The 115343-nt window shown below is 46.9% G+C and carries 97 protein-coding genes (2 of these 97 only partly in view); 56 read left to right on the top strand and 41 right to left on the bottom strand.

All coding sequences use genetic code 11. From position 1 onward, the window contains the following. Positions 1-162: the 3' portion of a peptide deformylase gene (def, locus tag ACH3Y6_RS11260; RefSeq protein WP_490835710.1), read on the top strand. Its footprint begins 417 nt before the window's first position; 162 of the gene's 579 nt are visible here — the last part of the coding sequence; its start codon lies off the left edge, out of view; it ends in the stop codon at positions 160-162. After that, entirely contained in the window at positions 162-1085 is a 924-nt protein-coding gene (locus ACH3Y6_RS11265) for a hypothetical protein (RefSeq protein WP_490835711.1), read from the top strand. The genes def and ACH3Y6_RS11265 overlap by 1 nt, the downstream gene beginning before the upstream one ends. Positions 1086-1146: 61 nt before the next feature. Here ACH3Y6_RS11265 and ACH3Y6_RS11270 read toward each other — a convergent pair whose 3' ends face one another. From ACH3Y6_RS11270 to ACH3Y6_RS11290, 5 genes are all read right to left on the bottom strand, one after another. Continuing rightward, positions 1147-2166 carry a hypothetical protein gene (locus ACH3Y6_RS11270; protein WP_490835712.1) on the bottom strand — a complete coding sequence of 340 codons (1020 nt, stop codon included), beginning with the start codon at positions 2164-2166 and terminating at the stop codon, positions 1147-1149. Positions 2167-2220: 54 nt separating this feature from the next. Next, positions 2221-3897, bottom strand: coding sequence for a hypothetical protein (locus ACH3Y6_RS11275; RefSeq protein WP_490835713.1), 1677 nt, complete (start codon positions 3895-3897; stop codon positions 2221-2223). A 1-nt stretch (position 3898) separates the two neighbouring features. After that, positions 3899-4438: an RNA polymerase sigma factor gene (locus ACH3Y6_RS11280; protein ID WP_490835714.1), complete on the bottom strand. Its 540-nt coding sequence runs from the start codon at positions 4436-4438 to the stop codon at positions 3899-3901. Between the two features lie 143 nt (positions 4439-4581). Further along, complete coding sequence (locus tag ACH3Y6_RS11285) at positions 4582-5691, bottom strand: carboxylate-amine ligase (RefSeq protein ID WP_490835715.1); 1110 nt, start codon at positions 5689-5691, stop codon at positions 4582-4584. Between the two features lie 123 nt (positions 5692-5814). After that, entirely contained in the window at positions 5815-6768 is a 954-nt protein-coding gene (locus tag ACH3Y6_RS11290; RefSeq protein ID WP_490835716.1) for an ATP-grasp domain-containing protein, read from the bottom strand. A gap of 187 nt (positions 6769-6955) precedes the next feature. Between ACH3Y6_RS11290 and ACH3Y6_RS11295 the strand changes: the two genes are divergently transcribed. Beyond that, positions 6956-7774, top strand: a complete 819-nt coding sequence (locus ACH3Y6_RS11295; protein ID WP_490835717.1) for an alpha/beta hydrolase — start codon at positions 6956-6958, stop codon at positions 7772-7774. Positions 7775-7854: 80 nt separating this feature from the next. Here the strand turns inward: ACH3Y6_RS11295 and ACH3Y6_RS11300 are convergent, their stop codons facing one another. Then, positions 7855-11175 (bottom strand): TonB-dependent receptor, encoded by a 3321-nt coding sequence (locus tag ACH3Y6_RS11300; protein WP_490835718.1) that lies wholly within the window; start codon positions 11173-11175, stop codon positions 7855-7857. 271 nt (positions 11176-11446) lie between these two features. Further along, on the bottom strand, positions 11447-14707 hold the full coding sequence (locus ACH3Y6_RS11305) for a TonB-dependent receptor (RefSeq protein ID WP_490835719.1): 3261 nt from the start codon (positions 14705-14707) through the stop codon (positions 11447-11449). 395 nt (positions 14708-15102) lie between these two features. On the opposite strand from ACH3Y6_RS11305, the gene ACH3Y6_RS11310 reads away from it, so the two are divergent. Continuing rightward, positions 15103-16305: a bifunctional 3,4-dihydroxy-2-butanone-4-phosphate synthase/GTP cyclohydrolase II gene (locus tag ACH3Y6_RS11310; RefSeq protein ID WP_490835720.1), complete on the top strand. Its 1203-nt coding sequence runs from the start codon at positions 15103-15105 to the stop codon at positions 16303-16305. A 63-nt stretch (positions 16306-16368) separates the two neighbouring features. Here ACH3Y6_RS11310 and ACH3Y6_RS11315 read toward each other — a convergent pair whose 3' ends face one another. The 3 genes from ACH3Y6_RS11315 to ACH3Y6_RS11325 all read right to left on the bottom strand — a co-directional run bounded on the left by ACH3Y6_RS11315 (position 16369) and on the right by ACH3Y6_RS11325 (position 19046). After that, positions 16369-17361 (bottom strand): PhoH family protein, encoded by a 993-nt coding sequence (locus tag ACH3Y6_RS11315; RefSeq protein ID WP_490835721.1) that lies wholly within the window; start codon positions 17359-17361, stop codon positions 16369-16371. 175 nt (positions 17362-17536) lie between these two features. Continuing rightward, the gene (gene rpe, locus ACH3Y6_RS11320; protein WP_490835722.1) at positions 17537-18184 is read right to left on the bottom strand and encodes a ribulose-phosphate 3-epimerase; all 648 of its coding nucleotides are present in this window, start codon (positions 18182-18184) and stop codon (positions 17537-17539) included. 55 nt (positions 18185-18239) lie between these two features. Then, the gene (locus ACH3Y6_RS11325; RefSeq protein ID WP_490835723.1) at positions 18240-19046 is read right to left on the bottom strand and encodes a tetratricopeptide repeat protein; all 807 of its coding nucleotides are present in this window, start codon (positions 19044-19046) and stop codon (positions 18240-18242) included. Between the two features lie 96 nt (positions 19047-19142). Here ACH3Y6_RS11325 and ACH3Y6_RS11330 point away from each other — a divergent pair, with 96 nt between their 5' ends. Together ACH3Y6_RS11330 and ACH3Y6_RS11335 are read left to right on the top strand one after the other, a co-directional pair. Continuing rightward, entirely contained in the window at positions 19143-20228 is a 1086-nt protein-coding gene (locus tag ACH3Y6_RS11330; protein WP_490835724.1) for a TolB family protein, read from the top strand. Between the two features lie 85 nt (positions 20229-20313). Then, entirely contained in the window at positions 20314-20787 is a 474-nt protein-coding gene (locus ACH3Y6_RS11335; protein ID WP_490835725.1) for a hypothetical protein, read from the top strand. Between the two features lie 52 nt (positions 20788-20839). Here ACH3Y6_RS11335 and ACH3Y6_RS11340 read toward each other — a convergent pair whose 3' ends face one another. Further along, positions 20840-21334, bottom strand: coding sequence for a metallophosphoesterase family protein (locus tag ACH3Y6_RS11340; protein ID WP_490835726.1), 495 nt, complete (start codon positions 21332-21334; stop codon positions 20840-20842). An 86-nt stretch (positions 21335-21420) separates the two neighbouring features. Between ACH3Y6_RS11340 and ACH3Y6_RS11345 the strand changes: the two genes are divergently transcribed. Next, positions 21421-22239, top strand: coding sequence for a hypothetical protein (locus ACH3Y6_RS11345; RefSeq protein ID WP_490835727.1), 819 nt, complete (start codon positions 21421-21423; stop codon positions 22237-22239). Positions 22240-22391: 152 nt separating this feature from the next. On the opposite strand, the gene ACH3Y6_RS11350 is transcribed toward ACH3Y6_RS11345, so the two are convergent. The 3 genes from ACH3Y6_RS11350 to ACH3Y6_RS11360 form a co-directional block, all read right to left on the bottom strand. After that, entirely contained in the window at positions 22392-22907 is a 516-nt protein-coding gene (locus ACH3Y6_RS11350) for a DinB family protein (RefSeq protein ID WP_490835728.1), read from the bottom strand. Then, positions 22907-24625 (bottom strand): S8 family peptidase, encoded by a 1719-nt coding sequence (locus ACH3Y6_RS11355; RefSeq protein WP_490835729.1) that lies wholly within the window; start codon positions 24623-24625, stop codon positions 22907-22909. The genes ACH3Y6_RS11350 and ACH3Y6_RS11355 overlap by 1 nt, the downstream gene beginning before the upstream one ends. Before the next feature lie 176 nt (positions 24626-24801). Beyond that, the gene (locus ACH3Y6_RS11360) at positions 24802-26121 is read right to left on the bottom strand and encodes a hypothetical protein (protein ID WP_490835730.1); all 1320 of its coding nucleotides are present in this window, start codon (positions 26119-26121) and stop codon (positions 24802-24804) included. A gap of 291 nt (positions 26122-26412) precedes the next feature. Here ACH3Y6_RS11360 and ACH3Y6_RS11365 point away from each other — a divergent pair, with 291 nt between their 5' ends. Beyond that, positions 26413-26742, top strand: a complete 330-nt coding sequence (locus ACH3Y6_RS11365; protein WP_490835731.1) for a hypothetical protein — start codon at positions 26413-26415, stop codon at positions 26740-26742. Positions 26743-26747: 5 nt separating this feature from the next. On the opposite strand, the gene ACH3Y6_RS11370 is transcribed toward ACH3Y6_RS11365, so the two are convergent. From ACH3Y6_RS11370 to panC, 10 genes are all read right to left on the bottom strand, one after another. After that, complete coding sequence (locus tag ACH3Y6_RS11370; RefSeq protein WP_490835732.1) at positions 26748-26948, bottom strand: YqaE/Pmp3 family membrane protein; 201 nt, start codon at positions 26946-26948, stop codon at positions 26748-26750. A gap of 52 nt (positions 26949-27000) precedes the next feature. Continuing rightward, positions 27001-28524 (bottom strand): L-piperidine-6-carboxylate dehydrogenase, encoded by a 1524-nt coding sequence (gene amaB, locus ACH3Y6_RS11375; protein ID WP_490835733.1) that lies wholly within the window; start codon positions 28522-28524, stop codon positions 27001-27003. 279 nt (positions 28525-28803) lie between these two features. Then, positions 28804-29502, bottom strand: a complete 699-nt coding sequence (locus tag ACH3Y6_RS11380; RefSeq protein ID WP_490835734.1) for a LytR/AlgR family response regulator transcription factor — start codon at positions 29500-29502, stop codon at positions 28804-28806. After that, positions 29499-30596 carry a sensor histidine kinase gene (locus tag ACH3Y6_RS11385; protein ID WP_490835735.1) on the bottom strand — a complete coding sequence of 366 codons (1098 nt, stop codon included), beginning with the start codon at positions 30594-30596 and terminating at the stop codon, positions 29499-29501. Before ACH3Y6_RS11385 ends, ACH3Y6_RS11380 begins: the two co-directional genes overlap by 4 nt. Positions 30597-30741: 145 nt before the next feature. Continuing rightward, positions 30742-31557 (bottom strand): 3-methyl-2-oxobutanoate hydroxymethyltransferase, encoded by an 816-nt coding sequence (panB, locus tag ACH3Y6_RS11390; protein WP_490835736.1) that lies wholly within the window; start codon positions 31555-31557, stop codon positions 30742-30744. A 263-nt stretch (positions 31558-31820) separates the two neighbouring features. Further along, on the bottom strand, positions 31821-32717 hold the full coding sequence (locus tag ACH3Y6_RS11395; protein ID WP_490835737.1) for a Ppx/GppA phosphatase family protein: 897 nt from the start codon (positions 32715-32717) through the stop codon (positions 31821-31823). Continuing rightward, on the bottom strand, positions 32698-34791 hold the full coding sequence (gene ppk1 / locus ACH3Y6_RS11400; protein ID WP_490835738.1) for a polyphosphate kinase 1: 2094 nt from the start codon (positions 34789-34791) through the stop codon (positions 32698-32700). The genes ACH3Y6_RS11395 and ppk1 overlap by 20 nt, the downstream gene beginning before the upstream one ends. A 174-nt stretch (positions 34792-34965) precedes the next feature. Beyond that, positions 34966-35463, bottom strand: coding sequence for a D-glycero-beta-D-manno-heptose 1-phosphate adenylyltransferase (rfaE2, locus tag ACH3Y6_RS11405; RefSeq protein ID WP_490835739.1), 498 nt, complete (start codon positions 35461-35463; stop codon positions 34966-34968). Continuing rightward, positions 35450-36463, bottom strand: a complete 1014-nt coding sequence (locus tag ACH3Y6_RS11410; protein WP_490835740.1) for a lysylphosphatidylglycerol synthase transmembrane domain-containing protein — start codon at positions 36461-36463, stop codon at positions 35450-35452. Before ACH3Y6_RS11410 ends, rfaE2 begins: the two co-directional genes overlap by 14 nt. Positions 36464-36536: 73 nt before the next feature. After that, positions 36537-37403, bottom strand: coding sequence for a pantoate--beta-alanine ligase (gene panC / locus ACH3Y6_RS11415; RefSeq protein ID WP_490835741.1), 867 nt, complete (start codon positions 37401-37403; stop codon positions 36537-36539). Positions 37404-37507: 104 nt separating this feature from the next. Between panC and ACH3Y6_RS11420 the strand changes: the two genes are divergently transcribed. The 7 genes from ACH3Y6_RS11420 (at position 37508) to ACH3Y6_RS11450 (ending at position 44435) form a co-directional block, all read left to right on the top strand. Further along, entirely contained in the window at positions 37508-38326 is an 819-nt protein-coding gene (locus ACH3Y6_RS11420; RefSeq protein WP_490835742.1) for a glycogen/starch synthase, read from the top strand. Between the two features lie 10 nt (positions 38327-38336). Next, the gene (locus tag ACH3Y6_RS11425) at positions 38337-39818 is read left to right on the top strand and encodes a DUF4270 family protein (protein WP_490835743.1); all 1482 of its coding nucleotides are present in this window, start codon (positions 38337-38339) and stop codon (positions 39816-39818) included. Between the two features lie 49 nt (positions 39819-39867). Continuing rightward, positions 39868-41121, top strand: a complete 1254-nt coding sequence (gene metK / locus ACH3Y6_RS11430) for a methionine adenosyltransferase (protein ID WP_490835744.1) — start codon at positions 39868-39870, stop codon at positions 41119-41121. A gap of 117 nt (positions 41122-41238) precedes the next feature. Next, on the top strand, positions 41239-41733 hold the full coding sequence (locus tag ACH3Y6_RS11435) for a hypothetical protein (RefSeq protein WP_490835745.1): 495 nt from the start codon (positions 41239-41241) through the stop codon (positions 41731-41733). Between the two features lie 64 nt (positions 41734-41797). Continuing rightward, a complete protein-coding gene (gene rlmB, locus ACH3Y6_RS11440) occupies positions 41798-42544 on the top strand; it encodes a 23S rRNA (guanosine(2251)-2'-O)-methyltransferase RlmB (RefSeq protein ID WP_490835746.1) in 747 nt (248 codons plus the stop codon). After that, positions 42544-43434 carry a hydroxymethylglutaryl-CoA lyase gene (locus tag ACH3Y6_RS11445; protein ID WP_490835747.1) on the top strand — a complete coding sequence of 297 codons (891 nt, stop codon included), beginning with the start codon at positions 42544-42546 and terminating at the stop codon, positions 43432-43434. Before rlmB ends, ACH3Y6_RS11445 begins: the two co-directional genes overlap by 1 nt. Positions 43435-43436: 2 nt before the next feature. After that, on the top strand, positions 43437-44435 hold the full coding sequence (locus ACH3Y6_RS11450; protein ID WP_490835748.1) for a GSCFA domain-containing protein: 999 nt from the start codon (positions 43437-43439) through the stop codon (positions 44433-44435). Between the two features lie 25 nt (positions 44436-44460). Here the strand turns inward: ACH3Y6_RS11450 and ACH3Y6_RS11455 are convergent, their stop codons facing one another. Beyond that, positions 44461-45069, bottom strand: a complete 609-nt coding sequence (locus ACH3Y6_RS11455; RefSeq protein ID WP_490835749.1) for a MiaE family protein — start codon at positions 45067-45069, stop codon at positions 44461-44463. Between the two features lie 95 nt (positions 45070-45164). On the opposite strand from ACH3Y6_RS11455, the gene ACH3Y6_RS11460 reads away from it, so the two are divergent. From ACH3Y6_RS11460 to ACH3Y6_RS11545, 18 genes are all read left to right on the top strand, one after another. Beyond that, complete coding sequence (locus tag ACH3Y6_RS11460) at positions 45165-46253, top strand: aminotransferase class I/II-fold pyridoxal phosphate-dependent enzyme (RefSeq protein WP_490835750.1); 1089 nt, start codon at positions 45165-45167, stop codon at positions 46251-46253. Positions 46254-46271: 18 nt separating this feature from the next. After that, the gene (locus tag ACH3Y6_RS11465) at positions 46272-46844 is read left to right on the top strand and encodes a pentapeptide repeat-containing protein (RefSeq protein WP_490835751.1); all 573 of its coding nucleotides are present in this window, start codon (positions 46272-46274) and stop codon (positions 46842-46844) included. A gap of 667 nt (positions 46845-47511) precedes the next feature. Beyond that, positions 47512-48837, top strand: coding sequence for a DEAD/DEAH box helicase (locus ACH3Y6_RS11470; protein ID WP_490835752.1), 1326 nt, complete (start codon positions 47512-47514; stop codon positions 48835-48837). A 65-nt stretch (positions 48838-48902) separates the two neighbouring features. After that, positions 48903-49040 (top strand): hypothetical protein, encoded by a 138-nt coding sequence (locus tag ACH3Y6_RS11475; protein ID WP_490835753.1) that lies wholly within the window; start codon positions 48903-48905, stop codon positions 49038-49040. A 98-nt stretch (positions 49041-49138) separates the two neighbouring features. Continuing rightward, positions 49139-50296, top strand: coding sequence for a homogentisate 1,2-dioxygenase (locus ACH3Y6_RS11480; protein ID WP_490835754.1), 1158 nt, complete (start codon positions 49139-49141; stop codon positions 50294-50296). 203 nt (positions 50297-50499) lie between these two features. Then, positions 50500-50904, top strand: coding sequence for a hypothetical protein (locus tag ACH3Y6_RS11485; protein WP_490835755.1), 405 nt, complete (start codon positions 50500-50502; stop codon positions 50902-50904). Between the two features lie 122 nt (positions 50905-51026). Continuing rightward, on the top strand, positions 51027-52172 hold the full coding sequence (locus ACH3Y6_RS11490) for a redoxin domain-containing protein (RefSeq protein ID WP_490835756.1): 1146 nt from the start codon (positions 51027-51029) through the stop codon (positions 52170-52172). Between the two features lie 117 nt (positions 52173-52289). After that, positions 52290-55094: a TolB-like translocation protein gene (locus ACH3Y6_RS11495; RefSeq protein ID WP_490835757.1), complete on the top strand. Its 2805-nt coding sequence runs from the start codon at positions 52290-52292 to the stop codon at positions 55092-55094. 129 nt (positions 55095-55223) lie between these two features. Next, positions 55224-55442, top strand: coding sequence for a translation initiation factor IF-1 (infA, locus tag ACH3Y6_RS11500; RefSeq protein WP_026752042.1), 219 nt, complete (start codon positions 55224-55226; stop codon positions 55440-55442). A 65-nt stretch (positions 55443-55507) separates the two neighbouring features. After that, the gene (gene ykgO, locus ACH3Y6_RS11505) at positions 55508-55624 is read left to right on the top strand and encodes a type B 50S ribosomal protein L36 (protein ID WP_161819061.1); all 117 of its coding nucleotides are present in this window, start codon (positions 55508-55510) and stop codon (positions 55622-55624) included. 108 nt (positions 55625-55732) lie between these two features. Beyond that, complete coding sequence (rpsM, locus tag ACH3Y6_RS11510; RefSeq protein WP_490835758.1) at positions 55733-56113, top strand: 30S ribosomal protein S13; 381 nt, start codon at positions 55733-55735, stop codon at positions 56111-56113. 204 nt (positions 56114-56317) lie between these two features. Beyond that, positions 56318-56728 (top strand): 30S ribosomal protein S11, encoded by a 411-nt coding sequence (gene rpsK, locus ACH3Y6_RS11515; protein ID WP_490835759.1) that lies wholly within the window; start codon positions 56318-56320, stop codon positions 56726-56728. A 133-nt stretch (positions 56729-56861) separates the two neighbouring features. Then, entirely contained in the window at positions 56862-57467 is a 606-nt protein-coding gene (gene rpsD / locus ACH3Y6_RS11520) for a 30S ribosomal protein S4 (protein ID WP_490835760.1), read from the top strand. A gap of 141 nt (positions 57468-57608) precedes the next feature. Next, positions 57609-58610, top strand: a complete 1002-nt coding sequence (locus tag ACH3Y6_RS11525) for a DNA-directed RNA polymerase subunit alpha (RefSeq protein ID WP_490835761.1) — start codon at positions 57609-57611, stop codon at positions 58608-58610. Positions 58611-58731: 121 nt separating this feature from the next. Continuing rightward, positions 58732-59259 carry a 50S ribosomal protein L17 gene (rplQ, locus tag ACH3Y6_RS11530; RefSeq protein ID WP_490835762.1) on the top strand — a complete coding sequence of 176 codons (528 nt, stop codon included), beginning with the start codon at positions 58732-58734 and terminating at the stop codon, positions 59257-59259. A gap of 133 nt (positions 59260-59392) precedes the next feature. Beyond that, positions 59393-60502, top strand: coding sequence for a glutamine-hydrolyzing carbamoyl-phosphate synthase small subunit (carA, locus tag ACH3Y6_RS11535; RefSeq protein WP_490835763.1), 1110 nt, complete (start codon positions 59393-59395; stop codon positions 60500-60502). 105 nt (positions 60503-60607) lie between these two features. After that, positions 60608-61030: a type II 3-dehydroquinate dehydratase gene (gene aroQ / locus ACH3Y6_RS11540; protein ID WP_490835764.1), complete on the top strand. Its 423-nt coding sequence runs from the start codon at positions 60608-60610 to the stop codon at positions 61028-61030. 40 nt (positions 61031-61070) lie between these two features. Next, a complete protein-coding gene (locus ACH3Y6_RS11545) occupies positions 61071-62609 on the top strand; it encodes an ArnT family glycosyltransferase (protein ID WP_490835765.1) in 1539 nt (512 codons plus the stop codon). A 24-nt stretch (positions 62610-62633) separates the two neighbouring features. Here ACH3Y6_RS11545 and ACH3Y6_RS11550 read toward each other — a convergent pair whose 3' ends face one another. Further along, complete coding sequence (locus ACH3Y6_RS11550) at positions 62634-67358, bottom strand: translocation/assembly module TamB domain-containing protein (RefSeq protein WP_490836176.1); 4725 nt, start codon at positions 67356-67358, stop codon at positions 62634-62636. 215 nt (positions 67359-67573) lie between these two features. Between ACH3Y6_RS11550 and ACH3Y6_RS11555 the strand changes: the two genes are divergently transcribed. Continuing rightward, the gene (locus ACH3Y6_RS11555; protein WP_490835766.1) at positions 67574-67870 is read left to right on the top strand and encodes a hypothetical protein; all 297 of its coding nucleotides are present in this window, start codon (positions 67574-67576) and stop codon (positions 67868-67870) included. Between the two features lie 6 nt (positions 67871-67876). Here ACH3Y6_RS11555 and ACH3Y6_RS11560 read toward each other — a convergent pair whose 3' ends face one another. Beyond that, positions 67877-68758 carry an AraC family transcriptional regulator gene (locus ACH3Y6_RS11560; protein WP_490835767.1) on the bottom strand — a complete coding sequence of 294 codons (882 nt, stop codon included), beginning with the start codon at positions 68756-68758 and terminating at the stop codon, positions 67877-67879. 375 nt (positions 68759-69133) lie between these two features. Between ACH3Y6_RS11560 and ACH3Y6_RS11565 the strand changes: the two genes are divergently transcribed. Then, positions 69134-70957 carry a sodium:solute symporter family protein gene (locus ACH3Y6_RS11565; RefSeq protein ID WP_490835768.1) on the top strand — a complete coding sequence of 608 codons (1824 nt, stop codon included), beginning with the start codon at positions 69134-69136 and terminating at the stop codon, positions 70955-70957. A gap of 2 nt (positions 70958-70959) precedes the next feature. Here ACH3Y6_RS11565 and ACH3Y6_RS11570 read toward each other — a convergent pair whose 3' ends face one another. Next, positions 70960-71412, bottom strand: a complete 453-nt coding sequence (locus ACH3Y6_RS11570) for a DUF1573 domain-containing protein (RefSeq protein WP_490835769.1) — start codon at positions 71410-71412, stop codon at positions 70960-70962. 245 nt (positions 71413-71657) lie between these two features. On the opposite strand from ACH3Y6_RS11570, the gene ACH3Y6_RS11575 reads away from it, so the two are divergent. The 4 genes from ACH3Y6_RS11575 (at position 71658) to ACH3Y6_RS11590 (ending at position 81661) form a co-directional block, all read left to right on the top strand. Beyond that, the gene (locus ACH3Y6_RS11575; RefSeq protein ID WP_490835770.1) at positions 71658-74840 is read left to right on the top strand and encodes a SusC/RagA family TonB-linked outer membrane protein; all 3183 of its coding nucleotides are present in this window, start codon (positions 71658-71660) and stop codon (positions 74838-74840) included. A 33-nt stretch (positions 74841-74873) separates the two neighbouring features. Further along, entirely contained in the window at positions 74874-76610 is a 1737-nt protein-coding gene (locus ACH3Y6_RS11580; RefSeq protein ID WP_490835771.1) for a RagB/SusD family nutrient uptake outer membrane protein, read from the top strand. Positions 76611-76728: 118 nt separating this feature from the next. After that, positions 76729-80328, top strand: a complete 3600-nt coding sequence (locus ACH3Y6_RS11585; protein WP_490835772.1) for a VCBS repeat-containing protein — start codon at positions 76729-76731, stop codon at positions 80326-80328. A 16-nt stretch (positions 80329-80344) separates the two neighbouring features. Further along, the gene (locus ACH3Y6_RS11590; protein WP_490835773.1) at positions 80345-81661 is read left to right on the top strand and encodes a vanadium-dependent haloperoxidase; all 1317 of its coding nucleotides are present in this window, start codon (positions 80345-80347) and stop codon (positions 81659-81661) included. Positions 81662-81665: 4 nt separating this feature from the next. Here ACH3Y6_RS11590 and ACH3Y6_RS11595 read toward each other — a convergent pair whose 3' ends face one another. Next, positions 81666-82346 (bottom strand): HAD family hydrolase, encoded by a 681-nt coding sequence (locus ACH3Y6_RS11595; protein WP_490835774.1) that lies wholly within the window; start codon positions 82344-82346, stop codon positions 81666-81668. A 90-nt stretch (positions 82347-82436) separates the two neighbouring features. On the opposite strand from ACH3Y6_RS11595, the gene ACH3Y6_RS11600 reads away from it, so the two are divergent. Both ACH3Y6_RS11600 and ACH3Y6_RS11605 read left to right on the top strand, forming a co-directional pair. Continuing rightward, positions 82437-84350 carry a beta-N-acetylhexosaminidase gene (locus ACH3Y6_RS11600; RefSeq protein WP_490835775.1) on the top strand — a complete coding sequence of 638 codons (1914 nt, stop codon included), beginning with the start codon at positions 82437-82439 and terminating at the stop codon, positions 84348-84350. 157 nt (positions 84351-84507) lie between these two features. Then, positions 84508-86442, top strand: a complete 1935-nt coding sequence (locus ACH3Y6_RS11605; protein ID WP_490835776.1) for a T9SS type B sorting domain-containing protein — start codon at positions 84508-84510, stop codon at positions 86440-86442. Positions 86443-86497: 55 nt separating this feature from the next. Here ACH3Y6_RS11605 and bioB read toward each other — a convergent pair whose 3' ends face one another. Next, positions 86498-87496, bottom strand: a complete 999-nt coding sequence (gene bioB, locus ACH3Y6_RS11610; protein ID WP_490835777.1) for a biotin synthase BioB — start codon at positions 87494-87496, stop codon at positions 86498-86500. 74 nt (positions 87497-87570) lie between these two features. Continuing rightward, positions 87571-88617, bottom strand: coding sequence for an RluA family pseudouridine synthase (locus ACH3Y6_RS11615; RefSeq protein ID WP_490835778.1), 1047 nt, complete (start codon positions 88615-88617; stop codon positions 87571-87573). An 87-nt stretch (positions 88618-88704) separates the two neighbouring features. Between ACH3Y6_RS11615 and lipB the strand changes: the two genes are divergently transcribed. Continuing rightward, a complete protein-coding gene (gene lipB / locus ACH3Y6_RS11620) occupies positions 88705-89421 on the top strand; it encodes a lipoyl(octanoyl) transferase LipB (protein WP_490835779.1) in 717 nt (238 codons plus the stop codon). Between the two features lie 22 nt (positions 89422-89443). On the opposite strand, the gene ACH3Y6_RS11625 is transcribed toward lipB, so the two are convergent. Together ACH3Y6_RS11625 and ACH3Y6_RS11630 are read right to left on the bottom strand one after the other, a co-directional pair. Beyond that, entirely contained in the window at positions 89444-90607 is a 1164-nt protein-coding gene (locus ACH3Y6_RS11625; RefSeq protein WP_490835780.1) for a hypothetical protein, read from the bottom strand. A gap of 26 nt (positions 90608-90633) precedes the next feature. Next, positions 90634-91527: a 1-aminocyclopropane-1-carboxylate deaminase/D-cysteine desulfhydrase gene (locus tag ACH3Y6_RS11630; protein WP_490835781.1), complete on the bottom strand. Its 894-nt coding sequence runs from the start codon at positions 91525-91527 to the stop codon at positions 90634-90636. Between the two features lie 48 nt (positions 91528-91575). Here ACH3Y6_RS11630 and ACH3Y6_RS11635 point away from each other — a divergent pair, with 48 nt between their 5' ends. Beyond that, on the top strand, positions 91576-92478 hold the full coding sequence (locus ACH3Y6_RS11635; RefSeq protein ID WP_490835782.1) for a glycosyltransferase family protein: 903 nt from the start codon (positions 91576-91578) through the stop codon (positions 92476-92478). Between the two features lie 139 nt (positions 92479-92617). On the opposite strand, the gene ACH3Y6_RS11640 is transcribed toward ACH3Y6_RS11635, so the two are convergent. Together ACH3Y6_RS11640 and ACH3Y6_RS11645 are read right to left on the bottom strand one after the other, a co-directional pair. Continuing rightward, a complete protein-coding gene (locus ACH3Y6_RS11640; RefSeq protein WP_490835783.1) occupies positions 92618-93706 on the bottom strand; it encodes a S1C family serine protease in 1089 nt (362 codons plus the stop codon). A 24-nt stretch (positions 93707-93730) separates the two neighbouring features. Continuing rightward, positions 93731-94297, bottom strand: a complete 567-nt coding sequence (locus ACH3Y6_RS11645) for an RNA polymerase sigma factor (protein ID WP_490835784.1) — start codon at positions 94295-94297, stop codon at positions 93731-93733. Between the two features lie 146 nt (positions 94298-94443). Here ACH3Y6_RS11645 and ACH3Y6_RS11650 point away from each other — a divergent pair, with 146 nt between their 5' ends. The 11 genes from ACH3Y6_RS11650 to ACH3Y6_RS11700 all read left to right on the top strand — a co-directional run bounded on the left by ACH3Y6_RS11650 (position 94444) and on the right by ACH3Y6_RS11700 (position 105208). Beyond that, positions 94444-94620: a hypothetical protein gene (locus tag ACH3Y6_RS11650; protein WP_490835785.1), complete on the top strand. Its 177-nt coding sequence runs from the start codon at positions 94444-94446 to the stop codon at positions 94618-94620. Between the two features lie 447 nt (positions 94621-95067). Further along, on the top strand, positions 95068-95964 hold the full coding sequence (locus ACH3Y6_RS11655; RefSeq protein WP_490835786.1) for a prephenate dehydratase: 897 nt from the start codon (positions 95068-95070) through the stop codon (positions 95962-95964). A gap of 3 nt (positions 95965-95967) precedes the next feature. Then, entirely contained in the window at positions 95968-97128 is a 1161-nt protein-coding gene (locus ACH3Y6_RS11660) for a pyridoxal phosphate-dependent aminotransferase (RefSeq protein ID WP_490835787.1), read from the top strand. Positions 97129-97163: 35 nt separating this feature from the next. Further along, positions 97164-98003, top strand: coding sequence for a prephenate dehydrogenase (locus ACH3Y6_RS11665; RefSeq protein ID WP_490835788.1), 840 nt, complete (start codon positions 97164-97166; stop codon positions 98001-98003). Between the two features lie 139 nt (positions 98004-98142). Beyond that, a complete protein-coding gene (locus ACH3Y6_RS11670) occupies positions 98143-99855 on the top strand; it encodes a DEAD/DEAH box helicase (protein WP_490835789.1) in 1713 nt (570 codons plus the stop codon). 108 nt (positions 99856-99963) lie between these two features. Next, a complete protein-coding gene (locus tag ACH3Y6_RS11675; protein ID WP_490835790.1) occupies positions 99964-101049 on the top strand; it encodes a chorismate mutase in 1086 nt (361 codons plus the stop codon). Positions 101050-101146: 97 nt separating this feature from the next. Continuing rightward, the gene (gene aroB / locus ACH3Y6_RS11680; protein ID WP_490835791.1) at positions 101147-102172 is read left to right on the top strand and encodes a 3-dehydroquinate synthase; all 1026 of its coding nucleotides are present in this window, start codon (positions 101147-101149) and stop codon (positions 102170-102172) included. Positions 102173-102212: 40 nt separating this feature from the next. After that, entirely contained in the window at positions 102213-103487 is a 1275-nt protein-coding gene (gene aroA / locus ACH3Y6_RS11685; RefSeq protein WP_490835792.1) for a 3-phosphoshikimate 1-carboxyvinyltransferase, read from the top strand. 34 nt (positions 103488-103521) lie between these two features. Continuing rightward, positions 103522-104517, top strand: coding sequence for a chorismate synthase (locus tag ACH3Y6_RS11690; protein ID WP_490835793.1), 996 nt, complete (start codon positions 103522-103524; stop codon positions 104515-104517). A gap of 79 nt (positions 104518-104596) precedes the next feature. Continuing rightward, positions 104597-104902, top strand: a complete 306-nt coding sequence (locus ACH3Y6_RS11695; protein ID WP_490835794.1) for a DUF952 domain-containing protein — start codon at positions 104597-104599, stop codon at positions 104900-104902. Positions 104903-104908: 6 nt separating this feature from the next. Further along, positions 104909-105208, top strand: a complete 300-nt coding sequence (locus ACH3Y6_RS11700; RefSeq protein WP_490835795.1) for a thiamine-binding protein — start codon at positions 104909-104911, stop codon at positions 105206-105208. Here the strand turns inward: ACH3Y6_RS11700 and ACH3Y6_RS11705 are convergent. Continuing rightward, a complete protein-coding gene (locus ACH3Y6_RS11705) occupies positions 105205-106122 on the bottom strand; it encodes a hypothetical protein (RefSeq protein WP_490835796.1) in 918 nt (305 codons plus the stop codon). The two genes, ACH3Y6_RS11700 and ACH3Y6_RS11705, sit on opposite strands and share 4 nt — an antisense overlap. Before the next feature lie 150 nt (positions 106123-106272). Between ACH3Y6_RS11705 and ACH3Y6_RS11710 the strand changes: the two genes are divergently transcribed. Then, the gene (locus tag ACH3Y6_RS11710; protein ID WP_490835797.1) at positions 106273-107673 is read left to right on the top strand and encodes a septal ring lytic transglycosylase RlpA family protein; all 1401 of its coding nucleotides are present in this window, start codon (positions 106273-106275) and stop codon (positions 107671-107673) included. A gap of 81 nt (positions 107674-107754) precedes the next feature. Next, on the top strand, positions 107755-109116 hold the full coding sequence (locus ACH3Y6_RS11715; RefSeq protein WP_490835798.1) for an OmpA family protein: 1362 nt from the start codon (positions 107755-107757) through the stop codon (positions 109114-109116). A gap of 80 nt (positions 109117-109196) precedes the next feature. On the opposite strand, the gene murB is transcribed toward ACH3Y6_RS11715, so the two are convergent. The 5 genes from murB to ACH3Y6_RS11740 all read right to left on the bottom strand — a co-directional run. Further along, a complete protein-coding gene (gene murB, locus ACH3Y6_RS11720) occupies positions 109197-110216 on the bottom strand; it encodes a UDP-N-acetylmuramate dehydrogenase (RefSeq protein WP_490835799.1) in 1020 nt (339 codons plus the stop codon). Positions 110217-110219: 3 nt separating this feature from the next. Next, a complete protein-coding gene (gene priA / locus ACH3Y6_RS11725; protein WP_490835800.1) occupies positions 110220-112679 on the bottom strand; it encodes a replication restart helicase PriA in 2460 nt (819 codons plus the stop codon). Between the two features lie 9 nt (positions 112680-112688). Then, positions 112689-113450 (bottom strand): lysophospholipid acyltransferase family protein, encoded by a 762-nt coding sequence (locus ACH3Y6_RS11730; protein WP_490835801.1) that lies wholly within the window; start codon positions 113448-113450, stop codon positions 112689-112691. A 119-nt stretch (positions 113451-113569) separates the two neighbouring features. Next, positions 113570-114607 carry an outer membrane beta-barrel protein gene (locus tag ACH3Y6_RS11735; RefSeq protein WP_490835802.1) on the bottom strand — a complete coding sequence of 346 codons (1038 nt, stop codon included), beginning with the start codon at positions 114605-114607 and terminating at the stop codon, positions 113570-113572. Between the two features lie 199 nt (positions 114608-114806). Beyond that, positions 114807-115343 carry the 3' end of an ammonium transporter gene (locus ACH3Y6_RS11740; RefSeq protein ID WP_490835803.1) on the bottom strand. 810 nt of this gene lie beyond the right edge of the window, so only the last 537 of its 1347 coding nucleotides appear in the window; its start codon lies beyond the right edge, outside the window; it ends in the stop codon at positions 114807-114809.

Below are 115343 nucleotides of genomic sequence, written 5' to 3' on the forward strand. Positions count from 1 at the left end.
GGCATCACCGCGAGGGTGATCCTGCACGAATACGATCATATAGACGGCAAACTGTTTATCGATTACCTGAAACCCCTCCGGAAGAAAATGTTGCAGGGTAAACTCAACGATATCAGTAAAGGCAAAGTGAGAGTGGATTATAAAATGATATTCCCTAAGTAATGCGATATTCTCTTTTCTGCCTGTTATTATTGAGTGTCCTGCCTTCCTTTTCACAGGATACAGCTGTGATCATTGATGAAAAAAGGTTCACCCTGAGCGAGGTGGTGGTAAGAAACAATTTCGATTACAAGACCCTGCTTACCCAGATACAGGAGGATACCACTTTCTATAAAGCTTTCCGTAACCTGCGCATACTTGGTTTTTCTTCCTACAATGATATCAAGATGCTGGATAAGAAAGGGGGCGTAAAAGCATCTCTTTCCAGCAAAACCCGCCAGAACAGGGTGGGTAATTGCCGAACCATGGATGTACTGGAAGAAACAGTTACCGGCGATTTTTATGATCGTAAAAAAGAATATAATTATATGACCCCCGCATTATATGCAAGTCTTTTTTTTACCAAAGGAGAAGTATGCGGTGAAAACAATATCGTAAAAGGAAGGTTGAATGGGTTTAGCGATAAACGGGGGATGGACAAACACCGTGAGCAGTTGAAGATGCTTTTCTTTAATCCGGGTAAAAAGATCCCCGGCATCCCTTTCATTGGTGATAAATTGGATCTATACGATGAGAGCGCACACAAACTGTACGATTACAAGCTTGACATAGAGGAATCGCATGGTGGACTGGTTTACGTATTTTCCATCACTCCCAAGGAAGATAAAGTGAACAGCGACAGGGTGGTGGTAGACCAGATGGTGACCTGGTTTGATATGAAAACCCTGGAAGTACTTGCCCGCAATTATTCACTCAGTTATAAGGCCGGCGTATATGATTTTGATGTGAGTATGGAAGTGGAAATGACCAAATTCAATGGCTACACTGTACCTAAAATACTTCGCTACCGGGGTAACTGGGATGTGATCTTCAAAAAAAGGGAGCGGGCCATTTTTACGGCTACTTTGTTCGACTTCAAAAAATAAAAAGGGCTGCAATCGCAGCCCTTTACTATACCCCCCGGTATATGTTCAACAATGAACTTCTTTACAGATCATTCAGATACGTGATGATCTCTTTTAAACTATTTTTCTGTGGTGTGATGCTGTAACTGGTGACGAGTGATACGCTGCTGATCTCGCGTACGCCCAGGTATAAGTCACTACCGATTTTGGATAGAGATATCAGCCTGATCTTGCTTTTTACGGGGATCTTCCTGGCAAAAAAGGAGCGGGAAGCGTAATCGTGCCTGCAGTTCACCACGATCTTCTGGTTATCAAATACAGCAAAAACTGCGGTATTCTTATTGGTGAAGTTGGGAGAAAGGATTGCAGTCACTTTTACATTGGGAACCGTACTGTCAATATACCTGTCTGCCGTAACCCAACGAAGGTTCTTCGACTCGATCTCGTAACCATAATAAGAGGGTACCAATGGATTATTGCTGATCTTGCTCCAGGTAGGCAGGTAAGCAGTGTTAAAGTCGCGCACCCAGGAAAAAACGGTATCGATTCCTTTCAGAGGGACTGGTACAGCTTCTCTTCCATAAAAAGCCTGCATATTGGGTTTGGCTGTATCAACGTCGTGAAACTTCAGCTCAAAACTGGTATTGCTTGCCAGGGTCAGTTCTTTATCCTCTTTAAAAGCGCGTATCAGGAAACCACCGCCGGTTTCCAGCAGACTGCCATCGGCAGTAGTGGTGGGTCTGAATACACGGATAAAATCCCCTTTCCTTCTTAAAGGTAACAGTTCAATCCGCACATTGCCCTGTGGGGTGCCAGAAGTGGCAGGCCCTATCAGGGTATTGGGTGCGAATGTAAGTTCCACACTGTCGCCGAAATGCAACTTGCCTCCGTTAACTGCGTTGAGGGAATCCACTAACAGTTCTTTGGGGTACAGAAGTTCAAACAGGTCGTATACAGAAGAGGTATTGGCTACATTCCGCACCCAAACCGTATCATTCAACGGATGAGTGGCGTACGTGGTAAAATTGTCTGATACCTCCTTCTTGCAGGAAGCAAGAAACAGTCCCGACAAACCAACCATGATGTATACGATTTTCTTCATAAAGGTTAACTATCTATCAGATACCCGGGGTATCGGTTTTGTTGCCTGTCGTTGTTATTTCCTGTTTAAATTGATCCGCAAACCCACTGCCAGGCCGCCCACACTCAGGCGCTGGCGGAAACTGGCCTGAGGAGTGGTCATACTCGACAGATTATAACGGAAATAGGGTTCAAAGAAAACATGCATATCATCACTCAAACGTTTCACCACACTGAAACCACCATATAGTCCTAACCCTATATTACTCTTGTAAACATTGTTGCCCGACTTATTCAGCGCTACAGTTGCCAGCGAAGAATCGAGAATCACTCCCTGGTACCAGGAGGAAAGGTTGATCACTACACCAGCATTGATGCCAAATTTGAGGTCCTCATTGCCAAACTGGTAACCTACCGTAACCGGGATATCGAAGCTGCGATAGCGGTTGCGCACAGTATTGTTGCGGAAACCAATGGTCTGTAATATACTGGTATCCTGCACGATCACTGTATCTCCGGGGGCACGGATGATGGTACGTACCGTTACCACCGTGGTGGTTTTCACTTCATTTTCGGTACGATATACGTATTTTTCGTTGGCCTGCGAGTATTGCACACCAGCTTTCAATAAGATATTATCCGTGAGGGGTTTTACCAGCCGCAGGCCGGCAGAATAGCTTATCTGCATACTCTCACTGCTGTCTTTTTTCAACAGGAATAATGGTGAGGCAGATACATTGCTCACTGATTTGAACGGCATATCAGGCGATGCATAGGCTTCCAGGTACCAATCCGTATTGCGGCGGCTGTCTGCCGGGCAGATAATGATGTTCTTGAACTGGTTGGTATGGTTAAGGGTAGAGAGTTGTTTGTCCAGCAGGCTCTGAGACAGATCGTACCCACCCGTCAAAGTCGGTATGATGAATGCCGGTAGCAGGTTTTGTTGATAAGGCTCAATGATTTCCTCATGTGTATCTTCTGCCAGTTGGGTCTCCGTTACCTGGGTATTTTTGCCAAACGGGTGATACACTGTTGTGGTAAGATCCCTGCCGGAGGGATCTGTCGGGAGCAACAGATCGATGCCTGTTTTTCTGCGATTGCCTGACAGGTTTCTGCTGTTCACAGGCTGCTCATCTTTGGAATCGGTAATAGGCGTATGGATTTCTTCAGACAGGGAGGGTGCAGCAGGGGTAAGATCCCGGCGCTGGTTGTCAGAAGCGGGTGTTTGGGATGATGTACCCTCAGCAGGTATCGTTTTGCTGATATTGTTCTCTGTGGCTTTGGGCTGGTGCGAGGTGAAATACAGGTATCCTCCCCAGGCGGCCGCAGTTAATAGACCCAGTATCAGAACAGCTGCTGCCGGATAGCGGAACCAGAGGAAACCGACACGGTCATCGTCCTCTTCTTCCGGCCGGACTTTTTCCCAAAGGCCTGCAGGTACAGGTGCTTCCTGGTCATGCAATTTCCCGGCTACAAACTGGTCGAACTGTCCATCGCTGATACGGTCCCACAAAGCTGCCGGCACGGGTACTTCGGATCCGGACAGGGTGCCTGCTACAAAACTGTCAAATTGTTTGTCGTTGATCTTCTCCCATAAGCCATCCGGTACGGGAGCTTCTGCATCTTTGAGTTTACTGCCCACGAACTTATCAAATTGACCTTCCACGACCTTATCCCAAAGACCGGCTGGCACGGGCACAGCGTGATCTTTGAATTTGTCGTTAAAGAAGTCATCAAATTGGGTATCGTTCATTCTATACAGCAACTTTTTGTAATTGTAAGATTTGGTATTGCAGCATCTTTCGCGCCTTTACCAACTGGCTGCGACTGGTGCCGGGTTGAATATTCAGCATCTCTGCGATCTCTTCATGGCTGTATCCCTCTATGGCATTCAGGTTAAATACCAGGCGGTAGCCATCAGGTAACTGGCTGATCAGTCTCATGAGGTCTGCTTCCCCCAGCTCCGAATAGGCCTGGGCATCAATAGAAGGGGCGTTCTGGCTATTGTCGTCGATATCTTTGAACTGTAGTTTCTTTTTTTCCAGGTGGCGGATAGCGGTATTCACCACGATACGCCTGATCCACCCCTCAAAAGCTCCCTCGAACTTGAACTGTCCGATGTACTGGAACACTTTGATAAAAGCATCCTGGATCATATCTTCTGCTTCCATCTGGTCTTTGGCGTAACGGAGGCATACACTCATCATTTTGCCCGCATACTTATCAAAAAGCATACGCTGGCATCGGGCATCGTTGCGGATGCAACCTTTTATCAGTTCGTAATCTTCGGTCACCTGGGGAGCGTTTGTATAGTTTGGTATCCAGATAGATACCCCGGCAAGTTACTTCGTTGCCCTGGTTTTCTAATTATTTACCCGGAATACTTATGAGAAATCTGACATATGACAGATGTAGATATTTTCTAAGTAGCTGATTGTTAAACAGTCAGAAATTGTTCCTGGATATAATCCACCACATTTACCAGGCTACCCGTTTGCCGGTACACCGCCAGTTGCCGGTCGGCACCCGTACCCAGCTCGAATATCCGGGAAATGTATTCGATGGCTGGGCGGCTTCCCAGCTCATCCACCACATCGTCCACAAAATCGAGCAGTTCATAGATCAGGGCGCGGGTATTGACCTCGGTCTCTTTTCCGAAATCGATCAGGGTGCCATCGATGCCGTAGCGACTGGCCCGCCATTTGTTCTCATTGATCAGTGAGCGCTGGTAGATCATGAAATTCAGGTTCTGTCCCCGAAGTTTGTAGATCTTGGCACAGATGGCCTGGAAAAGGGCAGCAATGGCGATGGTTTCGTTGATGGTCATGGGTACATCGCAGATGCGGAACTCTACGGTATTGAAGAAAGGGTGTACCCGAAGGTCCCACCAGATCTTCTTGGCATTATCAATGCAGTTGGTTTTGATCAGCAGGTTCACATAATTCTCATAGGCTTCAATATTGTCGAAATAATCGGGTATGCCGGTGCGGGGGAATTTGTCGAACACTTTTGTTCGGAAAGATTTATAGCCTGTTTCCCGGCCTTCCCAGAATGGGGAATTGGTACTCAGGGCATACACATGCGGCAGGAAATAACGGGCCGTATTGGCAATATGGATGGCCATTCTGCGGTCTTCCATACCCACGTGCACATGCAGACCGAAGATCAGGTTACTCCGGGCGGCTTCCTGCAGCTCGTTCACGATCTCGCTGTAACGGGCGTGTTCGGTGATCAGTTGTGTTTCCCAGTGACTGAAAGGGTGTGTGCCCGCGGCTCCGATCCGGTAGCCCAGGTCCCCGGCTATCTGCGCTATATTGCCCCGCAGGGAAGCCACGTCTTTGAATGCTTCTTCTATGTTGCAGCAGATATCGGTGCCCACTTCCACCACCGCCTGGTGCATTTCTGCTTTTACCTTGTCTTTGAGGATCTTCTGGCCTTCCTGTACGATGCGTTGTTCATGGCTCTTCAGTTCCCGCGTATGCGGATCCAGTACCATGTACTCTTCTTCCACACCCAGCGTAAAATGTTTGTAATTCAAATTTCCCATAACAGCACTTTCTTTTATGCGTTGTTGTCGTGAATCGGCAATCGTGAGTAGTGAGTGGTGAGTAGGTTAGTTGAAATGGATACACTCATCATTCACAATTGACCACTCACCACTCCCCACTTCCTAATACAGTTTTTTCCCCGCAGCGCTTCGTTTCACATATTCGCCCCAGGTAAGATTATCGGCACCATCAACCTGGGCCTGTGCTTTTTCGATAGCGAAATTGGCAGCTGTTTCCACTACCCAGTCAAAATTCTCCTGGCCTACACTTTTGATGTCGGCATCCGGTGCGGGATTACAGAAATCAATGGCGTAAGGAACACCATCGCGTATGGCAAGTTCTACGGTGTTAAAATCGTAACCCAGGTATTGGTTGATACGCAGTACGATATCCGTCATCTGCTTCAACCGTTCATCTGAAGGTTTGAAATCAGCTACGTATCGCAGGTGGTGCGGGTTGCGGGGTTCGTACGACATGATGCGTACATGTTTTCCGCCAATGCAGTAACAGCGGTAATATTCTTCAAATAGGATCTCTTCCTGCAGCAGCATTACCAGCTGGTTGGTTTCACTGTGTTTTTCAAAGAAATCATCCATGCTGGTCAGCTTGTATACGTTCTTCCATCCGCCGCCTGCAAAGGGTTTCATGTAGGCGGGGAAACCCACGTAACGGAAAATGCTTTCCCAGTCCAGCGGGTAAGCCAGGTTACTGAACGACTGGTCAGAAGTATCCGGGGGAAGATCACGCGAAGGAAGGATCACCGTTTTGGGAACGGGTACCTCTATCTTGGTGGCAAGGCAATTGTTGAAGAATTTCTCATCGGCACTCCACCAGAAAGGATTGTTGATCACCGCGGTACCGCAGAGAGCTGCATTCTTCAGGTAGGCACGGTAAAAAGGGATATCCTGGCTGATCCTGTCAACGATCACGGAATAGCCGCTGGCTTCTCCCTGCATCACTTTGTCTATTCTCACGGGTTCTGCAATAATACCTGGTACATTTTTACTGTTGATTCTTTCCACAAAAGCCATCGGAAAACTTCTTTCCTGGCCAAACAGGATGCCGATCTTTTTCATATACAGTCGTTTGAAAGGTGAGTGGTTTCCCAGCGCAGGTTCCGTAGTGAATTTAGCGAAACTGATTTGAAATAAGAAAACTGCCGGTATAAATCTTTTCTATGATACGAGAGGGATAGTTTTACCCAGTGGGCTTTGTGGAGATTTCCTGCAGCAGAATTGTGATCATTCCGTTATTTTTGAAAACATGTCTGAACTCAGCCCATCTATCATAGGTACTTCTTTGATCACTGAACAATACACCCTTGTTTCCGAATACCTGGAGCGGGATGTACTGGTAGATATCTATTTGCCTGTAACGAATGTGCCCATCGACCAATTAAGCCTGTTACTGATCAACGACGGCCAGGATCTGCTTACGATGTCTTTCGACACGATACTGGAAGATCTGGTCAATTCCGGCGTTATTGAACCCCTTGTTTGCGTGGGTATTCATTGTGGTGCCGAAAGGAAAATGGAATACGGGACGGCTTACTCGGCCGACTTCAAAGGGAGAGGTGCCAAAGCGGGTTTGTATACCAAATTTGTGTTCGAGGAACTATTGCCTTTTATCCGCCGCACCTGTAAAGCGCCTTCTTTCAAACATAAATCCTTTGCGGGTTTCTCGCTGGGTGCATTGAGTGCCATGGATATTGTATGGAATCATGCCAGTGAATTCAATAAAGTGGGTTTATTCAGTCCCTCGCTCTGGTGGAGAAGAAAAGCTTACGAAGATGGGTACGACGATGAATCGGATCGTCTCATGCACCTGCAGGTACGGAAAGGCGGTTTTTATCCCTGGCTGCAACTATTCATTGAATGCGGTAAACTGGATGAAATAGCCGACAGGAACAGCAATGGGGTCATCGATTCTATAGATGATGCATTGGACCTGATTGTGGAGTTGAAAGCCAAAGGATATACCGATGCCCATATCGAATACCTGGAGCTGGAAGAAGGCAAACACGATGTGCCCACCTGGCGCAAGGTATTTCCTGAATTCCTGAAATGGGGATGGGGGAGATAACGAGTGAATAAAAATCTTGCCTATATGACATAAAAAAACCGGGGAAATACCCCGGTTTTTTTATGTTGGTGTTACATGTATTAGAAGATATAACGGATACCAAACTGGGCCTGCCATACATCATTGATACCGGTTCCCTTACGGTAAGTGGTATAATTGATGCTGTTGTTCACACGGTTCATCCTGAATACAGGTACGCCGGTTGCTGCATCCACACCTGCTGCTGCCAGCGGGTTAAATGTGTTTACAAAGTAGCTCACGCCTGACGCATGGTTCAGGAGATTGCCGACGTTGAAGATGTCAAACCTCAATTGTACGGTATGCCTGTTCTTACCAATGTTTCTGAACAGTTCAAGTTGTGTAGAAAAGTCGAAACGCACCAGGTATGGCATCAATACGCCGTTACGCTGTACGTATTTACCACGGTTCTTACTCAGGTATGGATCCTGGTTGATGTAATTGTCAAATGCTGTTTTCTGCTCTGCAATGGTTGCAGCAGGTGCAGAACCTGAGGCTGACAATGCCAGGAAGTTCATTTCGCTCTGGTCGCGGGGTACATACATCAGGTCATTGCCGCTTACACCATCACCGTTCATATCGCCGCTATAGGTATAAGAGAAACGGCCCTGGTTTTGCGACTGCCCATATAATGAGAACTGCAGGGCAGAGAATTTACCCAACTCTATACGGTAGTTCACGTTACCGATTACGCGGTTACGTATTTCGTTGTCGCTATAAGCCATGTCGATATTATTGTTACCACGCACGCTCTGGATAGCTGTCCAGGAACTGAATGCGATGGAACCGGGCGACATGTAATCACGGGCCCTGGTAAATGTATAAGCTACCATCCAGCCCAGACCTTTTGATTTGGTCGGTTTTTCGATCTTGATGGTTGCCGCAATGGAAGTGGCCAGTGGAGCGCTTTCCATTACAGTGGCATCAGAAAGTTTAGGATTGATACGGATCGCATTGTTTTGTGCAGTACCCGATAACCCTACTCCTGCAAAACGAGGCCTGTTATCCGGTCCGTTGAAGGTAGCGGTAGCAGGAACCAGGTTAGCATTGTAATAGTTGATGGTAGACAGTGCCTGGGTAAAGATCAGTTCCCCTGTTGCTACGATGTCCTGATAGATTTTCTGGTCAACGGCTAAGTTGGCACGCAGTACCTGCGGGAACCGGAAACTCTTCTCAGTGGCAGCGATGTTATAAGAAGACGCTGGTACACCGGGATTAGGTGCAAAACTTGGGTAGCTGGCGGGTGTATTGGGGTTAAATGGATAGGCTGCGGTATTATTGGTATTTACACCACCGTTCAACACACCATTGTTACCCATCTGGTTACTGATAAATACAAAAGAAGGACGGCCAGTGAACAGACCTACACCACCACGTAACTGGGTAGATTTATCTCCCTTGATATCATAGTTAAAGCCAACCCTTGGGCTGATCATCAGTTTGGCACTGGGTAATTGTGAAGTGCTGAGTTTTACAGAATTCAGATTGTTGTCAATGAAATTCATATTGTCAACCTCTGTATTGGTGAAACCGGAGCCTGAAAAATAAGGCACTTCAAAACGGATGCCATAGGTAAGATTGAAGTTTGGTTCCAGGTTCAGCTCATCCTGCACATAGGCAGCGATCTGGCGGGCTTTGGTAGTTACCAACCAGGCACCACCACCAGGCAGGTTGCTGAAGTTGGCACGGTAGTTACGCATGAAGACCGGGCTGTAAGTGGCGTTTGGATTGACCAGGTAAGCATTGGCAGCTGTGTAAAAATCTGCCAGGCTGTTGAATGTATATACACCATTGATCAACGGGGTGAAACCATTTGTGAAAGTGAAACTTTCATAAGAAATACCTGCAGAGATGGTGTGTTTACCGGCATACATGGTCAGGTTATCGCTAAACTGCCAGGTATCTGTATTCAACAGGTTATTGGGTGTGAACGGATCATTACCGAAAGAGATATAGTTCAGGCTCTGGCTGGTCTGGGCACTCGGTACAGCAGAAGTGCCTGAAGTAGGGATCGCTGTCAGCGGGTTACTTCCATCCTGGATATCCACCATCGGGAAGTTACCACCTTTTACGGCTCTGAAATCCCTGTTGGCGGTATAACCAAAAGTGATCTCGTTGCTGATCTTATTGCTGAAGCGGCTGTTCAGCTGACCAATGATGCCGTAGATGTTGTTATTGATAATGTACGCAGAATTGGCGAATGGGAGAGCATTGGCATTGGGGCCCCTGGTACCATTGGTTGTGTTACTGCTGCTGACACCCACATCTCTTTTTGATTTCAACAGGTTACCCCTGATGCTCAATTTGTGTTTGTCGTTGATGTTCCAGTCGATACGAACAACAGCCTTATCACTCTTGGTTACAAAGGGATATCCCTGGTAAGGTCCTGGATCGTAATTGAATTTTGTTTTCAGGAAGGTTGACAAAGCATCCAGATCAGCAACTTTTACACGTGAAGTGTTTCCGCTGATGGGTTGTGTACCGTTGCTGGCATCTGCAGTAAAAAGAGAGCCTACATCGTTTCTTCTTTCCGCTTCATAGTTCAGGAAATAGAACAATTTGTTTTTAATGATGGCTCCGCCAAGGCTGGCTCCGAATTGTTTTACATCGAAAGCGTTGGTGACTACATCCTGTTTACCAGCGGCGCCGGCTTTGGTTCCTACATATCCTTCGTTACGTACATTGTAGAAGGCAGTACCGTGCAGACTGTTGGTACCGCTTTTGGTAACGGCATTGATACTGGCCCCAGTAAAACCTGCATCTTTCAGGTTATAGGGAGATACGTTGATCTGGATCTCCTGGATCGCATCCAGGGAGATCGGGGCAGAGTTGGTTTGTCCGCCATTCAGTGCGCTCAGACCAAAAGAGTTATTGAAGATGGATCCGTCCAGCGTGAAATTGATGGCACGGGCATCCTGACCTGCAAATGACAAGCCATTAGACTGAGGTACCAGGCGTGTGATATCTGTAACGTTACGGCTGATGGTAGGCAGTGAGCTGATCAGTCTTGAGTTGATATTGGTGGAAGCACCTTTTCTGTCTTTAGAGATCAGTGCACCTTTTCTGCTCAGGCTACCGCTTACAACTACTTCTGATAATTGGGTACTATTGTCGAGCAGTGATACATCCACTACAGACGGTTCTCCCAGCTGGATATACACATCCGTAATGGTTTCGGTTTTCAATCCAACATACGTGATGGTGATTTTGTAAGGTCCGCCTACGCGTAAAGCGGGCAGGTTGAATTTTCCGGAATTAACAGAAACTGTTTTGTAACGGGTTCCTGAGGGTTCGTGTACCGCTTCTACCGATGCTCCGGTGAGCGGCTGGTTCTTACTGTCTTTTACCGTACCGGTCAGGGTACCACCAGTTACCTGGGCCATAACTGCTGTTATGGAAAAGAGAAGTACTGTCACTAAAAGTGATAGTCTCTTGAACGATTGCATAGTTTGTTAGTTTTTTGAGCCGCAAATATCTGTTGCTAATGCGGTATTTGGAAACAAAATGGAAACATAATAATTACTTAATCCGAAAAAAATGGCTGTTTTCACTCCTGAATCGTATTGCCAGGGATTCGGTTAGACGGTAAAAAACATTGATAAAATAAAACCCCGCATTTGCGGGGTTTTATTTTATCAGAAACTTGTGGTTTTCTTAGAAAGTGAAACGCACACCCAACTGGCTTATCCAGCGTGCTGCATAAGCGGCATTGGTACTTGTGCTCACACCCCATGCAGATGATATGCTTGGGTTAAAGCGGTAAGTAGGCGTCAGGTCGGTAGCGCTCTTGTATCCGGCAAACTGGACCAGAGAGAACTGATCGTTGCTCTGGAAGTACTGGCGGCCCCAATCCCTGTTCAGCAGGTTACCAAGGTTGAATACGTCATAAGTCACCTGGAACTGGTAGCGTTTACCAGCCACTTTGATATTGAAATCCTGTGCAATTTTCAGGTCAACAATATTGGTGAAAGGTAAACGGCTTCCGTTTCTTTCAGCATACTGACCGCGACGGTTACGCAGGTAATCATCTTTGGTGATATAAGCTTCCAGGGCGGCTTTCTGTACATCTGGAGCGGCAGTAACACCACTGCCTGTTACAAAAGTCATAGCAGCCAGGTCGGCACTGGTAGGTACATAGATCAGGTCATTACCACCAGTCAAACCATCATCTCTGGTCATACTGTTAGAACCATATACATAACTCAGTGGTGAACCGGATTGACCGGTATAAGCCAAGGTAATGGTAGTGGCCAGCGTTTTATTGGCATATTCGAATTTCTTGCTCATGTAAGCGAAGATCCTGTGACCTGCGCTGAAGTCAGAAATAGAACGGCCGATATAGTTACGCCCGTTTACGGTTTCCATGAACCTCCACTGGCTCAGGTTTACAGAGCTGGTTCCTTCGTTCTGAACGGTTGAGTTACCATAGCTATAGTTCAGTTCGAAAGTGAAATTGGTACGGGTACGCTTGGTTACGGTAGCGGTCATACCATAAGAGAAACCGGTTTTTTCTGAGTTATTGGTCAGCAGGATGGCATTGTCATAAGGATTTGAACCGTCGGCATTGATAGGGATTTTACCATTGTTAACGGTAGAGTATACCTTACGGGTATCTGGTCCAACTGCATTGGCAACAGGAGGCAGCAGGTTGATATTGGTATAGCTGATCTCGTTGATGTTTTTAGAGAAATATCCTTCCAGGGTAGCAGACCAGCCATCGCTGAAGCGCTTATCAAATGCCAGAGAGGTTCTGAAGATCTTAGGCAGTTTGAATTCTGAAGAAACCAGGTTCAAAGGTCCTTTGGTCACACCGGCACCCACTTCGCTGGGTGTCCACTGGCCATTCGGATTTGAACGGAAACGGATCTGGGCTAATTGGGTTGCATTGGCAGTGTATCCTCCAATGAAGATACCGTTGTTGTTGAAGATACCGCCTGGCCATACCAGTGGGATACGTCCGACGAACAGACCAAAACCACCTCGGATAGTCAGGTTTTCATCAGGTATTTTGTAAACGAAACCTACACGTGGTGACAGCGACAAAGGAATCTTCGGCGCTTGTCCGGAACGTGCCCCTTTCAGATCCCAGTACTGGGAGAATTTAGGGATAGCTATATTATTGGTATAATCATCTGCCCATGGAATACTCAGGAATTTAGAGTAATCGGCACGGATACCGAAGTTCAATGTCAGGTTCTCAGATGCCCTGTACTCGTCCTGTAAGAACAAGGAACCGGAAGCATATTTAAATTTAGCAGCAGCATTGGTGTTATCGCCCTTTCCATTGTCAATTTGTGGGAAACCATAAGAATAGGCGCTTGGTGCCGCTCCGGTCAGGAATGCATTCAGGTTAGCATAGGTATAGTTACCGAATGTATTCTGGATAAAGGCATTAAACACGCTGCTGTACTCCCAGTCAACACCCACTTTCAGACCGTGTTTGCCCAGGGTGAATTTGAACTCGTCGATAACGGTCCAGTTCTTTTGGGTCAGCAGGTTTACGGTAGAGCTGTTATCTGGTCCGAAGATGATCGCGCCAGAACCGTCATTGATCCTTACGCGGGGGAAGTCCTGTCCCAGCGGGCTACGGTCGTCAGATACGTCTGTAAAAGTTACCAGGAATTTATTGGTAGCATTTCTGCCTACAATACTTTTCAGTTCGGCAGAAGTTGAGTTACTGCGGGTGGGGAAACGGTATCCGTTGTTGTAGAAGTTGATGGTACCGGTGCTGCTGCTGCTGGTATTCAAACGCTCACCTTTTGTGTAACGGTTGCTCAGGGTCAGTTTGTGCTTATCGCTGATGTTCCAGTCGATACGGGAAGCGATCCTGTCGGCCTTCACTTCTTCTGTATTATCCAGGAAACCGCCGGGCTCATAACCATAAGTGGTACGCAGGGTATTGGCCAGTCCATTCAGGGTAGCCAGGTCCTTAGTGTTACCGTTATAGGAATTGAAGTCAAACGGCTGAGGACGGATATCGCGCTGAAGATCTACGTTGATGAAGTAGAACAGTTTGTTTTTCACAAATGCTCCACCCACACGGAAACCATAGGTCTTTTTGGAGAAGTTACTCAGTTTTACTGCATTCTCTTTCAGGCCTGTTGGTGTTTTACCCGCCAGGTTCTGGTTTTGTAAGAAATAGTAAACGGAACCTTCGGTCTTATTGGTTCCTCCTTTGGTAATTGCGTTGATACCACCGCCTACGAAGTGACCCTGGGCCGCATCGTAAGGAGAAATTACCACCTGGAACTGATCGATCGCATCGATAGAGATCGGAGAAATGCTTGCCTGACCACCATTGGTTCCGGAAGCAGCCAGACCAAATACGTCGTTATTGATGGCGCCGTCCACGTAGAAGGCATTATAACGGTTGTTCTGTCCTGCAATGGAAATGGCACCTTCGGTACCGTTCACCAGTTTGGCCTGGGGAACCGCGCGGAGGTAATCATATATATTACGTCCTACTGTAGGTAAGTTGGCCATTTTATCACGGCCTACAGTGGTTTCTGTACCTCCCTTACCGGAAGCTTCAGTGGTTTTGCGCAAACCGGTAACCACAACATTACCCAGGTTGGATGCTTTGGGCGCTAATGCAAAATCTACCTTGTAAGAGTCACCCAGGGTAAGATAGATGTCTGTCTTTTTCTCGTTGGCAAAGTTGATAAACGAAACTTCAACAGAATAAGGACCGCCCGGGTTGAGGTTGCTCACATCAAAACGGCCGGCTGAACGGCTTTGAACGCGGTAAATAGTACCGGTGGGTTCATGGATCACCGTTACAGTTGCACCTACCAGGGGCTCACCCGTATTGGTTTTTACAGAACCGCCCATACTACTGGTGGTGGTCTGTGCCAGGCCAAACGCCGGCAAGAGCAAAACCGCCAGTACAAATTGTACAATTCTTTTACTTAGCATAGTGTTAATTTTTCAAGTGCAAAGAAAGCAAATATTCTTTTGTGTATTAACAGCTTATATTAACATCTTGTCATTAAACAAGGCTGTCTATAAATTCAGTCGAATTATTGGTATTTCCTTATTTTTTTTTAATATGTGATTGTTTTTGTCCATAAAAACAAGCTTTTTGTTATATAGTATTTAATTAACAAGGGGTTTTTATCATCCAATCCGGCCCTGAATTGTTAATTTCCCTTGCCCGGCGGTCTAAAACGGTATTTTTTGTGGGATTGTATGGGAATCCTTGACGCTTTGCTTTCGGTTTTCGTAAAAATCGGGTCATAAAAGGGGCTTTCTTTCTGATTATTCCGGAAGTAAAGGCACAGGACTGTAATTTTGCACTTCAATTATTGATTATGCTAGACAGGATTGAACATGCCATCGAAGACATACGGGCCGGTAAAATGGTCATAGTGGTAGATGATGAGGACCGTGAGAATGAGGGCGATTTCATCATAGCCGCCCAGCATGCCAGTCCGGAAGTCATTAATTTCATGAGCAAAGAAGGTCGCGGACTGATCTGTGCGGCATTGACCGAAGCGCGTTGTGCCGAACTGGACCTGGGTCCCATGGTCGTTTCGAATACCTCCCTGCATGAAACCGCTTTTACCGTATCGGTTGATCTGATTGGTCAGGGTACCACAACGGGAATTTCGGCGCAGGACAGGGCCAAAACCATACAGGCTTTGGTGAATCCCCATACGCAACCTGCTGAGTTGGGCAGGCCCGGTCATATTTTTCCATTGAAAGCAAAGACTGGCGGCGTATTACGCAGAGCCGGTCATACAGAAGCTGCGGTTGACCTGGCCAGGCTTGCCGGATTGGAACCTGCCGGTGTGCTGGTGGAAGTAATGAATGAAGACGGAACCATGGCCCGGCTGCCAGAACTCCGGGAGATCGCTAAAAAATTCGGTATGAAGATCATTTCCATCAAGGACCTGATCGATTACCGCCTGAAGACGGATTCGCTGATCGAAGAACTGGTACGGGTTGATATGCCCACCAAATACGGCCATTTCACACTTGTTGCCTTCAAAGAAAAAACTACCGGTGCGGAACACCTGGCACTGATCAAAGGTAGCTGGACGGAAGATGAAGCGGTACTGACCCGCGTACATAGCAGTTGCTTTACCGGCGATATTCTCGGAAGTTTCCGTTGCGATTGTGGCGAGCAGTTGCACAAAGCCATGCAAATGGTGGAACAGGAAGGCAAGGGCATCATCCTGTACATGAACCAGGAGGGACGAGGTATTGGCCTGATCAATAAACTGAAAGCTTATAAATTACAGGAAGAAGGCATGGATACGGTGGAAGCCAACCTGCACCTGGGTTTTGGTATGGACGAACGTGATTATGGGGTAGGTGCCCAGATACTTCGCTACCTGGGTGTTACCAAGTTGCGCCTGATGAGTAATAACCCACGCAAACGCGCCGGCCTGAAAGGGTATGGGCTCGAAATGGTAGATACGGTTCCTATTGAGATCCGCCCCAATACCCATAACCGGAAATACCTGGAAACCAAACGGGATAAACTGGGACACGAAATATTGGGAAAATAAACAGTCATGTTCAGTTCTTATGTATAAAAGAAAAGGCCTCAATATCATTGAGGCCTTTTCTTTTTATCTGTGTCCATGATGATTCCCATGTTCTGCATCTTCTTTTTCTTTTTCCTTGTCGTAAGCCTTGATGATGGCTTTTACCAGGCGGTGTCGCACCACATCTTCTTCCGTTAACTCGATATGTGAAATGCCATCGATGTTCTTGAGGATACGGGTCGATTTTTCCAGGCCGCTGCGCATGTTCCGGGGCAGGTCTACCTGGGTGGGATCGCCGGTGATGATGGCTTTCGCGTTGGCACCGATACGGGTAAGGAACATCTTCAGCTGAAGATCATTGGTATTCTGTGCCTCATCCAGGATGATGAAGGCATTGTCCAGCGTGCGTCCGCGCATATAGGCCAATGGTGCTATCTCGATGGTGCGGGTACTCATGTAATAACCGAGTTTGTCGGCAGGTATCATATCGTCCAGCGCATCGTATAAGGGACGCAGGTAAGGGTCGATCTTTTCTTTCAGGTCGCCGGGAAGAAAACCCAGGCTTTCGCCAGCTTCCACCGCCGGACGTGTGAGGATGATCTTCTTCACAACCTTATTTTTTAAAGCCCTTACTGCCAGTGCTACGGCAGTATAGGTTTTACCGGTACCCGCCGGACCGATGGCAAAAACAATATCATTCCGGTCAACCGCATGCACCATCTTTTTCTGGTTCTGCGTTCGGGCCCTTACAGTTTTTCCGTTCGGACCAAATACCAGGATGTCGTTGGGATTACGGTCAACAAAATTGTCGATGGCCTCTGCGTCGTCGCCACCGAGGATCTGTTCAAAATAGTTTTCACTCAGATGCCCGTTTCGTTCCAGGTACTGAATAATGAGGTCGATCTTTTCTTTTGCTGTTTCGATCTGTTCAGGAGCCCCGCTCAGTTTTAATTGCGTCCCGCGGGAGAGGATCTTTAACAAAGGGAATTTCTTTTTCAGCAAATCTAACTTTCCGTTATTGACACCAAAGAATTCGATGGGATTAACGGATTCGAGGTTGATGATGGTTTCTGTCAAGCTGATGAGATTTTATGGATTAGTAAGATCTGAACTACTATTCCAAATTTAACTGGAAGACCCTATAAAATCCTAACACATCTTATACACAGATGTGGATACCGAAACAGGAAAAATCAATGTGAAATTTCTGTGAACTTTTCCCGTATCGTATTCCTGATCATAAAGAATGATGCTATAATTTTTTCAGGGCTGCAATGGTAGCAACCGGATCCTTTGATTTGAAAACGGTATTGCCCGCTACCAGCACATCGGCGCCGGCCTGCAGGATAGAAGGCGCATTCTCTAAGGTTACGCCACCATCGATCTCGATGAGGGTATTGGCACCCCTTTCGGTAATGAGTTGTTTGAGGGCCCGGATCTTATCGAGTGTACGTGGAATAAATTGCTGACCGCCAAAACCGGGGTTAACGCTCATCAGGCAAACCAGGTCAATGTCCTGTATGATATCGGTGAGTTGGTCTACCGGGGTGTGCGGGTTGAGTGCCACGCCGGCTTTCATGCCCAGGCTTTTGATCTGCTGCAGGTTACGGTGCAGATGCGGACAGGCTTCAATATGCACCGTAAGGATATTGGCACCGGCTTTCTGGAACGCTTCGGCATATTTACCGGGTTCCAATATCATCAGGTGTACATCACATACCTTGGTGGTGGCTTTGCAGACCGGTTCGATCACCGGGAAGCCAAAACTGATATTGGGAACAAAACTTCCATCCATCACGTCCAGGTGAAACCAGTCGGCTTCACTGGCATTCAGCATCTCGCAATCTTTCTGCAGGTTCAGAAAATCGGCACTTAACAGTGATGGGGCAATGATCGGCATAACTCTGATTTGTAGTGCGAAATTGCGGAAATTTATCCTTTTACGGAGATTAAATTTATGAAGCGCCCAAGCGTTTCAATGCATCACTAGCTTCGGTTAACCCGGGATCAAGTATCAGCGATTTCTTATAGTTATCAATCGCTTCTGCCGGATGTTTCAATTTTTCTTCACATTTGGCCGTCCAGTAATACCCGTCTGCATAGGTGTTTTTGATGGTTGTCACCGTACGGAATATCTCAAGTGCTTCCTGGGTTTTCTGCGCATCGAAATACAGAAAACCTTTTTCCATATAGGCTTCCATATAATTCAGGTCGTTCCGGATACAATTATCAAAAGCTGCTATTGCTTTTGATTGATTGCCGGTTCTTGCCAGATAGACACCTGTGATAAAGTGGCAGTGTGCAGTGTATTCTCTACCCATATGCTGATCGGCTACCTGCTGGCAAAGCAACAGGGCGGTGCTGTCTTTTTTTTCTGCCAGCAGATTGGCAGCGGCCAGTATGGCGTCTGGTGAAGGATAGATGCGAATGGCATACCGATAGGAGCGGAGAGCACCATTGGTATCGCGGGAGTTTTCCTGCAACATGCCTTTGCGGTACCAGAAGCCATTATTCAGACTGTCGTTCCGGATTAGTGAATCCATCTGTGCCAATGCCTGCCCGTATGCGCCCAGACTGTCCAAAGCATCTACCAACTGCATCCGCAGCCTGATACTGTCGGGGTATTTATCCAGCTTGTTAAACAGCTCCTGTACCTGGGCCGGGAGCTGGTCCTGGGTAAGATTGCCTGATGGTGGAACCTTTGCCTCGTTTTTACAGGCGATCCCTAACAATAGGCAACTGGCAACTATCCATACTCTCATACTGCAAAATTATGGAGATAGGGTATGTCATGACATTTTTCTGACACAAGAGAGGGGCTTCGCACCTATTTTTGTCGAATATTAACATAAGACTGTATGAAAAAAGGATTGTTTGTATGGATCTGTTCTGTAGCGGGTATTGGCCAGCTTATGGCCCAGGCGCCTGCAGCTGCATCGGACTCGGTGCTGTTTGCCGGTGAAAAACATTTCAAGAATGTTCGCCAGCTCACTTTTGGCGGTGATAATGCAGAAGCATATTGGAGTTATGATGGTAAACACATCATTTTCCAGCGTACGAATCCTAAAGAGGGGATCAATTGTGATCAGATCTTTATCGGAAAACTGCCATCTTCACCCAATGAGGAGTTCACTTATAAGATGGTGAGCAGCGGTAAAGGACGAACCACTTGCGCCTTTTTTCTTCCCGATGGAAAACATATTATTTATGCTTCCACACATTTAGGCGCGGATAACTGTCCGCCCACCCCGGATCGTGCAAAATATGGTAACCGTTATATCTGGCCATTGTACAACAGCTACGATATTTTTATGGCCGATCTGAATGGCAAGATTGTGAAACAGCTGACCACGGCCAAAGGTTATGATGCCGAAGCCACTCTCTCTCCTGATGGAAAAAAAATGATCTATTGCAGTGATAAGGAAGGTGATCTGGAATTGTATATCATGGACCTCGCTTCCGGCAAAGAGAAACGCATTACCCATATGCTGGGTTATGATGGCGGTGCATGGTTCAGCCCGGACGGTAAAAAGATCGTTTGGCGTGCCAGTCGCCCCAAAACCGATGCGGAGATCAGGGAATACAAAGAGCTGCTGGCCGATGGCATGGTGGCGCCTACCAATATGGAAGTATGGGTGGCCGATGCTGATGGAAGTAATGCCCGTCAGATCACCAATTTGGCGCAGGCCAACTGGGCACCTAACTTTACACCTGACAGCAAACGCATTATTTTTTGCAGCAACCACGAATACAAAAGGGGCTTTCCGTTCAATATGTACCTGACCGATATCAATGGTAAGGGCCTTGAAAAGATCAGCCGGGATAAAGGATTTGATGCATTTCCCATGTTCAGTCCCGACGGCAAAAAGATCCTATTCTCTTCCAACCGAAACAATGGAGGAACCAGGGATACGAATTTGTTTGTAGCGGAATGGGTGGAGTAGGGAGTTGTGAGTGATTGCCTTTTGCAAAAGAAACTTTCGTGTTTATTCAAAGCCTTGATTATCTTTCGACCTTAAAAAAAATACTATGCAGACAGGAATGGTTCACTTACATAATTTTCTTCGTTGGGTGATATTGATATTGTTGTTGGTATCGATCATCAAAGCCTATACCGGTTGGCAGGGCAAAAAGGCTTTTGCTGCGGGTGACAAAAAAATATGGCTGTTCACCATGATCAGCGCCCATATCACTTTGTTACTGGGACTGTACCAGGTGGCATGGGGCCGTTATGGTTTCTTCACCAAAACCTTGCCGGAAGGTACCAGTGTGATGAAAGATACCTTTTATCGTTTTTTCTGGGTGGAACATCCACTCGGAATGATCATCGCTATTACTTTGATCACGCTGGGCCATGGTATGGCTAAAAAGCCTGTGAGTGATGAAGCGAAATACAAGAAAGCATTTATCTATTTCCTGCTGGCGCTGATCGTGATCTTCGCCACCATCCCATGGCCTTTCCGTGAGATCGTCGGAAGACCCTGGTTCCCGGGAATGAACTAAATAAAGAAGCCGCATTTATGCGGCTTCTTTATTTAGCGTATGTTCTAATGGATTACCGGCTACCCAATTCTATCACTTCGCATTGTTTCATTTCTGTACCATCGATCACAAACCGGATCAGTGTTCTTGTTTTGTGCCAGCCCTGTTTGCCTGCAGCGCCGGGATTCATGTGCAGGCAATGCTGTTTGTCGTCGTACTGGATCTTTAATATATGTGAATGGCCGCAGATGAACAATTGTGGCTGGTGTTGCGCTATCAGGCGTTTGGAGGCGGGATTGTATTTTGGCGGATAACCGCCGATATGTGTCATCAGAATGGTCACCTGTTCACAGGTCCAGACCAGTGTTTCGGGGAACTGGCTTCGGATATCCTGTCCATCAATATTCCCGTATACACCGCGTAGAGGCTTACATTGTTGCAAAGCTTCTGCGATTCCGGCACTGCCAAAATCGCCGGCATGCCAGATCTCGTCGCAATTGGCAAAATGCCGGAATACAGCATCATCCAGATAATCGTGCGTGTCTGATATCAGTCCGATGGTCGTCATACGCTGCTAAGATACTGGCAGGAAGGATAAGAACCGTTGGCTGATTTCTATATACCTTAGTGAGTAACGGTTCAAACAGTGAACATATGACAAAACGAATTTTCATCGTGATCATAGCAGGTATCCTGCTCCAATCCTGCAGCGGCAGCCGGACCATGCATTGGCCGGTACGGAAAGATGCGCATAGCGTACAAACAGGAACCGATTTTTATCAGCAGGTAGCCGCTGTTCAATGGCGCGAAAGGGATTCTCTTGCAAAACAGGAGATACTTGCCGGCAACTTTCCAGGCTTTCTCCGGAAATTTGCCCGGATTCGGGTTTTGTTGACGGACAGTATTACTGGTAAAACCATACAGGCGCATTATTTTGTTTCACCCGATTATCTTTCACTGGGTACTGACAATGACTGGGCAAGGATCCCGCTGACGCCTATGGCTGCGCAGGTGATTGCTGATAGTTTTCATTGTTTTCTTCCTACCCGCAAAATGGTGAATGATATTTATGCACAGGCGGCAGTAAAACTGGCGCCGGTTCCCATGTATGCCTTCCGCGACAGCTCGGTTACCATGTGGCAGCATCACCTGATCGTGGAGGGACAGCGGAAAGGGAGAAAGGGATTGATAGGAGGGATCAAAAAAGATGTAGTGATCTCGGGAAAGGTTTCGCGCGACCCGCGTCCCGACAGGGAAGCGATTTATGGCTGGCACAAATTGGATGGCAAGCCGATACAGCCATTGTACACGGGTCATATTAACTGGTGGGTGGATTATAGTCATGGTATCCGCCTCGTATACAGAACTATCTGGGTGAATGGTAAAGCCATGGATTACACCGAAGTAATGAAAGATCCTGTTTTGCAGAAATTGTTATGTGATGAGGAATGGTGTGATTTTGTGAGGTATTGAGGGGGGAGGGGTTAAACAGGTTAGAGTGGTTAAAATGGTTAAAAGGGTTATACAGGTTAAAAGGGTTAAATGTGGCAAGATTGTTAGGGGCGATAGGGATGTGTACGCTTTCCTTCTTTAACCCTATTTAACTATTTTAACCCTTTTAACTACTAAACTACCAAATACCTCTCTTCCAAAATAACCTTATGATGCAGCAAATGGCCGAACAGGATAAAACCGATGGCATTGGCGGTTACGGGCAGGTTACTGGCGATGCCTTGCTCTGCCAGTTGTTCTGGACTAAGGGAGGCCATGAGCAGGTCGGAAGATTTGCGTACGGCAACAAACTCCTCTTTCAGTGAGGTAAAAGATCTTTTATTGGCCTGTGCGTGTTGTGCATAACTGTCTTCGTCAAAGGAAGCCAGTGGGGTTTTGTCTTTACGGGAAATACGTAATATGCGGTAAGCGAAAATTCTTTCTGCATCAATCACATGCTGCAGTAGCTCTTTAATACTCCATTTGCCTTCTGCATAACGATAGTCGGCTTTGTCTTCCGGAAGTGATGTGTAAAAATCGTTAAGTTCAGCAGCGTAGCGTTGAATGGCTTCGGCCACACTGTCCGCTGCTACTTGTGAAATATACCTGGCGAAATATGCTGGGAATTCAGCGGATTGTGGTCTGGGCATTATCTATTGGATTTTGTGTTTTTCTGGGAAGGGATATTGGATGGTTTTACCGGTGTTTTCAGGATAACTGCTGCAGCTGTTTTGGTAGTGTCGGCACTTACAACAGCTTTGTAGGCATTAATGATACCCCCTGTTTTGCTTAATAAGGTGAAAGGAACTTCTTCGTCCTTGGTGCCGGGCTTTACAACGGTCAGGGTATTCTCGGGTTGTACCGCCGATTCCTCAATGATTTTTTTCACCTGAACGGCGGTCAGTTCAGGATAATATCCGCGTATCATGGCGGCAAGGCCACTTACGATGGGGGCCGACATACTGGTTCCTTTCAGGTTGCCGTACTGGTTACCGCCGGGGAAAGTGGAGTATATTTTTACGCCGGGGGCAAATACATCTACATTCCGTTTGCCATAATTACTGAATTCGGCCGCTATGCTGCCGGTGATTTTTGGATCACTGCTGGATCCTACGGTGATAAAATTCTTTGCAGTTGTGTTCCACTGCTTGAGCCACGGATTGGGGAAATTCTCTTTTTCGTCCAGGTTATTACTTTCGTTACCCGATGCATGAACAATGAGGACATCATGCAGTTCTGCATATTTTACCGCACTGTCTACCCATCTTTTTTCGGGGGAGAAGGATTTGCCGAAACTCATATTGATCACTTTGGCGCCATTGTCTACGGCATAATGAATGGCCAGTGCCACATCCTTATCGTATTCATCGCCATCGGGCACTACGCGCATGATCATCAGCTTGACATTGTCGGCCACACCGTCGATCCCGATCCCGTTATTGCGTTGTGCTGCAATCAGACCTGATACATGTGTGCCATGTTTAGCGTTGCTGATTGGCCCCATTACATCGTTGTTGCCATAAAACCGGTCGGAAATGTCTTCATAGTTGTCTTTGACGATCTCGGCCCGGTAATCGATCGGTGGCGTATCTTTGGATTCAAAAGCCATTTTCTTGGCTTCCACATATTCATCAAGATCGGCAATGGTATTGGTATTCTTCTCATCAGGATCCACACCGATCATCTTGATACAGGTCAGGTACCCGAATTTTGCTTCGCGGGCCGCTTTGCTCCTGGGTTCAAATTTTTCCAGATAGTCGCAGGTGTATTCTTCCAAGCCCATTTCTTTGCGTAATACTTTGTCGTGTCGTTTAATGGCTTTTGCGGTTACTTCCACAAACAACAATTCAACCTGCTCATCAGAACTGAAATTGAGTTCGCTGGCTGCTTTTTTCCAGGTAAGGTATTGCTCTTTTTCATTGCTTGCGAGGGCTGCAGTATCCACTGACTGACCCGAGAACTTTCCCTTTAAACGATGGTATACGCGAGATCTTTCATCGGAAGTGCGGCATACATCGCGACCATCTTTCCCGCCCAGGAAATTCCAGCCGTATACATCGTCCACGTAGCCGTTGCCGTCGTCATCTATTCCATTGCCCGGAATTTCTTTGGGGTTATGCCAGAGTATATTCTTCAGGTCTTCGTGTGTCGTATCAACACCTGAATCCAGCACTGCAACGATCACGGGTTTGGAAGTTTTGCGTTTTTCTTTCAGGAAAGTATAGGCTTTGTTTAGACTGATGCCATAAAAAGAATCCTGTGCATAATCCATCAGGTGCCATCCTTTAGGTACTTCGGTCTGTGCATGCCCCTGGTAGAAAAAGAAAGGCAATGCCACTATGGCAACAACAATCCCACGATGCATCATTTTGTAAAAGTGTTTTCTATGCTTACAAATTTGAGAAATGATAACGATAATATAATGAAGCGTGCTTAGTTTTAGGAAAACCTTAATTTCTCAATGGTTTCCTATCTATTGTATTGGTTATCAATATAATGAAAAAGTTGAAGTCAAAGATTCTCCTATTGTTTTTTATCATTGTTTTAGGGTTTGTTCAACAACAGGTCGGACGGAATAACAGGATTGCTGAGCAGTTTGGCAAACAGTTGCCAGCGTTTGGCCGGATCCTTATCTGTGCCGCCATTGTATTCAATATAGTTTTTCACCAGGTCTTTTCCGTAGTTATAGTTGATTACATAACTACGGTTTGTTTTGATGAAGCTGATCGCTTTTAACGCTGTTTCACGGTTGTTCAATCCATATTCCTGCAACCATCGCAAAGCTTCGGCTTCTGTCATGGTACCGTTCAGTAATCCTCTTGCCACTTCGTTGCGTGCATAATTCAGTTCGCTTTTCAGTTCCAGTGCCGTGAAATACTGATCCAGGCCGGTTGTGTCCAGGCCGGCCAATGGTAGTAACACTTCCTTGGCGAACCTGTTTTTTTCTTTGCCGGGAAAAGTTACATCAATGCCGTAATTGGCACTGCCTTCGGCGATCAGGGATTGTGGACTGAACAGTGGGTACAGGGAGATCTCTATCCAGCCTTTGCCCTGGTACAGGTTTTTCTCCAGCAGCATATTGTACACGTGGTGACCGGGATAACTTTCATGACTGCCCACATCGATCGCTTTTTCAATAAAGATGTTCAGGTCGGTATTGATCTGCACCAGGCTTTGGTATCTGCCCTTGTACCAGTTATATCCGCTCCAGGGTTTGTTGGTTACATATTCCAATGTAAAATCTTCGGTAGCGGGTAACTCGTAATGGGCTTTGGTTCTTTTGCGGCATTCGGCTATGGCTGTTCTGAAAACCGTATCCAGCTTTTCGTTGGGGATGATGAACCGGTTAGCCAGTTGTTGAAAACGTTCGTTCAGGTTCCCTTTTCCAGGTAAACTATTATTCAGTTGTGCCACCAGCTGCTGGAAATGTTTTTCCGGATAGGTAGGTACCGTTACCCCAAAAAGCTCTTTGGTCTCTTCTTCGAAACGGGGATACTGGCCGGAGAAGATCTGGATCCTGCCTGCAAATGCAGTGAGTTGCGCCTGTATCCAGGCCGCTCTTGTCTGGAGCAGGGTATCGTTTTTACCGGAACGGGCCAGCTCCTGCAGTTTACCTGATAAGTCAGCTACGGCTTTCAATAAACTGTCTTTGGGTAATACAGCGGCTTTCGGTGTCTGGGCGCGAAGGGAGTCGGGGCCATAATACGCATCAACAAAAGCTTCGTCGTATTGTCCAATGGTGAGTCCGAGTCGAACATATTGTTCGGCCAGTTGGTTAAGTTGTCCTGTTTTGTCCTGGCCAGGTTTGCCTGGTGAACAGGCCCCCGCCAGTAGCAATACCGATAAGTAAATGAGTTTTTTCATGAGTAGGGTCTTTGTACGATGCCTGCGGATGGCATTCCGTTGGTAAGATACTGGAAAGATGTGTTTTGTTGGGGAGTTTGCCGATTCTTAAAAAGGCAATGCGTGATTCCTGTTGAAACGGGGCAGGAGTAGTCTGCAGGACTGTTTAGACCGATACCCCCTAAAACACGTGAACCATTACCGGAGAAGCTGAAATTTAGTGACGACAATAATGAGGAATTGGATAAACTCCTTATATTGATCAACGATTTTGCCCGGAAGGAGATATCCCTTACCCGATAAACGATTGCTATGCCGTATACCTCTGCTGTAAGTGCTGACTTTGTGCAGCAATGGCTTGCCGATAAACGATCGGTAGCCTCTGTTCAGGACGAACTCATGCAGTCGGGCCTTGATCCCGATTTTATCCAGGAAAGTCTGGCAACCTACCGTAAACTGGTGCATGCCCGAAGACAGACCTTCGGGTTCCTGTATATGGGTATCGGTGCTTTCCTTGGTTTTGTGAGTTGCGTGCTTACCCTGGTGAACCCTGTTCCTGAATTGTATAACTGGATACTCTATGGCCTCACTTCGGTAGCCATCGGGGTTATTTTTGTTGGTTTGTATTTTGTGTTCGAGTAGTGGGCTTACCTGCGTGTTTCCCTGATTGCTTTGATCAGTTTCTGGTTCCTTTTTTCGGCGCGGGCATTCTGTAACGACATGACTGCCCACAAAGCAGCGGGCAGCCACCCCAGCAGGGTCAGTTGCAGGATCAGGCAGATCACGGCCGTGAATATCTTTCCCCGGAAGAAAAATGACAGGAAGGGGAATAAGATCGCCAATAACATTTTGTTGGTTTTAGAAAGCTATCCCGAAAGGTACGATTCTGTTGCCGGAAAACTACAGGTCAAACACAATACCCTGTGCCAACGGAAGTTTGTCGCTCCAGTTGATGGTATTGGTCTGCCGGCGCATATAGGCCTTCCAGGCATCGCTGCCACTTTCACGACCGCCGCCAGTCTCTTTTTCTCCGCCAAATGCACCGCCGATTTCAGCACCGCTTGTGCCGATGTTCACGTTGGCAATACCGCAGTCGCTTCCGGCATGCGACAGGAATCTTTCCGCTTCGCGCATATTCAGGGTCATGATGGAAGAGGAGAGCCCCTGCGGAACGCCATTCTGTAAAGCGATGGCTTCTTCCAGGGTACTGTAAGACATCAGGTAAAGGATCGGAGCAAAAGTTTCGTGCTGCACGATGGCCATCTCATTTTTCGCTTCGGCGATACAGGGTCTTACATAACAACCGCTTTCATAACCTTTACCTTCCAGTACACCGCCTTCTACAATAAAATGTCCACCCTGCTCTTTACATTGTTGTATAGCGCTGAGGTACATCTTCACGGCATCGGTATCGATGAGTGGTCCTACATGGTTATGTGTATCCAGCGGATCACCTATGCGTAACTGGCCATAGGCTTTGATTAATTTCTGTTTGAAAGTTTCATATACCGATTCATGGATGATGAGTCGGCGGGTAGTGGTGCAGCGTTGTCCGGCAGTGCCCACAGCCCCAAATACGGAGCCGATCAATGCCATGTCCAGGTCTGCTTCTTTTGATATGATGATGGCATTGTTCCCTCCCAGTTCCAGTATGCTTCTACCCAGTCTGGCTGCCACTGCGGCACTCAGTGCCTTACCCATGCGGGTAGATCCGGTAGCGGAAACCAAGGGGATACGGGAGTCCTTGCTGATCCATTCGCCAACTTCTCTGCCGCCCTGTACCAGTCCGTTCACACCTTCAGGTACCTGGTTCTTTGCAAATACTTCCGCCACAATCTTTTGCACGGCAATACCGCATAAAGGGGTTTTTTCGCTGGGTTTCCAGATAGTTACATTGCCGCATACCCATGCCAGTGCTGCGTTCCAGCTCCATACGGCAACGGGAAAATTGAAGGCAGAAATGATCCCCACAATACCCAGCGGGTGCCATTGTTCGTACATCCGGTGTGCGGGTCGTTCGCTGTGCATGGTTAAACCATACAGCTGACGCGAAAGGCCTACGGCAAAATCGCAGATATCGATCATCTCCTGTACTTCTCCATATCCTTCCTGCAGGCTTTTTCCCATTTCATAACTGACCAGCTTGCCCAGTGCTTCCTTATGGGAGCGGAGTGCATCGCCCACCTGGCGAACGATTTCGCCACGTTTGGGTGCAGGCCACATACGCCACACGGCGAAAGCTTCCTGCGCTTTGCTGATCAGGGTTTCGTAGGCTGTGGTATCCGTTTCGGCAACAGAACCGATCTTTATGCCATCAACGGGTGAGAAAGAGTTGATCTCTGCACCCTTACTATTGATCCATTCTGTGCCACTTGAAGTACCGGCGTTTTCTGCAGTTATACCGAGTTGTTTGAGGAATTCCATATAACAAAAGTACCGTCATTGCAGATATGGCCCAAGAATATCAGGTTAAGGTTGTGGTAACCGGTCTGTGTGTAAAACTGTTGTTTATTCAGAGGGATAACGGGCAGACGGATTAAAAGAGGGGAAATAAAAAAAGGTACCACCTGTTGAGAACAACCGCTGGTACCTCTCATCAAAACCTTGCATGAAACATTTATGAAAAATGATCCAGACAAATGTATTTACTGTTGAAACATTGTTGCCTGATTAATAGGCGAGCATGCCAACAGAATCGGGGAATTATCTTGTTTTGGAAATGGTTAACAATTGGTCATATACCTGGCTGTAGCTGCTGCCGATCGGGATCTCTTTTCCGGCTGTCCAGAGTTTGGTTTTACTGAATTTCTCAATCCTGGCCAGTGGCACAATAAATGACCGGTGTACCCTTACAAAATCTCTGGGGGGCAGCTTTTCCTGAATGCTTTTGAGTGTCATCAGGGTGAGTACCGGATTAGGTTTGATATAGATCTTGATGTAATCATCCAGGGCTTCGATCAGTTCAATGTCCTTCAGGTTGATCTTCATGATCTCGTAATTCACTTTCACAAAGATGGAGTTGAGCTGCATCTCCTGCGTGCTCAGGAATTCGAGGTACTCCTTGGCTTTGTAACAGGCTTTCAGGAAACGGTCGTATTCAAAAGGCTTCAGCAGGTAATCCACTGCATCCACGTTAAAGCCCTCTGCCGCAAAATCCTTGTATGCCGTGGTGAAGATCACCGGTGGTTTTTCAGCCAGTGATTTGTAGAACTGCATGCCATTGATATCCGGCATCTGTATGTCGAGGAACAGCAGGTCTACCTTTTGTTGCTGCAGGTAGGCTTTGGCTTCATCTGTATTGGTAAAGGTCTTTTCCAGCTTCAGAAACGAGATCTTGCTGCAGTACTCATGTATGAGTTGCAGTGCTAGGGGCTCGTCGTCTATGGCTATGCAGTGTATCATTGCGTCTCTATTTCCAGGTAAACATGATAGTAGTTGTCTTTCTCAAAGCTGGAGAGTTTGTGTTTGCCGGGATACATCAGCTCCAGTCTTCTTTTTACGTTGTTGATACCTATGCCCGTATTTTCGGTCAGATTGTTTTCTGAAGGTACGATATAATTAACCGCCGAAAAATGGATGGTATTCCCCTCGGTCCTGATCTTGATGCTGATGGTGGAGGCTTCTTTCGTACTTACTCCGTATTTAAAGGCATTCTCCACAAAGGGGATGAATAACAGCGGTGCTACCAGCAGATTGTCTGCAGACCCCTCGGTGGAGAAATCCAGGGTCACTTTATCGGTCAGCCTAACTTTCTGCAGGTCAATGAAATTATTCGTGAAATCCACTTCGTTCTGCAGCGGAACCAGGTCGCGCTGGGTTTCGGTAAGTATATACCGCATAATGGAAGAGAGTTTCATCACGGCTGGCGCAGTTTTCTCGCTCCGTACCACCGCCAGCGAATAAATATTGTTCAGTGTGTTGAAGAAGAAATGCGGATTCACCTGTGATTTCAGGAACGATAATTCTGTGTTCAGTTTTTCATTCTCGGTCTCTTTCCGGTTCTGTTCGGTCTGCAGCCAGCGTTGTATCACCGAGATGCAGGTTCCCACTGTAAATATCAACAGGAACAATACCGTGTTGTAGGGGTCGGCCACGGGTCTTTGCCTGCGCATGTATCCCGTGAACCTGGGTTTACCCTTGAATGCCGGGTTGCGGATGAACTCCCGGTTATTGGGGTTGAAAGGCTCCGGTTCCGCTATCAGTAATGCGATCTGTTTAGGGGCATACAGGAATACAACCAGGCAAACAACGATGGATAAAATATACAGGAACCATTTTTCCTTTACCAGGAAACGTGGGATCAATAACAGGGTATTCAGGTAGTAGAACAGCACCAGGAAAACATTGTTGCAGATAATGGCTGCCAACTGGTGGTTACTCATGCTGAAATCACGCAGCCGGGGAAAGAATACGAGATAGGGAAGTGTAAAAAAGCAAAGCCATGCCGCACTGTGTGCTATCAGTGTTACTGTTTTTTTATTGTTGTTGAAGGGCATACGGCTATTGTTTTAAACGCATGGTTGATGAGCTACTGGTGCCTTTTCGTCCGACCGTGAAACCAGCTTTGTTACCAAATCTATTCAGACAGGTATCATCCATGAAACAATATGGGTGAAAACAAGGGTCTTATCGGTGAAAAACTCAGTAAGATTCCTGCTGGCTGGGGAAATTCCGCGTTTTTACATCCCGGATATACTGTTGTACTGCTGTGGTGACCTGGCTTTCCAGATCCAGGTATTGCCGAAGGAAACGGGGCTTGAATTCGTTGTTGATGCCCAGCATATCATGCATGACCAATACCTGCCCGTCGCATTCCGGTCCGGCCCCAATGCCAATGGTCGGAATATTCAGGCTCCGGCTGACTGTTCCGGCCAGCTGCGCAGGTATCTTTTCCAGTACCAGGGCAAAACAACCCGCTTCCTGGAGTAAAAGCGCATCCCGTTTCAGTTTTTCCGCTTCCGCCTCTTCTTTTGCCCTGACTGTATACGTGCCAAATTTGTAGATCGATTGCGGGGTCAATCCCAGGTGACCCATTACCGGTATGCCGGCAGATACGATGCGCCGGATGCTGTCGATCACTTCCTCTCCACCTTCGAGTTTGATGGCATGCCCGCCGGTTTCTTTCATGATGCGGATGGAGGAAGCTACGGCGATGTCGGGATTCGACTGGTAAGATCCGAATGGAAGGTCTACCACCACCAACGAACGGTGTACGCCGCGAACCACGCATTGTGCATGATAGATCATCTGGTCAAGGGTGATGGGTAGTGTGGTTTCATGTCCGGCCATGACATTACTGGCGCTATCGCCTACGAGTATGGCATCAATACCAGCCGCATCAAATAACCTGGCAAAAGAATAATCATAGGCGGTGATCATGGAGATGGGACTGCCCTGCGCTTTCAATTGCAGTAAAGTATGGGTAGTGACTTTTTTGATTTCCTTGTGGCTGGACATTTGTGTTGTTTTTATAGGAAGTAAGTGGATCAATATGCCTTGTTATGAACGCATATTCTAATGCCGTGCTAAAATTAGGAAGATTCAGTTGATTACGGGATAATTCGATGGGAGGTACTGTGTGTAGGGGGATTGTAGCTTTGGGACTTTACGGATTTTAGGCTGGAAGCCCGGGGATAGTCGTCACTCGGCCGAGTCGAGCGATTGCGGGTAAAAATTTACATGCATTTGCCCTTTGGTTACCTGGTTTGCCGGTATTTTTGTCAGGTAGCGATGCCTTTGGCGGCAAGTTCGTAATAGAGGTGTTGTATCAAACCATCGGCAAGACCGATCTTGGGTACATAGATTTCTGCTGCATCGGCCCAGCGCATTACATTGATGTAGATCTGAAGCGCGGGCACAATCACATCAGCGCGGTCTTCACGCAGTTTGTAAATATTGATCCTGTCTTCCAGCGAAAAACTGGCGATCTCTTTGTAATAGTCTTTCAGTAACTCAATGTTCAACGGCTTGCCATCCTTCTTTTTACTGAGTGAGAACACTTTGTTGATATTGCCTCCGGTTCCGATGGCGGTGATCTGCTTGTATCCTTTTGTTTTGTTTTTGATGGCTTCTTTCATCTCGTTCCACTTGCTGTCGTCAACCATATCCTTCAGCATACGGATGGTGCCGATATTGAAGGACTGTTTGAAGACCAGTTTGCCATCCGCGAAAAAAGTAAGTTCGGTGCTGCCGCCACCCACGTCGATGTACAGGTAGCTGTGCTCGGTATCCATGTGTTCGGCTACATGGTTCTCGTAGATGATGGAAGCTTCCAGGTCGCCGCTGATGATCTCAATTCCTAATCCTGTTTCCAGTTTCACTTTACGGATGATGTCGGCACTGTTACTGGCATCGCGCATGGCGCTGGTGGCACAGGCAATCACATTTTTTACATTGTATGCATTGATGAGGTGACCATAGGCTTTCATGGTCTGCAGGATCATTCCCCTTTTTTCTTTGGAGATCTCGCCTTTTTCAAACACGTCGAAACCCAGGCGCAGGGGTACACGTACCAGGTTCAGTTTATTGAAAAGGGGATTGCCCTCACGGTCCTGGCTAACTTCTGTGATCAATAACCTTGCGGCGTTACTTCCAATATCAATGGCTGCTAACCTCACTGGTCACTATGTTTTTCTTGTGCAGATAATGGTAAGTCTCGATCTGGGAACGTACCTGTTTTTTACCTGCGGAAGGTACATAGTTGTTGCTTAAATCATTGTCGAGGATCCTCGCTTTTACGTTATCTCTTAATTGAATGTGGATAATCTCCTTTAATTCTTCACAAATGCCGGGGTCGGTTACCGGAACAGCGGCTTCCACGCGATGGTCGAGGTTTCGGACCATCCAGTCGGCGCTGGATATATAGATTTTTTCTTTTCCCAGGTTATGGAAGATCATTACGCGGGCATGTTCCAGGTATTCATCCACAATGCTGATAGCAGCCACTTCCCCTTTTTCTTTCTTGGGGTCCCGCATTATACAGTAGATGCCCCTTACCACCATCCGGATCGACACACCGGCCCGGGCAGCCTCACCCAGTTTGGCAATAAGGGCGGCATCACTCAATGAATTTACTTTCAGGATGATACCTGCTTCTTTTCCGGCTTTGGCATTTTTGATCTCTTTGTCAACCAGTGACAAAAGACTCTGCCGCATTTGGATCGGGCATACCAGTAATGTTTTACACATCCGCAGGTGCTGGATTCCGGTTTTCCAGTTTTCGAGGTAATGGAAAATACGGTTGATATCTGCCATCACATTCCGGTTGGCGGTAAGCAGGCAATGATCGCCATACACAGTGGCGGTCTTCTCGTTAAGGTTGCCTGTGCTCACAAAACCGTACTGAATGGTTTTGTTGCCTTTTCTTTTTTTGATGATACAGAGTTTTGCATGGATCTTCATCCTGGGTACGCCCAACAATACGGTCACGCCTTCTTCTTCCAGGATCTTTTTCCATTCCAGGTTGGCTTCTTCGTCGAAACGGGCTTTCAGTTCCAGCATGACCACTACTTCCTTACCATTACGGGCAGCGTTGATGAGGGCATTGATCACTTTTGAATTGGATGCCAGTCGGTATGCGGTGATCTTGATCGATGTAACATCCGGGTCCATAGCTGCTTCGCGAAGCAGATCGATGATTGCATTGAAGGAATGGTATGGGAAATGCAGCATCACATCTTTCTTCACAATGACATCAGTCACCCGCATGGAACTTTGTAAAGCAGGATGCGTAAAAGCAGCGCGGCGTGGGTTCTTGGTTCGGAACACATCCGGAAAATCCATGAAATGCCGGAAATTATGGATTCGTCCGCCGGGTATGATATTGCTTTTATGATTCAGGCTGAGCCTGCGTATCAGGTATTCCAGCAAGCCTGCGTCCATTTCCTTGTCGTACACAAAACGAACCGGTTTGCCTTTGCGTCGGTTCTTAACTCCTTTTTCAATCTTCTCCACAAAACTGGTGCTCACATCATTGTCAAGGTCTATCTCGGCATCCTTGGTCACTTTGAAAATATGTGATTCAAAATGATCGTAACCAAAATAAGAAAAGATCACCGGCAGGTTAAAGCGGATCACGTCTTCCAGTAAGATAATGTGTTTCTCGTTGGTCTTGGAGGGCAACTGTATAAATCTTCCCACCGCTTTGGCAGGAACTTCTATCAACGCATATTTCTGGTGATAAGCCGAGTTCTTTTTGCGCATCACCACCCCGAGGTAAATACTTTTATCGCGCAGGTAGGGTAGCTGTGGCAGGCTCTCGATCATCAGGGGAATGATGTTGGAACGTACCTCTTCATCAAAGTATTTTTTGACAAAGGATTGTTGCTCGCGTGTCAGCTGTTTTTCGGTTACCAATTGTATTTTTTCTTTTTTCAGCTCTTTCTGGATCCCGGTCCAGATCCGGTTAAACTCGTTCTGCTGCTGCAATACGATGGTCTGTATCTGGTCAAGGATCTGCTGTGGGTCTTCTTCCATATGCATGTTCAGCTTCCTGCGTTTTTCGCTGAATTCGAGCATACGTTTCAGGGTTGCTACCCGAACCCGGAAGAATTCATCCATATTATTAGAGAAGATCCCCAGGAAACGGATCCGCTCTTTCAGGGGAACGGTAGGGTCATTGGCTTCCTGTAAAACCCTTGCATTAAAACTTAACCAACTGATATCTCTCTGAATGAGTAATTTTTTTGCCATGCGATAAGAGGGTATTTTGTAGATCCTGTGCTTACGAATGAATTAGAAACCCCGGAATCTATCAAAGGGTATATGCCTGTTGGCCCTCATACCAAATATAAGAAATGCAGTTTTTCAATAATGTTAAGTTTACTGATAAACAGGGTTCTCTCCGGCAAATACACCAGTCAGGGTTCAGGAGAAAGATGCTTTGATCTGCCGGATGATGCCTGTAGTAGAAAAACCGGGAAGAATAGGATTGATCACAACCCGCCCGCCATTGGCTATCACTTCTTTGGCACCCACGATCTGTTCAAGGGTATAATCGCCGCCTTTCACCAGTACATCGGGCAGGATTGCCTTGATCAGTTGCAAAGGGGTGTCTTCTTCAAAGATCACTACGGCATCCACGATACAGAGACTGGCCAGCATCAGGGCGCGACTATGTTCCTGGTTGACCGGTCTGTCAGGACCTTTGAGTTTTTTGGTGCTGCTATCGCTGTTCACGCCCACTACCAGGTAATCGGCTTCCGAAGCTGCCTGCGAAAGTGAGGCAATATGCCCTTCGTGCAGGATATCGAAACAGCCATTGGTAAAAGCGATGGTCTTATGGGTTACCCGCCAGCTGGCGATCTGTGCCTGTAACTGGGGCAGGGTGAATATCTTTTTTTCGATGGCACTAACGGCTCTCATGTTTTTTCTTTTTGTTGTAATAAGGCAGTAATAACAGGCAAATAGAACCCACGAGCACCACGATGATGAATTGAACGAACCACTGAAGGGTTCCGTTGGCAAAACCGATCTCGAAGGGGATATCGTTTTTCTCCAGCACTTTGGCCAGGAAATAGGCATAAGCGCCAATCCCGCCAGGGGTAACGATCATGCCAATGCTGGCAAATGCCAGACCGGAAGTGGCAGCACGCAAACCCAGATGCGAAGTTCCATCCGTTGCCAGTAAACCCACCCAGGTGCCTACAATATAGAGTAACCAAATGGCCGCACTGTACAAAATAAAATATCTTTTTTGCTGCAGGTTCCGGATGCTGTTCAGTCCTTCCCAGATACCCAGTAATATCTTTTTGGTCACCATCACAATCCTGAGATGTGAGAATTGGTCGAACCAGATCCTGATAGCGATCGTCAGCACGATCACGACTGCCGCCACAATACCTAATTTTACCAGCGACAGGCTGCCGCTCCCGTTCTCGAATAATTGTCTGAACAGTTGATGTGCAAATTCGCCTACCACTTCAAACTGGCTGAAAAGGGCCAGCAGGAATACCAGTCCCAGGCTGATCACATCCACCGCTCGCTCTGCCACGATGGTGCCCACCAGTTTTTCGGCTGGTACTTTTTCATATTTGGCAAGGATGGTGCATTTCAACACTTCACCCAGCCGCGGTACCGCCAGGTTGGCCAGATAGCCAATCATCACCGCGAAAAAAGTATTCGAAAGTGAAGGTCTGTAACCCATGGGCATCATCAGGATACGCCAGCGTAACGCCCTGAGCAGGTGGCTGAGAGACAGGATCAGGAAAACCGGCAACATCAGCCAGTAATTAGCCGTTTCGAGCGAACGTTTGAACTGTCCCCATTTATCATCCGGTATCTGGTGCAGGCTCCACCATACCAGGAATACCCCCAGACCCAGGAAAAACAGGTATTGTATCGCAAATAACAAACGTTTCTTCATAGCGGCATATTCGTTGGCAAGTTACACAAGCAATTTTAATAATCCTTTTAACAGGTGATAACCGGTTGAGTTATCATGACAGACTACCTGCTCCCGTCAAGGGGAGGTTATCAATAAGGCGAACGCCACTAATAAAAGCCGCTACCAATGCCACCAGCGGACTATGCCCATCCCAGTCTCTCACTTCCGAAAGGTCCTGTGCGGATGCGATGGATACATAATCTATTTGCTCAAAACCGGCGGCCCTGATTTTAGCAACGGCCCTGGTGATGAGTGGCTCCAGGTTACCGGGACGCAGTTCGTTCCGGATCATCTGCAGCGAGCGGTAAATAGCGGTGGCCGCTTCCTTATCTTTTTCAGAGAGCCGCAGGTTACGGCTGCTCAGGGCCAGCCCGGATGTTTCGCGCAGGGTAGGGATGATATGTAATGCAACGGGCAACTGCTTCAGGTGGATGAGTTGCCGGACCACCATACATTGCTGATAATCTTTCTGACCCATGAACAGGAGGGAGGGTTGTACCAGTTCCAGCAACCGGTGCACTACCTGGCAGACCCCCTGGAAATGTCCCGGACGGTATTTACCCTCCAACAGGGTTTCCAGGTAGCCCAGGGCATAGGGCTCCTCTAAGGAAGTTCCTTCAGGGTAAATCTCTTCTATGGCAGGAAGAAATAATATGTTACAACCGGCCTGCTCCAGCAGGTAAATGTCTTTTTCCAGTGTAATGGGGTAACGGGTGTAGTCGTTCGGGTCGTTGAACTGGGTGGGGTTCACAAAAATGCTCACCACCGTGGTATCACTATTTTTTTTACTATGATCAACCAGTTTCAGGTGTCCGGGATGTAATGCCCCCATGGTGGGAACAAAGCCAATCCGGGCCCCGGAATCTCTCCGTGAAGCAAGTAAACGGGATAGCTCAGAAGCTGTTTTTAGTAGGATCATTTGGGGTCGATTTGGGCAAAAGCCGGATTTGCGTTGCTTTTCGGTGCATTTTACGTAACTTTGCCAACTGATTTTTCCAGCATCGTGCTAAAATTCACGTACTAATGTCAACAAAGAAAAGAATTTTATTCATTGCTACAGAAATGTCGCCTTACCTTGAGCTCACCGAGTTCGCCGAGGTGATCAACAAGCTGGCGATCAAAAGCAATGACAGTGGTTTGGAAGTGAGGTGCATCATGCCACGCTTTGGGGTGATCAATGAGAGAAGGCATCGTTTACACGAGGTGGTGAGGCTTTCGGGCATCAATGTGTCGGTAGATAACGACGATTATCCATTACAGATCAAAGTGGCTTCTTTACCCAACGCCCGTTTACAGGTGTATTTTCTGGAGAACGAAGACTTTTTTAAACGAAAGCAGGTATTCCATGATGATGAGGAGACCTGGTTTGATGATAACATACTCCGCACCGTTTTCTTCTGTAAGGGAGCCCTGGAAACCGTTAAGAAATTCGGATGGCCCCCGGATGTGATCCATTGCAGTGGCTGGATGACGGGCCTGATTCCTGCTTACATCAAAACCGCCTATAAAAAAGAGCCGGTATTCGGTAACAGCAAAGTGATCTTCACGATCGGACAGAACACATTCAAGGAAAAACTTGGGGCCGATTTTGTGCAGAAAGCCATCATCAACGGCAATATCAAAGACAAGGACCTGGAAGCCTTCAAAGAAGGTAACAATACGGCCATGTTCCGTGGCGGAGCCAGCTTTGCAGATGCTATCACTTTCGGTGCCGATAAAATAGAAAAGAAACTCGTTGAGGATTTCGCAAAAGTGAAAGGAAAGAAGATAGTTCCTTTCAAGGGATGGGATTCTGATTTAACAGAGTATTTAGAATTGTACAACGACCTTGCGGGCAAGTAATCACTAACTCATGCATTCACTTTTTACGCTGCGTAGAATCTTTATTTCCGGTGTTGTTTTGCTCATTTTTCTGACAGGCTGCACGCGTATTTCTTCTACAGATGTTGGTTCGGGACTGATCCCTGCCATTGACGGTGTGATTACCAAAGACACCATTCTGGATGTTCTTACAGACACATACGAGGATTTTGACTCTACCCGCATCTATAAGAGCGATAACCAATTGCTCGGTTATATCAATACGGATCCACTTTTCGGCAAAACGCAGGCTTCTCTGTTCTTTGAGCTGAAACCTGCCAGTTATCCCTTTTATATTCCGGGACATAAAGACAGTATCGTGGTGGACTCTGCCGTATTGATCCTCAGTTACAAGGGGCTCTATGGAGATTCTACGGCGCCTATCCGGTTGAATGTATTTGAAATAGACAACAATACCCCGCTGGATCCTTACCGTGCCTATCCGTCTAATTATAGTTCTGCGGTAAACATCAATCTTGGACAGTCGCTGGGGTCCTCCCGTACTTTTGATATCAGGAGGCTGGGTGATTCAGTGAATAATCGTTATGAGAATGCCAAGAACCAGATCCGGATCCCGCTGAACAAATCTGTTGCTACACGATTCCTCAAGACCTACGATTCTACCAATGCCTATCTGACCGATTCTACTTTCCGTCTGTATTTCTCCGGATTTGCGGTAACGGCAGATGCAGCAGGCGCCAATGCCCTGTTGAAAGTGAATCTGGCGGATACCAATACCAAGTTCGCACTGTATTACAGTTCCAGTTCAACCGGTGCCACACAGCGCGATACTGCGGTAAGTTATTTCCGGATGAATACCGTGAGCAGTGGTAATGTGAACCTGGTTTTGCGTAACCGGACTGGCAGCGAAGCAGCCAAATACCTGACCACCACGCCCAAATCAGACTCGATGGTCTATGTGCAAACTACACCCGGTACCTATGTAAGGGTGAGGATCCCGGGTTTACAGAATCTTTCCAACCGGATCATTCACCGGGCGGAACTGATCGCAGAACAGGTTCCGGACGATGTTAATCTCAATACAATTGAAAAGCAGATGGTACCCCCCAGGTATCTGTTGCTGAGCAGGTACGACTCTGCCATCGGAAGTAAAAGGAATATTCCCAACGATTATACTATCAGCAGCAGCGGTCCCAATATTTCCAGTTTCGGAGGTTATCTTACCTCCAAAGCAATACAGGGGTACGACAATGTAGCTGCCTACCATTTTGACCTCAGTCGTTATGTACAGGGGATCGTTACCCGGAAAGACACCGCTTATACCCTGCGTATATCAGCCCCCACTAACGATTCTTTGCATTATACCCCTCCTTATCCGGGAAATACCGGTAACGCGCTCTATTACCTCAATCCTTCCATCGGAAATGATGCAGGGGATGGACGGGTAAGGCTCGGAGGCGGTACCCACTCCCGGTTCCGTATGCGTTTACGGATTATTTTCTCACGGATTTAATAGAGTATTTACATTATTCTATATTTGCACCCATTATAAACAACCTAATATGCCTTATTTGTTTACTTCTGAGAGCGTATCTGAAGGACATCCGGACAAAGTAGCCGACCAGATTTCAGATGCATTGATCGATAACTTTCTTGCCTTCGACGCACAGTCGAAAGTGGCTTGCGAAACACTGGTTACTACCGGTCAGGTGGTACTCGCGGGCGAGGTGAAATCAAAAGCTTACCTGGACGTTCAGGAAATTGCCCGTGGCGTAATCCGTAAGATCGGTTATACCAAGAGCGAATACATGTTCGAAGCAAATAGCTGTGGGATCCTGTCTGCCATTCATGAGCAGTCTGCCGATATCAACCAGGGAGTTGACCGTAAGAAAAAAGAAGAGCAGGGCGCAGGCGACCAGGGAATGATGTTTGGTTATGCATCCAACGAAACAGATGATTATATGCCGCTGGCACTTGATCTGGCACATAAGATACTGATCGAACTGGCTGCGCTGAGAAGAGAGAACAAACAGATCAAATATCTCCGCCCTGACGCGAAAAGCCAGGTGACATTGGAGTATGACGATAACAATCGCCCTGTTCGTATCGATGCGATCGTGGTGTCTACCCAGCACGATGATTTTGATACTGAAGCCAAAATGCTGGCAAAGATCAAAGAAGACATCGTCAACATCCTGATCCCCAGGGTGAAAGCCAAGTACAAGAAATACGCAAAACTGTTTAACGATAAGATCAAGTACCATATCAACCCAACCGGTAAGTTCGTGATCGGTGGTCCGCATGGCGATACCGGTCTGACCGGCCGTAAGATCATCGTAGATACCTACGGTGGTAAAGGAGCACACGGTGGTGGTGCTTTCAGTGGAAAAGATCCCAGCAAGGTAGACCGTTCAGCAGCCTATGCAACCCGCCACATCGCAAAAAACCTGGTAGCTGCTGGTATTGCGGATGAAGTGCTGGTTCAGGTATCTTACGCCATCGGTGTAGCACAACCTACTTCTATCAACGTGAATACATACGGTACTGCCAAGGTTCAGCTGACAGACGGTCAGATCGGTAAGATCGTGGAAAGCATTTTTGATATGCGTCCTTACTTTATTGAGCAGCGTCTGAAACTGCGTACCCCAATGTACAGTGAAACCGCTGCTTACGGTCACATGGGTCGCAAGAACGAAGTGGTAACCAAAGAGTTCACCCTGCCTAACGGTAAAGTGAAGAAAGTAAAAGTGGAACTGTTCACCTGGGAGAAACTGGATTATGTTACCAAAGTGAAAAAAGCTTTCGGCGTAAAATAATTCTTTCAACAACCACATAATCAGGCCCCTGCTCACCAGCAGGGGCTTTTTGTTTTCCGTAATGAGGTTGAGTATCTTTGACAGGCTCGCGCTTGTTAACCCCTTCAATCAACAGGTATGAAAAGGAACCTTACCGTAACTGCTGTCGGTTGTATGATCATGGTCGTTGTGATGCAATGGCAGGGCAGCGGTCTCAAAACGCCCACCAGTCCGCATGGCATTGTGGACCTGGAATTTGCCAACAGCTGGACATTGTTGCAAACCACTTTGACAGGCTGGAACCTGTCTGTTGCCAAAATGAATATCTGGCTCGATTTTGTCTTCATTGTCACCTATGTTCTCTTTCTTTCCCTGTCTGCCGAGATAACGGCTATGAAATGGGATCCAAAAAGCTGGCTGGCACAAACAGGTATCTTCCTGGCGAAAGCCGTATGGGTAGCAGGTATACTGGATATTGCAGAAAACCTGCTGATGCTGAAGACCCTTGCGGGTAATTATGATGAGATGTCGCTGCGGCTCACTTTTTTCTGCGCGGCGGCCAAATTTGCATTGGTGGGCCTGGTCATCGTATACCTCTTAGTGTGCCTGCCCAACTCGCTTCGGAAACGGTAGATAGCAATCAAATGAGAAGAAAGCCCTCTTTTCGGAAGGGCAATGGAAATAAGTACATTTGCAGATGGCTATCAAACAAAGCTCCTTAATCATTGGCCGGCAGCCGCTGGTAGAAGCCCTGCAAACAGGGAAAGCGATCGATAAGATCTTGTTGCAGAAGAATGCTTCCGGTGATGTGATCAATACGATCCGTAAACTGGCCCGTGACCAGAACGTGCCTATCCAACTGGTGCCGGTAGAGAAACTGAATGGTATGACCAAGGCCAATCACCAGGGTGTGCTGGCTTTTGTGGCGCGTGTTCAGTACATGGACCTGCAACAGGTGATCGATTACGTGGTTTCCAAAGGAGAACTTCCCCTGTTCCTGATGCTGGATGGGGTCACCGATGTCAGGAATATCGGTGCTATTGCCAGAAGTGCCGTCTGTTGCGGCGCACAGGCCATCATCATCCCCGACAAAGGGGTAGGTGCCTTGAATGAAGAAGCCATGAAAAGCAGTGCCGGCGCACTGGAACAGATCCATATCTGCCGCGTGAACAGTTTGCTGAAAGCGGTGGATACCTTGCACCTGAACGGCATACTCGTATTTACCAGCGAAATGCGGGCGGAGAAAAATGTTTTTGAACTTCCTTTTACCGATCCCTGTTGTATCATCATGGGCGATGAGGGTAAGGGGGTTCAGCCTTATCTGGCCAAAGCTGCAGATCATTTTTTCAAGATACCTATGGCAACCGGTTTCGATTCTTTCAATGTGTCCGTAGCCAGCGGTATCATTTTATATGAAGCGATGAAACACCGTATGGGTAAGTAATGGATACGATGAACACCTCACTCACCACTCACCACTCACCACTCACGTTGGTCGAGTGTCCCCGCGATGCCATGCAGGGATGGCCGCGTTTTATCGCAACAGCCGATAAGATCCGTTACCTGAATGCCTTACTACAGGTGGGTTTTGATACACTTGATTTTGGCAGTTTCGTTTCGCCCAAAGCCATTCCGCAAATGGCCGATACAAGAGAAGTGATCGCAGGGCTGGACCTGTCAGGGTCGGCAACCCAACTGCTGGCCATCGTTGCCAATACCCGTGGTGCCGAAGAAGCCGTTGTGTTCGATGAGATCCGTTACCTGGGTTTTCCCTTTTCCTTATCACCCACATTCCAATTGCGGAATGCCAACAGCACCCTGGAAGAAAGTGTGCAACGGGTGGAATCGATACAGGAACTTTGTATCAAGAACAACAAGGAGATGGTGGTATACCTGAGTATGGGATTCGGTAATCCTTATGGCGACGCGTATACGGAAGATATCCTGCTGCACTGGGCGGATGAGATGCACCGGCGCGGGATCCATACGCTTTCACTGGCTGATACCGTTGGCGTGGCAACACCTGTACAGATACGATTTGCCTTGCAGACACTCATTCCCAGGTATCCGGATATTCGGTTTGGGGTGCACCTGCATTCTGGTCCCGGCCAATGGCTGGCAAAAACCGAAGCGGCGCTGGATGCCGGTTGCCTCCGTTTTGACGGTGCCCTGAAAGGTATCGGAGGCTGCCCGATGGCGCAGGATGAACTGGTGGGCAACATGGATACGGAATTACTGATAGGTTATTTTGAACAAAAGGGATTCTTGCAGCACCTTAACAAAAAAGCATTGGCAGAGAGTTTGCAGATCGCTGCTGACATATTTGTACACTGACCATGAAGTTTCATTTTGAATTTGATATCAAACGCGCACCCAAACCTGTTCAGCATCCGCAACAACTGATGCTGATGGGTTCCTGTTTTACAGAGAATATCGGCGATAAATTGCGTAAACATAAATTCAAAGTACTGGAGAACCCGAACGGGATCCTGTTCAATCCCGTAAGCGTGGCAGAAGCAGTGGACACTTATCTTTCCGGAAAATTGTTCACCGCCTCTGATATTTTCCTGCACAACGAGACCTGGCATAGCTGGAAACACCATAGCCGTTATTCGGGCATCACTGCTGAGGAATGTATCAGTAAGATCAATGGCTCCATTACGCAGGCACACCAATACCTGAAACATACTGATCACCTCATGATCACATTGGGCTCTGCCTGGTTATACACGTTAACCTCAGAAGCTACCAATGCAGTTCCGGGTTCTGTAGCTGCGAATAACCATAAAGCACCGGCCAGCTGGTTCCGGAAAAGACTGATGCCGGTAACAGAAGCAGTTGTATTGCTGGGTGATATGGTCAGGAAATTACAGGCATATAATCCCTCGTTACAGATCATTTTCACCATCAGCCCGGTACGGCACCTGCGGGAAGGCGTGATCGAGAACAATCGCAGCAAAGCGGTACTCATACAGGCGGTACATGAACTGGTAGACAATTTTGAGCAGTTGTATTATTTCCCAGCCTACGAATTAGTGATCGATGACCTGCGCGATTACCGGTTTTATGCAGAGGACCTGGTACATCCCAACTACCATGCAACGCAATATGTATGGGATAAATTCACCGATGCCTGCATGAATGAAGAAACACGATCGTTGATGAAAGAGATCGCGGAACTGAACCTGGCTTTTCAGCACAAACCTTTCAATCCCGCAACTTCCCAACACCAGAAGTTCCTGAAAACCTACCTGGTCAAGACCCAATCCTTACAGGAGCGTTACCCATATCTTGATCTTTCGGGTGAACTGGAATATTTCAGAGACCATCTTTGAGGTGACTGATCAACAGCGGCTCAGATCAATGGATCCGATCGCCCCTGATCTCCAGGTCTTTCATGATCTCGGTCTCGTGGGCCAGCCATTCTTTCCAGCGCTTTTTTACCTTGGCTTTGCCAAGATAGGTTTCAGCCAGATCGATAAATAAAGTATAATGTCCCGCTTCGCTTTCCATGAACCTGCGGTAGAACTTTCGCAGATAGGCATCCGGCAAACCTTCACTCAGTCGCTTGAAGCGTTCACAACTACGGGCTTCTATCATGGCCATGGTGAGCAGATGGTCCAGCAGCCGGTCTTCCGGACTGCCTCCTTTTTTCTGGAACTCGATCAGTTTGTTTACATATTCATCCCTGCGTTGTTTACCCAGCTTCAGGTTCCTTTTGTGCAGCTCATTCAATACCAGCCTGAAATGTCCCCATTCTTCCGTTACAATCGGAGCCAGCTCTGACACCAGCCGCTCCTTGTCTGAATACCGCTGTATCAGGGTAATACAGGTAGTAGCTGCTTTCTGCTCACAATACGCATGGTCGGTGAGGATGGCTTCCAGCGAGATATTGGCAAGGTCAACCCAACGGGGATCGGTGGGTAGTTGCAGGCCGAGGATGTTTTTGGTGTGTTGGGAGAGGTCCATGGTTAATGAGTGGATGAGTGAATGAGTGAATGAGTGAATGATTTGATTTGTGGGTTGTTGGGCAAATATCTGGTACAATCCGTTAGTTTTGGTATATGTACCGGGATGATTTTTTGCAGAAAAAACTGAATGAACGGAAGCAGGGGCATGCATTTCGGCAACTGCGCCTGCCTGGGGGGAAGACCGATTTCTGTTCGAATGATTACCTGGGTATCGTTCACGACCGGCTGCTGAAAAATCCTGTTGCAGAAATGCATTCAGGTTCTACAGGCTCAAGATTACTGGCGGGGAATTATGCTTTGATAGAGGAAACAGAGCAGCAACTGGCACGTTTCCATGAAGCAGAGGCTGCGCTGATATTCAACTCGGGTTATGATGCCAATCTGGGCCTGCTTTCTTCGGTTCCGCAGAAAGGGGATACGATCCTGTACGATCAGCTCTCGCATGCTTCTATCCGGGATGGTATCCGGTTATCGTTTGCACAGTCCTTTGCCTTTGCCCATAATGATATGGCTGACCTGCAAAAAAAAATGGCGCATGCAACCGGTACGGTTTTTATCGTGACAGAATCTGTTTTCAGTATGGATGGGGATACCTGTCCTTTAGAAGAACTGGTAGCCATCAGTCGTCAATCCCATTCGCACCTGATCATCGATGAGGCGCATGCTACCGGTGTAGTGGGTGAGAGGGGTGAGGGACTGGTACAACATCTTGGCCTGCAAGGATCGGTATTTGCCCGGGTTCATACTTTCGGGAAAGCCTGTGGTTGTCATGGTGCCGTGGTGCTGGGGTCCCGGAACCTGCGGGATTACCTGATCAATTTTGCAAGGAGCCTGGTGTATTCCACTTCCCTGCCGGAACATAGTGTGGCCATGATACAAAACAGTTACCAGGTCTTTCCGGGTATGCAGGCAGCGCGGTACAGGCTGCAACAACTGATCCGGCAATTTCAGTCCGCTCCGTTGCGGTTTGAGAAACTGCTATCTGATACACCCATACAGGTTGTGATCATACCCGGCAATGAAGCGGTTCGGAAAGTGGCAGATGACCTGCAACAGCAGAATCTGGACGTGCGCGCCATCTTATATCCTACTGTGCCAAAAGGAAAGGAAAGATTACGCGTGGTGCTGCATGCATTCAACACACCGGAAGAACTGGACAGGCTCATAGCAGCATTGCGTTAATAGGATAAAACCGTAAGCATGAACAGACCCTATATAGAGGACAAGGTATTCGATCGCATCAATTTTACAGAAAAACCCTTGCCGTTGGGCGACTATGAGTATTGCCGTTTTGAGAACTGCGATTTCTCCGGTATGGACCTGTCGGGGATCCATTTTACAGAATGCAGTTTTACCGGGTGCAATCTGAGCATGGTAAAACTGCATAAAGCGAGTTTTAATAGTGTACAGTTCAAAGAATGTAAACTGCTAGGTTTGCATTTTGAGGATTGCGATTCGGTACTGTTCTCAGTGAATTTTGGCCATTGCCAGTTGGATCTTTCCTCTTTTTTTCAACTGAAAATGAAGAAGACACTGTTCAGTAACTGTAGTCTGAAAGAAGTGGATTTTACAGAAGCCGACCTTACTGCTTCTGTGTTCGATCACTGCGATCTGATCCGGGCCATATTCCTGCAGACCGTTCTGGATAAGGCCGACCTTCGGACCAGCGTCCATTTTTCCATCGATCCTTCACGTAACAAGGTCAAAAAGACAAAAGTGTCCGCCCTTGGACTGGCCGGTTTTCTTGATGTGTACGATTTGGATATATCTTAACGTGCTGTGCTGATTGAACCATTGTTGGCTATCCAATAGCCATGGCAATCCTTTTCTACCATCCTTTTACCTATTCACTTCACATCCTGTATGCAGCTTGCTTCCGGATCTCAAAGTGTCTTGCTTCTCCCATAAACTGCTTATATACTATACGAATACCACTTATATACTGCCTATATCCCGCCCCTTTAAAGAGGCAGGTTATCTGCGGGTCATAGGCGGGTTATCTGCGGGTTATCTGCAAGTTATCTGCCTGTTATGCACGGATAATCAATGAATTAGATCAGGAAAAGGAAAGAGGGTGCGTGTATATTGCTGATTATCAATGTATCCATTGGGGAAAATGGGGGTAGCGGACAGGGTATGTACCGATGCAGGTACGGATGGGCTTGGCTGGGTTTTGTAATGCCAGGTGGTTGAGCGCAGGGCGGTGGGTGCTGTGCCTGATCCTTTCATTGCTGTGTTATGGGCACCACGTTATCGGGTAAATAGGAAGATGTCTGCAGTATGTATCACCTGAAAACTCAGGTTGACATTTATGCATTAAACGGATCTGGTATTTCGTTTTTCGGCGATACAATGGGTCAGGGTTTTGGGTTACCCCGGATACTGAAGGGTAACTTCTCAATAGAGGACTTTATTCAAGGAAGAGGTGTTAGTTTTGCAGATGCAATCAACTTTTTCTGCCGAACCCGCACTGTCACGGCTGGGTATATCCGCACTCAATCCCATGCAGGAATCTACTATTGGGGTAATACTGTCTGAAAAAGAAGTATTACTGTTGTCGCCCACTGGTTCCGGTAAAACCCTGGCATTCCTGTTACCGGTATGGCAACTGATGAAGGCGGATGAAAAACGCGTACAGTGCCTGATCCTTACCCCTTCCCGCGAACTGGCGATACAGATAGAACAGGTTTGGAAAAAAATGGCAACAGGATATAAAGTGAGCTGTTGTTATGGCGGACATGATATGCAGACAGAGATACAGAACCTGGCCGAACCGCCTGCCTTACTCATCGGTACGCCCGGAAGGATTGGAGATCATATCAAAAGAGATACATTTTCCCGCGAAGCTTTGACCATGCTGGTACTGGATGAGTTTGACAAATCGCTTGCCCTGGGATTTGCAGATGAGATGTCTTACCTCTTCGCATCCTTGCCGAACATTCAAAAAAAAGTATTCGTTTCAGCAACGGCCTCCATTCAAATACCCGATTTTGCAGGTGTGGGAGATGGGTTACAGGTGTTGGACCATATTTCTGAGCAACCGGATGCGGATACACTCAGCCTGAAACTGGTCATTTCCAAAGAAAAAGACAAGATCGACCGGTTGGTGGCATTGCTTTCTTATATAGGAACAGAACCGGTGCTGGTTTTCTGTAACCATCGGGATGCGGTAGAACGCACCGCTTCGCTGCTGAAAGAAAAAGGCATTGTCTGTGCCGCTTTTCATGGAGGTATGGAACAGATGCAGCGCGAGCAGATCCTGATCCAGTTCCGCAATGGCAGTGTACGATTCCTCGTGGCCACAGACCTGGCTGCCCGCGGATTGGATATTCCGGAGATCAGACACGTGGTGCATTATCACCTCCCCTCTACAGAGGCGGAATTCACGCACCGCAATGGCCGTACCGCCAGGATGGAAGCTACCGGAACAGCATACCTGCTGATGCATAGCGAAGAACCGCTGCCTTATTATATCCGGCAGCGGCCGGAAGAACTGGATGTACCGGATGTTTTCTCACTTCCCCAACCAACTGAGTGGGTCACCATTTATATCAACGGCGGTAAAAAAGATAAACTGAATAAAGTGGATATTGTGGGATTCTTTACACAGAAGGGGCGACTGGAAAAAGAAGAGATCGGCCTGATCATCGTGAAAGACCGCAATGCATTTGTGGCTGTTAAAAAGCATAAGGTAAAATCCCTTTTATCGCTGGTGCAGAATGAAAAGATCAAAGGAACCCGATACAAAATCGTAGAAGCCCGCTGATTGAAACCGCTATACCATGCCTTGTGTGGTAAAATATATTCGCTTTCAAGCTATTCTGAGAGGTTATGAAACCTGATCAGAAGTTTGTAGCTTTATCCCATACGATTGCCACCATGCCCTACCACAGGAACTTCACCTACTGGATTGATAAACGCGTCTGGAAATATTATTTCCTCATGCTCACCCTGCAATTGTCAAGATAACAACTGCAACAGACCCCATACGTCCTTCAGCTGATAGAATAATCGCAGTAACCCTGCCTTTACTAATTACTAATTCTTAATTACTCATTCAATCAACCATGCCGCATTATCATACACTCGGAACTATTCCGCACAAACGTCATACCCAGTTCCGCCGGCCGGATGGGAAATTGTATTCCGAACAATTGTTTTCAACCGAGGGGTTCAGTAACGACTACTCCTTGCTGTATCACTGTTATCCGCCCACCCAGATCATACATACAGATGAGCCGGTTCCGGTTATGCCAAGGATAGCCGAAGAGAAAATGCTGAAACATCGGAGTTTTGAAGGGTTTCACATCCAACCGGAAGCGGATTACCTGCAGAGCCGTAAGCCGGTGCTGGTCAACAATGACTGCCATATCGTACTGGCGGCACCGCAGCAAAGCATGAAAACCTATTTCTACAAAAATGCGGATGCCGACGAAATGATCTTTGTGCACGAAGGCAACGGCACACTGGTGACACAGTATGGTGAGTTGCCTTTCAGCGAGGGCGATTACCTGGTCATCCCGCGCGGCACCATTTACCAGATCCATTTTGCCCATGCGGATAACCGCCTGTTCATCGTGGAAAGTTTTAGTCCGATCCGTTACCCCAAACGTTACCAGAGCAAATACGGGCAGCTGCTGGAACATGCACCTTATTGCGAACGTGATATCCGTGTCCCCAGGAATCTGGTCACTTTTGATGAGAAAGGTGATTTTCTGATCAAAACCAAAAAGAATGGCATGCTGTACGGATTGCATTATGCCCATCATCCCTTTGATGTGGTAGGGTGGGATGGATGTTGTTATCCCTTCGCATTCAGTATCCATGATTTTGAGCCCATTACCGGCAGGGTACACCAGCCACCGCCGGTTCACCAGACATTTGAAGCGAATCATTTTGTGGTTTGCAGTTTCTGCCCGAGACTCTATGATTATCATCCCGATGCCATTCCGGCTCCTTATAACCACAGCAATATCGACAGCGATGAAGTGCTGTACTATGTGGCGGGTGATTTTATGAGCCGCAAGAATGTGACCCGTGGCATGATTACCTTACATCCGGCGGGTATTCCTCATGGTCCGCATCCGGGTGCTGTGGAAAAGAGTATCGGTAAAAAAGAAACGCAGGAGCTGGCAGTGATGGTAGATACCTTCCACCCGCTTCAGTTAACCATTGAAGCGCTGGAAATAGAGAACCCGGGTTATACCATGAGCTGGGCCGAGTAGCTGTTTGGCAAGATAGTTGCCCGCCTCTACGCTGCAGGGCAAACGTAATAGCAGTCGCTCGGCTCCGCCGAGTGACTGCTATTACCCAGGCTTCCAGCCAAAAGCCCTGATCTCTTAAAGCTACCATACCCCCGCTGTCCCCCGTTACAAAGCTTGTTTCTTCTCCAAATAAAGCGTAACTTATTCTCCTAAAACATTGCCATATGATTAAATTCAGCGACATCCGGATCGGAGACTATCTGAAAGCGGAATATGAAGGAAAAATGTGGGATGGAGAAGTTGTCCGGTTGAACGGAGACGAAAAACAGGTTTGTGTGCAAACCGATGTACAGGAATTCTGGTTCTCACCCGATCATCTGTACCCGATCGAGTTAAACGATGGGGCATTGGTGAAACTGGGTTTCCAGAAACAGCAGCAGGAGGACGGATCTGTAAAATACCTGAAAGGTTCTTTCAGGATTGTTGTGCCCAGGGCCGGCGATTTCAGCAGTATTGAAATGTGGTACCGCGAAGACAGGCGCCATCATCCGGATGTTCACTTCATACACCAGTTGCAGAACCAGTACCTGGATATGACCAAAGTGCACCTGACCAGCGAACCGGTATAATTAGCCGTTAATACTTTTTAGAGACCCGCTGTCAGCGGGTTTTTTTATATTGGAGAAATCTTTACCTGCAAACTAAAAAGCCCATTAGATTTGTAGGATATCAAATCAATCAATACAGCAGAATGAAAAAAAGTTTATTCTTTGCGTTCATGTCGGTTGTGGTCTCTGTGTCGGCCCAAACCGAGAAACCCTTCCAGGTAAAAGGTGTGTTTACAAAACTGGGATTCCCGGTGCAGAAAGTCTACCTGTCCTATCGTGCAGGCGATAAGAATGTGACCGATAGTGTGGAACCCAAAGATGGGGCATATATTTTCTCCGGAAAACTGGCAGAACCCGTATTAGGTTTTTTACGTGTTAAATACCTGCCGGATGCCGATGGTAAACCTGTTAAGATGGTTTCATCCAGGGATTTTGCACGGGTATTCCTGAGCGCAGGAACCACCAGTGTATCATCTGTGGATTCGTTCAGTAATGCCAGTATCAAAGGATCCAAGGCCAATGAGGATTATGCCAGGTTGGAAAATTCTCTCAAAACAGTGAATGCTGCCATGCGGGAAGTCAGCGCCGCATACAGCAAAGCGGCTGCAGCCAAAGATGAAGCTGCACGGAAAGCGGCAGAAGACAAATTGGACGCCCTGGATAAAGAGAGTCGGTTGGTGTACAAGGCGTATGTAAAGAATAACCTTACATCACCGGTTGCTGTACATGCGATCTCGCAATATGCAGGATGGGATATCAATGCGGATGAAGTGGAACCCCTGTTCAACCAGTTGCCCGCCGCTTCCCGGAGCCTGCCTACCGCCCGTTTGCTGCAGGAGCAGATTGCCATTGCCAAGAAAACAGGTATCGGGCGCGAAGCTATGGACTTTACCCAGAATGATACCCTGGGTGTTCCGGTGAGTTTATCTTCATTCCGGGGTAAATATTTACTGGTCGATTTCTGGGCCAGCTGGTGTGGTCCCTGCCGCCGCGAAAACCCGAACGTGGTAAAAGCATTTCAGGCTTTCAGGGATAAAGGATTCCATATCCTGGGTGTAAGTCTGGACAGGCCCGATGCCAAGGATAAATGGTTGCAGGCGATCCACGATGATAACCTGACCTGGACGCATGTATCAGATCTCAAGTACTGGCAGAATGCTGTGGCACAGCAATACGGTATCCAGGCCATTCCGCAGAACCTGTTGCTGGACCCGCAGGGAAAGATCATCGCCAAAAACCTGAATGGGGAACAGTTACAGGCTAAACTGACCGAAATACTCAAGCCTTAACATCCCCTGAAAATCAAATAACCGTGCTTTTGTGCCTTCGTGTGGAAAGTTTATTCACGCACCCGCACACAAAGGCACGGTTTTTTGTATAGGTTCGTGAGTAAGTTTCGTGAGCAGATGGTAAAGACACTTTTTGGTACACTGATCGGTATGGCTTCCTGGGTAAGCCTGTATGCACAGGAGTTCGGTGGTAATCCACCCTCTGTAAAATGGCAGCAGGTGAATACGGATACCGTACGCGTGATCTTTCCCCGTGGCTGGCAGGCCCGGGCCGAAAGGGTGGCGCAGGTAGTACATGGATTGCAGCGGCAACAGGTGCAAACGATAGGCGACCGTATCCGCAAAGTGAGTATCGTGTTGCAGAACCAGACGGTGATCTCAAACGCTTATGTAGGCCTTGCCCCTTATCGTAGTGAATTCTATACAACCCCACCTCAGAACGCTTTTCAACTGGGCGCCGTAAACTGGATGGATAACCTGGCGGTGCATGAGTTCCGGCATGTACAGCAGTACAGTAATTTCAATAAAGGGCTATCGAAGCTGGCAGGTTATGTGTTGGGGGAGCAGGGACAGTTGCTGACCAACGCCATGTCTGTACCCGATTGGTTTTTTGAGGGAGATGCTGTATTCAATGAAACCCGGTTTACCCGGCAGGGCAGGGGTACACTGCCCTTGTTCCTGAGCAGTTACCAGTCGTTATTCCTGGCAGGTCGTAATTATGATTACATGAAAATGCGGAACGGCTCGCTGCGCGATTATGTGCCCAATCATTATGAGCTGGGTTATTTGCTGGTGGCTTATGGGAGAAAACAATACGGAGATGATATCTGGCGAAAGATAACTGATGATGCCGTACGTTTTAAACCCCTGTTCTATCCTTTCCAGGGAGCGGTAAAAAAACATACCGGAACCAGTTACACGCAATTTGTAAAAAATGCCCTGGAGTTTTACCGGCAGCAATGGCAAACACTCCGGTCAGATACCGTAAACTGGTTCACCCGGCCAGTAGTGCATGATGTGGTCCATTACCAATACCCGTATGCCGCAGCAGATGGCTCGGTGATTGTGTTGAAGACGAGTAACCGCCATATTCCCGCCTTCTACCGGATATGGCCGGATGGGGAAGAAAAGAAGATCGCGGTAAAAGATATTTCCACGGACCGTTATTTCTCCTACCGCAATGGCAGGATCGTTTATGCAGCTTCCCAGCCTGATATCCGCTGGGGTAACCGGGAATTTCAGTCTGTCAGGTTGCTGGATGTAGCAACAGGTGTGCAGCGAACTTTGGTAAACAGAAGCAGGTATTTTTCTCCGGATATCTCCACCGCCGGTGACCGATTGGTAGCGGTGGACATGGACATAGACGGCAACTCCCGCCTGGTGCGGTTCGATACTGCCGGGGTGGTGCTGGATTCTATGTCAAAAGCCGGGATCTTTTTTTCTCAACCCCGTTTTACTGCCAATGACCTTGCCATCTATGTTACGGAAAGAAATGCGGCGGGAGAGATGTCGCTGATGAAATATAGCAACGGCTTTCATGTGCTGGACACGTTGATGGCCCCCGCCAACCGCATCATTGGTAATGTGACGGTGCAGGGAGATACGGTACTGTTTACCACCACCTACCAGGGACGTGATGAACTATGGGCCTATATGGATGCGAAAGAAAAACAGGGCCCTTTCCGGATGGCTTCTTATGCTACAGGTTTGTACCAGGGGGTATTACGTGCCGATGGACAATTGTTATGCCCTGTATTCACTGCGGATGGTTACCGGCTGGGGCTGTTCCGTCCCCGCTGGGAGCGGGTGGCATCGCGGGATGAACTGAAAGAATTGTACCTGCCTGCGGGCGTGTATGCTTCCGCAGATCACCAGCTGCTGGCGCAATTGCCGGAAACAGCTTACCCGGTTAGCCGGTACCGCAAATCGTTCCACCTGTTGAACCTGCATAGTTTCCGGCCATTTTATGAGCAGCCGGAATATTCTTTTACCCTATATGGCGAAAATGTGCTGAACACGTTCCGGTCTGAAATTGCCTATACCTATAATGAGAATGAGGGAAGCCATAAACTGGGTTATAACGGGGTATATGGCGGATCCTTCCTGCAGCCTGTGTTCGGATTGAGCAATACCTGGCAACGGTCGGCCCTGTTATCAAGGGATACCTCGCTGCATTGGAATGAATTGGTAGGTTATGTGGGACTAAGGCTTCCACTGAACCTGACAGGAGGGAGGGCATACCGGAACCTGACCTTACAGGTCACTTACAACCTGGAGCAGGTGAACTGGACGGGTCTGGCCGGAAAATTGCTGAATGACCTCAGTTTCCCGTACCTGCAAAGCCGGATCAGTTATTCGTCGCAGGTGCAGAAGACCGTTCAGCAGATATACCCGCAATTTGCCCAAAGTCTGGTACTGCAGTACCGGAACCTGCTGAACCAGCGAACGGCGCATCAGTTCCTAGCCAGTGGTTCACTGTTCCTGCCGGGCCTCAGTCATACCCATTCCCTGGTACTGACGGCTGCTTTTCATAGCCGGGATACCATGCAGCAATATATTTTCTCCAATAATTTCCCTTTTGCCAGGGGGTATTCCGCCATTGACTTCCCAAAAATGTGGAAGTTTGGGATGAATTATCATTTCCCGCTGTTATATCCTGATAAGGGGCTTGGGAACCTGGTTTACCTGCTCAGGGTGCGTTCCAACCTGTTTTTCGATTATACCATTGGCAGAAGTCTCCGCCTGGCTACCGATTATCCTTTCCGAACGGTGGGGGCCGAGCTGTTCCTGGATACCCGCTGGTGGAACCAGCAGTCGGTCAGTTTCGGGATCAGGTACAGCCGGTTGCTGGACAACTCCTTCCGGGGGGGTGCCCAGCCCAATGTCTGGGAACTGATATTGCCCGTAAACCTGTTCCAATAAGCGGATTTTTGGTAGATTTGCCCCTTTTGGAGAGAGTCCCTAAGGGTTTTTCCACAATTTTGAGATTTTTTTCCACTAATTTTTCTTATTCCGGTTGCATTGTAATATCTTTGCAGCCCCAAAAATTGTATGTCGAAACAACCACTGATCAAACAAGATGGCGTAATCCTGGAAGCCCTGAGCAATGCGATGTTCCGGGTGAAGCTGGAAAATGGTCATGAAATCCTGGCCACCATCTCCGGAAAAATGAGGATGCACTATATCCGGATATTGCCGGGCGATAAGGTAGGCGTGGAAATGAGTCCGTACGATTTGAGCAGGGGAAGGATCATTTTCCGTTATAAATAATTTAAACGCTGACGCAGTAAGCAAAAGCTGAACGCCAAGGCAGGAACGAGATAAAAAAACAAACAATGAAAGTTAGAGCTTCCATTAAAAAACGCAGCGTTGATTGTAAGATCGTGAAGAGGAAAGGGAAATTGTTCGTGATCAACAAGAAGAACCCTCGCTTTAAGCAGCGTCAGGGGTAAGGCAATTTGAAAATGAGGCAATTTGAAAATGTGAAAACAATTTTCAAATTCCAAACACTACCCATTTTCAAATTTTCAAATTTTCAAATTTCAAATTAAACAAAAAATATGGCTCGTATTGCCGGTATTGATTTACCAAAAAATAAAAGAGGAGAAATTGGTCTGACCTATATTTTTGGTATTGGCCGTTCCACTGCCCAGTATATTCTTACCAAAGCTGGTATCGATTTCGATAAGAAAGTGAACCAGTGGAATGACGAAGAGCAGGCCGCTATCCGTAACATCATCAACAATGAGTTCAAGGTAGAAGGTGCCCTGCGTAGTGAGGTTTCCATGAGCATCAAACGCTTGCTGGATATCGCCTGCTACCGTGGCCTCCGTCACCGTAAGGGATTGCCTGTTCGCGGTCAGCGCACCAAAACCAACAGCCGTACCAGGAAAGGTAAGCGTAAGACGGTTGCGGGTAAGAAGAAAGTAGCTAAGAAATAAGCAATTTGAGGATTTGGGAATTTGAAAATTTGAAAATTGTGGACTCACCCCTTCAAATTTTCAAATTCCCGAATTTTCAAATTAAAATAAAATCCGCCAGCTTGGATCTCTGAAAAGAGGGAGAGTAAAGCGGTTCCCGGCTAACGGGATTTTTTATTGTTAAACCAGTCTGCCGACAGGCAGGGACTACCTCAAAAAAGAAACATGGCTAAACCACAAAAGGCACAGAACAGCGCAAAAGCTGTTGCCAAGAAAAGAATCGTTAAAGTAGATGCAGCCGGTGAGGTTCGCATTTCTGCTACCTTCAACAACATCATCATCAGTTTTACCAACAAAGCAGGCCAGGTTATCAGCTGGAGCAGTGCTGGTAAAATGGGCTTCAAGGGTTCTAAGAAGAACACCCCATATGCAGCCCAGATGGCCGCTGCAGACGCTGCCAAAGTAGCGCTGGAAGCAGGTCTGAAAAGAGTGGATGTATTTGTAAAAGGACCCGGATCAGGTCGCGAAGGCGCTATCCGTTCCATCTCTCAATCTGGTGTAGAAGTAACTTCTATCAAAGACGTTACTCCTTTACCACACAATGGTTGTCGTCCTCCCAAACAACGTAGGGTATAATCAGTTAACAGTTAATAGTTACTAATTCAACTATCCACTATTAACTGTTAATTATTAACTATAAAAGGGTGTTTTATCGATTTTAGATTTTTATGATAAAACATCGTCATTAAAAAATCGCAAAACAAAACAAATGGCACGTTACACTGGTCCTAAGACCAAAATTTCAAGAATCTTCGGTGAACCCATCCTGGGTAATGGTAAATGGCTGGGTAAGAACAGTAACCCTCCCGGTCAGCACGGTGCGGCACGTAAGCGTAAAACCTTAGGTGAATATGCCCTGCAGCTGCGTGAAAAACAAAAGGCCAAATACACCTACGGTGTATTGGAGCGTCAGTTCCGTAAAACCTTTGAAGAAGCCCAGCGTCTGAAAGGAGTAACTGGTGAAAACCTGATCAAATTACTGGAAGCCCGTCTGGATAACACCATTTTCCGTATGGGACTGGCTGCCAGCCGCCCTGAAGCCCGTCAGATGGTGAACCACAAGCACATCACTGTGAACGGTGAGACCATGAATATCCCTTCTTACCAGTGTAAGCCAGGTGATATCATTGCCTATAAGCCAAAAAGTGCCGATAATTCTGCTATTACCAGCAAAAACCGTGGTAAGAACCCTAAGTTCAGCTGGCTGGATTGGAACGAGACTGAGAAAAAAGGTACGTTCATCACATACCCAGAGCGTGAAAATGTTCCTGAGAACATCAAGGAGCAGCTGATCGTCGAGTTGTACTCTAAATAATGGTGAATAGTGAGTGGTGAGTAGTAAGTAGTAAGCAATAACTGACTACTCCCTACTCACTACTCACCACTCACGGTTCATATATTTTCCTTTTCGCCTCTTGTGGGCGCGAAGACAAACCAAGTAAAAACAAGTTTTAATATGGCCATATTAAGCTTTCAGAAGCCCGATAAGATCGTTTTACAAAAAGCTAATGATTTCGAAGGTCAATTCGAATTCCGTCCGTTGGAGCCAGGTTACGGTCTTACCATCGGTAACGCTTTACGCAGAGTATTATTGAGTTCTTTAGAAGGGTATGCACTGGTTGGTATCAAGATCGAAGGAGTAGACCACGAGTTTGCCACCATGAAAGGGGTAACAGAAGATGTTACCGAGATCATCCTGAACCTGAAACAGGTACGTTTCAAAAAACACGTTGAGCATGATGTTGTCAACGAAAAGATCACACTGTCTATCAAAGGCCGTACTGAGTTCACTGCCGGAATGATCGGTGAATTATCACAGAACTTCCAGGTAATGAATCCGGAACTGGTTATCTGCACCATGGATACCACCGCTAAGATGGACATTGAACTGACCATTGCCAAAGGCCGTGGGTATGTTCCGGCTGAAGAGAACAAGATCAAAGACGCTGTATTCGGATATATTGCCATCGATTCTATTCACACACCTATCAAGAACGTGAAATACGGTATTGAGAACTATCGTGTGGAACAGAGAACAGACTACGAGAAACTGATCCTGGATGTATCTACAGATGGTACCATCCATCCGGAAGATGCCGTAAAACAGGCTTCCCGTATCCTGATCCAGCACCTGATGATCATCACCGACGAGAACATCACTTTCGATAACAAAGAAGACAAGAAAGAAGATGTGGTGGATGAGCATGTACTGCAGCTGCGCAAAGTGCTGAAAACACCGCTGGAAGACCTCGATCTTTCTGTACGTGCGTTCAACTGCCTGAAAGCAGCCAAGATCAACAGCCTGAGCGAACTGGTTCAGTACGAGCAGGAAGACCTGATGAAATTCAGGAACTTCGGTCAGAAATCTCTCTCTGAAATTGAGCAGGTGTTGACCGAAAGGGGCCTGAGCTTCGGAATGGATCTGAACAAATTAGGATTAGACAATTTAGATAACTAAGCTATGAGCCATGAGCTGCGAGCTTCGAGCCAAAAAGTTCGTAGCTCGTAGCTAACAGCTCGAAGCTATTCACTCACATCTTGTAATTCCTGACACGGTACAAGATTAAAACCAAAAAGTCATGCGTCACGGAGACAAAATCAACAATTTAGGCCGCAAGAAAGCACATCGTGTTGCTTTATTACAGAACCTGGCGAGCCAGCTGATCACACACAAACGTATCGTTACCACTCTGGCCAAAGCCAAAGCGCTGAGAACCTATGTTGAACCGCTGATCACCAAAACCAAGAAGAATGAATCTGCTATGCAGATCAGTCACAACCACCGTCTGGTATTTGCCGAACTGCAGGACAAAGCCGCTGTAAAAGAACTGTTTACAGTAGTGGGGCCGAAAGTGGCCGGCCGTCCGGGTGGTTATACACGTATCCTGAAGCTGGGTATCCGTCCTGGTGACAATGCAGAGAAAGCCATGATCGAACTGGTAGACTTCAATGAGATCTACGGTAAGGGTGTGGAAAAATCTGCTGAGCCTGCCAAGAAGACCCGTCGTGGACGTGCTCCTAAAAAAGCCGCAGAGGCAGCAGCTCCGGCTGAAGCGCCTGCAGCAACAGAAGAAGCCACTTCTACAGAAGAAAAAGCAGCAGAATAAGTGATGAGAGTTATTTGATATAAAAGGCAAAATCGTTTTCGGTTTTGCCTTTTTTCTTGTGTACCGGTGTGAGAAAATATATCCGGAATTTTACGCAGGATGCGTTTTTTTTGCAATTGTAAACAGACATAACATGACCCCAACCAAGCAAGCCGCCATTTTATTATTAGCAGACGGACATGTATTTCACGGCCAGTCCTTCGGAAAAACAGGTACTGCCACCGGTGAGATCTGTTTCAATACCGGTATGACGGGTTACCAGGAAGTATTTACCGATCCCAGTTACACCGGCCAGATCCTGATCATGAACAATGTGCATGTAGGAAATTATGGCGTCAGGAAAGCAGATGTGGAAAGCAGCAGCGTAAAGATCCGCGGACTGATAGCCCGTAACCTGGAAGAGCAGTTCAGCCGTTTGATGGCTGATGAGGGTGACCTGGATGCCTACCTGAAAGCCAATAACATCGTTGCGATAGAAGGTGTTGATACCCGTGCCCTGGTAGCGCATATCCGTACCAAGGGGGCCATGAACTGCATCATTTCCACCGAGATACTGGATATTGAACAACTGAGAGCTGAGCTGGCCAAAGTGCCTGATATGGATGGGCTGGAACTGGCCAGTACAGTGAGTACCCAGGAAGAATATGAACTGGGGGATAGCAATGCTACGATAAAAGTGGCCGTACTTGATTTCGGGGTGAAACAGCATATCCTGCAGTGCCTGGTATCAAGGGGAGCGCATGTACGGGTGCATCCTGCCAAAACACCGATGAGCAGGTTGAAAGAATTTAATCCCAATGGATATTTTATTTCCAATGGCCCGGGCGATCCTGCTGCCATGCCTTATGCCGTGACCACGGTAAAAGAGATCCTGCAGGACAACAAACCTGTATTTGGTATTTGCCTGGGACACCAGTTGCTGGCTCTGGCTAATGATATCCCAACATTTAAAATGCACCATGGACACAGAGGACTGAATCATCCGGTGAAGAACATCATTACCGGGCAATGCGAGATCACTACGCAGAACCATGGTTTTGGTGTGGATCCGGAAGCTGTCCGTAAACATCCCAATGTGGAAGTGACACATGTGAACCTGAATGATGATTCCATTGAAGGGATCCGCCTGAAAGACAGACCTGCTTTCAGCGTACAGTATCACCCGGAAAGCACGCCCGGTCCGCACGACAGCCGTTACCTGTTCGACAGGTTTCTGGAAATGATCAAAGACAGGATGAACTGATCGTTCTCTGAATACCTTATATGTGACCGTCATTCTGAAGGGAGAAGCCTCTCACCGGAATGACGGTTTTTATTTGTGGCGTTTATTTTTAGTTATCTTAGCCACATGAAAATCGCCATCATCAACGGCCCGAACCTGAATCTGCTGGGTAAAAGGGAAACGGATATTTACGGTAACCAGTCTTTCGAGCAATTCCTGGAAGAATTGAAAACCCTGTTTCCGGCAGTTGATCTTCATTATTACCAGAGCAATGTAGAAGGCGAGTTGATCAATGAATTGCAGCGCGTAGGGTATGAATATGATGGTATCGTACTGAATCCGGCCGGTTATACGCATACTTCCGTGGCAATTGGAGATGCCATCGCTGCCATTAAGGCGCCGGTGGTAGAAGTGCATATCAGTAATGTACATTCGAGGGAACATTTCAGGCATTTATCGCATGTGTCCGGTAAATCTGCGGGCAGTATTTTCGGACTGGGACTGAAAGGATACGAGTTGGCCATCCGCTGGCTCACCGATCGGAAATAAGTTGTATAAGGCACAGTATTTGCTTGCTTCCATTACAAAAATGAATCAATCATATTCCAGGAAAGTAGGGTGGCTCATTCTGATCGTTTCCATTGTGAAAATGATCACCGCTTCGTTGATCGAATTGGGAAACGATGAAGTGTATTACTGGACCTATGCCCTGCAGCCCGACTGGAATCATTTTGATCATCCGCCCATGGTTGGCTGGATGATACGCGCCACAACACTGAACCTGCTTTGGGTGAGTGATCTGTCGGTACGCCTGGGCAGTATACTCTGCAGTGCCATAGCTACCTGGTTCATCTTTAAAACCGGGAAACTGATTGCCAATGAAAAAGCGGGCTGGTATGCGGCATTGATCTATAACTGCTCTGTGTATACCGGTATCATTTCCGGTTTGTTCATTCTTCCTGATTCTCCGCAGATGCCTTTCTGGACTGGTGCTATGTATATCATGGGGCATCTTTTTATCAAAAATGATGACCATAAATTAAGTATCTGGCTACTGCTGGGACTGGTGATCGGACTTGCGGCTTTGTGCAAAGTACATGGTTTATATCTCTGGGCGGGTTTCGGGTTTTTCCTGATCCTGTCGCGACCCAAATGGCTGCTCAACTGGCGTTTGTATGCAGGTGCAGCGGTTACCGTAATCTGTATCCTTCCGATCGTTTACTGGAATGTGATGAACGATTTTATCACTTACCGTTTTCATTCGCAAAGGGTAACCCATACCACTATCCAGTGGGATATGCTGGGCAGGGAAATAGCAGGGGAATTTGCTTACCAGAACCCTGTTATTTTCATCTTGCTGCTGATAGCGCTGGTTGCCCTGTTGCGTAAACGGATCCGCTTTAACCGGAAAAGAGCTGCCACCTGGCTGTTATGCATGAGTTTGCCAATGATCCTTTTATTCTGGGGTGTATCCTTACTGAATCCCACTTTGCCGCATTGGAGCGGGCCAGGGTATATTCCCTTGTTTCTGGTAGGTGGTCTGTACCTGGAACAACGATCTTTCAAAACTTTTCCGGGTTTTATCAAACTGTCAGGCACTTTGGTGATCATTGTATTGGTGGCCGGTGTAGCCCTGGTTAGGTTATCACCTGTCAATTTCGGTAGCCATGACAAGGAGAATTATGGTGAATACTGTCCTACACTCGATCTTTCCGGCTGGAAGAATTTCAGCGATTCTTTTGCTGTATTGGTGAAAGAAGATGCCACCCAAGGCCTGATGAAAGCCCATTCCCCCATACTGGTGAATAAATGGTTTCCCGGTGGACATCTTGAATTCTATACTTCCCGGGCAAGCGGATCAAGGGTATTGGGGATAGGTTTGCTGGAAGATGTACACAAGTTTGCCTGGCTGAACAAGGAAAGAGAACAACTGCAACGCGGCGATGATGCTTATGTCATCGTTCCTTCTAATCTGCCATTGCATGTTGCGGATGTATATGCTGCTTATTTTACTAAGATCGAAAAACCGGTAACGATTAAACAGTTCAGAAGTGGGGGCGTGGTAAGATATTTTTATGTATACCGCTTAAAGAACTGTAAGCTGGTTCCTCCATCTATATTGCCCTAAGGCCAGGTTTATTCCGATAGCTGATTACTGTTGTTTACCGGCGGTGCTGTCTGCCGGTGTTTTGATCACCAGGTCTTTTTCTTTATTGGCAAAAAGCGTTTCAAAATCTTTCCGATAAGAGATACTTACTCCCTGCCGGTTACGGCGGCCAAAACTGGCGCCGCTCAGGTCAAGGCTGGCTTTGTTGAATACGATCAGGCGCAGTTTTTTATCTTTCGAGAGAATGAATTCGATGTTGACGTTCGGTAACCATTGCGTATTACCATTTTGAATAGCGGATGTATTTCCAAAATTGAAATCGATATCACTGCCCAGTGTTACGATGATCTTTTCATTGGCAAATGCATAACCGAATTTAAGGTCAACACGCGTACGGTCCAGTTTGCTGTTCGTACCGCTTACACTGCTGCTTCCCGGGTCTATCAGGTTCGAACTGCTGTATACGCTGGTACCCACATCAAAACGCAGACTCTTATCACCAGTGATCCTGAACAGCAGGTTAGACAATACTTTGTTCACGCTCTTGGTGAGCATTTGAGAGATCGTATTTACGGTGAGGGAAGTGATGGAATAAGGTGTCAGTGCATTGGCACTGCCCAATCCACCCGGTGGTTGGAATGAATTGAAGAGGAAGAGGAAAGCCACCTGGTTCAGTATCTCATTTTGGTCTTTTTCCAGCCGGTTCAGGTACTGGTTAAATTCGTTATCGGATTTTACGGGACTACCCTGAGGGAAATCGATGCGGAACCTGATATCGGGTCTGCTCAGTTTGTCACGTAACTGGGCTATCACATATACATCGCCACGGTAACCTTTCACAGCCGGGCTTAAGTTCAGGTTGCTGACCAGTTCTGCCAGGCTGATGCGTTCTGCCGTATACCGGGCATCTATGTGCATATCGGCCTTAAAGGGGTCTCCGTTCCATTCAATATAATTACCGGCATCGGGAGCCAGTTCAAAGGGTTTGCGCAGGATATTCTGCAGGTTGAACACATAACTCCCCTTATCGATATTGTACCTGCCCCGCATCGTGAGGGGTTCTGTGGTACCCGCTTTGATCCTGAGTTTGCCATAACCCACGGCTTTGATCACATCCCCGGCCAGCTCATCAAGGATCACATCAATCATTACGTTGTTGTTGGCGGTAAGATCGAGGTCGACAGAAAGATTGAAGTTGCTTTTATTGCCCGCTTTCTCCATTTCTGTACCATACTGTTTGAATACGATGAAATCGGCTACACCGCTTTCCTTGCTTACCGAGTTCGGGATGAATATATGGGAGCTGTCGTTCGATTCTGCGATCAGCTGCATCTGTGCCGCATATTCCGGTCCCGTCATGCGTAAACGGGCGCTGCCGATCGCTTTGCCGTAGAACTGCTGGTTATCCTGTGGCCGGGTATCGATCAGTAATAACTTGTTGGTAAACATGTCCAGGTCGAACACGATATTTTTAAAACCTCTCTCTCTTAGTTGACCACTAACCGTACCAATATTCTGGTACCTGTCATAAATGTTGAATCTGCCAAAGTCAATACCTTCTTCTGTAAAACGGATATCTGCCGAATCGATTGTATAATACACTTGTGTGTAATTGACTTTCATGCCGGCATTTTTGAGTTGGATCCTTCCCAACAGGTCAGGCGCATTCAGATTTCCTTTAATGGTGAGGTTGCCTGAAGCCTCACCTTTGATATCGCTGAAAAGATCTGAAAGGAACATTCGCAGGAAGTCGATCTTTGTATGCTGGAGAGCCATATCGGTCTGGAAGCCATTACCCGTGCTGTCTTTGAGATCATAGCTTCCCTTCGCTGAGAACTGGTAACCTTCATTGTTTGACCGTATGGAAAAGGGGAGACGGCCGGTCCTGCTATCATAAGATGCCTGGATGTTCACCAGGCCCACCGAGTCATCATTCAGCCGGAACTGCTCCGCTTTCAGGTCGGCTGCTGCGTTAAAACTGCCCATCAGATCGTTCAGGTGTACAGTGCCGGAAGTAACACCTTCCAGTCTTGGGTCTTTGAAGAAGATAGATGTAAGGTCACCCAGTACCACACTCTTCAATCGAACCACCAGGTTATTACTGCTGCTGCCATCATCCGGATGGTCAGATTCAATGCTGATCTCCTGGAAACCCTGCGTGAATTTGACATTTTCTGCCTGCACCAGTTTGCTGCGTACCGTTAATTCACCTGCTTTTTCGATACCCCATTTCTTGTCATTCAATACAAAGGAAGAGGGACGGAACTGGATGCGGGCACCGTCGGTAAGGGTGTACACATCTGCCTGAAGATCCGCATCATTCAGTGTATTGTCTGCGCTTGTTTTAATGGATACGATGGAATGATCGTTGTTGGATGTGATGCGGATTTTTGAATTGGGAAAACGAAGGCTGTCACTCACCTGCACTTCTGTGATATTCCCTGTTACCGATAAACTGTCTTTATTGCCCTTCCCACTCATGTCGAAACCGGTGAAACTGATCTTATCATATCTGCCTGCGGGTATGGCCGCATCTACCGCCAGCTGGTTCCTGCGGGTGTCTACCGAGCCGCTGATACTGGCATCGTTAAAGCCATACAAATGTTTATCCAGTAGTTGGAGGTATGGTTCAAAATGCCCGGTATTGATCTTGAAAGAAAATACCTGGTTCTGCGGAACCGATTTCGGTTGTTTGATATAGGTGGGATAATACCTGGTAAGAAAAGCCTGAAAACTGGCCGGAAGGTCTTTGATGCTAAAACGTCCATTGATGGTGGCATTGAATTCGTTGCTTCCGAGATACAGGTATTTGACCGAATCTACATACGTAGAGCTCAGGTTCAATGAGTCGAAATTCAGGGTACTGCGTTCACTCTTTATATTGGCATTCAGGAATTTGGCACTGCCTAAAAAATTGTCGATATTGGTGCCTGTAAAGTTTACGTCGAGCAGGCCGGTTACCAGGATAGAATCTTTGGTCAGCTTCAAAGCTTTCAAGTTAGAGTTTACCAGGTCGCCCACAATATTGAAACGTGGTAATTCTTTGGAAAGGTCGATCTCTACAGTACTGGTGAAATCCAGGTTCGGGTCGTCGATTTTTACTTCTCCGTTAAAATATTTTCGCTGAAAAGTGCCGAGGGAGATGATATTGGTATAGGTATATCCATTGTATTCCAGCGAAGTGGCGGTTCCCTGCACCGTGGTCTTTAATTTGTCAATATTGAAACTGCTTCCAACAATCCTTCCTTTAAAATCTACCAGTCCCAGTGAGCTATCACTTAAAAATTTACCGATGTTGAAGCGGGTGGTCTCCAGTGCACCGGTGTAAGAGGGCTCTCCCCGGGTGGGCAGTTTCAGGCTGATATTGGTTCTTACGCCTCCCAACTGGGTACTGAAGGTTCCGGCTGTCACAAAATTCTGTACCGTACCATCAAAATTTCCCCGGTAAATGATATTGCCCAATGCGGCCAGGTTGGGAGAAGTTACGCCGCGTAACTGAGGTATCAGTGAACCCAGGTCGGCATAGTTGGTCTGCAGTGTGCCGTTCTTCAGCTCTATGCGGGTGGTGTTGATATCGGGCAACCCTTTCATGCTAAAGCTGGAACCGATTACCCGGGTAGTACTGCCGATTTTGGCTGATAGATTCTTCACTGCAAAATCTTCAACGGTACCCAGGTACCTGCCGCTTAGGATCACTTCTTTTTTCCAGTCTTTCAGTTCCGGCGCAAAAAAGGCAATATCATCTGTATGCACCCTTGCATTGGTAAAGTTCGCCTGCATCACTACCTGGCTGATATAACGGGCAAAGTCTTTGTTGAAATCCTTAAACTGCATTGCATAATAGTTGGTCAGCCTGCTTTTGTTGGTTTGCAGGTCAAGCTTTGCCAGTTCCATAATCTGCGGGGTAAAACGAAATGCTGTTTTCAGTTTTCGCAGTTCCAGTCCGCAGCGGTCTTTCACCGAAAGGTCAATATCAGCACGAAGCGTATCCTTTACAAACCGGATCTGGTGAAGGGTACCGGTTAACTTACTAAGTTGTATATGACTGCCATCAAAATGCGGAATGGGTTTTTGGGTATTCCCGTCAATGAACAGGCTTCCGTTTTTAATAGAGACCCGGTTCACATACAGGGCAATGTTGCCCGCATTCAGGTACATGCCTGTATCCTGGGTGGGTTTGGGTCGAAGCGAATCGGGTCGAAGCCCATCAAGGCTCAGGATGCGTACGAACGGCCTTTCCAGCTGTACGGAATTGATGTGGAAGATGCTTTTTTTCAAGTCTACATTCTCTGCATCCAAAAGCAGGTTGCTCATGGAAATGTCCATCCTTTCACCGATCCAAAGGTCATTTTTCAGGATACGTACATTCCTTAGTTCAATGGTCTTCAGATTCAACTCCAGTCCGCCACTTTGTTTCTTGGGTTGGGGAGAGGAGAAATAATCCAGGATGAAAGCGTGGTTCCAGACCGAATCCTTTCGTTGCAGTTTGATCACGGCATCTTCCAGTCCTGCATATTTCAGTACGGCTTTTTCTTTCAGGAAAAACCAGTCCGTGATCCTTACTTTTAGTTTTCCTGCATAGAGCAGGGTGTCTTTCTGCTGATCCCTCACCATCGTACCCTCCATATTCAGCCGGTTGAAGAGAGAAAAACTGACGTTTTTAACACTCACTTCCGTACCCAGTGCCCTGGAAAGCCGCTGGGTGGCGATGCCCACCAGCCAGTTCTGTATGAATTCTGTCTGGATCGCGATGAAAGCCAGCAGCAGCACAGCCAAAATAATCAAAATCGTACGACGTAATATTTGCAGGAAACGCTTCAGGCCTTAAGGGGTTTGAGGTGGTAAAAATACACATTCTAAGCGTAGGCAAATACAATACCAAACCGCTATCTGACCGCATGTGGAAATAAAAAAAAACAGGCAGGATAGGAGATGCGCGTGTAATCATTATATTTAACCCACGTACTAACGATTATCCTCCCGCTATGAAAAAGATATTAGCCTGTTTGCTCCTGCTGTCCGTGTTTGCCTGTCAGAAAAAGCCCAAGCCTGCCGAAGTGGAACAACGCCTGAAAAAAGCCATGACGGAATTCCTGTACCAGTCGGTCAACAACGATTCCTCCCGCGTAAAATTCGATGTAAAGGAAGTGATCTTCTTTGAAGAAGCCGAGGGATACGAATGCGAGTTCAAAGTGAACATGGCACAGTCTGGTAAAGATACCCTTGGTGTGATGAAGGCCGTTGTCACCAAAGACTTCACCAAAGTAAGCCGCAAACTGTAACGGCTGTTAAAAGAAGATCCGCTCTTCTGAGGAGTAGCTTTTCTTGAATTCCTTGGGGGTACATCCTTTTTTCTTCTTGAAGATCCGGTTGAAATTAGAAATATTGTTAAATCCGCATTCGTAGGCGATCTCTGCCACCGATTGTGTGGTATCGATAAGCATACGTGATGCATGTCCCAGCCGGATCTCGGTGAGGCTGTCAATAAAAGTCATGCCTGTTCTGGTCTTGAAGAAACGGCTGAAAGCTGAATCGGCCATATTGGTGAGTTTGGCCACTTCTGACAAGGAAATCGGGTTCTTGAAGTTCTCATTCAGGTATTCCATCACCCGCTCGATCCTGCGGCTGTTATAGGTAAAATGCTCCATGTTATTGAAAGTGGAGTTGGAGAGGATCCGGGAATGACGGGAGATGGAAAGTTCATGCAGGATCCCCATCAGTTCATGCACCGATTCGAATCCGTCTTTTTTACTGAGCCGCATGATGCGTGAGGAAAGTAGGGCGGCTGTTTCATAGGAGAACAGGATGCCCCGCAAGGAATTGTCCAGCATGGTTCGGATGAAACTGAACTGGTTCCTGCGTAATAATTTTTCATCGAACAGGTCTTTGTGAAACTGGATAGTGATTTCTGTGATCTCCGGGCTCTTGCACTTATGCGTGAACCAGGCATGCTGCAGGTTAGGACCGATCAGCACCAGTTCATAATCACCGATCTCTTTCACGTGATCGCCTACCACACGTTTCACACCCTTACCGTTTTTGATAAAATTCAATTCGAACTCCTCATGGTAATGCACAGGGAAGTCAAATTCTGTTTTGGTACGGGCAAAAACGGTAAAACAGTCTGCTGGTGTCAGGGGGGTGATCTCTCGTAGAATGTTCTTCTGCATAGTTCAGATATCGGTTTGTCTTTAACAATGGTATTATCGCGTAAAATGGCCCGTCGGCAGAAGCTGACAGGATACAACTGTTTATTTTACATAACTACGCTATCTTGTATCCTGTTCGGAGAACAGGCGGGCAGGGGGGCGGTTTTACATAAAATAAAAGGAAGCGTTCGGCTGTCTGGCCACTTAGGTACAATTGCCCTAAGTGAGACCATGGCGTACGCGTTCTGTTGTTAAGGACAACCATCTGTTCCGATTCGCTGCAAATAGTTGGTACTTTTTTATCATTTTCGGATTTTCGGGTGCCGGATGTATGGATGGTGATAGGTGATTTTAGACGGTTGGGGCTGTTTAGTACCCTTTAATGGATTGCTGTTTATGAGACTTACTACGTTGGATATCAGTATTATAGTTATCTACTTGCTGCTGATGCTGGGTATTGGCTGGCAACTGCGGAAAAAAGCAGGCAAGAGTAAGGAGCATTACCTGATGGGTGGTAAAAAATTACCCTGGTATTTATTGGGCCTGAGCGATGCTTCCGATATGTTTGATATCAGCGGTACGATGTGGATGGTGGCGCTCTGTTTTGTATATGGTATGAAAAGCATCTGGATACCCTGGCTTTGGCCGGTTTTCAACCAGGTGATCCTGATGATGTTTCTCTCCCAATGGCTGCGCCGTTCCAACGCTACCACCGGTGCTGAATGGCTGGCTACCCGCTTTGGCAAATCCGGACCCGGGGTGCGGGCTTCGCATAATGTGGTGGTAGCTTTTGCACTCATCAGCTGCCTGGGATTTCTGGCTTATGGTTTTGTAGGACTGGGTAAGTTCATCGAAATATTTGTTCCCTGGAGTGAAGTGAAAGCCTATGTTCCCTTTACCGTGGCCCCGCAGTATGTGGCACATTTTTATGGTATTGTGTTTACCCTTTTTGCAACTTTTTATTCCATCCTGGGAGGCATGCATAGTATTGTGCTGGGCGACCTGATCAAGTATCTTATTATGACTGTAGCCTGCGTGGCCATCGGTGTCATTGCAGCACAGCACCTGCGACACCAGGCTCTTACGGTGCCGGAAGGCTGGCTTACGCCATTTTTTTCGTGGAAACTGGACCTTAACTGGAGTCGTATTATACCAGCAGTCGATAACAAAATAGCAGAAGATGGATTCGGTCTGTTTGGGTTGTTTTTCATGATGATGCTTTTCAAAGGCATATTCGCCAGTCTGGCCGGGCCTGCACCCAATTATGATATGCAGAAAATACTGTCTACCCGTTCGCCCAGAGAAGCGTCTAAAATGAGCGGTTTTGTATCTATCGTGCTGCTGCCGGTGCGTTATACCATGATCATTGGGTTAACGGTATTGGGTTTGCTGTATTACCAGGAATTGAACCTGGCATCACCTGCCGGGGTTGATTTTGAAAAAATACTGCCTGCCGTAATCAATGGCTATTTACCGGCAGGCATATTGGGACTTGCGTTAACAGGATTGCTGGGGGCTTTCATGGGCACTTTCTCGGGAACACTGAATGCGGCACAGGCATATATCGTGAACGATATCTATGTCAAATACCTCGATCCGCAGGCATCCACCCGGAAAGTGATGCGGATGAATTACACGGCGGGGATACTGGTCGTGATCACGGGGATCATTCTCGGATTCTTTGCAAAGAATGTGAACAGCGTATTGATGTGGATCGTAGGGGCATTGTACGGTGGATATATTGCAGCCAACCTGCTCAAATGGTACTGGTGGCGATTTAATGCCAGTGGTTTTTTCTTGGGTATGATGAGCGGGATCATTGCAGCACTGATCTTTCCATATGTATTTGAAGGCCAGCCATTGTATAACTGGCCCCTGCTGTTCCTGATCTCATTGGCAGGTTCTATCCTGGGAACCTACCTGGCACCACCGACCGAAAGCAGCGTACTGAAGCACTTTTATGTAACCGTAAAACCCTGGGGCTTTTGGAAACCTGTGCTTTTGGAAATCAGGAAAACAGATCCAGACTTTCAGCCGAACCGGCAGTTTGGTCGTGATATGTTCAATGTGGTGCTGGGAATCATCGGCCAGTTATGCCTCACCATTCTGCCCATGTATCTGGTACTGTGGATGAAACTTCCGCTGCTGATCACTGCGGGACTCCTGCTGTTGATCGTGCTGATCCTGCATCGTACCTGGTGGAAGAAACTGGAGGATTAGGATCATAGGCCTGTAACCGCTTTGTGACCGGTGATCATTGCACGGTAGTGCAGCACTTTACCGCCTCCTGCCATGTTGCCTTTAACCTGTATAGTTTTGCTCACAAATCCTGTAACGGATTTGCGTGTATCGAAGATAGCTTTGATGCTATCAGTCATACCTGGTGCAACTGCAGTGCCTTCGTGGGAAACTGTTGTGCAACTGCAGCCGGTGTAAATGGATCCCAGAACCAGTAGGGTAGTACCTGTATTGGTGAACCTGAAATAGAACACCACGGAATCTCCCATGGGAATTTTACCCAGGTCCAGACTGGAATCTATCCAGTGAACAGTGGTTGCTAGCGCTGGAACCCCTTTTGTTATGGTTATTTTCGGCTGGGAATCCAGGGACGCATCACTACAAGACAATGCTGCAACAATTATTATGGATGATACTAATATGTGTCTAAAATTCATCGTTTTTCAAAGTTGCAGATTCCTGCATGAATGTACAAAAAAACGCAAGTTTCCTGAAAACCCTTGCTGGTATTGTATTTTGAGTGGTAAAAACACACGTTAGTTTTTTATAATGTGTATAATTTACATATTATAATTGATAAAATCATACAACAAATTGTTAAAAAAACATATTGCGTCATTAACAAATCGTTATAAATTTATCCAAGATTGCTATAATCCTTTAACAAACAACCCAAATTGCTATGCCAACGAAAATTAACCTGCTTGTGCGGAGTTACCTCCTCGCGTTGTTTCTCGTCTTTTTCAGTTTCAATGTATTTGCCCAGAAGACTGTAACCGGTAAAATTACCAACAAAGCAAACGGCCAGCCGATTGCGGGTGCTACCGTACAGGTAAAGGGCACCACCGTGATCTCCCTTACCAATAATGATGGGGTGTACACCATCAATGCCGGCGCTAAAGCGGTATTGGTTGTAACCGTGGTGGGCTTTGAAGCCGTAGAACAGCCTGTATCTGGTAAATCTGAATTCAACTTTGCCATGGTGGAAACCACCAGTCAGTTGAATGAGGTGCTGGTGACAGGTTATTCTGCCCAACGTAAAAAAGATATCACGGGATCCGTTTCCGTGGTAAATGTAAATGAGCTGAAAGCCGTTCCTGCCGGTAGCCCCGTACAGATGTTACAGGGTCGTGCTTCCGGTCTGAACGTGATCACTTCCGGTCAACCGGGTTCGGGTAGTAATATCCGTATCCGTGGTATCACATCTTTCGGTAATGTTGACCCATTAGTGATCGTGGATGGTGTACAGGGAAGTTTGAACAACCTGAATGCTTCAGAGATCGAATCTATCCAGGTGTTGAAAGATGCCGGTGCTGCTTCTATCTATGGTGTACGGGGTGCTAACGGTGTTATTGTGGTGACTACCAAAAAAGGTAAGTCCGGCCGCGCCACCGTAACCTATGATGCCTATATCGGTACACAAAGACCTGTAGGCGGTAATGCCTTTAACCTCCTGGGTACGCAGGGTATGGCCGATCTTACCTGGCTGGCATTGAAAAATTCCGGTCAGCCCACTACACACCCTCAGTATGGTAGCGGGGCTACACCAGTTATTCCTGATTATATCATGAATGGACCCAGTGGAGCCGGTATCGTGGGTACCATTTCTGCTGCCGACCTGGCCAAATACAATGTGACTGATTTCAACAAGGGTATTTACCAGATCACTGCCGCCAACAAAGTAGGTACAGACTGGTTCCATGAGATCTTCCGTCCAGCTTCTATCCAGAGCCATACCGTTACTGCCAGTGGGGGTAATGAAAAGAACACCTACCTGTTCTCTCTGAATTATTTCAACCAGCAGGGTACTTTGATTGGTACTTACCTGAAAAGATATTCTGCCCGTGTTAATACCACTTATAATATCAGCAAGAATATCCGCGTAGGAGAGAACCTGTACATCTTCAACAGGGACAATCCACAGATCGGAAACCAGAGTGAGGGTAACGAGATTTCCATGTCTTATCGTGAGCAACCGATCATCCCGGTATTTGATATCAATGGAGGATTCGCCGGAACTGCAGCAAAAGGTCTGGGTAATGCCCAGAATCCGGTTGCGATGCGTATGAGGGCCAATGATAACAAAGGTAACTCTTGGGATATCCAGGGTAATATGTTTGCAGAAGTTGACTTTGCCGATCACTTTACTGCCAGAACCTCTTTTGGTGGTACTATGAGCAATTTCTACTATTATAACTATGGCTTCCGTACCTATGAGAATGCGGAGAACAATGGTTCCAACTCGTTCAGCGAGAATGCCGGTTATAACAGGCAGTGGACCTGGACCAACACCATTAAGTACAGCAATGTATTTGCCGGTAAACATGCCGTGACTGCGCTGGCTGGAGTGGAAGCTGTTGAAGCCTATGGTCGTGGTGTAGGTGGCGGAGCGCTTGGTTACTTCACAGACAATCCTAACTACAGAACTCTGAGCGGTGGTTCTTCAGGATTTACCAACTATAGCTATGCTTACCAGAATTCACTGTTCTCGGTATTCGGCAAAGTTGATTATGCCTATAATGATAGATACCTGTTGGGTGTAACAGTTCGTCGCGACGGATCTTCCAGATTCGGACCGGAAAAGCGTTATGGTGTTTTCCCTGCCTTTGCTTTGGGATGGAGGATCTCCCGTGAGAACTTCATGAAGAATATCAACTGGATTGATGACCTGAAGATCAGGGGAAGCTGGGGTAAGATGGGTAACCAGGCCAACGTAAATCCTTCTAACGCCTTCAGCCAGTATGGAAGCCGTGCCGGAAGTTCTTTCTATGATATCAATGGTACCAGTTCCAGCTCTGTACAAGGTTTCTACGCAACCCGTATCGGTAACCCTAAGACCGGATGGGAAGAAGATATCCTGACCAACTTCGGTATCGATGCACAGTTGTTCAAGAATAAAGTAGACTTCTCTATCGAATACTATGAGAAGAAGATCAACGGTCTGCTGTTTACCGACCAGGCTCCTGCCACAGTAGGTGGTGCAGCCTTGCCCAACGTAAATATCGGCGATATCCAGAACAAGGGTGTGGACGCGTCATTGACCTATCATGGCACTGCCGCCCGTGACTGGAAATATGATATCGGAGCCATCTTCACTACCTATAAGAGTAATATCGTGAATATCCCCGGTAACTACTTTAATGCGGGTGGATCACGTATTGGAAGCTTTGTAAGGAACGAAGTGGGACATCCGATCGGTGCTTTCTATGGATACGAAGTGGTTGGTTTGTTCCAGGATGCAGCTGATGTGTCAAAATCTGCTACTCAGGATGGAGCCAAACCAGGTCGTTTCAAGTATAGGGATGTTAACGGTGACGGTAAGATCACAGATGCCGACAGGACTTATTTTGGTAACCCCAATCCTAAGTATACACTGGGTCTGAACCTGAGCGTTAGCTATAAGAGCTGGGACTTTTCAACTTTTATGTATGCTTCTGTGGGTAACGATGTTATCAACTACGTACGTTACTGGACTGATTTCTATCCTTCTTTCCAGGGCGCGAAGAGCATCGACGCGTTGACCAAATCATGGTTGCCTACCCGTACGAATACCAATGTACCTATCGCAGAGAACGATGCCAGCTTCAGTACCAACCAGGTACCTAACTCTTATTACAGAGAGAATGGTTCTTACCTGAGATGTAAGTCCATGATCCTTGGTTATAACATGCCGGCTTCCCTGTCTAAGAAATGGGGTATTGAAAAACTCAGGTTTTATGTGCAGGCTGCTAACTTATTTACAATTACAAAATACACAGGGTTAGATCCTGAGTTGTCTGGTTCTAACGCAGCTTTTGGAATTGATTATGGTAACTATCCCAATAACCAGAAAAATTTCAACTTCGGCGTAAACGTAACCTTCTAATTAACCCATTTAATTGTATTTAAACATTGCAATATGAAACAATCTAAATTCAAAATATTACTGGTAGGCGTTACCACTTCGTTGGTGCTGTTCTACGCATGTTCTAAGAATTTCCTTGATAAATCGCCGATCGGATCATTAGACCAGAACACTTTGGCCAATAAAGCCGGTGTGGAAGGGGTACTGATCGGAGCTTATTCCATGCTGGATGGTTACGGCGGTGCCGGTGGTGGCTGGCAGAGTGCTGGTTCCAACTGGGTTTACGGTGGTGTGGCATCTGATGATGCTTACAAAGGATCTGACCCGGGTGACCAGGCAGATATCGTGCCTATTGAAACCTATTCGCCAACAGCATCCAATGGTTATTTCAACCAAAAATGGCAGGCTGTGTATGATGCCGTACAGCGTTGTAACGACGTGCTTCGCCTGATGGCTGCTGCCGGCGATATCAATGATGCGGACAAAAAGCGCATTGGCGCTGAAGCCCGTTTCCTGCGTGCACATTATCATATGGAAGCTAAGAAAATGTGGAACAATGTGCCTTTTATCGATGAGACCATCACTTATGCAGCCGGTAACTATAATGTGGCCAATACAACAGATATCTGGCCCAATATTCTGGCCGATCTGGATTATGCCATCGCTAACCTTCCTGCTACGCAGAGCTCTGTAGGCCGCGCCAATTCATGGGCTGCTAAGTCAATGAAGGCAAAGGCGCTGATGTTCAAGAAGGATTATACGGCAGCTTTACCAATCCTGAAGGACGTGATCGCCAATGGTGTTACCACTAACGGTAAGAAATATGCTTTGATGCAGAATTTCTTCGACAACTTCAATGCGGAAACCAAAAACTCTGCAGAAGCAGTATTCTCCTGCCAGCAATCTGTAAACGATAACTCAAGCGGTGATAACGGTGGATGGGGAGATGTATTGAATTTTCCTTACAATGGTGGTCCTGGCGGATGCTGCGGATTTTACCAGCCATCTATCAGTCTTGCCAACTCTTATAAAGTTGATCCTGTTACCGGCCTTCCTTTGCTGGATACCTGGAATGCAACTGATTTCAAGAATGACCAGGGATTGACTTCTTCTCAGGCTTTCACACCTGATGTGACCACTCCGGTGGATCCCCGCCTGGATTTCACTATCGGCAGAAGGGGTATCCCTTACCTGGATTGGGGCTTACACCCAGGTAACGACTGGATTCGTGACCAGAACAACGGTGGACCTTATGCGCCTATCAAACACGTGTACTATAAGCGTCAGGCTGGAGCATTGACCGATAACTCCTTCTGGACCGCTGGTGTAACCGCTAACAACTACACTTTCATCCGTTTCGCAGACGTTCTGTTATGGGCTGCTGAGTGCGAGGTAGAAGTGGGCTCACTGGCCAATGCCGTAGCACTGGTTAACCAGGTAAGATCAAGGGTAAAAGACAATCCTGGTACCTGGGTTAAACAGGCCGGTGGTGCTAATGCAGCGAATTATCAGGTGGGATTATACCTGGTATTCCCAGACCAGGCTTACGGTCGCAAAGCCGTTCGCTTTGAAAGGAAACTGGAACTGGCTATGGAAGGTCACCGTTTCTTCGACCTGGTACGTTATGGTACAGCAGATGTTGAGCTGAACGCCTATATCGCCAAAGAAAAAGCCAAGCGTACGTATCTGACCAGTGCCACATTCACCAAAGGAAAGAATGAGTACTTCCCGATCCCGCAGTCGCAGATCGATCTGAGTAAGGGTGCTTTGAAGCAGAACCCCGGCTACTAATCACTGACTGTTTTGATCATAGTTATTTTGCGAAAGAGGCAGTGTTTACACTGCCTCTTTCATTTTTTTTAAGGATATTGTAGTGCCTTATTTTGTTATTGCCAGAACCTGCTTTCCAATGAAATATCCTGTAACTCTTTTTCTTTCTTTTTTTTTCTGTCTCTTGTCTTTTCTGCTGATTTCCTGCAAACGTAACCAGCCGCTTTTTACAAAAATAGATGCAGGCCAGTCTGGAATTCATTTCAATAACCAGATCCGGGAAAACGATTCTGTGAATGTGCTTGATTTTGAAAACGTATACAATGGCGGAGGTGTTGGTGTGGGAGATTTTAACAACGATGGTTTGCCTGATCTGTATTTTTCAGGAAACCTTGTACAGAATAAACTGTACCTCAATAAAGGTAATTTCGTTTTTGAGGATGTTACTGATAAGGCAGGTGTGAACGGAGATGGTAAATGGTGCAGGGGTGTATCTGTGATTGATATCAATAATGATGGTTTGATGGATGTTTATGTGAGTGCCACTTTGCTGAAGAATCCAAAACTCCGTGAACACCTGTTGTATGTGAACCAGGGAAATGATAAAGACGGGGTGCCTCATTTCAGGAACCTTGCTGCCGAATATGGGCTTGCCGATACTACCCACGGAACCATGGCCGCTTTTTTTGATTACGATAATGATGGTGACCTGGATGTATATATGGTCAACAATGAGATTGTTAAAAATGATTACCCCAATCGTTTCAGACCCATCCTGAAAGACGGCAGCCATAGGAATACCGATAAGTTATTTCGTAACGACTGGGACAGTACATTGAAACATCCCGTGTACAAGGATGTTTCGAAAGAAGCGGGTATACTGGTGGAAGGGTATGGCCACGCAGTCACTATAGCCGACTTCAATAAAGATGGCTGGAAGGACATGTATGTGAGTAATGATTACCTGTCGAACGACCTGTTATGGATCAATAACCGGAATGGCACTTTCAGTGAACAGCTGAATACCTATTTCAAACACACGGCGGCAAACGCCATGGGCAACGATGTGGTGGATATCAATAACGATGGCTTGAGTGATGTGATCACCCTGGATATGAACCCGGAAGACAACTACCGGAAAAAGATGATGATGAATGCCAACAGTTACCAGACCTACCAGAACAGCGATTATTTCGGATATCAATACCAGTATGTCCGGAACATGTTGCAACTGAACCAGGGGCCAAGGGTAGGGCAGAACGATTCGGTAGGCGACCCTATTTTCAGTGATGTCTCATTTTATGCAGGCATTGCAGAAACAGACTGGAGCTGGACGCCGATGGTGGCCGACTTCGATAATGATGGAAACCGGGACATTATTGTTACCAACGGTTTTCCCAAGGATGTGACCGACCATGATTTTGTGGCATTTCGGAACACGGCTTATTCGGTAGCTACCAAGAAACAATTGCTGGCCCAGATACCAGAAGTCAAGATCCACAATTATGCATTCAGAAACAATGGAGACCTTCATTTTACGAATGTTACCGGTGACTGGGGATTAAGCCTTCCCAGTTTTTCCAATGGAGGCGTATATGCCGACCTGGATAATGATGGTGATCTGGATATGGTAGTAAACAACATCAATGATGAAGCAGGGCTTTACCGGAACAATGCGCAGGAACAGTCAAAGGGTCAGAAAGACCCGAATCATTTTCTGCAGATACAGTTGCACGGTGACAGTCTGAATAAAGGAGGCTTGGGAACCTGGTTGGAATTGTATTATGGGAATGGTAAAAAACAATTTCTGGAGCATACGCCTTATCGCGGCTATTTATCATCAGTAGATGCCAAGGCACATTTTGGACTGGGTAAAACAACCGTAATAGATTCTCTGATTGTTCGCTGGCCAAACGGAAAAATGCAGCGGCTGCGCAATGTGAAGGTGGATCAGCGACTTACAGTGAACTATCCAGATGCTCAGGAGACTTATCAATTCAAACGGGAAGCTTTTGTAACCGGTTCTTTGTTTACGGATATTACTGACGCGGTGAGTATCCGGTACATACATCCTGAAAAAGATTTTGTTGATTTTAATATCCAGAAACTGATCCCGCACAAATTCTCGGAATATGGTCCGGCACTGGCCGTGGGCGATGTCGATGGGAATGGGCTGGATGATCTGGTAACGGGCGGGTCTTTCTCGTATAGTGGTCAGCTGTTCCTGCAGCAGGCAGATGGAAAGTTTGTGCAAAAAGCGCTTTTCCCGGGAGCGGACATCAATACCAAACGATGGGAGGATGAAGGTATGCTCCTGTTTGATGCGGATGGGGATGGCGACCTGGACCTATATGTAGCCAGTGGTGGTTACGAGAATGAAAGGAATACCCTTGTTTACCAGGATAAATTGTATGTGAATGACGGGAAGGGTAATTACACAATCGACATGAAAGCCCTGCCAACCAATATGACCAGTAAAATGTGTGTAAGGGCGATTGATTATGACCATGATGGCGACCTGGATATTTTTGTTTCGGGAAGGGTGGATCCCTGGAACTACCCCAAACCGGTTTCCAGTTTTATCTATCGAAACGATTCCCGCCCCGGGCAGGTTCGCTTTACAGATGTTACCAGCCAGGTGGCAAAACCATTGGAGAATATAGGATTGGTATGCGATGCATTGTTTACAGACTTCGATAACGATGGTTGGTCTGACCTCATACTGGCAGGCGAATGGATGCCCGTCACTTTCCTGAAAAACGAAAAAGGAGTATTCACCAATGTTACGGTACGATCAGGCGTACAGAAACAAACCGGCTGGTGGAACACCATTGCGCCGGGAGATTTTGACAATGATGGTGATATCGATTATATCGTTGGAAATATGGGACAGAATTCTTTTTACCGAGCCAGCGAAAAGTATCCCGTACATATTACCGCTGCCGATTTTGATAAGAATGGAAGTTATGATGCTTTTCCTTCCTTGTTCCTGCCGGATAAGAAAGGAGAGATGAAAGAGTTTCCTGCGCAGACAAGGGATGATATTGTGAAACAGATGATCAGTATGCGTACCCGATTCCAGAATTACAAGACTTATGCAGAAGCCACCATGGATAAACTGTTCCCGCCTGAGCAATTCAAACAGGCGCAAAGGGTGGAGGCCAACACGTTTCAGTCTGTGTACCTGCGAAACGAAGGCAACGGAACTTTCACCATGAGCGAATTGCCGCAACAGGCACAATTCTCTGCATTAAATGGTATGTCTGTAGCGGATTTTGACGGTGATGGAAACCTGGATGTGGCCATCAATGGTAACGATTATGGAACCGAAGTGTCTGTGGGCCGCTACGATGCCCTGAATGGTCTGGTGCTGAAAGGCGATGGTAAGGGAAATTTCAAGGCCTTGTCGATATTGCAAAGTGGTATGTTCCTGCCCGGTAATGGAAAAGCATTGGTACAGTTGCGTGGGAAAGACGGTACGGCTTTGGTAGCTGCCAGCGAAAACAGGGGGCCGTTGCGCGTGTTTAAACAAAAGCATCCCGTAAAACTGGTTCCGGTAACGTCTGCAGACGTCAGCGCCACTATTTTTCTGAAAGATGGCCGGAAACAAAAGCAGGAATTGTATTACGGTGCATCTTTCCTGTCGCAGTCGGGCCGGTTCCTGCAGGTTCCGCTGAATACCGGGGGAATTGATATCAAAGACATGAAAGGAAATCTTAGAAGGATCCAGTTGAATTAATGTAAATAATCACAATATGAAAAAACATTTTTATGCGGGTAGTATGATGGTAATGGCCATCTGGCTGCTTACCGCCTGCGGTGGTAAAAAAGAAACGGTTATTGATGAAGTGGCGGTATTGCATAATAACCAGGATCAACTTACACAAATCATCATCTACGATATGTTTACCCCGCCGGTGAGCAGCAGGATATATGTTTATTCTTCTCTGGCTTCTTATGAAGCCATCCGTTTTGCCAAGCCGGGAACACCCTCTATTGCTGCAAAGCTGAATGGTTTCAAGCCGATGCCGGAACCGGAGAAGAACAAAACCTACAATTACGCGCTGGCAGCCACACAGGCGTTTTTTACGGTAGTACATAAAGTAATCTTCTCCCTGGATTCATTGAGCAGCTATGAAAAAGCTACTATGAGCCGGTTCAGATCTGCTATGGATGAAGAAACTTTTAAACGTTCAGTTGCTTTCGGAGATACCATTGGCAAAACCGTACTGGCACGTGCTGCCAATGATGGTTATACGGCTTCGCGTGGGAAACCAAAATTCCTGGGCAACAATGACCCCGGGCAATGGCATCCTACTCCACCTGATTACCTGGATGGGATAGAGTGGTGCTGGAATACCATGAAACCCATGCTGCTGGATTCTGCAGCACAGTTCAAACCCGTAAGACCACCTAAATACAGTATCGACAGCAACAGCTTTTTCTTTAAGGAAGTGAAGGAAGTATACGCTATTTCTAAAAACCTGACCGAAGAAGAAAAGACCATTGCACGGTATTGGGACGATAATCCTTTTGTAATTGAACATTCAGGTCATATGATGTTCGGAAACAAAAAGATTACTCCTGGCGGGCATTGGATGGGGATTGCAGCCATTGCGGCCCAGTCTACCAAAGCCGATGCTGTGAAAACAGCTCAGGGCTATGCTTTAACGGCGATTGCTTTGTATGATGCCTTTATTTCCTGTTGGGATGAGAAATACAGGAGTAATGTGGTGCGCCCGGTGACCGTAATCAATGAGCATATTGATAAGGGCTGGACGCCTTTTCTGCAAACACCACCATTCCCGGAATATACCAGCGGACATAGTACTATCACTGCATCAGCTGCTGTGGTGCTCGCACATTTGTATGGTGAAAAATTTGCCTTTCAGGATACCAGTGATCTTCGCTATATCGGGATGCAAAGACATTTCAATTCCTTTCAGGAAGCGGCAGCAGAAGCTTCTATCAGCCGTGTGTATGGCGGGATCCACTACCGGAACAGTGTGGATGTGGGAGCAGAAGCCGGTAAAAAGGTTGGCGGTAACATCATTAATAAGCTATTTAAATAAAGCCTTATCCAACGGCACTAAAGACCGTTCCGTTGGGTGTGGTAAAAGTTCTTTGATGGATACGGATCTCCGAAAAATTGCTGATCACATCCTTGGCACCGTGAAGACAAAGGTCCTGTCGGGCCCAGTTTTTACCGATACCAATACTGTGCATACCTGCATTTTGAGCAGACTGGATACCACTGATGGCATCTTCGAATACAAGACAATCGCCGGGATCCAGTCCCATTTTGCTGCTCATGGCCAGGTAGGGTTCAGGATCGGGTTTGCCTTTGCTGACATCCTGTGCTGTTACAAAATGAGTGAACCGGTCATGAAGATCCAGCTGTGTGATCATGTTCAGCATTCGGGAATGATGTGAACTGGTAACAAGGCCAACGGGTAATGAATATTCCCCGAGTTGCCTGATAAAATCTGTCACCCCGGCTACGGCTTTTGGTGCAATGCTCAAATCGAATTGGTAGGCGGCTTCCCGGATTTCCTGGTGCCGTTCTTCGGAAAGATGCCCGAAGAGTCCGGCGAGTGTATCACCCACTTTCCTGCCGTGTATCCAGGTCCGGATGGCGGTATCGGTAAGTTCAATGGCTTCCTGGTCAGTAATGCTTTTCCAGAAGCTTTCAATGGCTGGGTTGGAATCTACGATCACACCGTCAAGGTCGAATAAGATGGCGCGTATGGGATGCATAGTAGTCTGATAAGGATGAATAGGAACTTAAAAATATTTATTTGAACCCATTTTTTACTTTTTATATTAATACTTTTCAAAATTTTCTGCATGAAAAAAACATTAACGATCTGCTGCCTGTTCTTTTGCCTGGCAGTTACTGCCCAGTCTGCAAAAAAGAAGATTGCCATTATTCCAGAACCGGTTTCGGTTAAGCAGGGTGAAGGCGTTTTTAAACTGCCTGCCAATCTTCGCATTGAAGCACCTTCGAATCCCGGATTGGTACAGGTGTTGGCTACGCTGAAAAAACATTTTTCGACTACGGCTGGTAGTTCTTATACCGTGAGTAATCAATTACCAGGTGCTGATATTAGGCTTGTGTTGAATAAGACAGAAGACAAATCCATCGGTAAGGAAGGATACCAGCTGTCTGTTACCACCAAAAACATAGTGATCAAAGCCAATGAATCTGCCGGTTTGTTTTATGGTGTACAAACATTGCTCCAATTATTTCCGAAAGAGATTGAAAGTGCTACAAAAGTAGCGGGTGTAAAATGGGAGGCCCCGGTAGTAGAGATCACTGATGTACCTCGTTTTGGCTGGAGGGGTCTTATGTTCGATGTGGCCCGTCACTTCTTTACCAAAGCGGAAGTGAAGCAGTTCATTGATGACATGGTGCGCTATAAATATAACCTGCTGCACCTGCATCTGACCGATGACGAAGGCTGGAGATTAGAAATCAAAGGACTGCCAAAACTTACGGAACTGGGTGCCTGGAACGTGAAGAAAGTAGGCTATTTCGGTACTTTCAGTAAGCCAACACCTGATGAACCCAAAGATTTTGGCGGGTTTTATACACAAGATGATATCAAAGAACTGGTGCAATATGCCAGGGAACGATTTGTGAATATTCTCCCGGAAATCGATGTGCCGGGTCATAGTCTTGCTGCTGTGGTATCTTACCCCGAACTGTCCTGCACACCAGAAGCCAATACCTACCAGGTTCGTTCAGGTGAGGAGATCATGGACTGGTCGCACGGTAATCCGCCTACAGCACTGGTAGATAACACCCTTTGCCCGGCCAATGAAAAAGTATATGAGTTTCTGGATAAGGTAATGACACAGGTGGCTCAGCTGTTCCCCTTTGAGTATATCCATGTAGGTGGCGATGAGTGTCCGAAAAATTTCTGGGAAAAATCTGATGCTGTTAAAGAACTCATGAAACGGGAGGGACTTACGCATATGGAAGAAGTGCAAAGCTATTTTGAGAAGCGATTGGAAAAGATCGTATCCTCCAAAGGAAAGAAATTTCTTGGCTGGGATGAGATACTGGAGGGTGGCCTTGCCCCCGGGGCAGCTGTCATGAGCTGGCAGGGTATGAAAGGCGGTATCAAAGCAGCACAAATGAAACATGAGGTAGTGATGAGTCCGACCACGTATGCCTACCTGGATTATATGCAGGGTGATCCCATTGTGGAGCCACGTATTTATGCTTCGCTCCGTTTAAACAAAACCTATGAGTTTGAACCACTGCCTGAAGAAGTGGATCCCAAGTACATCTTAGGAGGGCAGGCGAATTTATGGACCGAGCAGGTGTATAACATGCGCCACCAGCAATACATGACCTGGCCGCGAGCATTCGCTATTTCTGAAATCTTATGGTCACCCAAAGAAAAAAAGAACTGGGAGCATTTCTTCGGTAAAGTAGAGCAGCATTTTCAGCGTTATGATGTGGCTGATAAAAAATACGCCCCCAGTGTATACGATCCCAGCTTTGAAGCCAGTCTTACCAGTGATGGTAAACTGAAGATTGAACTGGGTAAAGAAGTAGCATCACTGGATATTCATTACAGCTTTGATAACAGTTTTCCCGATAATCATTATCCTGTGTACAGTTCTGCACTGACCCCACCCAAAGATGCGGTTATGCTGAAAGTGGTTACTTATCAGGATGGAAAACAAAAGGGACGCATCATTGCGATGCCTTTGTCGGAGCTGCGGGCCAGGGCTGAGAAGAAAAAATAAAGAATAGATCCTGATAAAAAAGGGTTGCTGTATTACAGCAACCCTTTTTTATGACCTGCCGCTTGCTACTGTAAAATCCGACAGGTATTTATTCGTATTTTTAAGCGGATAATCATTTTTAGTTTTCGCTTGTTCGTGCGGGGTCAGGAATCACATCATGAAAAAAAAGCTGTTCCATCTTTTATTGTTCTGTATCTGCAGTTCTCAGGTGAAAGCGCAACTCTGTAACGGCAGTTTGGGTGATCCTGTAGTGAATGTGACTTTTGGCTCCGATGCAACACCCAGAGGTCCGCTGAAAGCAGGGGTTACCAATCTCAATTATACTACCAGTACCTGTCCCAACGATGGGTATTACACCCTCACCAATGCTTCTTTTGGTTGTTTTGGCAATACCTGGCATCTGATGGTGGGAGATCATACCGGTGATGTGGGGGGCAGGTTCATGTTAGTGAATGCCTCACCCGATCCCAGTGAGTTTTATGTAGATACAGTAAGTGGTTTATGTACCAATACTACTTTTGAATTTGCCACCTGGGTGGCCAATGTATTAAAACCATCTTCCTGTGGGGGAGCTGGTGTAAAACCCAATCTCACTTTCCGTATTGAAACCACCACAGGGATTTTACTAAAGAAATTTGATACCGGTGATATTCCATTTGAAAACCAGAAGATATGGAAGCAGTATGGTACTTTTTTTAAAACACCGCCCGGTATCAACACCGTTGTATTAAGGATCACCAATAATTCACCCGGCGGGTCTCAATGTGGCAATGACCTGGCATTGGATGATATCACTTTCCGGCCCTGTGGTCCCAACATCACATCCAGCGTAAATGGTACCATGCAGTCAGTGGTGGATCTATGTGAGAACCAGCAGGCCGATGTATTGTTTACTACCAGTTATCCTGCTGAATACGCCCAGCCATTGGTTCAGTGGCAAATGAGTCTGGATTCCGGTAAAACCTGGAAAGATATTGCCGGAGAAACCTCACTTAGTTTTACCCGGAAAGCAACCGGAGGTGGTATGTATTATTATCGGGCGGTAATGGCGGAATCGGTTAACTTCAGTGTATTGTCCTGCCGTATTGCTTCGAATGTGACCGTAGTGAATGTAAATCCATTGCCTCCTTTGGGAACAAACCCCAAACAGGTAGGCTGTATTGGTGCGGACTTCCGGCTGGATGCGGTTGATGGGTCTGCTTTTACCTATCAATGGTCGGGTCCTAACGGTTTTACTTCACAGGTAAGAAACCCGTTTATCTATAACGTTACGGAAAAAGATTCAGGATGGTATACGGTTCTGGTTAAAACAGAACCCGGCTGTGCCCGTATTGATTCATTTCACATTACGGTATTTCCTGGGGTGAAAGCCACGGTTAGTGCGGGTGTAGATATCTGTGAAGGGTTCAGCACCCTTTTGTCGGCTTCAGGAGGTATATCTTACCGGTGGTCGCCTGTTAGCGGATTATCTGATAGTGCATCGGCCAGTCCTCTGGCTTCGCCCTTAGATACGACTGTGTATAAGGTAGTGGTGTCTAATCAATATGGATGCAAGGATTCAGGTTATGTCCGGGTAGGCGTGTTCAAACGTTTGATCGTGAATGCGGGGCCCGATAAAGCCATTTTTGAAGGAGATACGGTAACCCTTAACGGAACGATATCAGGTACGCCACTGGATATTTACTGGACGCCTTCCAGCAATATCCGGAATGGTAATACGGTAACCCCGGTTGTGAATCCGGTAGATAATACTACCTATACCTTATCTGCTGTTTCCGGTTCGGGTTGCCCGGTTGAAACGGATGCGACTTTTGTACGGGTATATAAGAAACTGCAGATACCGAATGTTTTTTCTCCCAATGGTGATGGGATCAATGATACCTGGATCATCCGGAATATGGACACCTATCCTTTGGCTGTCCTGAAAGTATTCAGCAGGGATGGACAGGTGGTATTTGAAACAAAAACAGGTGGCAGGGAGTGGGATGGTACCTATCGTGGTAATCCCTTGCCCCTTGCCACCTATTATTATGTAATTGATCTGAATACAGGCCAACCGCCGGTTTCGGGCTGGGTGATGATTATCCGGTAATATTTATCGAACAACCATTCAGTCCGGAAGCTGCTTTGTATAAACAAAAGTTTCTTTATACTTCTGCTACTTCGCGCAGATATTGTTTTTCTTCTTTAAAAGCTTTTCGGGGCGTTAATCCCAATAACTGGAACATGGCATTATCCGCTTCAAATCCCGGATTAGCCGTAGTTAATAATTTTTCTCCTGCAAAAATAGAATTGGCTCCTGCCATAAAACAGAGTGACTGTTCTGCTACACTCATATCATTCCGTCCGGCGCTCAAACGTACCATGGTCTTTGGCATGAGTATTCTTGCAGTGGCGATCATACGGACCATATCCCAGATATCTACTTTGGTATTGTTCTCCAGTGGGGTACCTGCAACGGGAACCAATGCATTGATAGGTACACTTTCGGGGTGCTCGGGCATGGTGGCCAGTGTATGCAGCATTTTGATCCGGTCTTCATGTGTTTCTCCCAGTCCGATGATACCTCCACAACAAACGGTTACGCCCGCTTTGCGCACATTGTCGAGTGTTTGCAAACGATCATCATAAGTGCGGGTGGTGATAATATCTCCGTAATGTTCCTTGCTGGTGTCTAGATTGTGGTTATAAGCGTATAGACCTGCATCTGCCAGTTTTTGTGCCTGGTATTCGGTAAGCATGCCCAGGGTGCAGCAAACTTCCATACCCATTTCATTCACGCCTTTTACCATATCCAGTACACGGTCAAAATCCCGGTTATCCCTCACTTCTCTCCAGGCTGCGCCCATACAGAACCGGGTGCTGCCGGCTTCTTTGGCTTTCTGTGCATAGCTAAGCACTTCCTCTTTCTGCATCAGGGCCTGTACCTCAACGCCAGTATTGTAACGGGCCGCTTGAGGGCAGTAGGCACAGTCTTCACTGCAGCCACCTGTTTTTATACTTAATAAGGTGCAAACCTGCACTTCAGCCGTATCGTTATAGGTTCTGTGTAGTGTGGCAGCCCGGTAAATCAATTCCAGCAAAGCAGTATTGTACACGTCTTTGATTTCAGCGAGTGTCCAGTTGTTTCGGATATCAGTAGGCATGGAATAAAAAATTTTATAGGCAAATATAAGAGGGTATCTGATACCCTGATAGCTGATATTATCTGTGGATGAACTTATTCGTTTCTGTGACTGATGTAGTTTCTCCATTTTTCGATCACACCCTGCATATCTTCCGGCAGGGGAGATTCGAACAGCATTTCTTTCTGTGTAACAGGGTGAATGAACCCCAGTGTTCTTGCATGCAATGCACAGCGCGGACAGATCTCAAAGCAATTGTCTACAAACTGTTTATACTTGGTGTAAATGGTGCCCTTCAGAATTTTATCGCCACCATACTCCCAGTCATTAAAAAGTGTATGCCCGATATGTTTCATGTGAACACGGATCTGGTGAGTACGGCCGGTTTCCAGTACGCATTCCACCAGGGTCACATAGTTGAAACGTTCCAGGACTTTGTAATGAGTGATGGCATGTTTACCGGTTTCTCCTTCCGGGTATACGTCAAACATTTTTCGATGTTGCCGGTGGCGGGCAATATGGCCGGTAATAGTGCCTTCGTCCTCTTCCATATCTCCCCATACCAAAGCCACATATCTGCGTTTTACGGTATGCTGAAAGAACTGTTTGGCCAGGTGCGCCGCTGCCTCAGGTTTCTTGGCAAGTACGATGAGGCCTGTTGTGTTCTTATCTATCCGGTGTACGAGACCGAACCTGGGTAAAATGTCTTCGTCAATACCCGGATTCTGCTGCTCAAGGTGATAAGCGACGCCATTCAATAAAGTACCACTGAAATTACCCACACCCGGATGCACCACCATATTGGCGGGTTTGTTGATCACCATCAGGGTATCGTCTTCGTAAACGATATTCAGCGGAATGTTTTCTTTTTTTAAAACAGTATGTTCAGGGTTAATCAGACTTAGTAACAGGATCTCATCTCCCGGTTTGATCTTATAATTGCTTTTGACGGTTTTGCCGTTCACTGTTACGAATCCGGCTTCAATACCGTTCTGCACTTTGTTGCGACTGGCACCTTCTATATGCATCTGCAGCCATTTGTCAATGCGCAGGGGTTCCTGTCCTTTATCAATGGTGAAGGTTTTACGTTCGTAGAGCGATTCCGATGTTTCTTCCGGTAAATTGTCTAGTTCATCCAACATGCGGCAAAAATAAAGGATTGGGGGCAGACGGGGTGTTTTGCCCGGTCTGCAGGATATCCTGGCCCAAATTCTTCTTACTTTTGTTATATGCAACAGGAAGTATTGTTCCTGGACCTGGGCCGTCGGCCACATTACAAAGAGGTCTGGGACTACCAGGAAAGTTTATTGAAAGAGAATACCGACCGCAAAGCCCTTTTGCGATCTGCAGACCTGTCGGGATTGACGCATTTATTGCCAACGGAGCATCGACTGTTGTTTGTGGAACATGAGCCTGTGTACACGCTTGGAAAAAACGGGAAAGAGGAACATGTACTTATCAGTGACGAGGACCGGGAACGGAAAAATATTGAATATTTTCATATCAATCGTGGGGGCGATATCACTTTTCATGGCCCGGGGCAATTAGTGGGGTACCCGATCCTTGACCTGGAAAAATTCAAAACAGATCTGGGCTGGTACCTGCGCAGTCTGGAAGAAGTGATCATCCTTACCATGGCCGAATATGGGCTTACAGGTGATCGGAGTCCCGGGGAAACCGGTGTCTGGATCGATCCTGATACTAAGGGAAAAGAAAGAAAGATCTGTGCCATGGGCATCAAGTGCAGCCGCTGGATTACCATGCATGGCTTTGCATTTAATGTGAATACGGATCTGGATTATTTTGGACATATCGTTCCCTGTGGCATTGAGAACAAACAGGTGACATCCCTGCAAAAGGAGCTGGGCAGGGAAATCCCTTTTGATGAAGTGAAACAAAAAGTAAAAAGGAATTTTGAAAAAGTATTCCAGGTTCACTTGGTGTAGCCTGGCCATGCAGGATAGATTCCTATTTGGGTAGGAAAAATTTGTTCTTTTCTTTCAGCTGATCATCTTCGAATAGCTCAAAATAGAACCAGCCTGAGTGTATGAAATCGGTTTTGTCCAGAACCAGTTCGGGCTCTTTTACGGTTTTGATGCGGAATAGTTCTGAGCCATCCTCCTCATAAAAGATTACCTGGTATTTGTGTTGTTTTACCAGCGGTAGTAAAATGGTCACATATCCTTTATTATTGGTGAATACATAATCAGAGGGCTTCCATACATACTTCGGGAGATAAGCGTGAATTTTTACGTGTTCATTGTCTATCACATACAGGGTGTCTTTGGTCTGGGTAGAGACGGAATCCCTGAAGAGCCGGTATTGTGCAGGTTCCAGCATTTGTAACAGACTGTCGTTTCGGTAAACGAATACCAGTTTTTTTGCTGGCTCAATATAAGGCCTCAGTTGAATGTGATAGGCATCTGCTATATAGAGCGTGTCTTTGGTTTTGTACCTGATGGAGTCTTTGAATTTCCGGTATGCTTTTGCATCCAGTTCTGCCAGGAGTTGCTGGTATTGGTAAATAAAATACAGCTCTTTTTGGGCCGGTATCCATTCCACAGCTTTTTCATTCAATCGCCGTAAAGCGTCGTTGGTCCGGCTATTGATGGAATCCTTGAAGTGTTGATACGCTTTTTTGTCCAGTTGAAACAACAATGTTTTTTTCAGGTAGATGCTGGTAAGGTCTTTCGGTGTAACCTTTCCGGGAGGGATTATTTTAAGCGATGTTTCTTTAGCAGGTGCATCGGCAGACGGGACTGTCACAGCCGGTTTTGCGGGTAATTGTGTTTCCATGGGAATGGCCCGGGTAAAGAAATACGCCCCACTTTCCATCGCATAGAAGATCCGGTAATAATTCTTGACGCCGGGTATTGGCCTGTTGTCCACATATCCATTGGATGCCAGTTCGGGTGATTGTGAGGAGAAAATGGTCCGGAAATTCTTACTGCTGTCCTGCGAACGCTGAATGGCCAGCTGCACGCAGTTGCGGTAGGGATTGTTCCAGCTGATCTGGATCTTTCCTTTGGTCAGTTCTTTCACCGAAAAATCGGGAAGTAGTCCTTGTGCGCAGACAGGGAACACTGCCAGTAGCGCAGCAATAACGAAAATGGAACGGAGAATCGGCCTCATGGGTAGCAAATATAAAAGCAGATCACTTAAGAAAATGGTAATGTGCCGGCAGGAAGCGAAGCATTTCCCTGTAATCCGCCACTGTGGATCAGCAGGAGCCTGCTTCCGGCAGGAAAGTACTGATGGGCCAGTAAATTTTTTACTGCGAAAAGCAGTTTCGATGTGTATACAATATCGGTAGGTAACTGCTCCTGTACCCAGGTCTCTTGCATGAACCGGATCAGGTTCTGGGGATGTTTGGCATACCCACCGAAATGAAAATCCTGTTCAATGCTAAATGAGGCCAGTTCACCTCCCGAAGGTAGCAGGGACCGTACTTCCTGTTCCAGTCCGAAATGATTCTTCAAAACGCTGATCCCGACCAATTGCTGGTGAGTCAGAGCGGCCTGTACCAGTCCGGCCAGCATGGTGCCGGTGCCCACGGCGCAGATGATATGAGAATAGCTGCTGGTATCTGTAACCGACAGGATATCTGCAGCTCCTTTGGCACCCAAACTGCCGAAACCGCCTTCCCGAACCCAGTAAATGCTGCTGTCGACAGTTGCTGCCATGATGGCTTCAGTATTCCGGAACAATTCTCTTGATACAAACTCCAGCCTCATGCCGTAATCCATGGCATTGCGCAGGGTGGGAGACAGGGGGGTAGTTTCCTCGCCCCGGATATACCCAATACTGGCCAGACCCGACTCCCTTGCTGCAAAAGCCGTGGCCACGATATGGTTGGAATAAGCCCCACCAAAACTGGCAAGTGTTCGGTAATTACCTGCCAGGGCTTCTGCCAGGTAATACTTCAGTTTAAACCATTTATTACCCGACACAACCGGATGTAAAAGGTCAAGCCGCAGAATATCTGTTTGGGTATCACCAACCGAGAAATGGGGCAATGGCTGAACCTTGATATTTTGTAATTTTGCATACATTTTAAACAACAGGTCATTAATTTGACAATACAATCTTAACCATTCTACATGAAACCGACCCTTGTGATTTTAGCTGCCGGAATGGCCAGCCGTTATGGAAGTATGAAGCAGATTCAGTCTTTCGGTCCCTCTGGTGAAACGATTATGGATTATTCAATCTACGATGCCATCCGTGCAGGTTTTGGCAAAATCGTTTTTATCATCCGCGAAGAGTTTGCGGATAATTTCAAAGCCATATTCGAACCCAAATTGAATGGTCGTATAGCCACCGATTATGTATACCAGCATCTGAATGCATTCACCGGTGGCAGAACCATACCTGCAGAAAGATCCAAACCCTGGGGTACGGCGCATGCGGTGCTTTGTTGTAAGGGTAAAGTGAATGAGCCCTTTGCCGTGATCAATGCCGATGATTATTACGGCCGGGATGCTTTTGTAAAAGCGTATCAGTTCCTCACTACCCAATGTAATGAGCATACCTACTGTATCATTGGTTACGAATTGAAGAATACCCTGAGCGACAACGGCAGCGTTAGCCGTGGTGTATGTGATATTGATGCGGATAATAACCTTACCGATATCAACGAGCGTACCAGTATTTTCAGGGGCGAGAATGATAAGATCACCTATCAGGATGAAACCGGATTGCACGAAGTGTCAGAAGACAGCCTTGTCAGCATGAACTATCTCTGTTTTGCCCCAGGTTTTATCGATCTCTGCGAGACACAGTTTCACGAATTTCTCGATAAACACATGAACGAACCCAAAGCGGAATTCTTCATCCCTACCGCCACCAAACATTATATTCAATCAGGCAAGGGAGTGGTTAAAGTGATCCCCACTTCTGCCAAGTGGTTTGGTGTAACGTATAAGGAAGATGCACCCGGTGTGCAGGCCAGCATCAATGCACTGGTGGCTTCCGGGGAATACCCCACTTCTTTGTGGGCGTAACTATTGAAGAGCCTGATTTCATTAGAAAGCGGAGAATATACCTGTATCTCCGCTTTCTCTTTTTATGATATGGCAGTGTCAGGCAGGACAAAAAAATAGCCCGCATGGGCGGGCTATTAGAAACCAAAATCAATTGTAATTATTTTTTAAAGGCTTTCACGTAAAAGACAGATTCTTCCAAACGGGTGATCTGTTGTTTACGGTTCACCCCTTTTAGGGTAGAACGGGTAGGTAATTTGATCTTAGCTACATTGGTATCAGTAGCTTTCAGCTCATCCACCATGCGGTAAATATTCTTCGATTTAACAGCGAAGGCAACCCCTTCAGCCTCTGCCTGGCGGGTACTTAAAATACCGATCACTTCACCGTTACTGTTGAATACGGGGCCTCCGGAATTACCCGGGTTGGCACTGATCTGTAACTGATAAGTCAGAGAATCGCTGTTATAGCCACTTCTGGCACTCAGGTAACCCTCTCCGTAAACAATGTCATTTCTGGGATAACCCAGGGTAAAAATCTCTTCTCCCAGATCAGAACTATTCTTGCGGATGGTATAGGGCAGCGATTTCTGCGGACTATATTCCTGGTCGTTGATCTTGATGATGGCCAGGTCCCTGTCTGTGTCGATATGGGCAATGGTAGCATTGAATTCCTGTCCTTTGCTGTTCACCACTACAGCTCCGGAACCTTTCAGTACGTGTGCGTTGGTGATAATATATCCTTTCGGGTCAATCAGGAAGCCGGAGCCACCGCTGATCAGCCTGGCATTTTCCGGTATCTTGCTTTTTACTTCATTGATAAGGGTGCCCTGGTATTGCTGGTTCTTTTTAATGACTTCGATGGCTTTACTCAGCTGTTCTATCTGGTTGCCATTAACAACGGGTGAAAAATAGATGGCCAGGCCACTGATCACAAGCGCAATCACGCCGCCCACCGATGCTGCAATAGCGGTTACTCTTTTGTATTTGTTCCAGAGCTGGATCACTTTCCCCTTGGTGGTCAGTTCTCCACCTTCATTAATATCGCCGCGCTCCAGTAATTTGGTATGAGAAGCCTGTAAGCTTGCCCGCAGGTTGCGGTGCAGTGCATAAATATCCATCTGGTGCAGGAACATACCATGTTCTACCACCATCTGGTCTATTTCCGGGGTATTTTTCCGGAGGGTCTCGAAATAGTCACGCTCAGTGGCTTCCATGTCGCCGTGGAGGTAACGTTCGATTGCTTCCATAAGTAAAATGTCGTCCATCATAACTTAATCTCCGATATTATACTGCGAGAAGAACAATTTCTTCAGGCGCATCAAACATTTGTATTTCTGGTTCTTGGCATTGTCGGCATTGGTATAGCCAAACTCGGCCGCCAATTCCTGCATTCCCATTTTCTTCAGGTAATATCCTTCCAATAAACTCTTACAAGGTTCCCCCAGACTATTCAGTGCCCGATCCATGATCGCAAATTCTGCATTGCGTTTTTCATGTATTTCCAGATCCTCTTCTACGGGTACGGTTTCTTCCAGGTTATCTATCCGGTTGGCATATCTCCCCAACTGTTGCAACCGCTTTAACCACAAACGCCGGCAGATGGAGTACACATAGGTCTTGATCTGGCAGGTTAGCACGAATGATTCGCTTTGCGCCTTTTCGTACAGGGCGATCATGGCTTCCTGGAAAATATCCCTTGCGTCGTCGTATGAACCATTGTTCTGCAGAATAAAAGCCTGTACCATCGAAAAATTGTCCCGGTAAATAGTCTCGATGGCCTTAGAGTCGTTCAGTGCCAGTCCCTTCAGTAATGCTTGTTCGGTAGTATCGGCTTTCACTATCTGTACATTTAATACGGTAGAGGGGGTAAAAGTAACCCAAAATAGGCCTAAAATAATTTTTTTGAAAAAACCGGTTACCCCGGGTTACCTTTTATCACATCCCGGTATTAATTAGAAATTCACTCACAACAAAACAAACAAACATGAAAAAGCTGTTATTCGTACTGGCTCTGGGCGCTTTCGCTGCCTGTAACTCTGGTGAAAACCAAACTCCTGCTGCTGACAGTGTAAAAACTGACACCGCTGCTGTAGCTCCTGTTGACACTGCTGCTCACGCTGCTGACACAACTCACGCTGCCGCTGACACTACCAAGAAGTAATTTTCGGTAAAGCTACGTGTGTAAGATCTGAAGTGACTTAGCTTGCCGGTCAGAACAGCTTTCAAACTTTTTTTCATATGGCAAGCAATCGTTAGAGGGCGCTCCGTTTCCACGGAGGGCCTTTTTTATTTGTCTTTATGCAAGTCAATGATGGCCGGTCCTGATTGAGCTACAGATCATCCTTGTACACTCTAACTAAGGTTTGTTAGTATAATATTTTTTGATAAATCTTGTTTTTGAATACAATCTGTACTTATATTTGACATAACATGAACAACATCACTGCAAATACTTTCTTTTTCTTCTTTTATTACTTCTTTAAACAAAGGAGCCGGGTAGTATTTGCCAAAGCATAAAAAGCGAAACAAATTAAGATACGATCCCGGCTCAACAGGCCGGGATCATTTTTTTTCCGGCATCGCCGGAAAACTGAAACAGGATCTGTTTATGACGATACACACGAAACAAAATAATGTAGCCCCCAAAACCTCTTCTCAGGAGAACCTGCAGGCAGCAGGCATCTGTATCCAGGGCTATGAAGGAAGTTTTCACCAGGTGGCTGCCCGTTCCTTTTTTGGCAAACAGGTGGAAGTGATTGCCTGCGCCACTTTTCGTGACCTTATCCGGATCTCTTCCGATAAAAAGCAATCGGCGGGCGGCATCATGGCCATCGAGAACTCGATTGCCGGAAGTATCCTTCCCAACTATAACCTTCTGCAAAAAAGCAAACTGAAAGTAATCGGGGAAGTCTATCTCTCCATCAGCCAGAACCTGATGGTGAATAAAGGTGTGAAACTGGAAGATATCCGCGAAGTGCATAGTCACCCTATGGCCATTTTGCAGTGTCTCGATTACCTCGAGAAACACGATTGGAAACTGGTGGAAACAGAAGATACCGCACTCAGTGCCAAACATATCCACCAGAAACACAGCAAACATGCGGCAGCCATTGCCAGTAAACTGGCCGCGGAATTATATGATATGGATGTGATCGCCCCCAATATTCATACCCTGAAAAATAATGTGACCCGTTTCCTGGTGCTGCAAAGAGAGAACGAAGTGAAGGAAATTCCGGATGCGGACAAAGCTTCCCTCTATTTCCAGACCAACCATTCCAAAGGGATACTGGCGCAGGTGCTGACACAGATCGCAAAAGGAGGCATCAACCTAAGTAAACTGCAGAGCATGCCGATACCGGGAAGCAATTTCAAATATGGTTTTTATGCAGACCTGGAGTTCGAATCAAGAAAACAGTTCGATGCAGTGCTGGCATCCATCGAGTCGCTGACCAACAGCGTAAAAATATTCGGCATCTACCAAAAAGGAAAAGTTGTAAAAGGATAATATATGACAGTAGCTACTTCAAAAAGGCTGGAAGGCATTGGCGAATACTATTTTTCGCAGAAACTGCGCGAAATAGAGCAGCTGAACAAGCAGGGTAAGAACATCATCAACCTGGGTATCGGCAGTCCCGACCTTCCCCCGCACCCGGATGTGATCAAAGTATTGGAGCAAGAGGCCGAAAAGCCCAATACCCATGCTTACCAGAGCTACAAGGGATCACCCGTATTGCGCAAAGCCATTGCTGACTGGTACGCTACCTGGTACGGCGTTACCCTGGACCCCGACACGGAAGTATTGCCACTGATCGGCAGTAAAGAAGGTATCATGCATATCTGCATGACCTACCTGAACGAAGGGGATGAAGCCCTGATACCCAACCCCGGTTACCCCACCTACAGCAGTGCCGTAAAACTGGCAGGCGGTAAGGCGGTACCCTATGAAATGAAAGAAGAGAATAACTGGGAACCCGATTTTGCAGCACTGGAGAAAACAGACCTCAGCAAAGTGAAGCTGTTATGGGTCAACTACCCCCATATGCCCACCGGTCAGTTGCCTACCGGGTCTTTATTCAAAAAGATCGTGGCTTTTGGTAAGAAACACAACATATTGGTTTGTCACGATAACCCTTATAGTTTCATCCTGAATCCCACACCCATGAGCTTGCTGTCAGTAGATGGCGCCAAAGAGGTGGTGATCGAACTCAACTCACTAAGTAAAAGCCAGAACATGGCCGGATGGAGGATCGGAATGATCTGCGCGGCTAAAGAAAGGGTAGAGGAGATCCTCCGTTTTAAGAGTAATATGGATAGCGGCATGTTCCTGCCCCTGCAACTGGCTGCGGCCAAAGCGCTGGGATTGGGGAAAGACTGGTACGATGATATCAATGCCATATATACCGAACGCCGGAAAAAGGTATTTGAACTGCTGAGCCTTCTGGACTGTGAATTTTCCAGGAACCAAGTAGGGCTGTTTGTCTGGGCAAAGATCTCGTCGCGGTACGGCAGCGGTTATGAGCTGAGTGATGAAGTGCTTTATCAGGCCAATGTATTCATTACCCCCGGAGGCATTTTTGGAACTGCCGGAGATGGCTATATCCGGGTGAGTCTCTGCGGAAGCATTGAAAGATTCGAGGAAGCGATACAAAGGATCCGCCAAAGCCGTTGACCATTCCCATTACTAATGACTAATTACTCATTATCATGACAATAAGTATAATCGGTGTCGGTTTGATCGGTGGCTCAATGGCCCTGACACTGAAGGAAAAAGGGTTCGCCACCAAAGTGATTGGCGTGGATGCCAATCCCGAACATGCACAGAAAGCGCTTGCGCTGGGACTGGTGGATGAGGTGAAAGAATTACACGCTGCTGTGCAGGAATCCGGTCTCGTGATATTGGCTACCCCCATTAATGCCGCAGAAGCTTTGCTGCCACTGGTTTTACAAATGGTGGATCAACAGGTGGTTATGGATGTGGGTTCCACCAAAAAAACGATCTGTGAAGCGGCGGTGCAAAGTCCGAAACGCGGACGTTTTGTGGCCACCCACCCTATGTGGGGAACCGAATATAGCGGACCAGAAGCAGCTGTTAAAAATGCTTTTGAGAAAAAAGCCACGGTGATCTGCAACAAGGAAGACAGCGACGCTAATGCAGTAGCACTGGTGGAAAGATTATACGGATTGCTGGGGATGCATATTGTATACATGAATGCGGAAGACCATGATGTGCATGTGGCCTATGTGAGTCATATCTCCCATATCACTTCTTTTGCCCTGGCCAATACGGTACTGGAGAAAGAGCGGGAAGAAGATGCCATTTTTGAACTTGCCAGTGGTGGTTTTGAGAGTACGGTGCGTTTGGCCAAAAGTAATCCGGCCATGTGGGTGCCCATATTTATGCAGAATAAAGACAATGTGTTGGACGTACTGAATGAGCATATTGCGCAGTTACGCAAGTTCAAATCCTGCCTGGAGAAGGAGAATTACGAATACCTGGCAGAATTGATAGAAAAGGCGAACGGGATCCGGCGGATCCTGAAATGACAACGGATCAGCAGATGGATGGGAAGGAAGTACAGGTGTGCGACGCAACAGAAGCTGAAATCCGCACTGGTGTTGGGTTTCAAACAAAAAAGGGTAAAGAGGTATATAAAAAGTACCTTTGCACCAAATTTTTTATTACATGACGACATTTGAAGCGTTGGGAATTGATGCTAGATTGATTCAGGCAACGGATGAGTTGGGGTATGTGAACCCGACCGCAATACAAGAACAGGCAATCCCCGTATTGCTGAGCGGCACCAAGGACTTTATAGGCCTGGCGCAAACGGGAACCGGCAAAACAGCGGCATTTGGGTTGCCTTTGCTGCATATTATTGATGCTGCGGCAAAATATCCGCAGGCGTTGGTGGTTTGTCCCACAAGGGAACTCTGCCTGCAGATCGTAAAGGAAATAGAGCTCTTTAAAAAATACATGACTGGGGTATCGGTAGTGGCTGTGTATGGTGGTGCTTCTATCGGATTACAGATCCGCGACCTGAAAAGGGGCGTACAGATCGTGGTGGCAACACCGGGCCGTCTGATCGACCTGATCGAGCGGAAAGCGATCAACCTGGAGCAGATCAGGTATGTGGTACTGGATGAAGCAGATGAAATGCTGAACATGGGTTTCCAGGATGATATCGAATTCATTCTCAAGAATACTCCGGCCAGGGAAAGTACCTGGTTATTCAGTGCTACCATGCCGCCTGAGATCCGTAAAGTGAGCAAGAAATACATGAGCGAACCCAAAGAGGTAACTGTGGGTAAGGTGAATACGACCAACAAAAGTATCGATCACCAGTATTATGTTACCACGGCACAGCACCGTTATGAAACGCTGAAAAGGATCATCGACTTTAACCCGGGTATCTATGGGATCATTTTTACCCGCACCAAGATCGATGCACAGGAGATCTCTGAAAGATTGACAAGGGAAGGATACGATATCGACGCCCTGCATGGCGACCTGACACAACAGCAGCGTGACCGTGTAATGGGCCAGTTCCGCGATAAAAGCCTGCAGTTGCTGATCGCAACCGATGTGGCGGCCCGCGGAATTGATGTGGCAGGCATCACCCATGTGATCAACTACGAATTGCCGGATGATGTGGAAGTGTATACACACAGAAGTGGTCGTACCGGTCGTGCAGGTAACCAGGGGATCTGTATCTCTATCGTACATGCGAAAGAGATGTATAAGTTCAAACAGATCGAGCGGATCAACAATTCGCAGTTTCACAAGCTGGACATACCCAGTGGCAAAGATGTATGCCGCAAACAGTTCTTCCATTTCATGGATAAGTTACTGTCGGCCGATATCAGCCACGGCAATTATGAAACCTATGTTCCCATGCTGGCAGAGAAATTTGCCGATGTGAGCAAAGAAGATGTGCTGAAGCGTGTGGCAGCTATGGAGTTCGATCGTTTCTTGAAATACTACGAGAACGCCGAAGACCTGAACCTGCGCAGTCGCGACCGTAAGGAGCCCGGCAACAGGGAAGATTTTGGCAGGAGAAGAGACGACAGGAACATGGGCAGGGGAGATGGCCGTAAGGAATATGCAAGGGGCGGCGGTTACAGCCGTTTGTTTGTGAACCTGGGAACCAAAGATGGTTTCTTCAAAGCCAGTTTCCTGCAGTTCATCCTGGATATGAGCGACCTGAAAAAAGACGTGCTGGGCAAGATCGATATGAAGGATATGAACAGCTGGATCGAGATCGATCGCGGAGCGGCGCAGCAGATGATCCGTTCTTTGGACGGTAAAAGCTACAAAGGCAGAAGGATCCGTATGAATGATGCGGATAGTGGTGGTCCGGCTGGTTTTTCCAGGAAACCCAGAAGAGGCGAAGGGTAATCAGACGTTAACGGGTAAACCTGTTGATGGTGAATGATTGCCGGCCAATAGATGGGTTTACCTGTTAACTGATCAACCAATAAAAAAATAAAAGTAACAACAACAAACATGGAACAAGCAATCGAACAGGCAACATCCGTGGAAGCATTATTACAGAAGCGTCCACTCATTATTTCAGGTCCCTGCAGCGCTGAAACAGAAGAGCAGGTAATGCAAACGGCCTTACGTTTGGCCGCAACAGGTAAAGTGGATATCCTGCGTGCAGGTATCTGGAAACCCCGTACCCGTCCCGGAAGTTTTGAAGGTATTGGTACCAAGGGTCTGCCCTGGTTACAGGCTGCAAGAAAAGCCTCGGGTTTACCCGTGGCAGTGGAAGTGGCCACCGGCAAACAGGTAGAAGATGCACTGCATTTTGGCGTGGATGTACTTTGGATCGGTGCCCGTACTACGGTTAACCCTTTCAGTGTACAGGATGTAGCCGATGCCCTGCGTGGTGTGGATGTGCCCGTACTGATCAAGAACCCCATCAATCCCGACCTGGAACTCTGGATCGGTGCTATGGAGCGTGTGGCAAAAGCCGGTATCAAACATATCGGACTGATACACCGTGGCTTCAGCTCTTATGGGAATACAGAATACCGGAACGCCCCTATGTGGCACCTGGCCATTGAAATGAAACGCCGTTACCCGGAACTGCTGATGATCAATGATCCATCACATATCTGCGGAAGAAGGGATATTCTGCAGGAAGTGGCGCAGACAGCGATTGACCTTGATTTTGACGGATTGATCGTGGAAAGCCATATTGATCCGGACAATGCCTGGAGTGATGCCAAACAGCAGATTACCCCTGAAAAACTGGGTGAGATGATCAGCGGTATCCGCTGGAGAAAAGAAGATGTGGCTTCGCCAGAGTATCATGCCGCACTCGAAAAACTGCGCCAGCAGATCAATAACCTGGATGATGAACTGATGCAGATCCTCGGACAGCGTATGAAAGTGGCCGAAAGCATCGGTAAATACAAGAAAGAAAACGATATCACTATCCTGCAGACCAACCGCTGGAACAGTATCCTTGAGCGCGCTTTTGCCAAAGGGGATAAGCTGGGTCTGAGCAAGGAGTTTGTGACCAAATACTTCGATGCGGTACACATGGAAAGTATCAACCACCAGAACAAGATCATGAATTCCTGATCATGTATTCACTGATTGCAGACTGGTGGATTCCTGAATTCTCCAGTCCGCCAATCCGTGATCTGCAAATTCAGGAATCCACTAACCCGTTGTCTCCATGAAAAAAAGAAGTTTTACATTCTCAAATACTACCGTTGCCTATTATTTCGATGCCGATTTTTCGCAGGTAGAGAAACTGGCGCCGAAAGAAAAGGCCGTCATCGTTACGGATGAGCATGTTTTTGCCAAACACAAGAAGAAATTCAAAGGCTGGAACACCATCGTACTGAAAGCCGGCGAAAAATACAAAGTGCAGCAAACGGTGGATGTGGTGATCGACCAGCTCATCGCCCTCGGGGCCGACCGCAAGACCACCCTGATCGGGGTTGGCGGTGGTGTGGTAACCGATATTACCGGTTATGTGGCCGGTATCTATATGCGTGGCATCCGTTTCGGTTTCGTACCTACTTCCCTGTTGGCCATGGTGGATGCATCCATCGGTGGCAAGAACGGGATCGATGTAGGGGTGTATAAGAACATGGTGGGATTGATCAGGCAGCCTGCTTTTCTGCTGTTCGATACCTCGTTCCTGTCAACCCTGCCCAAAGCTGAATGGCAGAACGGTTTTGCGGAGATCATCAAACATGCCTGCATCAAGGATGCGGTCATGTTCCGCCAGCTGCAGAAACATAAACTCTCCGACTACCAGAAGAACGGGAAACTCCTGTCGGCACTCATTGAACAGAATGTACTGATCAAAACCAAAGTAGTGCAGGGAGATGAGTTCGAACAGGGTGAACGTAAGCTGTTGAATTTCGGACATACGCTGGGACACGCCATTGAGAATATGTATGAGTTAAGCCATGGCCAGGCCATCAGTATTGGCATGACCTATGCGGCGGTGATGTCGCAGCAACTCAAACATTTCACCGGTGCCGAACTGGTGGTAAAAGTGCTGGAACAATATGGTTTGCCTACCCTGGCCCAGTTCAACACCAAAAAAGCCTTCAAGATCCTGATGATGGACAAGAAGAAAGACAATGTAAGCATCAACTATATCCTGTTAGAGAAGATCGGCAAAGGGGTGGTGCAGCCATTGTTGTTCGTCCAGCTCCAGGATATCTTTAAACAATTCGGAAAATAAAACAGGAAAGACACCTGATCCGTCATCCGCTATTCCAATAATGATCGTACAAATACAACCTTCACAACTTTCGGGGCAGATCCGGGCAGCTGCCAGTAAGAGCAGCATGCAGCGGGCCTGTGCCGCAGCACTGCTGACGGTGGGCGAGACCATCCTTCGTAATCCCGGCAACAGTAATGATGATCTTGCCGCCATTGATGTGATTCAAAAATTGGGTGCTGAGATTTCTTATGCCGAAAATGGAGACCTCCATATCCGGTCAAGGAGCATTCAGCCCGGGCAGACAGAAGTAAACTGTGGCGAGAGTGGCCTGGGCATCCGAATGTTCACCCCCATTGCCGCACTAAGCAGTAAGCCCATTACGTTGAACGGTACCGGAAGTTTGCTCACCCGTCCCATGGACTTCTTTGATGAGATATTGCCAAAGCTGGGTGTTTCTGTAACATCCCGGCAAGGGAAGTTGCCCCTGCAGATCCAGGGCCCATTGCGGCCTGCCGATATTGAAGTGGATGGTTCCCTGAGTTCGCAGTTCTTGACCGGGTTGCTCATGGCATTCGCCGCCGCCGGGGCCGATGATGTGACCATTACCGTAAAAGACCTGAAGAGCAAACCCTATATAGACCTCACCCTCCAGGTAATGAAACAGTTTGGCTGGGAGGTGGAAAATAGCCAGTACCAGTCTTTCCGTTTCACCCGTTCCCGGGAGTCGGTTCCGAACCGGGTTCCCGTTGTGTATACGGTGGAAGGTGACTGGAGCGGGGCTGCTTTTCTGCTGGTAGCCGGTGCCATTGCAGGCCCCATTACGGTGCAGGGACTGGATATCGCTTCTACACAGGCAGATAAAGCGGTGTTGGAAGCGCTGGTGGCCTGCGGTTGCCAGTTATCTATCCGGCCTGAAGAGATCGAGATCGGTCCTTTACCCTTACAGGCGTTTCATTTCAATGCGAACGATTGCCCGGACCTGTTTCCGCCGCTGGTAGCACTGGCTGCCTACTGCGAGGGCACCACAGTCATTGAAGGCGTACACCGATTGGCCCATAAAGAAAGCAACCGTGGCCTTACATTACAGCAGGAGTTTGCTAAATTGGGTATCGAAATTATCCTGCAGGATGACCTGATGCTGATCAAGGGAGGTACCGGCGTAAAAGGAGGGATCACGCATTCGCGTCATGACCACCGGATCGCGATGGCATGTGCAGTAGCGGGCCTGAAAGCCAGCAGCGGGGTGACCATCGAAGAGGCGGAAGCGATCAACAAATCCTATCCGGCCTTTTACCAGCACCTGCAGCAACTGGGTGCTACTGTGACCCAATAAACAAGAGAACGAATAAACCCATAAATCAACAACAGTGAACAGTTTCGGCCGCATATTCCGTATCCATATTTTTGGCGAATCGCATGGAGAATCCGTGGGCCTGGTGGTAGATGGTTGTCCTGCCGGCCTGCCTCTTTCCGTCTCCGATTTCCTGGAAGATATTGAGCGAAGGAAGGGTGGTGTCCAAAAAGGCACTACACCCCGTAAGGAAGATGACCTCCCCATTTTTAAGTCAGGGGTATTTAATGGCCATACCACCGGGGCGCCCATTACCGTACTTTTTGAGAACAAGAACACCCGCAGCGGAGATTATGAGAAACAAAGAGAAGTGCCGCGCCCGGGACATGCTGATTTTACCGCACATGCCAAATACGGCGGTTTTGAAGATTTCAGGGGAGGTGGACATTTCAGTGGCCGGTTAACGGTATGCCTGGTGGCTGCCGGTGTGATCGCCAAAAAATTGCTGAGGGGGATCGATATCCGGTCTACCATATTGGAGATCGGGGGAGAGACGGATCTGGAAAAAGGACTGGAAAAAGCCATAGCTGCCAAAGACAGTATCGGAGGTATTGTGGAGTGCAGGGTGAACGGATTACCGGTAGGCCTGGGAGAACACTTCTTTGACTCGGTGGAGTCGTTGCTGGCACATGCTGCATTCGCCATCCCGGCTGTAAAAGGGGTTGAGTTCGGAGCCGGATTTGCCGCTGCAAAGATGTTTGGGGTAGACCATAATGATCCGATCCTGGATGCCAGTGGAAAAACCAAGACCAATCATGCAGGCGGAATCGTAGGTGGCATTACAAATGGCAATGAATTGGTTTACAGGATAGTTATAAAGCCTACTTCGTCTACTCCTAAAGAACAAATCACCCTCAATTGGGAGACTGACCAGTTGGAAAGCTTCTCTGTAAAAGGGCGTCATGATCTCTGTATCGCCCTCCGGGTACCTGTGGTGATGGAGGCGGTAACAGCAATGGTATTGGCAGATCTGATGTTGCTTAACCAAAAAATAAAGCCGATACAGCCTTAAATACCATCCCTAAACAATAAGTTGCTGTCGTTACCCGTTTCAATCGATACGGATTGACTTACCAATAAAAGAAAAACAAATGGAGTCAGATTACATATACCACATTACCACCCATGAACAATGGGTAGAGGCGCAGAAGCTGGGACATTACGATTCGGAGACCCTGGCTACCGAAGGTTTTATTCATTGCAGTACTGAGGCTCAGGTTGCCGGTGTGCTGGAGAGGTATTACCAAGGAAGGACCAACCTTGTAAAATTAAAGATCGAAAAAGCCAAAGTGCAGCGTCCCCTCGTATTTGAGTTGGCAGGATCCATCAACGAGGTATTTCCGCATATCCATGGGGCACTGAACCTGGACGCAGTAGTAGAAGTAACTGAAATATAATATCTTATGCACGGTTGCCTAATAAATGCATCTATCCAGTTATTGCCTGTTGTACAAGACAGGCATCCGTATGAGTGGGTTGATGAAGCCATCGCCATTATCCGGCAATCGTGTATCAAACATGAGGTAGGACCTTTTGCTACCGTGCTGGAAGGTACTTATGCAGAAGTTATGGACGTTATTCACCAGGTAAATGAGCACCTGGTGGCTCGTGGTTGTCCTGAATGGATCACCAGTCTGCAGATACAAATCCGCAGCAATGGTGACATGACTGGCGCTGAAAAGACCGATAAGTTTATGTCTTAATCTCTGTTTTGTGGCAGGATCAATGCTTCATAAGCCCGATTTTCCCAATATTGATATCCCGCTGATTTTTCATACTTCGTGCCGCTTAACAGCGTGTGGATAAAACCATTACGAGCTACTTGCTCTGTATGATATATTTTCCCTTCTTTATTGGTTTTCAGTCGTATATCAATTCTATTTAATAATGAATGGCAATTGAGGAATACAGAATCCTCGTTTTGACTGAATCGAAAATCTTTGGAAAGTTGCTGCACCATGAGCCGGGTCCTGTACCAGGTGCCTCCTGTAGGGCTCACCAGTGGTTTGCCGTTGTAGATCACTACGCTGTCGTTATAGGCCAGTACGTTCAGGTGTGCCTTCCTTGAGCCTTTGAGCCATTGGACCAGTTTCCGGTTGTGCAGCGTATCGTTGTAGCTGTAATCGCTGTCTATAAATACCAAACGGGTCACTTGTTGAGGGATCTGGTCAATAGCATCCAGGTAGCCGAAGATAAAACTTCCGCCTCCGCTATGGCTGCTTAAGACGGTTTGGGTCCGGTAATGGGTGAACATACCGGAGATCGAGTCCACTATCCGTCGGATCTCCGCCGGACCATTCGCCTGTTGTTTTTTCCAGGCTGGCCAGCTTTTGAGTTCGTTGCACAGGTATACCACCACCACATGCTGATCGCTCATTACCTGCCTCACAAAGCGTGTTTGCGCTGCAATATGTTGAATATCAAAATGCCAATCGTCTCCTGTTTGCATGGTCTTGCCCATGGTCCAGTCAATGCTGTTGCCGTTAGGGAGGGCATAAAAGACCAGCAACAGTTGCCTGGATCGGTTCATTTTGTGCAGGCTATCAGGCAGGTTGATCCGGATAAGGGTCTTGTTGACGGGGTTGTTCAGCTCTATATTGACTTCCCTCTGCGCCAACAGTACAGGGTGGAAGAATAGCAGACAAAACAGGCCGGCGACAACGGCCGCAACGATTGCCCGGGATTCCTGATCTTTATACGGCCTTTCTTTATATTTATTTATAATATTGATTATAAATAAGTTATAATGGTTAATTGAATTTTTAATATGCATAAAATAAGAAAACTGGCATGGTTATTGGCTTCCTGCGGCAGCACGGGTAGTAAAAATAATGAAAGAAAACTGCCTGAATACAACAGCTTTCCCTATTTTACCAATGGTCTGAGGGAGTGTTGTTTGATAAATGATACTATGATGCAAAGAATACTACTACTGGTACAATGGCTATTGATCACTGTTTCTGTCTCGGCGCAGACAGATAGTTCTGTAAAGAGGCCTGGGCTCCCCCAAGACCTAACGGATTCTGTCAGGGTGATCAGCAAAGCTGTGACCGGAACTGCCGCTACCTACAGCAGCCGGGCAGATGGCAGCAAGACCTCCAGCGGGGAGATTTTCGATAACGCCCAATTGACCGCAGCCTGTAACCTGTATCCCCTGGGTAGTTGGGTGAGGGTTACCAACCCGAAGAATGGGCGTGCTGTGTTGGTTCGGATCAATGACCGGACCTCTAAAAAGAAAACAGCTCCCATCATTCAGCTAAGTCGTTCTGCTGTAAGCCGGTTAGGCTTCCTGCGTACCGGATCTGCTAAAATTAAAGTAGAGCAAGTTTCTTTAATTAGTTATCAATCAAATATATTAGATCTTATTTCGGATTCAACTGTAAAGACAGATACTATCCTTTCTCAGGTACAGACAGATACAGCTTCCTACCTCATAAAAGGCAAATCTGTAGTAGGGATAGCCAGTTATTACAGCAGCAATCTGGATGGATCCAAAACCTCTACCGGGGAGCGATACAGCAATAATAAGTTCACGGCAGCCAGTAATGAATTTGCACTCAATACCTGGGTAAAAGTGACCAATCTTTCCAATGGCAAATCTGTCATAGTAAGGATCAATGACCGGATGCATACCCGGATGAAGAAAAAAGGCAGGGTGATAGACCTGAGCAGGGTGGCAGCCAGCCAACTTGATTTTATGGACAAGGGGCTGACACGGGTGGAAGCAGAGACCATTGTATGGGTAAAACCTGATTCGACTGCGGCGTTGGTGGCGGATACTTCACAGGTAGATATGGGAGATTCCGCTATTGCAAAAAAGATCAGTAAACCGGATTCGGTTATGGCTGATGACGGGGTACATTTTGGAATTGCCAGTTTTTACAGTACCAACCTGGACGGTACCAAAACAGCTACCGGGGAGATCTACCGGAACAAAAAAATGAGCGCTGCCAGTAATCATTTTAAGCTGAATACCTGGGTAAGGGTCACCAATCTGAAAAATAACCGTTCGGTGGTAGTCCGAATCAATGACCGGATGCACCCCCGGATGAAGGAAAAAGGCAGGGTAGTTGACCTGAGCAGGGTAGCCGCTCAGAAACTTGGCTTCATGAAAAGTGGCTTAACAAGGGTTAAAGTAGAACCGGTTAAAAAGGGGACTCTGAATTGATAGTGAATAATATAAAGGTAGCATAATTTTCAAAAGTCAGTTCCGGACTGTATTTTTGTTATATATACTAAAACTCGTATTATGAAGAAATTTCTCTTTTCCCTGATAGCTGTTGGCTTGTCTGTAGCGTCATTCGCTCAGCCTGCTACGTTTAGCTATAAAAAAAGACCAACTTTATCTGTGAATTTTTTACTGAAAGACATGAAGACTGCAGATCTGATCGATCACAGCTCTTTGGCTTCTGTATTAAATAATGGCCAATGGACCAAAGTCCGTGATATGGCACCCGGATTGGGTTTATCCTATTTCCAGGGTCTTACCGAGCATATTGATTTCATGGGTACGCTGGGTGGTTCTTATGTGAAATACCCCTTCTCATACAAATCAGGAGTTGCTGCTCCTTCTAATACCCGTTTTTTGCTGGAAGCTTCTGCTAACCTGAACTTTAAGTTGTTAACAGACAAATATTTCATGGTGCCTTATTTCTCTCTGGGATTGGGTGCTTCCATGTATGCGGGTACATACTATATGGCTTATATGCCTACTGCATTAGGTCTGCAATTCAACCTGGGTGAAGGTACTTTTATTACCACCCAGTTTGGTTATCATGCCAAGATATCTAGTCTGGCAACTAACCACCTGACCTATTCTATCGGTATCGGTTCTCCTATTCAGGAGAAGAAAGCGGCTCCTGTAGTAGTAACCCCTCCACCGCCACCAGCCCCTGTTGATACTGATGGTGATGGTATTACTGATGATAAAGACAAATGTCCCACTGTTGCCGGTGTAGCCAAATATGATGGATGCCCTGTTCCTGATACCGATGGTGATGGCATCAACGACGAGAACGATAAATGTCCTACCGTAAAAGGCCTGGCCAAATACAATGGTTGTCCGGTGCCTGATACTGATAAGGATGGTATCAATGATGAAGAAGATAAATGTCCTACCGTTCCTGGCGTAGCCCGTTACAATGGTTGCCCTGTTCCTGATACTGATAAGGATGGTATCAATGATGAAGAAGATAAATGTCCTACTGTTCCGGGTGTTAGGGAGAACAATGGTTGTCCTGTAATCAAGGAAGAAGTGGTTAAAAAGGTAGCAGCCAGTGCCAAGAAGATTTTCTTTGCAACCGGTAGCAGCAAACTGCTGGCTAAATCATTCAAATCCCTGAACGATGTAGCTGGCATCCTGAAAGAAGATGCAGCGCTGAAACTGGACATTGAAGGTCACACAGATAATACCGGTAGCGATAAGATAAACCTGCCACTGAGTCAGAAACGTGCACAGTCTGTGTTTGATTACCTGACTACCAAAGGTGGTATTGATGCAAGCCGTCTCTCACACGAAGGTTTTGGTTCTTCCAAGCCTGTTGCTAACAACAAAACAGCGAATGGACGCAGCCTGAACCGTCGCGTAGAAATGAAATTGAAATATTATTAATCGTATTGGATTAGTAGTAACATAAAAAGAGGACCATCTGTTGATGGTCCTCTTTGTTTTGCAGGATATGCTGAAGAGATTCAGACAATATTTACTTCCCGCTCAAGTCGTATTCCGAATTTCTCCTGAACACTATCAATGATTGACTGGGAAAGATCCAGGATATCTTTTCCGCTGGCTTTTCCGTAGTTTACCAATACCAGTGCCTGTTGGGGATAACAGCCTGCATCACCTTTCCGGAATCCCTTCCATCCGCATTGTTCTATGAGCCAGCCGGCAGCCACTTTGGTAAGCTTTTCTCCGGTGGCATAACCGGGGATGGCGGGGTATGTATCAGCGAGGGTCGTGTATTGTGAAGTGCTGATCACTGGGTTCTTAAAGAAACTCCCCGCATTGCCGATCTGTCGGGGATCGGGCAATTTGCTGCTGCGGATATGCATGACTGCTTCTGATATGGCACGGATACTGAGTTCCTGCACACCCATCCGCTCCAGTTCCTGCGTAATGGCTCCGTAACCGGTATGGAAATCCGGCTTTTTGTTCAACCGGTAGGTAACATTCAGTATCACGAAACGGCCTTTGGCCGATCTTTTGAACACACTTTCGCGGTAGCCAAAATCGCAGTCGGCCAGTTGAAAGGTCCGTACCTGTTTTTCAAACAGATCGAAAGCTTCCAGTTCATGAAATATATCTCTGATCTCAACGCCGTAGGCTCCAATGTTCTGGATGGGCGAGGCTCCTACCTTACCGGGTATCAGGCTCAGGTTCTCAGCACCGGCATAATCGTTGCTGATACAGTATTGCACAAATCCATGCCAGTTTTCACCGCCGCCGGCTTTTACGTACCAATGGTTGTCATCCTCCCTTAACAGTTCAATTCCTTCGATCCGGTTATGCAGAACCCATCCGTTAAAATCTTTTGTAAACAGCAGATTACTTCCCCCGCCCAATACCAGCAGCTGGTCTTTTCGCGGATCTAACTGTTCAGTTGCCAGCTTTGTCAGATCTTCTGTTGTATGGAAGTCCGCAAAAAAATTCGCTTTGACATCAATACCAAAGCTGTTATAAGGGCGAAGAGAAAAATGATGGTGTATCTGCATGGTTTATACAGGATCTACGTCAGGTAAAATGGTGACACCGCGATATCTTTTATTGCTCTGGATGATGACGGCCTGTTGCTGGATCTCTCTTTTACACAATTGTATTCGTTGTGCATTTTTGGGCAGCTTGATCAATATCTCCCATAAATACTGGTTTCTTACCCTGTCCACCACTGGCTGTGCAGGTCCATTGCATTCTGCGCCAAAATCTTTTTTCAATCCCTGTATCATGATATGGGCAGCTTCTTCAGCCAGGTGTTTTTCCCTGTGTTTGAAGATTACCTGTATCAGCCTGGTAAAAGGTGGATAAGCAAACTGCTTCCGGTTGGCGATCTCATAGGCAAAAAGCCTTTCGAAAGAATGTTCCCTGACAAACTGCAGTACCGGGTGAACGGGGTTGCTGACCTGTATCAGTACGGTTCCCTTGCCATCTTTTCTGCCTGCTCTTCCACTTACCTGCTCCATCAGTTGAAAGGCCCTTTCATTGACCCTGAAATCTGTGAAGTTGAGGATACCGTCTGCATCGATCACACCTACGAGGTTTACGTGATCAAAATCAAGTCCCTTTACCACCATCTGCGTGCCTACCAGTATATCGATCCGTTGCTGTTCAAACAATTTGATCAATGCGTCGTGGTCGTTCTTGCCTTTTACACTATCGTAGTCCATGCGGGCAATCCTTGCGTTGGGAAAAGCTTCTGTTACCAGCTCTTCGATTTTTTCGGTGCCGAAATTCTTTTGCGCAAATCCATGACTTCCACAGGCGGCGCAGGTTTGGATCACGGGGTAGGACGTGCCGCAGTAATGACAGGTCAGGGTATTTTTGGCTTTGTGGTACGTGAGGGTAACATCACAATTCCGGCAATGTGGAATCCATCCACAGGTTTTGCAGATCAGGTAGGGAGAGTAACCTCTCCGGTTCTGGAACAGGATTACCTGTTTCTTTTGTTGCAAAGATGTTTCAATGGCAGTAAGTAAGGGTGGTGTTAATGCGATCTTGCCTTTTTCCTTTACAGGAGTTTTTCTGATATCAACGATATTGATCTGCGGTAGTTCTACCTGCCCGAATCTTTCTTCGAGTGTTACCAGACCATATTTCTGCAGCTGGCAGTTATAATAACTTTCCACAGAGGGGGTGGCACTGCCCAACAGTACATGGGCATTTGATAATGCAGCATAATAAATAGCCGCATCCCTTGCATGGTAACGGGGAGCGGGTTCCTGTTGCTTGTAGGACGCATCATGTTCTTCATCAGCGATCACCAGACCCAGGTCCCTGAACGGAAGGAAAAGAGAAGATCTTGCACCCAGTACCACTTTGGTTTCACCGCTTTTTACTTTGTTCCAGATCTCTACCCGTTCATTTGGATTGAATTTGGAATGATAGATAGCGATGTATCCGCCAAAATGTTTCTGCAGCCTGCGTATGATCTGTGAGGTCAATGCTATCTCGGGCAGCATGTACAGCACCTGTTTCCCTTCGCGTATATAGGTTTCGATCAGTTTGGTATAGATCTCTGTTTTGCCGCTGGCGGTTACGCCGTGCAGCAGGCACACTTCTTTTTCTGTAAAAATAGATTGTATCATTCTCAGTGCCTTATCCTGTGCTTCGGATAAGGTAAAATCGATCTGTATATCTCTCGGCAAAGTAGCTATCCGGTCCGTGGCCCTTTTTTCCGCGAGCAGGATCCCCTTATCGCAAAGTGCTTTCAGCTGTGCGGTACTGGCATTTGATTTCTTTATTAATTGCGTTTGTGTTACTTCCCCTTCTGTTTTGCTCAGGTGCAGGTAGGAGAGCAGTAGTTCCATTTGTTTTGGTGCTTTGCTCCAGTTGTTCAGCAGATCGGCCAGCTTGTCTTCATTATGGTATTCCGGACTGAGGGTGATAAAGGTCTCGGTCTTGGCCCTGTATTTTTCTTTCAGTTCCTCCCACACATAACAAACTCCCTTTTCGATCAGTTTTTTGATCACAGGGTATACGTTCGAGATGTCCAGTAACTGCTGCACTTCATTCAGCCTGAGTTCTTTTTTGATCTCCAGTGCTTCTGCCACCAGAAATTCCGAATCGCTGAGATCACTGAAATCGTAACTTCTTTCTTCATTCCATATGAGGATGCTTTCGCTGGAAAGTTTCAGGTTGGCAGGAATGGCGGCCTGCATCACTTCACCTTCACTGCACATGTAATATTGCGCTATCCATTCCCACAAGGCAAGCTGCTGCTGATGAACTACAGGTTCTGCATCCAGTACATTGCTGATGTCTTTGGGGGTAAAAGCGTCTGGTTTGGTATCCAGTACTTTTTTAACGATACCCGCATACCGTTTGTTCTTGCCAAAAATCACTTCTACCCGAACGCCTGGATGTATGGCCTGTTGCAGGTGTGCGGGAACGGCCCAGGTATAGTTTTTGGGTAAAGAGAGTGGTATGATGACTTCAACAAACAAATCCTGAAATTTGGTCAAAAATAAGCTTTATGCAGATGGGTAGTTCCGATACCTGCGAAGGCCTGCATCCATGATATCGTATACTTTTTGTTTGAGTGTGGGAATATCATGGATATGTAGACCGGTAACCGGAACTTCTTCCAGGTATACCACCCGGTTCGGGCCTGGTGTAAGTTCAAACAGACTTTTGAAGTGGAGCCGGTCGAGTGTGTCCACCAGCAGGATGGGTTTGATGGGTGTTCTGGTTTCAATAGCTATCCGGAATGCGCCATCGAAAAAATGTTTTAACGGCATTTGTTCATTTTCGTTGAAAGTACCTTCGGGGAAGATAAAAATAGAAATACCCTGTTTCAGGGCTGATTTCAATGCACGTACACTTCTGGCCCGGGTTTCTGCATTATTCCGGTTTACCAATATCACGGCTGCCCGGTAGATCCAGCCAAATACGGGTACTTTGACCATTTCATATTTACCCAATGCACGGATGGGTTGGTGTATGCCCAGTACAATGGGGGGGATATCCATATAAGAGATGTGGTTGGCAACAAAAATGAATTGCTGATTCCTGTTGTGCGGGTGCTCATAGATCTCTTTATGTCTTATGCCGATCAGGCAATACCAGGTAAATGCCCAGATATGACAAAGCCGGTAGATCAGGTTGCCTCCCCTTATCTTCCCCATCGGCAGTGCCAGTAACACAAAGGGGAATATGAGCAGCATAATAACGATGAAACTGAGCAGGGCGTACACGCAATAGATGTATTGCAATAGGCGTAAGATCCATTTCATCCCCCGAACTTAATAAATAAAACAACGCTGTTGTATCGCGTTCAAATAAAAGAGACACCCATCGGGTATCTCTTTCTGATCTTTCTAATAGAAAGCTGTATATCGGATAACCCTGTTTATCAGAACCTGTATACTGCGGCAAGGATAAAACCTGCCGTGCTCCTGGTAGCTGTGCCGTTTCCTTTGATGAAAGTATCGCCGCTGGCATTGTCGAATCGAAGTTCGGGTATGATGGTAAGGTTGTTAACCCTGATATTACCTGAAAGGGTGGTGGCAAATACTTTACGGGCATTGCCCAGTAACGGGGCCAGTTTGCGGTCATCAAAATAATCACCGCGTAACGTGAGGCCTAATTTGTCGGATGGGTCATAATTCAAATAAAGGGCATGGCTCTTCCAACTCGAATATTGGTCTGTTACTTTGCTTGTATTCAGACTTCCGTCATAGGCAAGACTCCACTCGTTGGATAGTGTGCCAGACACTACCAGGTTAAACTGGGTTACTCCTGTTCCTCCATGAAAATTCAGGTAAGCTTTCAGTTTGTCGTTTTTTGATGCGGTACTCAGCTGGGCAATCAGCATTTTCGCTGAGTTATTGGCAGGGGCGCTAACATAGTCAACGGGATTGGCAACGCCCAGCATCATCGCGGTTTTGCCTCCTAAGGAAAAATCGGCTTTCATTCCTGTATGAAAGAAAGGGCCGAAAGAAAATCCGTAAGACATGCTATAATTTCTGTTTGCATAAGCGTCCAGTAATTCCCAGCCGCAGTGGGTAGCCCATTTGCCAAAACTGAATTTGAGTTTATCAGAAACGGCATAGCTGATAAAAGCCTGTTTTACGGCGGTCAAAGTAGTGCCTATATCATTGTATGAGAATTCCTGTGCCCTGCGACCAAAACCAATATCAGCTGTAGCGGAAACTTTTCCAATGGTATGATCTACCCGTATGGAAGCCATACCCAGTTCGAACGAATTTTTCGAATTAGTGAAACTGGTGTAGTTGTTGGTTCCCGCGGGTGGATCGTTAAAATTGAAGCGGTAATAAACATCTACCGATCCAGTGAATGTAGTAGTAGCTTTTTTAGTGGAATCGGTTTGTGCACTTGCTGATCCAAGCCCGAAAAATGCGAGGCACACTGCTGAAATTTTCTTTAACATTGCAATGGGTTTTATGATTAACAAATAGGTACAGCCTGTAAACCTGGTCAGAGGTTTATGTTATGGCTGTACCTTATTTTTTGGGAGGGGCCACCTGCAAGCCATGCCTGGTCAGAGGCTGCTTCGTTAGCAGGACGGTTGCAACTTTTTGATGCCGGGATGTTTGATTTGATCGGTATCCTGGATCGCTACCGGCTATTTAGGCCAGTTGCGGGGTTCTTCCGTATTTTTCGTTGTGTTGTGTGGCATCCAGTCCCTGAATCTCTTCTTCTTCACTTACGCGTAAGGGCAGGATCAGGTCGATGAACTTGAAGATTGCAAAAGACACGACAAAACTATATCCCACCACGATGCCCAGTGCTTTTACCTGTGTAAAGAAGAAACTGGTATTCCCGTAAAACAGTCCATCAGCACCTGCTGTATTTACCGACTTTGTAGCGAAAATGCCGGTCATCAACATACCTACCATGCCGCCCAAACCGTGGCAGGGGAATACATCAAGGGTATCATCGAGGGTGGATTTACTTTTGTAATACACGGCCAGGTTCGACACAATAGCGGCGATAAAACCGATAAAGATGCTTTGCGGTATAGCCACGAAACCTGCAGCCGGTGTGATGGCCACAAGGCCTACTACGGCACCGATACAGAAACCGAGAACAGAAGGTTTTTTACCGCGGATGACATCAAAGAACATCCAGGAAAGACCAGCGGCTGCGGCAGCCGTGTTGGTAGC

This window comes from Sediminibacterium sp. FW305-C-269 (assembly GCF_058231045.1).

What these genes read in the sequence shown, in the direction of transcription:
- ACH3Y6_RS11265 (WP_490835711.1), top strand. Translation starts at nt 162, where the DNA reads ATGCGATATTCTCTTTTCTGCCTGTTATTATTGAGTGTCCTGCCTTCC.
- ACH3Y6_RS11270 (WP_490835712.1), bottom strand. Translation starts at nt 2,166, where the DNA reads ATGAAGAAAATCGTATACATCATGGTTGGTTTGTCGGGACTGTTTCTT.
- ACH3Y6_RS11275 (WP_490835713.1), bottom strand. Translation starts at nt 3,897, where the DNA reads ATGAACGATACCCAATTTGATGACTTCTTTAACGACAAATTCAAAGAT.
- ACH3Y6_RS11285 (WP_490835715.1), bottom strand. Translation starts at nt 5,691, where the DNA reads ATGGGAAATTTGAATTACAAACATTTTACGCTGGGTGTGGAAGAAGAG.
- ACH3Y6_RS11290 (WP_490835716.1), bottom strand. Translation starts at nt 6,768, where the DNA reads ATGAAAAAGATCGGCATCCTGTTTGGCCAGGAAAGAAGTTTTCCGATG.
- ACH3Y6_RS11295 (WP_490835717.1), top strand. Translation starts at nt 6,956, where the DNA reads ATGTCTGAACTCAGCCCATCTATCATAGGTACTTCTTTGATCACTGAA.
- ACH3Y6_RS11300 (WP_490835718.1), bottom strand. Translation starts at nt 11,175, where the DNA reads ATGGCCCAGGTAACTGGTGGTACCCTGACCGGTACGGTAAAAGACAGT.
- ACH3Y6_RS11305 (WP_490835719.1), bottom strand. Translation starts at nt 14,707, where the DNA reads ATGCTAAGTAAAAGAATTGTACAATTTGTACTGGCGGTTTTGCTCTTG.
- ACH3Y6_RS11310 (WP_490835720.1), top strand. Translation starts at nt 15,103, where the DNA reads ATGCTAGACAGGATTGAACATGCCATCGAAGACATACGGGCCGGTAAA.
- rpe (WP_490835722.1), bottom strand. Translation starts at nt 18,184, where the DNA reads ATGCCGATCATTGCCCCATCACTGTTAAGTGCCGATTTTCTGAACCTG.
- ACH3Y6_RS11325 (WP_490835723.1), bottom strand. Translation starts at nt 19,046, where the DNA reads ATGAGAGTATGGATAGTTGCCAGTTGCCTATTGTTAGGGATCGCCTGT.
- ACH3Y6_RS11330 (WP_490835724.1), top strand. Translation starts at nt 19,143, where the DNA reads ATGAAAAAAGGATTGTTTGTATGGATCTGTTCTGTAGCGGGTATTGGC.
- ACH3Y6_RS11335 (WP_490835725.1), top strand. Translation starts at nt 20,314, where the DNA reads ATGCAGACAGGAATGGTTCACTTACATAATTTTCTTCGTTGGGTGATA.
- ACH3Y6_RS11340 (WP_490835726.1), bottom strand. Translation starts at nt 21,334, where the DNA reads ATGACGACCATCGGACTGATATCAGACACGCACGATTATCTGGATGAT.
- ACH3Y6_RS11345 (WP_490835727.1), top strand. Translation starts at nt 21,421, where the DNA reads ATGACAAAACGAATTTTCATCGTGATCATAGCAGGTATCCTGCTCCAA.
- ACH3Y6_RS11350 (WP_490835728.1), bottom strand. Translation starts at nt 22,907, where the DNA reads ATGCCCAGACCACAATCCGCTGAATTCCCAGCATATTTCGCCAGGTAT.
- ACH3Y6_RS11355 (WP_490835729.1), bottom strand. Translation starts at nt 24,625, where the DNA reads ATGATGCATCGTGGGATTGTTGTTGCCATAGTGGCATTGCCTTTCTTT.
- ACH3Y6_RS11360 (WP_490835730.1), bottom strand. Translation starts at nt 26,121, where the DNA reads ATGAAAAAACTCATTTACTTATCGGTATTGCTACTGGCGGGGGCCTGT.
- ACH3Y6_RS11365 (WP_490835731.1), top strand. Translation starts at nt 26,413, where the DNA reads ATGCCGTATACCTCTGCTGTAAGTGCTGACTTTGTGCAGCAATGGCTT.
- ACH3Y6_RS11370 (WP_490835732.1), bottom strand. Translation starts at nt 26,948, where the DNA reads ATGTTATTGGCGATCTTATTCCCCTTCCTGTCATTTTTCTTCCGGGGA.
- amaB (WP_490835733.1), bottom strand. Translation starts at nt 28,524, where the DNA reads ATGGAATTCCTCAAACAACTCGGTATAACTGCAGAAAACGCCGGTACT.
- ACH3Y6_RS11380 (WP_490835734.1), bottom strand. Translation starts at nt 29,502, where the DNA reads ATGATACACTGCATAGCCATAGACGACGAGCCCCTAGCACTGCAACTC.
- ACH3Y6_RS11385 (WP_490835735.1), bottom strand. Translation starts at nt 30,596, where the DNA reads ATGCCCTTCAACAACAATAAAAAAACAGTAACACTGATAGCACACAGT.
- panB (WP_490835736.1), bottom strand. Translation starts at nt 31,557, where the DNA reads ATGTCCAGCCACAAGGAAATCAAAAAAGTCACTACCCATACTTTACTG.
- ppk1 (WP_490835738.1), bottom strand. Translation starts at nt 34,791, where the DNA reads ATGGCAAAAAAATTACTCATTCAGAGAGATATCAGTTGGTTAAGTTTT.
- rfaE2 (WP_490835739.1), bottom strand. Translation starts at nt 35,463, where the DNA reads ATGAGAGCCGTTAGTGCCATCGAAAAAAAGATATTCACCCTGCCCCAG.
- ACH3Y6_RS11410 (WP_490835740.1), bottom strand. Translation starts at nt 36,463, where the DNA reads ATGAAGAAACGTTTGTTATTTGCGATACAATACCTGTTTTTCCTGGGT.
- panC (WP_490835741.1), bottom strand. Translation starts at nt 37,403, where the DNA reads ATGATCCTACTAAAAACAGCTTCTGAGCTATCCCGTTTACTTGCTTCA.
- ACH3Y6_RS11420 (WP_490835742.1), top strand. Translation starts at nt 37,508, where the DNA reads ATGTCAACAAAGAAAAGAATTTTATTCATTGCTACAGAAATGTCGCCT.
- ACH3Y6_RS11425 (WP_490835743.1), top strand. Translation starts at nt 38,337, where the DNA reads ATGCATTCACTTTTTACGCTGCGTAGAATCTTTATTTCCGGTGTTGTT.
- metK (WP_490835744.1), top strand. Translation starts at nt 39,868, where the DNA reads ATGCCTTATTTGTTTACTTCTGAGAGCGTATCTGAAGGACATCCGGAC.
- ACH3Y6_RS11435 (WP_490835745.1), top strand. Translation starts at nt 41,239, where the DNA reads ATGAAAAGGAACCTTACCGTAACTGCTGTCGGTTGTATGATCATGGTC.
- rlmB (WP_490835746.1), top strand. Translation starts at nt 41,798, where the DNA reads ATGGCTATCAAACAAAGCTCCTTAATCATTGGCCGGCAGCCGCTGGTA.
- ACH3Y6_RS11445 (WP_490835747.1), top strand. Translation starts at nt 42,544, where the DNA reads ATGGATACGATGAACACCTCACTCACCACTCACCACTCACCACTCACG.
- ACH3Y6_RS11450 (WP_490835748.1), top strand. Translation starts at nt 43,437, where the DNA reads ATGAAGTTTCATTTTGAATTTGATATCAAACGCGCACCCAAACCTGTT.
- ACH3Y6_RS11455 (WP_490835749.1), bottom strand. Translation starts at nt 45,069, where the DNA reads ATGGACCTCTCCCAACACACCAAAAACATCCTCGGCCTGCAACTACCC.
- ACH3Y6_RS11460 (WP_490835750.1), top strand. Translation starts at nt 45,165, where the DNA reads ATGTACCGGGATGATTTTTTGCAGAAAAAACTGAATGAACGGAAGCAG.
- ACH3Y6_RS11465 (WP_490835751.1), top strand. Translation starts at nt 46,272, where the DNA reads ATGAACAGACCCTATATAGAGGACAAGGTATTCGATCGCATCAATTTT.
- ACH3Y6_RS11470 (WP_490835752.1), top strand. Translation starts at nt 47,512, where the DNA reads ATGCAATCAACTTTTTCTGCCGAACCCGCACTGTCACGGCTGGGTATA.
- ACH3Y6_RS11475 (WP_490835753.1), top strand. Translation starts at nt 48,903, where the DNA reads ATGAAACCTGATCAGAAGTTTGTAGCTTTATCCCATACGATTGCCACC.
- ACH3Y6_RS11480 (WP_490835754.1), top strand. Translation starts at nt 49,139, where the DNA reads ATGCCGCATTATCATACACTCGGAACTATTCCGCACAAACGTCATACC.
- ACH3Y6_RS11485 (WP_490835755.1), top strand. Translation starts at nt 50,500, where the DNA reads ATGATTAAATTCAGCGACATCCGGATCGGAGACTATCTGAAAGCGGAA.
- ACH3Y6_RS11490 (WP_490835756.1), top strand. Translation starts at nt 51,027, where the DNA reads ATGAAAAAAAGTTTATTCTTTGCGTTCATGTCGGTTGTGGTCTCTGTG.
- ACH3Y6_RS11495 (WP_490835757.1), top strand. Translation starts at nt 52,290, where the DNA reads ATGGTAAAGACACTTTTTGGTACACTGATCGGTATGGCTTCCTGGGTA.
- infA (WP_026752042.1), top strand. Translation starts at nt 55,224, where the DNA reads ATGTCGAAACAACCACTGATCAAACAAGATGGCGTAATCCTGGAAGCC.
- ykgO (WP_161819061.1), top strand. Translation starts at nt 55,508, where the DNA reads ATGAAAGTTAGAGCTTCCATTAAAAAACGCAGCGTTGATTGTAAGATC.
- rpsM (WP_490835758.1), top strand. Translation starts at nt 55,733, where the DNA reads ATGGCTCGTATTGCCGGTATTGATTTACCAAAAAATAAAAGAGGAGAA.
- rpsK (WP_490835759.1), top strand. Translation starts at nt 56,318, where the DNA reads ATGGCTAAACCACAAAAGGCACAGAACAGCGCAAAAGCTGTTGCCAAG.
- rpsD (WP_490835760.1), top strand. Translation starts at nt 56,862, where the DNA reads ATGGCACGTTACACTGGTCCTAAGACCAAAATTTCAAGAATCTTCGGT.
- ACH3Y6_RS11525 (WP_490835761.1), top strand. Translation starts at nt 57,609, where the DNA reads ATGGCCATATTAAGCTTTCAGAAGCCCGATAAGATCGTTTTACAAAAA.
- rplQ (WP_490835762.1), top strand. Translation starts at nt 58,732, where the DNA reads ATGCGTCACGGAGACAAAATCAACAATTTAGGCCGCAAGAAAGCACAT.
- carA (WP_490835763.1), top strand. Translation starts at nt 59,393, where the DNA reads ATGACCCCAACCAAGCAAGCCGCCATTTTATTATTAGCAGACGGACAT.
- aroQ (WP_490835764.1), top strand. Translation starts at nt 60,608, where the DNA reads ATGAAAATCGCCATCATCAACGGCCCGAACCTGAATCTGCTGGGTAAA.
- ACH3Y6_RS11545 (WP_490835765.1), top strand. Translation starts at nt 61,071, where the DNA reads ATGAATCAATCATATTCCAGGAAAGTAGGGTGGCTCATTCTGATCGTT.
- ACH3Y6_RS11555 (WP_490835766.1), top strand. Translation starts at nt 67,574, where the DNA reads ATGAAAAAGATATTAGCCTGTTTGCTCCTGCTGTCCGTGTTTGCCTGT.
- ACH3Y6_RS11560 (WP_490835767.1), bottom strand. Translation starts at nt 68,758, where the DNA reads ATGCAGAAGAACATTCTACGAGAGATCACCCCCCTGACACCAGCAGAC.
- ACH3Y6_RS11565 (WP_490835768.1), top strand. Translation starts at nt 69,134, where the DNA reads ATGAGACTTACTACGTTGGATATCAGTATTATAGTTATCTACTTGCTG.
- ACH3Y6_RS11570 (WP_490835769.1), bottom strand. Translation starts at nt 71,412, where the DNA reads ATGAATTTTAGACACATATTAGTATCATCCATAATAATTGTTGCAGCA.
- ACH3Y6_RS11575 (WP_490835770.1), top strand. Translation starts at nt 71,658, where the DNA reads ATGCCAACGAAAATTAACCTGCTTGTGCGGAGTTACCTCCTCGCGTTG.
- ACH3Y6_RS11580 (WP_490835771.1), top strand. Translation starts at nt 74,874, where the DNA reads ATGAAACAATCTAAATTCAAAATATTACTGGTAGGCGTTACCACTTCG.
- ACH3Y6_RS11585 (WP_490835772.1), top strand. Translation starts at nt 76,729, where the DNA reads ATGAAATATCCTGTAACTCTTTTTCTTTCTTTTTTTTTCTGTCTCTTG.
- ACH3Y6_RS11590 (WP_490835773.1), top strand. Translation starts at nt 80,345, where the DNA reads ATGAAAAAACATTTTTATGCGGGTAGTATGATGGTAATGGCCATCTGG.
- ACH3Y6_RS11595 (WP_490835774.1), bottom strand. Translation starts at nt 82,346, where the DNA reads ATGCATCCCATACGCGCCATCTTATTCGACCTTGACGGTGTGATCGTA.
- ACH3Y6_RS11600 (WP_490835775.1), top strand. Translation starts at nt 82,437, where the DNA reads ATGAAAAAAACATTAACGATCTGCTGCCTGTTCTTTTGCCTGGCAGTT.
- ACH3Y6_RS11605 (WP_490835776.1), top strand. Translation starts at nt 84,508, where the DNA reads ATGAAAAAAAAGCTGTTCCATCTTTTATTGTTCTGTATCTGCAGTTCT.
- bioB (WP_490835777.1), bottom strand. Translation starts at nt 87,496, where the DNA reads ATGCCTACTGATATCCGAAACAACTGGACACTCGCTGAAATCAAAGAC.
- ACH3Y6_RS11615 (WP_490835778.1), bottom strand. Translation starts at nt 88,617, where the DNA reads ATGTTGGATGAACTAGACAATTTACCGGAAGAAACATCGGAATCGCTC.
- lipB (WP_490835779.1), top strand. Translation starts at nt 88,705, where the DNA reads ATGCAACAGGAAGTATTGTTCCTGGACCTGGGCCGTCGGCCACATTAC.
- ACH3Y6_RS11625 (WP_490835780.1), bottom strand. Translation starts at nt 90,607, where the DNA reads ATGAGGCCGATTCTCCGTTCCATTTTCGTTATTGCTGCGCTACTGGCA.
- ACH3Y6_RS11630 (WP_490835781.1), bottom strand. Translation starts at nt 91,527, where the DNA reads ATGTATGCAAAATTACAAAATATCAAGGTTCAGCCATTGCCCCATTTC.
- ACH3Y6_RS11635 (WP_490835782.1), top strand. Translation starts at nt 91,576, where the DNA reads ATGAAACCGACCCTTGTGATTTTAGCTGCCGGAATGGCCAGCCGTTAT.
- ACH3Y6_RS11640 (WP_490835783.1), bottom strand. Translation starts at nt 93,706, where the DNA reads ATGGAAGCAATCGAACGTTACCTCCACGGCGACATGGAAGCCACTGAG.
- ACH3Y6_RS11650 (WP_490835785.1), top strand. Translation starts at nt 94,444, where the DNA reads ATGAAAAAGCTGTTATTCGTACTGGCTCTGGGCGCTTTCGCTGCCTGT.
- ACH3Y6_RS11655 (WP_490835786.1), top strand. Translation starts at nt 95,068, where the DNA reads ATGACGATACACACGAAACAAAATAATGTAGCCCCCAAAACCTCTTCT.
- ACH3Y6_RS11660 (WP_490835787.1), top strand. Translation starts at nt 95,968, where the DNA reads ATGACAGTAGCTACTTCAAAAAGGCTGGAAGGCATTGGCGAATACTAT.
- ACH3Y6_RS11665 (WP_490835788.1), top strand. Translation starts at nt 97,164, where the DNA reads ATGACAATAAGTATAATCGGTGTCGGTTTGATCGGTGGCTCAATGGCC.
- ACH3Y6_RS11670 (WP_490835789.1), top strand. Translation starts at nt 98,143, where the DNA reads ATGACGACATTTGAAGCGTTGGGAATTGATGCTAGATTGATTCAGGCA.
- ACH3Y6_RS11675 (WP_490835790.1), top strand. Translation starts at nt 99,964, where the DNA reads ATGGAACAAGCAATCGAACAGGCAACATCCGTGGAAGCATTATTACAG.
- aroB (WP_490835791.1), top strand. Translation starts at nt 101,147, where the DNA reads ATGAAAAAAAGAAGTTTTACATTCTCAAATACTACCGTTGCCTATTAT.
- aroA (WP_490835792.1), top strand. Translation starts at nt 102,213, where the DNA reads ATGATCGTACAAATACAACCTTCACAACTTTCGGGGCAGATCCGGGCA.
- ACH3Y6_RS11695 (WP_490835794.1), top strand. Translation starts at nt 104,597, where the DNA reads ATGGAGTCAGATTACATATACCACATTACCACCCATGAACAATGGGTA.
- ACH3Y6_RS11700 (WP_490835795.1), top strand. Translation starts at nt 104,909, where the DNA reads ATGCACGGTTGCCTAATAAATGCATCTATCCAGTTATTGCCTGTTGTA.
- ACH3Y6_RS11710 (WP_490835797.1), top strand. Translation starts at nt 106,273, where the DNA reads ATGCATAAAATAAGAAAACTGGCATGGTTATTGGCTTCCTGCGGCAGC.
- ACH3Y6_RS11715 (WP_490835798.1), top strand. Translation starts at nt 107,755, where the DNA reads ATGAAGAAATTTCTCTTTTCCCTGATAGCTGTTGGCTTGTCTGTAGCG.
- murB (WP_490835799.1), bottom strand. Translation starts at nt 110,216, where the DNA reads ATGCAGATACACCATCATTTTTCTCTTCGCCCTTATAACAGCTTTGGT.
- ACH3Y6_RS11730 (WP_490835801.1), bottom strand. Translation starts at nt 113,450, where the DNA reads ATGAAATGGATCTTACGCCTATTGCAATACATCTATTGCGTGTACGCC.
- ACH3Y6_RS11735 (WP_490835802.1), bottom strand. Translation starts at nt 114,607, where the DNA reads ATGTTAAAGAAAATTTCAGCAGTGTGCCTCGCATTTTTCGGGCTTGGA.